This window comes from Microlunatus phosphovorus NM-1, from assembly GCF_000270245.1.
Lineage (GTDB): Bacteria > Actinomycetota > Actinomycetes > Propionibacteriales > Propionibacteriaceae > Microlunatus > Microlunatus phosphovorus.
The window spans coordinates 3,053,111-3,168,453 of sequence record NC_015635.1 but is presented as its reverse complement, the minus strand read 5'-3'; the positions used below and the strand labels follow the sequence as shown (position 1 = coordinate 3,168,453).

Genomic DNA, 115,343 nt, shown 5'->3' with positions numbered 1-115,343 from the left:
TCGAGATGGTGCGTGGCGTCCAGGCGCAGGGTGTGCAGGCGTGTGCCAAGCACTATGCGATCAACAATCAGGAAGACCATCGCAGCAGCGTCGACGCCGTCATCGACGAGCGGACCATGCGCGAGCTCTATCTGCCGCCGTTCGAGGCGCTGATCAGCGAGGCCGAGGTCGCCTCGATGATGGGCTCGTTCAACCGGGTCAACGGCGCTTTCGCCTGCGAGAACCCGACCCTGCTCACCGATCTGCTGCGGAACACCTTCGGCTTCCAGGGCTGGATCATGAGCGACTACGGCGCCAACCACAGCACCGCGGACGCCGCCAACGCCGGGCTCGACCAGGAGCAGCCGAACGAGGGCTTCTGGGGCTCGAAGCTGCTCGAGGCAGTGCGCAACGGTGAGGTCGCTGAGTCGGTGATCGACGACAAGGTGCGCCGGATCTTGCGGCCGCTGATCGGCATGGGTCAGCTCGAGAACCCGGTCGGGATCGCCGAGTTCGCCGTCGACGACCACCACGAGGTGGCCCGTCGGGTCGCCGAGGCCGGCACGGTGCTGCTCCGCAACGACGGACTGCTGCCGCTCGGCGAGGTCCGGAGCGTTGCGCTGATCGGACCGGATGTCGACGGCGTCGGCGCTCAGGGTGGCGGCAGCTCGATGGTGCGCGCCACCAAGGGCACCTCGCCGCTGGACGGCCTGGCCGCAGCGCTCGGCGAGGATGTCGAGATCACGGTGGCGTACGGCTCGGACCCGGTGACCCCGGGCGCCCTGCTGCCGGGGCCGGATGCGATCCCGTCGAGCTTCTTCCGCACCCCGGAGGGTGAGCGCGGACTGCGGGCCGAGTTCTGGACGAACCCCGACTTCGGCGGCGACCCGTTCCTGGTGCGCAACGACGGCCAGGTCGAGCTCAACATGGGCTTCCACAACTTCCCGGGCTTCAACGCTGCGTCGCCGCGGTACGACAAGCTGCCCGGCGACCTGAACGCGCAGATCTCGGCGCGCTGGACCGGCTCGTTGGTCGTGCCGACCACTGGCACCTACCAGTTCGCCATCACCTCCCTCGGCTCGTACGCGTTCTCGATCGACGGCAAGGCGGTCTCCTCCAGCGGCAACCTGGCGGTGGCGACCGAGGTCGAGGCGGCCGAGCCGGCTGAACCAAAGCCATACGGCTGGGGTGGCGACGCCGCCGAGAACCCGACCGTGGAGGAGCTCACCCTCGAGCTCGAGGCCGGCAAGGAGTATCCGATCCGGCTGGACTACGCCGCCAACCATCCGTCGCAGGGCTTCCTGCTCGGCGCCCGGTTCCGGCTCGGCTGGGTGCCGCCGGCCGGGGTGTACTCACCGGAGGTGACCGAGGCCGCCGAGCTCGCGGCCAAGTCGGATGTGGCCGTGGTCGTCGTGCGCACCTACGAGGCGGAGGCCGATGACCGGCCGCACATGGGTCTGCCCAGTGGCCAGGACGACCTGATCAAGGCCGTGCTGGCTGCGAATCCCCGGACGGTCGTGGTGCTGATGACCGGCGCGCCGGTGGATGTCACCCGCTGGGGTCAGGAGCCGGCCGCGCTGCTGCAGGCATGGTTCCCCGGCCAGGCGCAGGGTGAGGCGCTCGCTCGGGTGCTGACCGGCGAGGTCGAGCCCGGTGGTCGGCTGCCGCTGACCATCCCGGCGAGCCTGGCGGACACGCCGGCCGCGGACCCGCGCACCTACCCGGGCGTGGACGGACAGGTGCACTACACCGAGGGCGTCTTCGTCGGCTATCGCGCGGTGACCGCGGACGGTCCGGCGCCGTCGTACCCGTTCGGTCACGGCCTGGGCTACACCAGCTTCGACTTCTCCGACCTGGCGGTCGAGGCGGCCGACGGCGACGATGTGGCGACGGTGTCGGTATCGGTGACCAACACCGGTGGCCGGGAAGGCTCGGAGGTCGTCCAGGTCTACGTCGGCGAGCTGCCGGCTCCGGTGCCCACCCCGGCTCGGCAGCTGGCGGCGTTCGCCAAGGTCAAGCTGGCCCCGGGCGAGTCCGAGCGGGTGTCGCTGTCGGTGCCGCGCCGCAAGGTGTCGTACTTCGACGTCGAGACCCACGACTGGGCCACCCCCGCTGGTGAGGTCGAGATCGGCGTCGGTGCCTCCTCGGCCGACATTCGGCTGACCGGAGCGATCCAGGTCGCGTAGTCGGCTCACGAGAAGGAGGTTTGGCACCCGAAAAGGCCGAGATCAGGTGCCAAACCTCCTTCTCGTGGTGGGTCTTGAGCAGTCCGCACGGCGCGGACGCCGAGCGATTGTGACGTACGATCCCGTCCGTGACGCCGTGCCGACTCTCGGAGCGGGCGCTTCCGTGATCACTCCTGCCCAACTCCGAGCCGCATACGCGGCCGAGGGCACCATCCGGCTCGCGACTGCCGGCACCTCCGGTCGCCCCCGCTGGGTGGTGCGTACGGCCGCGTCCTGGGTGGACAGCTTTCCCGTGGTGGCGGGCCTGTGCGGCCTCTCGGCAGAGAGCAGCGTCTGGGTGCCGGGGCCGGCCGAGGCCAGCATGAACGCGTACGCGATCTGCCTGGCGGACCACACCGGCGCGCCCCTGGTCGACGATCTCGGATCGGCCAGCCACGTGTTCTGCACCCCGGCGGTCCTGCACCGACTGCTCGACGAGCAGGCTGGCGACGATCATCGAGTGGTCTTCGTGGTGGCCGGCGACCGGCTCCCGAAGGGACTGGCCGAGGCCGCTGAAGCCGTCGGTCATCAGGTGCACCATTACTACGGAGCGGCTCAGCTGTCCTTCGTCGCGTGGGGTCGAGATGCCGAGTCCCTCACCCTCTTCCCTGAGGTGCGAGCAGCGACGATCGATGGCGAGCTGTGGGTGACCTCGCCGTGGCTGTGCCTGCGGGAGGACAGCGCCGAACCGGTGCTTTGCACGATGGAGCGCGACGGTGAGCTCTGGATGAGCGTCGGCGACCGTGGCTCGATCCAGCCGGACGGACGGATCACCGTGTCGGGTCGTGCCGACGCGATCACCACCGCCGGCGTCACGGTGGTGCTGGCCGACGTGGAGGCCGCACTGCGGCCGTACGCGCGTGGCGAGGTCCTGGTGGTCGGCCGACCACATCCCCGCCTCGGCACTGTGCTGGTCGCGGTCTGCACCGATCCGACCGACGCACAGAGTCTGCCCGTGGTGGCGCGTCGCGAGCTGGCGCCCAGCCATCGGCCACGAGCCTGGTCGGTACTGGATCGGTTCCCGACCACCGCCGCCGGCAAGCTCGACCGAGCCAGGATCGCCCAGTCATGATGGCGATGAATGACGTCGCGATCGTCGCCGCCCGCCGAACCCCGACCGGCACGGCCGGGCACGGGCTGGCAACCAGCACTGCCGCCGATCTCGCGGCCGCGGTGCTGCCGGCCGTTGTGGCCGACGCCGGGATCGCACCCGACGACGTGGCGGATGTGGTGCTCGGCAACTGCACCGGGCCAGGCGGCGACCTGGCGAGATTCGCCGCCTTGCAGGCCGGATTGGGGCTCGCGGTCCCCGGCCTGACCGTGGATCGCCAGTGCGGCAGTGGGCTGGCCGCGGTCGCCGTGGGGGCCGCGCTGGTCTCAGCCACCCAATCGTCGAGACCGGTGATCCTGGCCGGCGGGGTCGAGTCTGCCTCCACGTCCCCGCGCCCTGGTCGTGCACCGTTCGCGCCGCCGGAGCTGGGTGATCCGGAGATGGGGGACGCCGCCGACCACGTCGCCCGGCTGCGCGGGGTGTCGCGGGAGCGGCAGGACGCGTACGCACTCCGCTCGCACCGGCTGGCGGTCGCCGCACAGGCCGCCGGGACCTACGACGGCGAGCTCGTGCCAGTTGCCGGGTTGGCTCAGGACGAGCGGCCGCGGCCACGGATGAGTCTGGCACGGCTGGCGCGGATGCGACCGATTTTTGGTCCCGAGGGCACGGCGACCGTCGGGAACTCCTGCGGGGTCAACGACGGCGCCGCGGTCGTGGCGCTGATGAGCGAGACAGAGCGTCGCCGTCGCGGACTTCCGGGCCTCCGCATCCTGGCCTCGAAGACGACCGGGGTGGATCCGCGGACCCCGGGCCTGGGGATCGTGCCCGCCGTACGAGCCGTGCTCGATCAGCTCGCCCTGAGCCTCGACGATGTCGGGGTGATCGAGTTCAACGAGGCGTTCGCCGGCCAGGTCCTGGCGTGTTGTGACGACTTGAGTCTTGACCCGGAGCGGATCTGCGTACAGGGCGGTGCGCTGGCGCTCGGCCACCCGTGGGGGGCATCCGGTGCCGTGCTCCTGACCCGGCTGTTCAGCCAACTGGTGCGTACCCCGCGGCCCGGAGTCCTGGGCTTGGCCGCTATCGCGGTCGGCGGCGGGCAGGGGGTGGCAATGGCGGTGGAATCGTGCCCCTGATCGAGGTCGAGGGCGTCAGCCACACCTACGCCGGGCGACGACGACCGGTGCTGCACGACATCACGGTCCGGCTGGACGAACACCGGATCGGCGTGATCGGGGCCAACGGGTCGGGGAAGTCGACCTTCGCCCGGCTGCTGAACGGCCTGATCCTGCCGGACCACGGCAGCGTACGGATCGCCGGTCACGACACCCGCCGGGACGGCAAACGGGTACGCCAGCTGGTCGGCTTCTGCTTCACCGATCCGGACGCACAGATCGTGATGCCGACCGTCGCCGAGGACGTCGCCTTCAGCCTGCGCCGCCGAGATCTCCGCGGGACCGCGCTGCGTGCTCGCGTGGCGGAGACGCTGGCTCGGTTCGGGCTGGCCGAGCACGCCGACCACCCGGCCCATCTGCTGTCCGGTGGCCAGAAGCAGCTGCTGGCGTTGGCATCGGTGCTGGTCACCGAGCCGGCGCTGGTCGTGATGGACGAGCCGACCACGCTGCTCGACTTGCGGAATGCCCGGCAGATCATGACCCTGGTCGCGGGCCTGGGGGAGCAGGTGGTGTTGCTCACCCACCACCTCGACCTGCTGGCCGGCTTTGATCGCGTCCTGGTGTTCGAGGAAGGGCGGATCGTCGCCGATGCGCCGCCCGACCAGGCGATCGACCGCTACCAGCAGCTGATGCGGACCGGCGGATGAGTCTGCTCGGGCTCTATCTGCCGGGTGGCTCAATGCTGCATCGAGCACCGGCTGCGACGAAGCTCATCGGTCTGGTTGCGCTTGCCCTGGTGACCCAGCTGATTCCCTGGTGGGCCCGATGCGTACTGCTCGTCCTGGTCTGCGGTCTGTATCCGCTGGCCAGGATTGACCTGCGCTTCGCCCTTCGCCAGCTGCGTCCGTTGTGGTGGATGCTGGCTGCCATTGGGGTAGCGCAGTTGGTGTTTGGCAGCTGGCAGTTGGCGGTCTCGGTGGTGGTCACCATCGGGCTGCTGGTGCTGGCAGCCGGCCTGGTCACGCTGACCACCACGACAACCGACCTCAGTGACGTCGTCGTGGCTGCGCTGGGCCCGTTTCGACGTTTCGGGGTGAACCCAGAGCGAGTCGGCTTGTTGATCGCGCTCAGCATTCGTGCTGTGCCGGTGGTGCTCGGTCTGGCCGAGCAGATCCGCGACGCCCAACGAGCCCGGGGCAAGACGCTGAGTCCGCGGGCCTTTGCCGTGCCGTTGCTGGTCCGGGCCCTACGACACGCCCAGCGGATGGGTGACGCCTTGGTCGCTCGAGGTGTGGACGACTAGAGCGCACACGTTTCGTGTCGGTGCTTCCTTCGGTGACCGGCTGCTGGCTAGATTCGGAGATCGGCGCTGTGCAGCAGATCGAGCGCCTCGGGTTCGCCGACCAGCCGGACGTCGGCGGCGGTGACCCGGCCGCTGGCAAACAGCAGCAGTTCGCTGGGCTTCCCGATGATCGTGACGATGCTGGCTCCGGAGACGGCCCGGATGGTCTCCGGCTCCTCGCCCGTCTGATCGGACCGCTCCAGCACCACGCCGACCTGGGCCCGCCGGAAGAAGGCCCGGGCCATCAGCTTCAGCCGCTTCCAGATCCAGTCCTCGACTTCGGTCGCCAGCTCCCGCGGCGGCAGCGGCTCGTCCCCGGCCCGGCGGACATCCTCGTGGTGGATGAAGAATTCGGTCGTGTTGGCCGGTTCGTCCACTCCGGGCAGGGCGAACACCGAGAAGCGGCCGGGGCCGTTGCGGATCCGGTCGACCAACTCGGAGAACTCCCAGCGTTGCTTGACGCCGGCCATCCGCCGGTCGAGCAGCCCGGACAGCGGCTTGGCCACGATCCCGGAGGCACCGATCGGGTCGGTTTCACGAATCCACAGATGTGCGGCCAGATCGTGGGTCAGCCAGCCCTCGCACAGAGTCGGCGCGGCAGGGCCGCGTACATCGAAGAGGTCGCAAAGAGCGGCACGCTCCGATTTGGCGAAGGTCACGGGAGGACATGGTAGACGTACGAGCGCGAATGTGCTCATTGGCCGAATTGTCGCCTGCGTGGTCACTCTGGTGGCTTCCCACCAGCCGTCGGGAAGAATACGTGTCGTGACTGTTCCCGGCCCGACGCCTGACCTTGAATCGACCTCTCTCGACCCGCGTATCGCCGCTCTGCTGAAGCGCGATGCGGCGGGTCTGGTGACGGCGGTCGTCCAGCAGTGGGACACCCACGAGGTGTTGATGGTCGGCTGGATGGACGACGAGGCGCTGCACCGTACGCTGACCACCGGCCGGGCCACCTATTGGTCCCGCAGCCGGGGGGAGTACTGGGTGAAGGGCGAGACGAGTGGCCACCGGCAGTGGGTCAAGGAGGTCCGGCTCGACTGCGACGGCGACACCCTGCTCGTGTCGGTCGACCAGGAGGGTGCGGCCTGCCATACCGGCGACCGCACCTGCTTCGACGCCCGCGTCCTCGAGGTGGCCGCATGAGTAACTCGAACCAGAGCACCCCGACCGGTGTGATCGAGCCGAGTCTGGAGGAGTTCCGGGCGCTGGCACCGGATCGCCGGGTCATCTCCGTACGCCGCCGGCTGCTGCTGGACACCGAGACCGCGACCGGGCTGTATCGCAAGCTCGCCGGTGACCGTCCGGGCACCTTCTTGCTGGAGTCCGCCGAGCAGGGCGTCTGGTCGCGCTACTCCTTCATCGGTGTCAACGCGGTCGCGACCCTGACCGAGACCGACGGGGCGGCGACCTGGACCGGTCGAGTGCCGGCCGGCATGCCCAGCGGTGGCGATCCGCTGCAAGCCGTCGCCGAGACCCTGCGCAGACTGCACACCCCGCGCGATCCGGCGCTGCCGCCGCTGACCTCGGGGCTGGTGGGCTATCTGGGCTACGACGTGATCCGTCGGATCGAGCGGCTGCCGGACAGCAACCCGGACGATCTGGGCATCCCCGAACTGGTGATGCTGGTGGTCGGCGACCTGGTCGTGCTCGACCATCTCGATCAGCAGGTCTGGCTGATCGCCAACGCAGTCAACTTCGACGGCAGCGACGAGCGGGTGGACGACGCGTACGCCGATGCGGTGGCCCGAGTCGACGCGCTCACCGCCGCGATCGCGCAACCCACCGAGCCGGCACCGGTGTCGGTCAGCCCGGCACCAGCGCTGACGGTACGCCGGCAGCGGACTCCGGAGGAGTTCCAGGCGGCTGTCTCCTCGGCCGTGGAGGAGATCAAGGCCGGTGAGGCGTTCCAGATCGTGGTCAGCCAAAGGTTCGAGGTCGACACCGACGCCGACGCGCTGGACGTCTACCGGATGCTGCGGCTGACCAACCCGAGCCCGTACATGTATCTGCTGCGGCTCGACGGCTTCGACATCGTCGGCTCCTCACCCGAGGCCCTGGTGACGGTCAAGGAGGACGCCGTCCTCACCCACCCGATCGCCGGCTCGAAACCCCGGGGTGCCACCCCGGCCGAGGACACCGCGCTGGAAGCCGAGCTGCTCTCGGATCCGAAGGAGCGGGCCGAGCATGTGATGCTGGTGGATCTGGGACGCAACGACCTCGGTCGGGTCTGTCAGCCCGGCACGGTCGAGGTGGTGGAGTTCATGGACGTACGCCGTTACAGCCACATCATGCATCTGGAGTCCACGGTGACCGGCCGGCTCGCACCCGGTCGCACCGCGCTCGATGCGGTGCTGGCCGCGTTCCCGGCCGGCACCCTGTCCGGCGCACCCAAGGTGCGCGCGATGGAGATCATCGACGAGCTGGAGGTGTCCCGCCGCGGCTTGTACGGCGGCGTGGTCGGCTATCTCGATCTGGCCGGGGACGCCGATGCCGCGATCGCCATCCGCACCGCGCTGCTCCGCGACGGCACCGCCTACATCCAGGCGGGTGGCGGCATCGTCGCCGACTCGCACCCGCCGACCGAGGATCAGGAGTCGCAGAACAAGGCCGCCGCGGTGGTGCGGGCGATCGCCGTCGCGCAGTCCTTCTGCCCCGTTGTCTGAGCATGGGTACCTGAGCATGGGCGACGTGAGTATTCGTCACCGGGGCATCCCCGCAAGTCGGGGAGCGACCATGGCGATGCTGCTGGTCGGTGCCGGGATCGGCTTCGTGGCCGGCGCTCAGCCCTGGTGGCGGGCCAGCGGCGACGGGGCGGCGGTCGCCTTCAGCGGCTCCGATGCCACCGGCGGGCTGTGCCAGGCGCTCGCCGCGGTCACCCTGTGCGGGGTGCTGTTGTTGTTGGTGCTGCGGGCGAAGGGTCGCCAGGTGCTCGCCGCGCTGCTGGCCGCGGCCGGCATCGGGATGATCGTGACCGGTGCCCTGCAGAGCGCCCCCGACGCGGACGCCGTACGGACCCGGGTCCGGCAGGTCAGCCTGACCGACCAGTTCGCACTCAGCACCACTGCCTGGCCCTGGGTGTACGCCGCCGCCGGGCTGCTGGTGTTGATCGGTGCGGTGCTGCTCTGGCTGGGCGCACCGGGGTGGTCGGCCCGAGTCTCTCGCTTCGACCGATCCGGCACGGACACTGCCACGGACACCGCGAAGGCCGAGTTGGCCGACGATCCGGCGCAGGCCTGGAAGGATCTGGACGCGGGGCGAGACCCCACCGCGGACCCCGACGTGCGTACCGGCGAGGAAAGCGTCACAATGGACACCACCGACCAATCGAAGCGGGAGTGATGACCTGATGGCCGACAAGGTTGCCGAGTTCTACGACATCCACGACTACAAGCCTGCTCCCTACACCAAGCACGTCCACCACGGCAGGACGCCCGCCGCGTGGGCAGGCAGCATGATCGCGCTGGTCGGCTTCATCGTCTGTGCGATCGGCATGATGATGCTGAGCGTGCCGATCGTGGCCGTCTCCGCGGCGTTGTTCCTGATTGCCATCATTGCCACCGTGGCCCTACAGAAGATGGGCAAAGGCGCCTACTAGGCGGGAGAAGTAGTGAGCGCACTCGACGAGATCATCGCTGGGGTCCGTGAGGACCTCGCACTCCGCCAGGCCACCACGAGCCTGGATCGGTTGAAGGACCGGGTCAAGATCGTCGACCCGGCCATCGACCCGATGCCGCGTTTCCGCGGCCCGGGTGTCGCCGTGATCGCCGAGGTGAAGCGCTCCAGCCCCAGCAAGGGCGCTCTGGCCACGATCGACGATCCCGCCGCGCTGGCCGCGGAGTACGAGGCCGGTGGCGCGGCAGCGATCTCGGTGCTCACCGAGCAGCGCCGGTTCAGCGGCTCGCTGGACGATCTGGTCAGCGTCCGATGCGCGGTGGCGGTGCCGGTGCTTCGCAAGGACTTCATCGTCACCTCCTACCAGTTGTTCGAGGCGCGCGCGGCCGGCGCCGACCTGGTGCTGCTGATCGTGGCCGCGCTCAATGACGCCGAGCTGACGTCGCTGATCGAACGAGCCCGCTCGATCGGGATGACCCCGTTGGTGGAGGCACACACCGCCGACGAGGTGCGCCGGGCGCTCGACGCCGGCGCCGATGTGATCGGAGTGAACGCCCGCAACCTGGCGACCCTCGAGGTGGACCCGCTCACCTTCGCAAGGCTGGCGCCGCTGATTCCCGACGGCGTGGTCCGGATCGCCGAGTCAGGCGTACGCGGTCCGCACGATGTCATCGAGCTCGCCCGCCACGGCGCCGACGTGGTGCTGGTCGGCGAGGCCCTGGTCACCGGCCGGGACCCCCGGGCCGGGGTCGCAGATCTCGTCGCGGCCGGCGCCCACCCGGCCCTGCACAAGTCTTGAGGTTTCGCCGCCGCCGTCCGGCAATGATAGGAATCGACCCGTGGTTACCCAGGTCCTGCCCGACTCGACCGGTCATTTCGACCAGTTCGGCGGCAAGTTCGTCCCCGAAGCGCTCTACGCCGCCCTGCGACAGCTGGAGGCGGAGTTCCATGCCGCCCAGGCCGACCCGGCCTTCGCCGCGGAGCTGACCAAGCTGCTCACCGACTACACCGGTCGGCCGAGCCCCATCACCGAGGCGCCCCGGTTCGCCGCGCACGCCGTGGGGGAGTCGGGCGTCGCGCCGACCATCGTGCTGAAACGGGAGGATCTCAACCACACCGGTTCCCACAAGATCAACAACGTGCTCGGGCAGGCGCTGTTGACCAAGCGGATGGGCAAGACCCGGGTGATCGCCGAGACCGGTGCCGGTCAGCACGGGGTCGCGACCGCGACCGCCGCGGCGCTGTTCGGGCTGGAGTGCACCGTCTACATGGGCCGCGTCGACACCGAGCGGCAGGCGCTCAACGTCGCCCGGATGCGGCTGCTCGGCGCGGACGTGATCGCGGTCGAGTCCGGTTCGCAGACGCTCAAGGACGCGATGAACGACGCGATGCGGGACTGGGTCTCCACCGTCGACCACACCCACTATCTGATCGGCACCGTCGCCGGCCCGCACCCGTTCCCGCTGCTGGTTCGGGAGTTCCAGCGGATCATCTCGACCGAGGCCCGTGCCCAGTTGTTGGACCGCTACGACCGGCTGCCGGACGCGGTCGCGGCCTGCGTCGGCGGCGGCTCCAATGCGCTCGGCATCTTCGCCGACTTCATTCCCGACGCCGAGGTCGCCCTGTACGGCTTCGAGGCCGGCGGCGACGGGGTGGAGACCGGCAAGCATGCCGCCACCATCTCGGCCGGCTCGGTCGGCGTGCTGCACGGGATGCGGACCTACGTGTTGCAGGACGACGACGGCCAGACCAAGGAGTCGCACTCCATCTCAGCTGGTCTGGACTATCCCGGGGTCGGCCCCGAGCACTCCTGGCTGGCCTACACCGGCCGGGCGCACTACGAGGCGATCACCGATGCCGAGGCGATGGAAGCTCTGGCGCTGCTGACCCGCACTGAGGGGATCCTGCCGGCGATCGAGTCGGCTCATGCGCTGGCGGGGGCGATCAAGCTGGGCAAGCGGCTGCCGCTCCGGGCCGATGGCACGCCGCCCCTGATCCTGGTCAGCCTGTCCGGCCGTGGCGACAAAGACGTGGACACGGCGATCAGGTGGTTCAACATCGACACCTCCGGCACGCCGAGCACCGCGGGGGAGACCCGATGAGCTTCGACCTCGGCCGCTCCGGTCGGCTGTTCGCCGACATCAAGGCGTCCGGGCGTGGCGCTTTGGTGGGCTTCCTGCACGTGGGCTATCCGGACGTCGCGACCTCCCTGGCAGCCGTCAAAGCGCTCTGCGGCGATGGCCCGAACAGCGACCGCCCGGGCGTCGACCTGGTCGAGGTCGGGCTGCCGTACAGCGATCCGATGATGGATGGTGTCACCATCCAGCGCGCCGGCACCCGGGCGCTGGCCCGTGGGGTCCGGACCAAGGACACCTTCGCCGCCGTCGAGGCGGTCGCCTCCACCGGCACCCAGGCCGTGGTGATGACGTACTGGAATCTGATCGAGCAGTACGGTCCCGACGCCTTCTCCCGCGACCTGGCTGCCGCCGGGGGATCTGGGGTGATCACGCCGGACCTGACTCCGGACGAGGCCGAGGCCTGGCTCGCCGCCTCCGACGCTCACGGACTCGACCGGATCTTCCTGCTCTCACCGTCGTCGACCGACGAGCGGATCGCCAGCACCCTCGCCGCCTGCCGGGGCTGGGTGTACGCGACCGCCGTGATGGGTGTCACTGGTGCTCGGGCGCAGACCTCCTCGGCCGCGCCCACCCTGGTGGAGCGCATCCGGCAGGCCGACCCCGGTGCCATGGTGGGTGTCGGACTCGGCGTGTCCACCGGCGCCCAGGCCCGCGAGATCACCCGCTACGCGGATGCGGCGATCGTCGGCTCGGCACTGGTCGCCACGCTGCTCGCCGCCGAAGCCGCCGGCACGCCCGACGACCTGTCGGGTCTGCGCGCCGTGGTCGACGACCTCGCGGCCGGTGTCCGACACCACTCCGGATGATCGCGCCCCGGGCCCAGTCGCCGCGCTTCGCCGCGCTGGTGCCCTGGATCTCGACCCTGGCCAGGTTGATCGTGGGCGTCACGCTCTTGGCGGCGGGTGCGCTGAAGGTGATCGATCTGCAGTCCTCGGTAGCCGCCGCGCAGGCCTATCAGCTGCTGCCTCCGGCGGCGGCCCAGGTGCTCGGCTGGGTGTTGCCGTTCGTCGAGGTGGGCCTCGGCCTGTTGCTGATCGCCGGCCTGTTCACCCGGCCTGTGGCGGCGGTCTCCGGGGTATTGGCGCTGGTCTTCACCGCCGCCGTGATCTCGGTGGCGGCCCGGGGGATGAGCATCGACTGCGGCTGCTTCGGTGGCGGTGGTCCGGTGGCGCCGGGCGACACCCACTACACCTTCGAGATCATCCGTGATCTCGGCTTGGCGGCGTTGTGCGGCTGGCTGGTCTGGCAACCGCGCAGTAGGTTCGCACTCGACCACCCACCCACTGGCCCGACCCTGTGATGGGCCGACCCTTTGATGGCCTGACTCTTCGATTGGAGGCCGCGCAGCAGTGACCGGTGCGTACCTACCCCTCTTCATCCCCAGCCCCGACACGGGCATCTGGCACGTCTTCGGCGTCCCGATCCGTGCGTACGCGTTGTGCATCATCGCCGGCATCATCGTCGGCGGGATGATCGCGAGTCGCCGCTGGCGGGCTCGGGGTGGCAGCCCGGACACGCTCGAGCTGGTGATCGCGGTCGGGATCCCGTGCGGCATCGTCGGTGCCCGGATCTACCACGTGATCACCGACTACCAGCTCTACTTCGGGCCCGGGCGAGATCCGCTCGACGCTTTGAAGATCTGGAACGGCGGACTCGGGATCTGGGGCGCGGTGGCGCTGGGCGTCCTCGGCGGCTATTTCGTGGCGCGCCGTCGACAGGTGCGGTTTCCGGCGCTGCTGGACGCCGTCGCGCCAGGGCTGGCTGTCGCGCAGGCCATCGGCCGGCTCGGCAACTGGTTCAACCAGGAGCTGTTCGGCCGGCCGACCACCCTGCCCTGGGGGCTGGAGATCGATGAGCAGTACCGCCCGTCCGGCTATGAGGACTACGCCACCTTCCATCCGACGTTCCTGTACGAACTGCTGTGGAACCTCGGGGTGGCCGGGGTGTTGATCTGGGCCGACCGGAAGTGGAAGCTCGGGCACGGCAAGGTGTTCGCCCTCTATGTGGTGCTCTACACCGCCGGCCGGTTCTGGATCGAGGCGTTGCGAATCGACTCGGTGAACGAGATCGGCGGCTTCCGGCTGAACAACTACACCTCGTTGATCGTCTTCGTGGTCGCACTCTTGTGGTTGCTGTGGCTGGTGAAGAACCGACCTGGCCGGGAGCTGGTGGTGGAAGGACCCGAGCCGAGCGAGGAGTCTGGCATCGATGGTGACGCCGACCAGGCGGCTGACCCCGCCGGCGCCAGTAGTGGGGTGGACGCCGAGAGCACCGAGAGAGCGGGGACTGCCGAGAGCGCGGATGAAAAGTCGCCGTGACCGTGTCCGATGAGTTGGCCGGGAAGACTGCCCTGGTCACCGGCGGCAATCGGGGTCTCGGCCTGGAGATGTGCCGCGGACTTGGTCGAGCCGGTGCGCGGGTGCTGATCAACGGCCGGGACCCCGAGCGGACCGGATCTGTGGTGGCCGCGCTGGTCGCCGAAGGTCTGGCCGCGGAACCGGCAGTGTTCGATGCCGGCACCGTGAGCCCGGAGGCGGTGGAGTCGCTCGGATCGATCGACATCCTGGTCAACAATGTCGGTCAGCGGGACCGGCGCGGCGCCCTCGACCTGCCGGTCGCCGACTTCCGACGGCTGGTCGACATCGACCTGACCGCGGCGTACGCGCTCAGCCGCTTGGTCGCGGCCCGGATGGTCGCCGACGGCGTACGCGGCGGGGCGATCGTCAATGTGACCTCGGTGGTCGGCGGCATCCTCGGTCATCGCGGCGACGTCGGCTATGCAGCCGCGAAGGCTGGTCTGGAGGGGTTGACCCGAGCGATGGCAGCCGACCTGGGGGAGCACGGCATCCGGGTCAACGCCGTCGCCCCAGGGGCTTTCGGCACCGAGGTCAATGCGCCGATGTTCGCCACCCCGGAGTGGCAGCGCTGGGTCCGCGAGCGCACCGTCCTCGGCCGTTTCGGCGATCCCGCCGAGATCGCCGGTGCCGTGGTCTTCCTGTCCGGTCCCGGCGCGTCGTACATCACCGGTCAGGTGATCGTGGTCGACGGCGGCCTGACCATCCAGTACTGATCGGTTCGGCCCGCCTCACTGCTCGATCACAGTCCCTGGGCCTCGCACAGCACTCCGACCTCGACCCGACAGTTGCCGCTTGTCGACCAGTGTCAAGACCTCGTCGTGGCTCAGTGCGGGGAACTGGCAGAGGCAGGTGCCGCGGGATGAGGCGGTCCACGCGCGCTAGCGCCAGTAGACTCCGACCCCGTGATCGTCCTGATTGGCTTCATGGGCGCCGGAAAGACGACCATCGGACGGTTGCTTGCCGAGCGGCTGGGCCTGCCGTTCGTCGACAGTGATCTGGTCATCGAACACGAGCAGCGGCGTACCGTCCCGGAACTCTTCGCCGAAGTGGGGGAGACCGGGTTCCGCCAGGTCGAGGAGCAGACCATCGCGGACCTCCTCGATGGACCGGCATGTGTGTTGTCCCTCGGGGGTGGCGCCTGCGGCTCGACGACCACCCGCGAACTGCTTCGCGGCCACACCGTGGTCTACCTGCACGTGGACCTCGACGAGGCGCTGGCCCGGGCGCGCGGTGATCGCTACCGTCCGCTGCTCGGACGACCAGACCTGCCGGAGCTGTACGCCTCACGCCTGGCCGTCTATGCCTCGGTCGCCACCCTGACCTCGCTGACCACCGGTCGCCGGGTCGAGGACATCGCGCTGGAGATCGTCTCCCAGCTGACCGGAACAACCGAGCTCGACGGCAGTCGCGGCGTCCTGGTCGCCCCGCCCGGAGGCTCCTACCGCGTGCACGTGGGCCACGGGCTGATCCGCCAGGTGGGCCGACTGCTGCCGAGACTGCCCGAGGCCCGGCGGATCGTGGTCATCTCAGGTGCCGAGGCCCACGCGGTCGGCGAGCAGCTCGCCGTCGCGGTCGCAGACCGAGAGCTGGTGGTCCATCAGCTCACCGTCCCAGCTGGAAGCAGCCAGACACCGGTCAAGAGCCTCGCGACGCTCGGCGAGCTGGCGAGCCGCCTGGCCGAGCTGGCCGTCCATCGGGGTGATCTGCTGCTTGGTGTCGGCGGCGAGGAGATCTGCGACGTGGTCGGCTTCCTGGCTGCGACCTACAACCGTGGCATGCCGTTGGCGCTGGTCCCCACCACGTTGGAAGCGCAGGCTGACTCGGCGGTCGGCGGCAAGTGCTCCCTGGACCTGCCCGAGGGCAGCAATCTGCTGGGTCTGCTTCATCAGCCGGTCCTGGTGGTCTCCGATGTGGAGCTGGCCGCTGCCCGGGACGGGGCTGACTACTCGGCCGGTCTGGCGGAGATCGCCAAACATGCACTCCTGGCTGACCGCGAGCTGCTGAAGTTCCTGATCGAATATGGTGCCGACCTGGTCGCCCGCGAGCGGATCGCCGTGACTCGAGCGGTACGCCGCAGCGTCGAGATCAAGGCCGACATCGTCACCTCCGACGAGCGTGAGCAAGGTGCTCGAGCCCAGCTGAATTACGGGCACACCTTCGCCCGCGCCTTCGCCGCGGCGGCCCCGGCCCAGCCCGGTGCGCTCGGTCTGGGCCTGATGGCGGCGGCCCACCTGTCTCATCGCCTGGGGTGGCTGGACGAGACCGAGGTCGAATCGCACCGGGCGGTCCTGCAGGCGTTGGGGCTGCCGGTGCAGGCGACCTTCACGGTCGACCAACTCGCCTGGGCCCTGGAGCGCGACAAGAAATACCGCAATGGCTGGCGCTTCATCCTGCTGCGTGGGATCGGCCACCCGGTCACGGGCGCCCAGCCGACACGCGCGCAGGTGGCGGGTGCGTTGGCCGATCTCGCCGCCTCCTGACACAATCACGGCCGAACGTTCGCACCTCGAAGGAGCCGCTCATGTCCATCCTGCTCGTCAATGGCCCCAATCTGAACCTGCTCGGGACCCGTGAGCCGGGCATCTATGGTGCCGCGACGCTGGCCGATGTCGAGGCGGCCGCGGTCGCCCAGGGCGAGGCCGCGGGTCACCGGGTGGACTGCTTCCAGAGCAATCACGAGGGCGCCATCGTGGATCGCATCCACGCCGCACGCACCGACGGCACCCAGTTCGTGGTGATCAATCCGGGCGCCTACACCCACACCAGCGTGGCGATCCGGGACGCCTTCGCCGGGGTCTCGATCCCGTTCTGCGAGGTGCACATCTCCAACGTGCACAAGCGTGAGGCCTTCCGCCATCACTCGTACCTCTCCGACATCGCGGTCGGCGTGATGGCCGGTTTCGGCGTGCAGGGCTACACCCTGGCGCTGGAGTTCGTCATCGCTCAACTGGAGCAGGCCAAGACCGCGTAGCCCTCGTCCGAGCCCACCCGGACGGCAGCGGATCGACTCCAGAAAATTGAACTAACTAGATGGTTCACAAACGGGTCGAACTCCTGCATACTGATCCCCGAAACCACCGAAACCGACCCTGGAGATGTCATGGCAGCAGCGCCGAGCCAGCCGAAACCGCTACGCCCCGAGCAGGAGGTGGAGCTGGCTGAGCTCATTGCCAAGGCGCGAGCTGCGCAGCAGATCATCGAGACCTACGACCAGGCACGGGTCGACCGATTGTGTCAGGCGATCGCCTGGGCCGTGGCGAACAAGACCACCTTCACCCGGCTGGTCGCCGAGGGCATCGAGGAGTCCGGGCTGGGCGATCCGGTCAGCCGGATGGGCAAGCGGATGAAGATCCGTGGCGTGCTGCGCGATGCGCTGCGCCAGCCGAGCGTCGGCATCATCGAGGAAGACGAGGCCAAGGGTCTGGTCAAGTACGGCAAGCCGGTCGGCCTGATCGGCTGCATCGTGCCGACCACCAACCCCGACCTGACCCCGGCCGGCAACGCCATCTACGCGATCAAGGCGCGCGACGTGGTGATCTTCTCCCCGCATCCGCGGTCCAAGAAGACCACCTTCGAAACCGTCCGGCTGATGCGCGAGGCGCTGGAGGCCGAGGGTGCGCCCGCCGACATCCTGCAGTGCATCACCCAGCCCAGCGTCGCCATGTCGCAGGCGCTGATGGCGGCCAGCGACCTGGTGATCGCCACCGGCGGCCAGCCGATGGTGCGGGCGGCGTACAGCTCGGGCACCCCGGCCTACGGGGTCGGTGCGGGCAACTCGACGATGATCATCGACGAGACCGCGGATGTCGACATCGCGGCTCGGAACAGCCGGATCTCCAAGACCTCCGACTTCGGCTCCGGCTGCTCGGCCGACGGCAACCTGATCATCCACGAGTCCATCTGGGACCAGATGATCGAGTCGCTGCAGAGCGAGGGCGGCTACCTGGCCGAGGGCGATGAGCGGAACGCACTGGAGCGGGTGATGTGGGACGACGAGGCACACCGGCTGCCTGACACGGTGGCGATCGCCCCGGCCAAGCTCGCCGCGGCGGCCGGCTTCGAGGTGCCCGAGTCGACCACCTTCATCTTCGTGAAGGGCGACGGCATCGGCGACGACCACCCGTTCTCCCGGGAGAAGCTGACCACGCTGCTCACCGTGCACCGCTACGAGGGCGAGTTCGAGAACGCACTGGACGCGATGCGGGCGGTCTACGAGGTCGGCGGCAAGGGCCACTCCTGCGGCATCTACACCCACGACGACGACCACATCCACCGGCTCGGCCTGGCCGCTCCGGTGTCGCGGATCATGGTCCGCCAGCCGCAGTCCAAGGCGAACGCGGGTGCCTTCAACAACGGCATGCCGATGACCTCCTCGATGGGCTGCGGCACATGGGGCGGCAACGTCACCTCCGAGAACGTGCACCTGAAGCACTACCTGAACACCACCTGGGTGGCGCGACCGATCCCGGAGGACAAGCCGAGCGACGAAGAGCTCTTCGGCGACTTCTACGACGCCGCGCTCGAGCAGTGAGCGATCCCCTGGGCGACGATGCCCTGGTCGAGGCCGCCGAGCGCTGGTGGAGCACCGACATCATCGACATCCACCCCGGCTACATCGGGGTGCGCGGGTTTCCGATCGAGCAGCTGATCGGCCGGCTCAGCTTCCCGCAGATGATCTGGCTGATGCTGCGCGGCGAGGTGCCGACCGCCGAGCAGGGCGCCTTGCTGGAGGCGGCGCTGGTCGCTTCGGTGGATCACGGTCCGCAGGCTCCGTCGATCTCGATCAGCCGGATGTCGGTGACCTGCGGGTTGCCGCTGAACGGTGCGATGGCCTCGGCGATCAACGTGCTGGACGATGTGCACGGCGGCGCGGGTCAGCAGTGCATGGAGCTGTACGCAGAGATCGACCAGGCGCTCGTCAAGGCCGGCTACGGCGAGGGCGCCACCCTCGATCATGACCAGACGGTACGCCTCGCCACCGAGGTCTGGGCAGGTTGGAAGGAGCGGGGCATCCGGTACGCACCGGGCTTCGGCCACCGGTTCCACCCGCTCGACCCGCGCGCTCCGCGGCTGCTCGGGCTGGTCGACGACCAGGCCGCCGCCGGTGCGGTGAGCGGTCGCTTCGCCGCCATCGGCCGGGCGGTGGAGGACTCGATCAGCGCCGGCCGGAGCCGCCGGGTGCCGATGAACATCGACGGTGCCACCGCGGTCATCTATTCCGAGCTCGGCTTCGAGCCTGCCCTCGGCCGCGGCATCTTCATCCTCTCCCGCTCGGTCGGGATCCTCGCCCACGCCTGGGAACAGACCCAGCAAGGCGGCCGGATCAAGGGCCCGATGCCGCCGCAGATCCCGTACAACTACACCGGCATCAAGCACCGTGACCTCGAACCGAATGCCTGAATTGGAGTCATCGATGACCACAGACCTCGTCTCGCACCAGCTCGTCCGCTACCTGGAGCACCGCGGCGTCAAACACATCTTCGGTCTCTGCGGGCACACCAACATCGCGGTTTTGGCCGCCTTGTCGAAGTCCGATCAGATCGAGTTCGTCAACACCCGGCACGAACAGCTGGCCTCGCATGCGGCCGACGGGTACGCCCGCGCGTCCAAGAAGGCCTCGGTCGTGCTTTCCCATCTCGGCCCGGGACTGACCAACGCCGCTACCGGGGTGGCCAACGCCGCCCTGGACTCGGTGCCGATGGTGGTGATCGCCGGTGACATCCCGTCGCACTACTACGGCAAGCACCCCCACCAGGAGGTGAACCTGCACGCCGACGGTGCGCAGTCCGAGATCTACCGGCCGTTCGTGAAGCGGGTCTGGCGGGTCGAGTCCCCGCACCTGATCGCCGAGATCTTGGACAAGGCCTTCATCCTGGCCGAAAGCGGCCGACCGGGCCCGGTGCTGGTCGACGTACCGATGGACATCTTCTCCCGTGAGGTCGACGTCGCCACCTTCGACAAGGTGATGGCCAACACCCAGGAGCTGGTCAAGCCCTCGCTCGACCCGGCTACGGCGGAACGGATCGTCGGCAACCTGCTCGCGGCCGAGCGGCCACTGCTGCACGTCGGCGGCGGCGTCGTGCTGGCCGATGCCACCGATGAGCTGGCCGAGCTGGTCGACCATCTCCAGCTCCCGGTCACCCACAGCCTGATGGGCAAGGGCGTGGTCGCCGACGACAACCCGTGCGTGCTCGGCATGACCGGTTTCTGGGGCACCGAGTTCGTCAACGAGGCCACCCGCAACGCGGACTGGATCCTGGCGCTGGGCACCCGCTTCGCCGAGGCGGACAGCTCGTCCTGGGAGGAGAAGTACACCTTCCAGATTCCCGACACGAAGCTGATGCAGATCGACATCGATCCCGCCGAGTTGGGCCGCAACTATCCGCTGGAGATCGGCGCGGTCGCCGACCTCAAGCCCGCTCTGGCCGCCCTTGTCACCGCCGCACGCAAGCTGGCCCCCACCGGGGTACAACGGCCGGAGCTGCTGGCCGAGATCAAGCGCAACCACGACGAGTTCGCCGCGGGCAACGCCGCGGCCGTGGCCAGCGATGCCTGGCCGATGCGGCCGGAGCGGATCCTGGCCGAGGCGCGTGAGGTGCTGCCGCGGGACGCCATCATCACCACCGACGTCGGCTGGAACAAGAACGGCATGGCCCAGCAGATGGATATCTTGACCCCCGGGTCGGTGTTCACCCCCGGCGGCTTCGCCACCATGGGCTTCGGCGCCCCAGCGGCGCTCGGCGCGAAGCTGGCCGCTCCGGAGCGGGTGGTCGTCTCGCTGGTCGGCGACGGTGGCTTCGGCGCCAACCCGAGTCTGCTCTACACCGCGCGGGAGAAGGGCATCGCCGTCGTCTGGGTGGTGATGAACAACAACGCCTTCGGCACCATCGCGGGCCTGGAGAAGGCGCACTTCGACACCACCTACGGCACCGTCTTCGAAAACGCCGACGGCCCGGTGGAGACCGACTTCGGAGCGATCGCCCGGGCGTACGGGGTGGATGGGATCAGCCTCACCAGCGCCGCCGAGTTCAAGCCGGCGCTGGCCGACGCGATCGCCCGGAACCGACCGGTGGTCATCGACGTGCCGATGATCAATGTGCCGACGCCGACCTCGGGGCACTGGAACATCATGGACATCTACTCCCCAGGTGCTGGCATCCATCACGCCGCAACCTCCTGAGGCCGATCGACATGACAGGCTCCAGCGCCAATGGCGGCGCGCAGCGCTATTCGCTCGGGCATCTGACGCTCATCGACACCCCGACACCGGAGTTGATCCGGATCGCCCATCGCACGGGCTACGACTACGCCAGCCCGCGGTTGCTCTGTGATGGGCTGCCCGGTCATGACTACAGCCTGTCGCGCAGCGACGACCTGCTTCGGCAGACGGTACGGGCGCTGGCCGAGACCGGGTTGCCACTGCACGACATCGAGTTGGCCCGGATCGCGGACGGGGTCGATCCGGCGAGCTACGAACCTGATCTGGCGATCGGGGCCGAGCTCGGCGCCCGGCATCTGATCAGCAGTGTCTGGACACCGGACCGGCGGTACGCGGTGGACGCGTTCGGTCGACTGTGCCGGCTGGCGGCTCAGTACGACCTGACGGTCAACCTGGAGTGGGTGCCGATCGCGTCCATCACGACGATGCACCAGGCCTTGGATCTGATCGCCGAGGTGAACGAGCCCAATGCTCGGCTGATGGTCGATCTGCATCACTTCCATCGGTCCCGGGAGCGCTTGGCGGATCTGGACGAGATCCCCGCCGGACTGTTCTCGGTGATCCAGATCTGCGATGCCCCGGGTGAGATCCCGACAGAACGGGACGAGATGACCCGGATCATCCGGGAGGGCCGCAGCTACCTGGGCGAGGGCGGTACCGACCCGGCCGCGATGTTGGCGCGGATGCCGTGCGTGACCTACTCGATCGAGCTGCCGAATGCCGACGCTGAGCGGACCCTGGGCGCAGAAGGCCATGCTCGGCGGTGCCTGGAGACGGCGCGGCACTACCTCGAACGAACGCTCAGCGGGCAAGGAAGGCGGCCATGAGTCATAGCTCAGTCAGCTCGATCGGAGTCACGCCCGACGAAGCCGACATGTCGCGGTGGGCCGTCGGACGCCCGATCAGCCATCGGCTGTTCCTGCTCGGTCAGGGGATCAAAGCCTCGCGTACTCCGGGTTTGCATGAAGCCGAGGGCGCGGCACAGGGGCTCTGGGTTTCCTACGACATCTTGGATGCTCTCGACTGGGGCATCACCGCGGCCGATCTGCCGTCGGTCCTTGCCTGGGCGATGCAGTCCGGATTCTCCGGCTTCAACGTCACACATCCGTTCAAGCAGTCGATCATCCCGCATCTGGACGGGCTCTCGGATCGGGCCACCGCCTTGGGAGCGGTCAACACCGTGGTCCTGCGGGACGGCCGAGCCGTTGGCCACAACACCGACTGGTGCGGATATCAGGCACCGTTCCTCGACGCCCTGCCGGAGGCCGGCAAGCGCCCGATCGTGCAGCTAGGCGCGGGCGGGGCGGGAGCCGCCGTCGCGTACGCCACCTTGGACCTGGGCGCGCCCAAGCTGACCATCTTCGATCTCGAGGTGGATCGGGCCGTCGAGCTGGTGGTCCGAATGGCCAATCTGTTCGGCGCCGACCGAGTCGAGGTCGGCCATGATCTGGCCGCCGCGCTGAGCAGTGCCGAGGGCGTGATCAACGCAACGCCGATCGGGATGGCAACCCATCCCGGGTGCCCGGTGCCGGATCAACTGCTCCGGCCAGACCTTTGGGTATCGGAGATTGTCTATTTTCCACTCGCCACAGAGCTCTTGGTCCGGGCCCGCAAGGCCGGGTGCCGGACGGTGGATGGTGCCGGGATGGCCGCCGAACAGGCCTACCGGGCGTTCGAGTTGTTCACCGGTGTGACGCCTGACCGTGCCCGCATGCACGCTCGGGTCCGGGAGGTGATCAGCTGACCCCACCTGGTGCTCCGGCTCCGCCTCTGACGCAGGGCTGGCCGCTTGGCAGCACCAAAAGGAGACCATCTGGTGCGGTGACTCTCCTTGATCCGTCAATGGCGGTGTGATCAATTGGCCGTATCGGCCACATAACTGAGAGGTGTTTCTATGTCTACAGAAACCCAAAGCCATAGTGGGCAGTCAAAGAAGGCCGCGGCCAGCGGCTGGATTGGCAGCGCCCTCGAGTATTACGACTTCTTCATTTATGCCCAAGCGGCAGCCCTGATCTTTCCGTTGATCATGTTCGACAAGAGCGATCCCCAGATGGCGATCATCGGCGCTCTGGGCACCTATGCGGTGGGTTACGTCGCTCGCCCGATCGGCGCGTTCGTCCTCGGCGCCTGGGGTGACAAGCACGGCCGCAAGAACGTGCTCGTGCTTTGTATGCTGCTGATGGGCTTCTCGACCATGGCAGTTGCCGTGCTCCCGACCTATCAGCAGGTGGGCATCGTGGCCCCGAGCTTGCTGATGGTGCTGCGCCTGGTCCAGGGCTTCGCCGTCGCCGGCGAGATCTCGGGTGCCAGTTCGATGATCATGGAGCACGCGCCGCTCGGTCGGCGTGGCTACCTGGGCAGCTTCACCCTGCAGGGCACCCAGTTCGGCCAGATCCTGGCCGCCGCTGTCTTCCTGCCGTTGGCTCACTTCCTGTCCGAGGAGGCGTTCCACAGCTGGGGTTGGCGGATCCCCTTCGCCCTGAGTGCGTTCGTCGTGGTTGCCGGCTACTTCATCCGGAAGCGGGTCGATGAGACCCACACGGCGGCTGACAACCCGGAAGGCGATCAAGGGTCGCCGGTCGCAGCCGCTTGGCGCGACAGCAGGGGATCGATGATCCGCGTCTTCTGCATGGCACTGACCAACATCGTTGCGGTCACCACCGCGATCTTCGGTGCCACCTACGCCACCAACAAGGACTACGGGATCGGTTTCCACGCTGACGTCTACCTGTGGATCCCGTTGCTCGGCAACCTGGTCGCGGTGATCGTCATCCCGGTCGTCGGCAACCTGTCCGACAAGATCGGCCGCCGGCCGTGCTTGATGGTGTCCACGATCGCTTGCGGCCTGATGTCGTACGGCTACTTGTGGGCCATCAGCACTCACAGCGTCCCGTTGGCCATCATCTTCTCGCTGGTGATGTGGGGTGCTGTCTACCAGGGCTACAACGCGGTGTTCCCGGCCTTCTACCCGGAGCAGTTCCCGGCCAAGAACCGGGTCAGCGGCATGGCGATCTCGCAGAACATGGGCACGGTCGCATCGTCGGCCATGGTGTTGGTGTTCCCGCTGGTCGCCGGACCGGGATCGAGCCACGGCCACGTGATCTTCACCGTCGGCACCATCACCCTGGCGCTGTGCGTCATTGCCTGCCTCGGGGCGTTCTTCTCGCCGGAGACCTACCGTTTCCGGGCCGAGGATCTCGATATCCCGGGGAGCAAGCCACTGCCGAAGGCTGAGTACATGGCCCTGCGGGACCAGGCGATTGCGGAGGCCAAGTCGGCCAAGGTGAGCGCCTAGTCCAGCTAGCGATCCTTGGTCGCTAAGTGTTTGAGTCTTGAGCCGACTTTTCAGGTCGCGATTCTGGCGTCGTTGATGTAGTCGGTGATGGCGTTGTCGAGGACGCGGAGGGCTTGTCGGACTTCGAGTGGGGCGGGTGGCTGGTTAGCGGCCAGCAATGGTCGTAGTAGCCGGTTGTGGACTTTGCTGTAGAAGATCGCGAAGCGTTGTCCGTCGTCGGTCAGGGTGTAGGTGTTGGAGTGCGGCAGCCGCTCGATCAGCCCTTTCAGCCGGAGTCGGCGCAGGTCGTAGCAGCATTGGGCGCGGCTGTAGGGCTGGCCGTAGAGTTGTTCGACCAGGGGTCGCAGGGTTTTGTTCGACAGGCCGCCGATCAGGTGGGCGGTGACGGCGAGGGCGCCGGCCAGGGCTTGGACCCGAGGGTCGCCGAACCTCAAGGCTGGGGCCCTCCGACCGTCGGTGACCGACGGTTGCGCGATCCGCTCAAAGGCTGGACTCGCGAGGACGCAGCCCCGACCGACATGTTCATGATCCAACAGTCGGCGGTTCACGTCACGGGCTTTGGCCTGCAATTCGGGCAGGTGGACCAGGCGCCGTTTCACGCCGAGATCGGTCGAGTCGTTGACCACGGTCTCGATCCGCAAAGCGCGGCCTTCTTTGAAGTACTCCTTGACCCGGGAGTGCTTGTAACCGGCGTTGATGGTCACATCAACACCGCGGGTGACGACCCGGGTAGCGAAGACGCCGGTCGTCGAGGGCAGGATCTTCCTGCCGAAGATCAGCTCGAGACGCTCGGGCCGGCCCAGATCCAAATTGTCGGCCGCGAGCGCTTCGAAGAACGCACGGCCGTTACGGGGCTGGTCGAACACGATCGTGCGGGAGACCTCGATCTGCCGCATCGACAACTCCCACCAATACCCGTGGGCCCGGTCCTGGTCGGTCAGCGGCACTGGGAGCCGGTCCAGCCAACCTCACCGCACGACTGGTCATCACGCACCCCCTGCGACCAGGCTGGACCCACCAACCCCGACACCGCTACCGCCCAGACCAGATCAACCCGCCGACCCGACCACCAACCTCGACGGTCCGAGGCGGAGCCTCGTTAGGTCCAATACACTGGATTTGGGTGGGTCGGTTTGCCGCCCACCCAAATCCAGTTCGCAGTTCCGTTCTTACCCCCAGTTCTGTTCACCCTCAGTCAGACCGACTGTGGACCGTAGCTCGAGAACCCGGCCCAAGGAATAACAATGCGCGCAACTACCAAGCCACTGCCGGGGTTCGTGCTGTCGGTGGTGCTGGTCTTCATGGGCTGGTACATGGTGACGAATTCGACCAGCGGAATGGCCTCCTCCTTCGGTTGGTTCTTCATGGTGATCGGCCTGCTCGCCGGCGTAGGCAATCTCTTCTTGGTCGTCGTGAGCAAACGCGCGGAGCGGAACGATCGCCGGTAGTCCCAGTTCGCCGGGCACGACCACCAAGCCCCGAGGTCCGCGGGGCAGTTAGGGTTGATCTGTGTCAACCGCGCAGCGAGCAGTCGAGAACGGGTCTGCATCCGAGCCCAACTCGACCGAGCAACCTGGAGGTCGGCGAAAGTCCACCTCCAGCAATGCTCGTGCCGAACTGCTGGATGTCGCCACCGATGAGTTCGCTCGGATCGGCTACCACGGCGCCCGGGTGGACGAGATCGCCGCTCGCAGCTCTACCACGAAGCGGATGATCTACTACTACTTCGGGGACAAGGACGGGCTCTTCACCGCCGTGCTGGAGCGCGCGTACGCGCAAGCCAGGGCGGGAGAGCGCCAACTGGACTTCTCCAGTCTGGATCCGCTGGAGGCGATCGCCAGGCTGATCGAGCACACCGTGCGCTGGCATGCCGCGCACCCCGAGGTCGGTCGGCTGGTCTCGGCAGAGAATGCGCTCGACGGCATCCACCTGCGCCGCTCGACCGAACAGGCAAGCACCAACCTGCCCGTGATCAAGCTGATGGACGACATCCTGACTCGCGGCCGGGCCGGCGGTGACATCGTCCGGGACGTCGCCGGACTCGATCTGCACCTGCACATCACCGCGCTCGCCCTGTTCCAGGTCACCAATGCCGCGACCATCGAGGCGACGTTCGGCGTCCAGTTGCGGTCCCCGGAACAACTCGACCGGACGGTGGCGATGGTGAGCTCGATGGTCACCACCTGGCTCCGCACACCGGACACCGCCGAACTGGAGCCGTAGCGTCGGAGATACTAGGTGGTCAAAGCATCGTCGCCGAGACGGTACGCTATGCCCCCGAACGGAAGTCTCGTTCCGACGCAGGTGCCCTGCCTGGCTTGCGTCATCGCCCAGCGGACACTGACGTCCTCACAAACTGTGGCACGCCGAATGCCGACCAGCCAACCCCCCGCTGGCTTCGACGACAGGAGTCTGTCATGACTGTCGCCCCTGGCACCCGCCAGAACCCGGTCCAGTTCGCTCAGGCATTCACTGCCGCTGCCAAGCGCGGCCTCTACGACCCCGCGTACGAGCACGACGCCTGCGGTGTCGCGTTCGTCGCCACCCTCAGCGGCGTCCCTAGTCACAGCATCGTCGCCCAGGGCCTGGAGGCACTGCGCAACCTCGACCACCGGGGCGCCACCGGTGCCGATCCGCTGACCGGTGACGGTGCCGGCATCTTGATCCAGGTGCCGGATGCCTTCCTGCGGGCCGTGACCGGCTTCCATCTGCCGGAGCAGAGCGCGTACGCGGTGGGCATGGCCTTCCTGCCGCGCGATGCCGAGGGCGCCGCGCTCGCGAAGCGGCGGATCGGGGCCATCGCCGCCGAGGAGAACCTCGAGGTGCTGGGCTGGCGGGCGGTGCCCAACGACGACAGTTCGTTGTCGGAGCTGACCCGGGCGAACAAGCCACGATTCGAGCAGCTCTTCCTGGCCGCGGCCGACCGCTCGGTGACCGGGATCGCGTTGGACCGGCTCGCCTACGCTGTCCGCCGTCGCGCGCAGCACGAGGTGGGGGTCTACTTCGCCTCGCTGTCGGCGCGTACCCTGGTCTACAAGGGGATGCTGACCACTGAGCAGTTGGACGCGGTCTTCGGGGAGTTGCTCGACGAGCGGATGGCCAGCGCGCTGGCCGTGGTCCACTCGCGGTTCTCCACCAACACCTTCCCGGCCTGGGAACTGGCGCACCCGTTCCGGATGATCGCCCACAACGGCGAGATCAACACCGCGATGGGCAACCGCAACTGGATGCGGGCCCGGGAGACGCTGCTGCGTAGCGACCTGATCCCCGGCGACCTGAATCGGCTGTTCCCGATCTGCGACCCGGACGGCTCCGACTCGGCCTCCTTCGACGAGGTGGTCGAGCTGCTGCACCTGGGCGGTAGGTCACTGCCGCACGCGATGCTGATGATGATCCCGGAGGCCTGGGAGAACAACGACCTGATGGATGCCAAGCGGAGGGACTTCTACGCCTTCCACTCCTGCCTGATGGAGCCGTGGGACGGCCCGGCCGGTGTGGTGTTCACCGACGGCACCCAGATCGGGGCGGTGCTGGACCGCAACGGCCTGCGACCGGGTCGCTATTGGGTGACCGACGACGGTCTGGTGGTGCTCGCCTCCGAGGCCGGGGTGCTGGACATCCCCGCCGAGAAGATCGTGGAGAAGGGCCGACTGCAGCCGGGCCGGATGTTCCTGGCCGATCTGGCCGAGCACCGGCTGATCTCCAACGACGAGATCAAGGACCGGCTAGCCGCGGAGCACCCGTACGGCGAGTGGCTGGCCGCGGGTCGGCTGCTGCTCAATGAGCTCCCCGAGCTGGAGCACGTGGTGCACACCCACTCCTCGGTGGTCCGGCGCCAGCAGATGTTCGGTTACACCGAGGAGGAGCTGCGGCTCATCCTGGCACCGATGGCCACCGCCGGGGCGGAGCCGATCGGGTCGATGGGCACCGACAGCCCGATCGCCGCGTTGAGCGAGAAGCCGCGACTGCTGTTCGACTACTTCGCCCAACTGTTCGCCCAGGTGACCAACCCGCCGCTGGATGCGATCCGCGAAGAACTGGTGACCTCGCTCTACAACACCATCGGGCCGGAGCAGAATCTGCTGACCCCGGGGCCGGCGTCCTGCCGGCGGCTGGTGCTGCCGTTCCCGGTGCTGGACAACGACGCGTTGGCCAAGATCGTCAAGATCAACCGGCACGGGGACCTGCCGGGGTACGCGAGCCATGTGGTCCGCGGCCGCTATGTCGTCAACGGCGGTGCCGAATCGCTGGCCGCCGCGCTGGACGAGGTCTGCGCGGAGGTCTCGGAGGCCATCGCCAACGGCGCCCGGATCATCGTGCTCTCGGACCGGCACTCCAACGCCGAGCTGGCGCCGATCCCGTCGTTGCTGCTGACTGCCGCGGTGCACCACCACCTGGTCCGGGAGAAGACCCGATCCCAGGTCGGTCTGGTGGTCGAGGCCGGCGATGTCCGTGAGGTGCACCACGTCGCGCTGCTGATCGGCTACGGCGCCGCCGGAGTGAACCCGTACCTGGCGATCGAAAGCGTGGAGGACCTGGCCCGGCACGGCGTCTACACCTCCGTCGAGCCGGAGAAGGCGGTCGCCCACCTGGTCAAGGCGCTCGGCAAGGGCGTGCTGAAGGTGATGTCCAAGATGGGCATCTCGACCGTCGCCTCGTATACCGGTGCGCAGATCTTCGAGGCACTCGGCCTGTCGAAGGGACTGGTCGACCGTTATTTCACCGGCACCACCTCCAAGCTGGGCGGCATCGGGCTGACCGAGCTGGCCGAGGAGATCAAGCAGCGGCACCTGCGCGCCTATCCGGCCGACGGCATCCCGCTGGCACACCGGCAACTGCCGGTCGGTGGGGAGTACCAGTGGCGGCGTGAGGGTGAGCCGCACCTGTTCGACCCGGAGACGGTGTTCCGGTTGCAGCACTCCACCCGGTCGGGCCGCTACGACATCTTCAAGCAGTACACCCGACACATCGACGAGCAGGCCGAGCGGCTGATGACGCTGCGCGGGCTGCTCAAATTCGCCTCCGATCGGGAGCCGATTCCGATCGAGGAGGTCGAGCCGGTCAGCGAGATCGTCAAGCGCTTCTCCACCGGCGCGATGTCGTACGGCTCGATCAGTCTTGAGGCGCACCAGACACTGGCCATCGCGATGAACCGGATCGGCGGCAAGTCCAATACCGGTGAGGGCGGGGAGGACTCCGACCGGCTCTACGACCCGGAGCGGCGCAGTGCGATCAAGCAGGTGGCCTCGGGTCGGTTCGGGGTGACCAGCGACTATCTGACCAACGCCGACGACATCCAGATCAAGATGGCCCAGGGCGCCAAGCCGGGCGAGGGTGGTCAGCTGCCCGGCCAGAAGGTCTACCCGTGGGTGGCCAAGACCCGGCACTCGACCCCCGGCGTCGGGCTGATCTCGCCGCCGCCGCACCACGACATCTATTCGATCGAGGATCTCAAGCAGCTGATCCACGACTTGAAGTGCGCCAACCCGTCCGCCCGGATCCACGTCAAACTGGTCGCCGAGGTCGGTGTCGGCACGGTCGCGGCGGGAGTCTCCAAGGCCAAGGCCGATGTGGTGCTGATCTCCGGCCACGACGGCGGCACCGGCGCGGCACCACTGACCTCGCTGAAGCACGCCGGCGGACCGTGGGAACTCGGCCTGGCCGAGACCCAGCAGACGCTGCTGCTGAACGGACTGCGGGACCGGATCGTGGTGCAGGTCGACGGCCAGCTGAAGACCGGTCGCGATGTGGTGATCGGCGCCCTGCTGGGTGCGGAGGAGTTCGGCTTCGCGACCGCCCCGCTGGTGGTCAGTGGCTGCATCATGATGCGGGTCTGCCACCTGGACACCTGCCCGGTGGGCGTCGCCACCCAGAACCAGGAGCTGCGGGCGAAGTTCTCCGGCAAGCCGGAGTTCGTGGTCAACTTCTTCGAGTTCATCGCCGAGGAGGTACGCGAGCACCTGGCTGCGTTGGGCTTCCGGTCGATCGCGGAGGCGGTGGGGCACTCCGAGGTGCTGGACAGCACCGATGCGCGCCGGCACTGGAAGGCCCACGGCCTGGACCTGGCGCCCGTCCTGTACACCCCCGAGCTGGCCGAAGGTGAGTCGCGGCTCAACACCACAAAGCAGGACCACGGCCTCGAGGCGGCCCTGGATCAAGAGCTGATCCGGATCTGCCGGCCCGCGCTGGAGTCGGGCGAGCCGGTCCGGGCCTCCTTGCCGGTGCGGAACGTGCACCGGACCCTGGGAACCATCCTCGGCCACGAGGTGACCAAGGCGACCCGCGGTGAGGGACTGCCGGACGGCACGATCGACATCACTTTGGTCGGTTCGGCCGGGCAGAGCTTCGGCGCCTTCCTGCCGGCGGGGATCACACTGCGGCTGGAAGGGGACAGCAACGACTACCTGGCGAAGGGATTGTCGGGTGGCCGGATCGTCGTCCGCCCCGATCGGGACGCCGGCTTCGTCGCCGAGGACAACATCATCGCCGGCAATGTGATCGGCTACGGCGCGACGTCGGGAGAGATCTTCCTGCGTGGGCAGGTGGGGGAGCGGTTCTGTGTCCGCAACTCCGGTGCCACCGCGGTCGTCGAAGGTCTCGGCGATCACGGCTGTGAATACATGACCGGCGGGCTGGCCCTGGTGCTCGGTCCGACCGGACGCAACATCGCCGCCGGCATGTCGGGCGGCATCGCGTACTTCCTCGATCTCGACCGGGGCCGGCTGAACACCGAGCTGGTCGATCCGCATGAGCCGAGCGAGGCCGATCTGGAGGTCATCCACGAGCTGGTCACCAGGCACGTCGAGGAGACCGAGTCGCCGGTCGGCCAGCGACTGCTGGACGACTGGGATGTCGCCAAGGGCCGTTTCACCAAGGTGCTGCCGCGCGACTACGCCCGGGTGCTGGCGGCACGGGCCCGGGCCGAGTCCGAAGGGCTCGACGAGGCCACCACCACCTCTCGCATGATGGAGGCCGCACATGGCTGATCCCAAAGGCTTCATGAAGACTCCCCGGCTGGTCGCCGAGCGGCGTCCCGCCGCCGAGCGGATCCGCGACTGGAAAGAGGTCTACCCCGGTTCGCCCGGGCGGGCGCTGCTGCCGATCATCTCCGAGCAAGCGGGTCGCTGCATGGACTGCGGCATCCCGTTCTGCCATACCGGCTGCCCGTTGGGCAACCTGATCCCGGAGTGGAACGACCTGGTCTGGCGCAGCGACTGGGACCAGGCGTTGGAGCGGCTGCACGCCACCAACAACTTCCCGGAGTTCACCGGCCGGCTGTGCCCGGCACCGTGTGAGACCGCCTGCGTGGTGGGGATCAACCGGGACCCGGTGACGATCAAGAACGTCGAGGTCTCCATCATCGACCGTGCCTGGGACGAGCGTCGGGTGCAACCGCAGCCGCCGGACTGGCACACCGGCAAGACGGTGGCCGTCGTCGGGTCCGGGCCGGCCGGATTGGCCTGCGCCCAGCAGCTGACCCGGAGCGGACACACGGTTGCGGTGTTCGAGCGGGCCGAGGAACCCGGCGGGCTGCTGCGGTTCGGCATCCCGGAGTTCAAGATGGAGAAGTCCGTGCTGGACCGGCGGATCCGGCAGATGAAGGACGAAGGCACCAACTTCCGCTGCAATGTCGAGATCGGGGTGAAGATCACCGGTCAGCAGCTCAAGCAACGCTATGACGCGGTGGTGATCGCGACCGGCTCGACCATTCCCCGGGACCTGCCGGTGCCGGGCCGCGAGCTGCGTGGCATCCACCAGGCGATGGAGTTCCTGCCGCAGGCCAACCGGGTCGCCCGCGGCATCGAGGTGCCGGACCAGATCACGGCCACCGGCAAGAACGTGGTCATCATCGGCGGCGGTGACACCGGCGCGGACTGCCTTGGCACCTCGATCCGGCAGGGCGCCAAGTCGGTGACCCAGCTGGAGATCCTGCCGACCCCACCCGACGCTCGGCCCGCGCATCAACCCTGGCCGACCTACCCGATGATCTATCGGGTCTCCTCGGCGCACGAGGAGGCAGGGGAGCGGGTCTATTCGGTGTCGACGTCGGAGTTCGTCGGCGACGAGGACGGGAACGTCGCCAAGCTGCGGCTGTCGGAGGTCCGGTTCGAGCAGGGCAAGCTCGTCCCGGTTGAGGGCACCGACCAGGAGCTCGAGGCCGAGTTGGTGCTGCTGGCGATGGGCTTCGTCGGCCCGGAGCGCGACACGGTGATCAGTCAGCTCGAGCTGGCGCTGGACCAACGCGGCAACGTGGCACGCGATCACGACTACGCCACGAACGTGGACGGCGTCTTCGCCTGCGGCGATGCCGGTCGCGGTCAGTCCCTGATCGTGTGGGCCATCGCCGAGGGCCGGGCGTGTGCGGCCGGTGTGGACGCATACCTCTCCGGCTCGACCAAGCTGCCGCGGCCGATCCCGCCGACTGCCCGTCCGATGATGGTGTGAGGTCTATCTCGTTCTCGGCGTGGTAAGTGTTGCCTTACCATTGTCCGATGAATCTCACACGCTCTTGGCGACCTGTCCTATGGCTTCTGACGACTCTGGCTCTGATCGGCGGCGCGCTCGTCGCCACCTCGCCGGCCGCGCGGGCGGCTGACGAACCGACGCTGACGGTGCAGAGCACCGGCCTCACGGTGGGTGGCAAGGTGGCCATCTCGGGCACCGGCTGGACGGTCGGCGACGGCTCGTCCGGCTCCACGATCGCGGTCAAGATCGATGACGGCGCCTATTCACACATCGGCTCCGGCCCACATGCAAACAAGACGGTCTGGGCGATCATCCAGGCCGGCACGGATGGATCGTTCTCGACCACCATCACCCTGCCGACGGCGGCCAACTCGACCCCGGCGTTCGCCCCGGGCACGCACTCCCTGCGCTTCCTCACCGGCAGCCTCAAGGCCGGTGACGTCATCCGGAGCATGTCCAGTGGCAATCTGGCTGTTGCCAAGGCCGCTTCGACCAGCTCGCTGAAGCTGAACAAGACCAAGATCAAGAAGAGCAAGAAGGCCGTTGCCACCGTGCAGGTGAAGTCAGTCGCCACGCCTGGTCCGACCGGTGCGGTGAAGGTCTACAACGGCAAGAAGGTGATCAAGAGCGCGACTTTGAAGGCCTCGGCCAAGGGCACCATCAAGATCACCCTGCCGAAGCTGAAGAAGGGCACTCACAAGATCAAGGCGACGTACGTCGGCAACGGTGTGGCCAAGACGTCGACGAGCAAGGTCATCAAGCTGAAGGTGACGAAGTAGCGGGATCTGACTCTCATCCTGACCCTGAGGGTATTGGTGCGGAATGTGACACAAATGCACCCACGGGGCTGACGTGACACTTGAGGTCTGCTTAGGCTGAGCGCGCCTGGTGTGTCGTTGCCGTGTCGCCCTCTGGAGATTCGATGTCATCCTCAGCCTCAACCTCAGCCCGATTCGTGCGGGTGCTGGCCATCAGCAGCGTGGTCGCGCTCATCGGCTCGGTGTCCGCGCCCGTGCTCGCCAACGCGAGTCCGGGCGCGGACCCGACGACGCCCAACGCGACGGCGAGGAAGGCGGGCGTCGAGTCCGGGAACGCGACGATGGGCTGGCGCGGGGGCGTCCAGCGCTCGGTGGACAAACACGTGGCGACTGGCGGCGACAGCCGAGTTTCCAGCTTCTCCACGGTCACCAAGGCAGGCGACCTGGTGCCGATGACCGGCGTGGTCGGCATCGACGTCGCCAGCTATCAAGGCGTGGTCGACTGGGTCAGCTTCACCAAGGTGAACCGCAGCTTCGTGTTCGTGAAGGCGACGGAGGGCAGCAGCTATCGCAACCCGTACTTCACCTCGCAGTTCGGTGGCGCGAAGGCGGCCGGCATGTTCGCCGGCGCCTATCACTTCGCGAATCCTGGCGGGAAGAGCGGCAAGAAGCAGGCGGAGTATTTCGTCAAGCACGGCGGCAAGTGGACCAAGGACGGCAAGACGCTGCCCGGGGTGCTCGACATCGAGTACAACCCGTACGGCAAGAACATCTGCTACGGCCTGTCGAAGAAGAAGATGGTCTCCTGGATCACGTCCTTCGTGAAGCGGTACAAGAAGCTGACCAAGCGGGACGTGGTGATCTACACCACCGCTGACTGGTGGTCCAAGTGCACCGGCAACAGCAAGAAGTTCAGCAAGACCAATCCACTCTGGGTGGCGCGCTGGACCCCGACCACCGGGCCGGGCAAGCTCCCCGGCGGCTGGCCGTATTACACCTTCTGGCAGTACTCCGCGACGGTGATCGACCAGAACCGGTTCTCCAACAATCTGGACCGGCTCAAGGTGCTGGCGACCCAGACGAAGTGACGCCTGCCTCGCGCGCCCGCCACCACAACTGCATCCTCGTGACCTCCTCGATACTGCGGAACTTGCAACTGACGCAGTAGCCCGGCTGTCCGCGCTCGGGCGGGAATGCGGTTTCGAAGGCCTGGTGATCCTCATCGAACTCGGTGTCGACACTGCTCTGCGTGGTGTACGCGAGGCAGCAGCCGGCCTTGTGGAGGATGCAGACAGCCCCGCCTGGAACAGAGTGCAGTCGCAGGCTGGGCCGGCGGCGCCACGGCGCGCCGGGCAGAGCGAGCGCGTCGTCGATGGTCTGCAGATCCGACCTGCCGACCCGGATGTCCTGCTGATAGACGGCGGCCCCGGCGAAGGAGTCGGCCACCTCGTGCCACAACCCGACCCGCCCGGCCCTGGTCAGCTCGTGCAGCTGCTCCACCAGCGGTGTTGCCGCGACGATCGCGGAGTGAGCCGCGGCCTCAGCCACCTGCCGGGGTGGCGCGACGCGGACGCCGGAGTGGTCGCTCCACCGATGACCTGGCGGCACCACAGCACCGATCGGATTGGCGATCTCCAGCGCATCCGGATAGTCGCCGGGGTGGCACCAGTACGACACCGCATTGGGCGAGACGACCATGGCGGCATCGGCGCCGAGGAGTGCAACGCCGATCCACCACGACATCAGCCCGGCATAGCTGCTGGCCAACTGCATCCCGGCGGCGGCGAGCGGGGTGCCGCCGGTCGTGAGGTCGTCGACCGCCTGAACCAGAGTCCCGGCAACCAGTTCATCGGTGGTGCGGAGAACGTGCGCGGGGCGGTCCCCTCCAGCGAGATGGTCGAGTGTGGCGAGATGGTCGGGGAAGAGGGTGGCGCGATGCCGTTCGGTCCACGCCGCTGGGCTCTCGGCAGGCAGTCTCATCGCTCGCCGTCAACTGACGGCGGCGACCACGTCGTCGACCATTCGATTCAGCTGCAGCAGGTCGCTGCCGTTCCATGCGCCGACGAAGAAGGCACGCTCGGCAGCGACAGGCTTCACCTGCCGCCAGATCTTGGAGCTGAACACCTTCGTCTCGTCGATGTCGACATCATCGTCGGTGGTCACGAAGAGGGTCTGGGCCCCATTCAGCACCTCGAGGGACTCCAGACTGAGCTCGACGTAGCCACTCTCTCCGGCAGGCGGCCACTCAGGTTCGGACAATCCGAGGGAGTAGAACACGGCGTTGTGGATGTCGTCCCGCCGGATCCCGATGAAGCCGCCGGAGTCGAATCGGACCACCCCAACCTGTCCGATCTCACCGAGTTTCGGGGCCAACCGCTCCTTGGCGTCGGCCACCTTGGCGTCGTAGTCCGCGATCGCGTCCAACGCCTGGTCAGATCGGCCCAGGGCGGCGCCGAGGGCGAGGAAGTTGCGCTTGACCTCGTCGATGTCGCGGTAACCCTCCTCGAAGCAGTACGTCGATACTGCCGCTCGGTAGCGCTGGCAATTGTCGGTGTTGTAGTCCGCGCCTACCGCGACGACGAGATCGGGGTCGAGCGCCAGCGCCTTCTCCAGGTCGATCGTCCAGCCGTCGTCGGCGACCACGTTGCGGATCGGATCGTTCTTCGGAGCGAAGTAGGAGGTGCTGATACCGCCGGGCAACGCCGCTGCCACCGGGGTGATGCCGAGGGCGAACAGGTGGGCGTAGATGCTCACCGAGTCGGCGACGACCCGCTGCGACTGGACGGGGATCGTGGTCTCGCCCAGGAAGTCGGTCACCGTGTGAGCGGTTGCCGAGGGGGAGGGTGCCGAGTCGGCGGCCGAACCTGCGCATCCGGCCAGGGTAGCGATCGAGACCGCCAAACCGGCGGCAAGAAGGTCGCGACGGTTGAGCCCGTTGAGTTCGTCGGCCAGTGTGGTCATCGACATGTCGTCCCCCTCGACTCAGGTTCGCCTATCCTAAGCCGTGGGGGACGGTCGTGGGCGACTAACTCTCCGCTTGGTAGCAGTCGACCATCCACGGCACTCCGAACCGGTCGGTGACCATGCCGAAGGCCGGAGCCCAGAAGGTCGCCTGCATCGGCATCGTGACGTCGCCACCCTCACTCAGCGCGGCGAAGACCCGCCCGGCGGTCTCCGAGTCGGGGGCGGTGTAGGAGACGTTGAAGCCCACCTTGGGCCCACCATCGCCGCTCGGGTCGTCGGAACCCATCAGGAGAGCGTCGCCGACCTTGAGCGCGGCGTGCATCACAGCCTCGTCCGGGGCACCCGGCATTCGCTGCTCCGCCGGCACATCACTGTTGCGCATGATCGTGACCTCGCCGCCGAACACCGTCGCGTACTGCTCGAATGCCTCGGCGCAGGTGCCACCGCTGAAGAACAGGTAGGTGTTGAACGTCATCTCATCTCACCTCTCTCGAGTCGGTTCACTTCACCCTACGCCGTAGCTGTGGCGCCCGAGTAGCTCTCGAGCCGGGCCAGGGTGAGCGCGCACCCCAGGAAGCCGAGGGCCTGCAACACCGCGCCGAGCACCTGCGGGATCTCGTTGCCGAAGAAGATCAGCCCGATCAGGTGGAGTGGCGGCCAGCACAGGATTCCGATGGCAGCCAACCGCGGCACCCCTCGAGTTCGCAGCAGCCCGACGGCCACGATGCTGGTGCCGATCAGATTGCCGAGCACGAACAACAGGAACACCCACAAGGTCGTGAGATCTGCTTGCCCGGCGTCGATGACGGAGGCGAACAGGGCGGGATCGCCGCTGTGCTCGGCCATCGCCAAGGTGCGGAAATCGGCATGCAGGACACCGAAGTAGCAGACGTACCCGGCGATCATCAGCGAACCGCCGATCAGCACCGTTCGACTGTGTGGGGCGAGCCGGAACAGGCCGCTGACGGCCGGGATGATCAGGATGCAGCCGATCATCCCGGCGGTGAGCCCGACCCGGACCAGGGATGGATGAGCACCGAACAGGGCGATCGCCTCGGCCCCGGTGTTGTCGCTGCCGCCGCCACGGATTGCCAGCGCGTAGCAGAGATTGGTGATCGCGAAACCCCACGGTGCGAGCAGCATGGCAAGGATGCATCCCCAACGGCGCAGAGTCATGCGGTCACCGCCGCAACGGGCCGCCGGTAGCCGACGAGCACCAGCGTGCTGCCGATCACGGCCAGGGCGATGGCGATGCCGGCGAGCACCTTGGCGATGGTGGGCACGCCGTCGAACAGGAAGGCCGGGACGGCGGTCAGCGCCGACAGCAGCCGGAGCACGATCGCTCCGATGGCGGCGGCCAGTCGGCCGCGCCAGGCCAGCGCGATCAGGATCAGACTGAGCAGACCGAGCGCGGAGCCGATCAGGGCGATCGACATCGGCGGGGTCTGCCCGTCGGTGAGCAGTGGCGACGCCAGGTCGGCGAGGGCGAAGACACCGAGGACGACGAGTCCGGTGCGATAGACGGTAGTGGGCATGAGATGACCTCCTGGTCGGTACGGATCGGCCACTTCGGCCGACGAGACCAGGTTGCGGCCGGGGCGTACCCGATCGCATGGGTCGCGTGGAGCGCCGGCTCGGGAAGTTGCCCGGTCGACCCGGGAAGATCTCCCGTGACGCCGGGAGGTCTGCGGCAGGACACTGGTCGCCATGGGCTGGACACGGGTGCTCGCCGCAGCGCTGGCGGGATCGACGGTCGCGCTGGTCGCGGTCGCCTGGAGTCTTGCGGCCTGGCTGGGCTGGTCGTGGGCGCTCGTGCTCGAGTCGTTCATGATCACCAACGGGATGATGGCGCTGAGTTTCGGGGTCTGCGGCGGCATCCTCGCCTGGCACCGACCGGGCAACCCGATCGGCTGGCTGTTTGCCGTCGGTGCGCTGCTGCAGGCGGTGGCGACATCGGCTCTATCGGTCGGTGACCTCGGGATCCAGTCTGGTACGTCGGAGCCGGTGCTGCGGCTGCTGGTCACGCTGTTCCTCTACAGCTGGCCGTGGGCGATCGGGCTGACCATCCCACTCGCGCTGCTGTTGTTTCCGGACGGTCGTCCGGTGGCACCCGGCTGGCGGGTGGTGGTGATCCTCGTGGTGGTCAGCGCGCCGCTGTTTGCGCTGCAGATGGGCGCAGCGCCCGAGCCGGCCGAGGAGGGCTTCCCGAACGGGTATCTCACGCTGGCCGCCTACGACCAGCTCGGTGCGCTCTGGCGAGTCGCCGACCTGCGTACTGCCGGCGCCTATCTCGCGGCCCTGCTGGCGCTGATCGTCCGCTATCGGCGCGGCTCCGAGCAGGTACGTCGTCAACTGCTCTGGCTGATGGTCGCCCTCGTGCTGGTGATCGCGGCGAATCTGGTGTGGTCGCTGGTCAGCGGCGCGCCGATCGAGGTGCTGCTGGCCATCCCGCTGATCCCGATCGCCGTCACCGTCGCGATCGTGCGGTATCGGCTGCTCGACATCCGGCTGGTCGCCTCCCGCACGGTCAGCTGGTTGCTGCTCACCCTCGGGGTGTTGCTGGCGTACGCGGTCCTGGTCGCCCTGCTGGATCGGTTGGTCGCCGCGCAGCTCGGCCGATCGGCGGCGGTGACCGTGTTGCTGGTGCTGGTGGCGGCCCCGCTGCTGCCCCGGCTGCAGCGGGTGGTGGATCGGGCCATGTACGGCGATCGGGCCGATCCCGCCCGGGTCGTCTCCCGGCTCGGGGTGCAGCTGACCAGCGCATCGGCCGGGATAGCCGGGGTCGTGACGTCGATCCGGCAGGCGCTCAAGCTGCCGTACGCGGCGCTGCTGCACCAGGGGCGGTCGCTGGCGGCGGACGGAGACCGGCCGGCCCGGGTGGAGGTGACCGAGTTGAGTTTCGACGGCGAGGTGATAGCCGAGCTCGAGGTCGGTCTGCGACCCGGCGAGCGCCGGCTCGCCGAGGCGGATCACCGGGTGCTCACGTTGCTGGCCGCGCCGCTGGCGGTGGCTGTCCATGCGATCACTGTGTCGGCCAAGCTGCAGCAGTCGCGCGAGCGGATCGTCGAGGCTCGGGAGGAGGAGCGGCGGCGGTTGCGTCGGGAACTGCACGACGGCCTGGGCCCAACCCTGACCGGGATCGCGTTCGCCGCCGATGCGGCCGCCAACCACGTCGGCGACGCCGATCGGGTCACCGAGCTGCTGGCCTCGCTGCGCCGCGACACCCGTACTGCGTTGGCCGACGTGCGGCGGGTGGTCGACGACCTGCGGCCGCCGGCTCTCGACGAGCTCGGCCTGGTCGATGCCCTGCGCCAACGCGCCGACCAACTGAGCTGGCGCTCCGACGGTGCGCCGGTTCAGGTTCAGGTGGAGGTGCCGGTCGAGATCCCGCCGCTGCCTGCGGCGGTGGAGGTGGCCGCGTACCGGATCGCGACCGAGGCGCTGACCAACATCGCTCGTCATTCCGGCGCGGCTGCTGCCGTCGTCTGTCTGCAATGTGTCGACGGTCTGCAGCTGAGCATCACCGACGACGGGCCGCCGAATGGTCCCTGGCGGCCGGGCGTCGGTCTGCAGTCGATGCGGGAGCGGGCGGTCGAGCTGGGTGGCACGTTCGATGCGGGCCCGACCCCGGACGGTGGATCGGTCCGCGCGACGATTCCTTTTGCGGCAAGTCCGATGGGAGCGACTCCGATGGGAGCGACGACGTGAGCGGGTTGCGGGTGATCGTGGCCGACGACCATCCGGTGGTCCGGGCCGGGCTGACGGCGCTGCTGGCATCGCTGCCCGACATCGAGGTGGTGGCCGTGGCCGCCGACGGCCGGGACGCGGTGAAGGAGACGGTGCTGCACCGGCCGGACGTCGCCATCCTGGACCTGCAGATGCCGGAGGTCGACGGGTTCGCAGCCACCCGTGAGATCAGCCGACTGGCCCCCGAGGTGGCCGTGCTGGTGCTGACCATGTTCGACGACGAGGACTCGGTGTTCACCGCAATGCGGGCCGGTGCCCGCGGCTATGTGGTGAAAGGAGCAGAGCAGGAAGAGATCGCACGGGCCATTCAGGCGGTCGCCGCGGGTGAGGCGATCTTCTCGCCCGGGGTAGCGCAGCGGGTGCTGCGGTTCTTCTCCGCGCCGCCGCGGGTCAGCGATCCGTTTCCCGAGCTGACCGCCCGCGAGCGGGAGATTCTGGTGCTGCTGGCGGGCAATCTCGGCAATGCCGCTATCGCCGCCCGACTGGGGCTGTCGCCGAAGACCGTGTCCAACCACCTGTCCTCGATCTTCACCAAGCTCTGTGTCGCCGACCGTGCGGGGGCGATCCTGCGGGCTCGCGAAGCTGGGATCGACGGCGGGTGATACTTCAGATATGACCGATTCCGAGGATGCCCGCCAATCGGTGCGTGAGCTCGAGGACTCGATTCGGACCGATTTGCGGGATGCGTTGACGTACGGCGGCTATCTCGATCTTGATCGACTGCTGCATGCGCAGCACCCGCGGAGTTCGCCGGAACACCACGACGAGCTGTTGTTCATCGTCCAGCACCAGACCAGCGAGCTATGGCTGAAGCTGGCGCTGCACGAGCTCCGGGCTGCGAGGCAGGACCTGGTCGACGACCACCTCGAGCATGCCCTGAAGTGCCTGGCCCGGGTGAAGAACATCCAACGCACCCTGATCGAGCAATGGTCCGTGCTGGCCACCTTGACGCCGCGCGAGTACGCCGAGTTCCGTGACTCGCTCGCGAACGCCTCGGGCTTCCAGTCCTTCCAGTACCGGGCCATCGAGTTCGTGCTCGGCAACAAGAACGCCCGGATGCTGGAGCTGTTCGTTGCCGATCCGGAGGCGCATGCGCTGCTGACCAAGCTGCTGGAGGAGCCCACGCTGTATGACGCATTCCTCGGGTTGCTGGCCCGCTCCGGCTATCCGGTGCCCGAGGAGATCCTGACTCGCGACCATCGCGAGCCCTGGCGCTTCCAGCCGGCACTGGTGCCGATCTTCCGGCGGATCTACGAGTCGACCGAGGCGCCGTGGGGCCTGTACGAGGCCTGCGAGAGCCTGGTCGATGTCGAGGACAACTTCCAGCTCTGGCGGTTCCGGCACCTGCGTACGGTGCAGCGCACCATCGGGTTCAAGACCGGCACCGGTGGCTCGTCCGGTGTCGGCTTCCTTCGCAAGGCTTTGGATCTGACGTTCTTCCCCGAGCTGTACGCGGTGCGCACCGAGATCGGCACCTGATGCTGCTGGCTGGGCTGCGTGATCATCATGTGCACCTGGGACTGGTGGACACGGATGCAGTCGGCGGGTCCGTGCTCAGCGCGGTGGATGACCTGGGCTGGAACCTGGATCGGGCTAAGGAGTGGCGCCGCCGGGGGCCCGGTGGGCTGCGGGTGCGGGTCACCGGGCCGTTCCTGACTGCTCCGGATGGTTATCCGTTCGGTCGTTCCTGGGCGCCGCCGGGCGGGGTGGTGGCGATCGACTCGGCCCGGACAGGGGTGGCCGTGGTGGAGGCACTGGCCGACAGCGTGGACCTGATCAAAGTCGTGCTGCACAGCGGGATGCCGCTGCTCGGCGATCAGGAGCTGGCCGCGGTGGTGGCGACCGCCCACCGGTGGGGCAAGCCGGTAGTCGCCCATGCGGAAGGGGAAGGGCAGACGCTTCGAGCGCTGGCCGCCGGGATGGATGTGCTGGCTCACACGCCGTGGACCGAGCGACTCTCGGATGAGCTGGTGGCTGCCCTGAGCCGTGGCGTGGTCATGATCAGTTCACTGGCGATCCAGCTCGGCGACGAGGAGTCGTACGCTGTCGCCGTCGACAACCTGGCCCGCTTCCATCGCGCCGGCGGACAGGTCCGCTACGGCACCGATCTGGGCAATGGATCCCGGCCACCGGGTCTTGATCTTGACGAGCTCCAGGGGCTCGTCGATGCCGGGCTGGGTGTCGAAGCGATCATGGAGGCCATCGCGACGGCGGACCAAGTGCCCGGTTGGCTGACCTGGAGTCCGCAGGAGCCACCGCGATCGACGAGCGAGATCGTGGACTGGTTCGCCACCGTACGACGATGCCGGGCTGATGAGCTGGCCGATGAGCTGGAAGGAGTCGCCTGGTGAGTGAGCTGAGCCGGACGCCTAGGGAGTTGGACGCGGGGGAGTTGGACGCGGCCGATCCGCTGGGCAGGTTCCGTCGGCACTTCGCCGGTGCCGAGGACGGCGTGGTCGCCTATCTGGACGGCAATTCGCTGGGACGCCCGGTGATCGGCGCGTCCGATCGGCTGACCGAGTTCGTCAACGAGGTCTGGAGCGGGCGGCTGATCCGGGCCTGGGACGAGAGCTGGATGGATGAACCGACGGTGCTGGGCGATCGGCTGGGGGAGGTCGTGCTCGGTGCTGGGCGGGGGCAGACAGTGATCGGTGACTCCACGTCTGTGCTGCTGTACAAGCTGATCCGGGCGGCCGTCGACGCCGATCCGAGCCGCACCGAGATCGTCGTGGATCGAGAGAACTTTCCCACCGACCGGTTCATCCTGCAGGGCATCGCTGCGGAACGAGGCCTTACCCTGCGCTGGCTGGAACCGGACCGAACTGGTGGGGTTCGGCCGGCCGAACTGGCGGAGGTGCTGACCGATCGGACCGCGCTCGTGGTGTTGAGCCATGTGGCGTACCGCTCGGGTTTCCTGGCCGACGCCGCGGCGATCACCACAATGGCGCACCGGGCCGGGGCGCTGATTCTGTGGGACGTCTGCCACTCGGTCGGATCGGTGCCGCTGCGGCTGGACGACTGGCAGGTGGATCTGGCGGTTGGCTGCACGTACAAGTACCTCAACGGTGGACCGGGATCACCCGCGTTCTGTTACGTCCGAGCCGACCTGCAGTCCAGGCTGCAGCAGCCGATCTGGGGATGGATGGGCGCGGACGACCCCTTCGCGATGGGCCCTGACTACCGGCCGGCGGACGGCATCCGCAGATTTCTCACCGGTACGCCGCCGATCGTCGCCATGCAGCCACTGAAGCTGATGCTGGAGCTGATTGCTGACGCCGGCATCGACGCCATCCGGGCCAAGTCGATCGTGCTCACCGAGTACGCGGTGGAACTGGTGGACGAGCGACTGGCATCGCTGGGCGTGACCTTGGCGAGCCCACGGGATCCGGACTGCCGCGGCTCACATGTCACGATCGAGCACCCCCGGTTCCGGGAGGTCTGCGCCCAGCTCTGGCAGCGTGGTGTGATCCCTGACTTCCGTGCTCCGAATGGCATCCGCATCGGTCTGTCACCGCTGAGCACCAGTTTCGCCGAGCTCGAGCTCGGCATCGACGCGATTCGCACTGTTCTGCGAGACGCCGGTGCGTGACAGGCTGATGGTATGAGCGCACAACTGAAGACACTGCTCGCCCGTCACGTCGAGGCCGACACGATTCCTGGTGCAGTGGCGCTGATCTGCGGTCCGGACGGTGACCCTGAGGTGGTGACCGTGGGGTCGGCTGTCGTCGGTGGTCCAGCCATCCAGGCCGACGCGATCATGAGGATCCAATCAATGACCAAGGCCATCACCACCGTGGCGGCGCTGCGTCTGGTCGAGTCGGGACAGCTCGGACTCGATGATCCTGTGGACACCTGGCTGCCCGAGCTGGCGAACCGGCGGGTGCTGACCTCGCCAACCGCCGAGCTGTCCGAGACCGTGCCAGCTGCGCGGCCGATCACGCTGCGACACCTGCTGACCAACACCAGCGGGTACGGGATGGAGTGGGCCCTGTCGCCGCTGCAGCGTGCGATGGCGGAGAACGGTACCGAGGCCGGGGCGGAACCGGTCAGCTGCGGCGCCGGCGAGTGGTTGAGCCGGCTGACCGAGCTGCCGCTGGCCTTCCAGCCGGGCGAGGGCTGGCGCTATCACCACTCCTTCGGGATCTTGGGCATCTTGATCTCGCGGATCACCGGTCGACCGACCGGGGACCACCTCCGCGACGATCTGTTCGAGCCACTCGGGATGACCGACACCGCGTTCTGGGGTGCCGACCGAGAAGACGGATCGGCTATCGCCTGCCTATCGGTTCGACGACACCGGATTGGTCGAGACCGAGCCGGCCGGCGGGGGCTTCTATGCCGGGCCACCCCCCTTCGACGTCGACCATGCCGAGTTGGTGTCGACCGTAGGTGACTACTACCGATTCCTGCGGCTGCTCGTCGATGGTGGGGTGGTCGATGGCCGGCGTCTGCTGTCGGTTGAGCATGTCCGGGCGATGACCACCGACCAGGTCCCGGCGAGTGTGAAGACCCCGGACAGCTTCCTCCCCGGATTCTGGGACGGGATGGGCTGGGGCTTCGGCGTCTGCGTCCAACTCGCCGGTCCGCATGCCGGGCGGTACGGCTGGTCCGGCGGCCAGGGCACCGACTTCCTCGTCGATCCGGATGGCCGGATCAGCATCCTGCTCACCCAGGTCGAACTGTGTGATCCGATCTGGGGTCTCTTCATGGAGTTCCAGGAGATCGGGTAGCTGACAAGCTCACTGCACCCCGACCTCAGGCCGGGTTTCGCCCAGTTCGGCGTACTCGTCGTCGGTGAACAGCCGGGACCTGATCAGGAACCGGAAGCCGGTCGGGCCCTCGAGTGAGAAGCCGGCACCCCGGCCGGGGACGATGTCGATCGTGAGGTGGGTGTGCCGCCAGTAAGCGAACTGGGACGCGCTCATCCACACCTCGACCGGCTCGTCCAGCCCGACGTCGATGGTGCCGAGGAACGCGTCCGCGTCGCTGGTCCAGAAGTCGCCCTTCGGATAGCACATCGGGGAGGATCCGTCGCAGCAGCCGCCGGACTGGTGGAACATCACCGGACCGTGCTCGGCAGTGAGGCGGCGGATCATCTCCGCCGCCTCCGCCGAGACGTCGACGCGCCTGGCGTTCACGTCGTCGCCCAGTCCATCGGCCCACCCATCAGTGCCCGCCCATCAGAAGAAGCCCAGCGCGTTGGGTGAGTAGGACACCAACAGGTTCTTCGTCTGCTGATAGTGGTCGAGCATCATCGCGTGGTTCTCCCGACCGATGCCCGAGCCCTTGTAGCCGCCGAAGGCCGCATGCGCCGGGTAGGCGTGGTAGCAGTTGGTCCAGACCCGGCCGGCCTGGATGTCGCGACCGGCCCGGTAGGCGGTGTTGATGTCGCGGGACCAGACCCCGGCCCCGAGCCCGTACAAGGTGTCGTTGGCGATCTCGATGGCGTCGTCGTAATCGTCGAATCCGGTGACTGCGACCACGGGGCCGAAGATCTCCTCCTGGAAGATTCGCATCTTGTTGTGACCCTGGAAGATCGTCGGCGCCACGTAGTAGCCGCCGGACAGGTCGCCGCCGAGGTCGACCCGCTCACCACCGGTGATGATCCTGGCGCCCTCCTCGGCGCCGATCTGGATGTAGGACAGGATCTTCTCCAGCTGGTCGTTGCTGGCCTGGGCACCCATCATCGTCTCGGTGTCCAGCGGGTTGCCCTGCAGGATGTTCTTGGTCCGCTCGGTGGCGGCGGGCAGGAACGAGTCGATGATCGAGTTCTGGATCAGCGCCCGGCTCGGGCAGGTGCAGACCTCACCCTGATTGAGGGCGAACATCGCGAATCCCTCGAGACACTTGTCGTAGAAGGCATCCTCCTTGGCGCTGACATCGTCGAAGAAGATGTTCGGGCTCTTGCCGCCGAGCTCGAGGGTGACCGGGATGAGGTTCTGGCTGGCGTACTGCATGATCAGCCGGCCGGTGGTGGTCTCGCCGGTGAACGCGATCTTGCGGATCCGGCTGGACGAGGCGAGCGGCTTGCCGGCCTCGACCCCGAATCCGTTGACGACGTTCAGCACGCCGGGCGGCAGCAGGTCGGCGATCAGCTCGATCAGCAGCATGATCGACGCCGGGGTCTGCTCGGCGGGCTTCAGGACGACCGCGTTGCCGGCGGCCAGCGCCGGGGCCAGCTTCCAGGTCGCCATCAGGATCGGGAAGTTCCACGGGATGATCTGACCGACCACGCCCAGCGGCTCATGGAAGTGGTAGGCGACGGTGTCCTCGTCGATCTGGGAGATGTGACCTTCCTGGGCTCTCAGCACCCCGGCGAAGTAGCGGAAGTGGTCCACGGCCAGCGGGAGATCGGCGGCCAGCGTCTCGCGTACGGCCTTGCCGTTGTCCCAGGTCTCGCCGACGGCGAGCATCTCCAGGTTCGCCTCGATCCGGTCGGCGATCTTGTTCAAGATGTTGGCTCGCTCGTTCGGCGCGGTCTTGCCCCAGGCCGGGGCAGCCGCATGGGCGGCGTCGAGGGCGAGCTCGATGTCCTCGGCGGTGCCTCTGGCTATCTCGCAGAAGGTCTTGCCGGTGACCGGCGACGGGTTCTCGAAGTACTGACCCTTGACCGGCGGGACCCACTCGCCGCCGATCCAATTGTCGTAGCGGGACTTGTAGCTGACGACAGAGCCCTCGGTGTTCGGTGCTGCGTAGACGCTCATCTGTGACTTCCTTGTCGGGTCGAGAGCGACCGATTGGTCGTTCATCTCGCACGTTAGGTCGCCCTACGTTGCAGCACGGTTGCGAAAATCGTGACGCAGGCCACACAGACTTAAGACTTGGCTGAACTCCGGCGAAGAAGGTGTTTACCGCAGGCCCAGATCGAGTTTGACCAGGTGCTCGGTCACTTCCGGCAGTCGCGACGACGACGGTGACAAGACGGCGAGGGCACGTGACCAGACGTCGAAGTCCTCCCGCCCATAGGGCGTGTCGGCGAACGCCAGCAGCGCATCAGGATCGTCGCCGGCAAGCAGCCTGCCGCGAAGCTGCCGATGCAGATCCTCGCGGAGTTGCTCCACTCCGGGGGCGCGGGAGGCCGGCAGCACGGGTCCGCGGTAGCGTGCCACCGCTTGGCGTAGCCGACCCGCCGCAAGGTCCGCGCGAAGATCATCGACATCGGTGGAGAGCCGGGGGAGTCGATAGGGCCGTGAGTGCAGGGGGAAGGGGCCCAACTGCGAGCGCAGCCGGGACAACTCTGCTCGGATGGTGACCATGGCCTGGTCGTCATCGCTCAGCGCGACCCCGAGCTCGGCACTGGACAGACCGTCGGCCGAGGTGGCCAGGAGCAGCATGATCTCGCTGTGCCGCAGACTCAGCTCCGTGGTCGTGCCCGGGTAGGAGAAGAGTGCCGAACGGCGGCCGAGCACCTCCAGCCGCGGCAGGGTCGACGAACTGTCGCGTGCGCCGGCCGCTGCGACAGACGGGGAGACCAACCGGCTGATCCGCAGCTCCGCCTCCACGGCTGCGACGGTGGCTCGGACCAGCGCGAGGGTCTGCGGTCCGGCGACCTCCGGCCCGCCGGTCAGGTCCAGCACCCCGAGGATCGCACCGGTGTCGGGCTCACGGATCGGTGCCGCCGAGCAGCTCCAGGGCGTGACGGGCCGGAGCAGGTGCTCCGGTCCGAAGATCTGCACCGGGCGGCCCAGGGCGAGTGCCGTGCCGGGCGCGTTGGTGCCTGCGGAGTTCTCACTCCAGTCCGCCCCGGGCAGGAAGTTCATCTGTTCTGCCCGGGCTCGCAGCACCGGGTCACCCTCCACCCAGAGCAGTTGCCCGGCGGCGTCGCTGACCGCCACCAGCAGACCGGCCTCGGCGGCGTCTTCGACCAGCAGCCGCCGGATCACCGGCATCGCGATGGCCAGTGGATGCAGGGCGCGGGCGTCGGCCAGTCGGGCGTCGTCCAGCGGTAGGCGGGCCAGCGAGTGCTCAGGATCCACCCCACTGCGGACGCTGCGCCGCCAGGAGTCCGAGACGACGGCACGGAGGGCGGGGTCGATTGCGCCCGAGCTCACGAAGCTGTCATGCAGCGCATTGAGGTGCCGGCTCAGGCGTCCGGGATCAGCGCCCGGCGGGATCGCCAGGGCGTCGCGTCGACCCATGCCCTAAACCATAGCCGCGCTGCCGCGGCCGCGGGCGCGAAGCATCAGAGGCGAAGCACTAGAGGCGTACGGCGTTCAGCCGGTAGCCGCGTTTCACGATGGTGGCGATCAGGCCAGGCACGCCCAGGGCCTGCCGGAGCCGGCTCATTGCCACCTCGAGCGCGTGATCGTCGGCGCCGTCGGGCAGCGAGCGCAACAGTTCCTGACGGCTGACCAGCGCGCCGTCGTGCGCCAGCAGTTTGAACAGGGCCAAGGAGTTGCGGCTGAGCACCACTGCCTTGCCGGCCACGACGACCACCTTGCCGCGCAGTTCCAGTTCGACATCGTCGGTGCGCCAGCGGATCACTCGGCGTTCGCCCAGTTCCTCGGTGACCAGCCGGATCAGGGCGCCGAGCCGATAGCGATCCGGGGTCAGGACCTGGGCACCGGCGTGGCGTAGTGGGCCGGCGGACACCGGGCCGACCGTCGCGGCTAGGACGTCGTCGTTCAGTGCGGCGATCAGCTCGCCCAGCCGGCCCATCGACTTGGCGGCGGCCAGCGTCGCCTCGGCCCCGGGAGCGCTGGTGAAGGTGATCGCGTCCAACTGCCGATCGCACGCGGCGTCGATCAGCTTCTGCAGCCGGTCGGAGCCGGCGGGTTGCACCCAGCGGTACGGGGTGACCGTCCACAGCCGAGCGCTCAGGCCGCGGAGTCGGGCCAACTGGGCTCGGTCGGTGTAGGCATGCAGCTGGATCACCGTGCGTAGCCCGGTCAAGGAGTGCTGCTCGACCGCGTCGATCAGTGCCGCGGTGGTGTCGTTGGCACTGACTGCCAGCTCCTCCAGGCCAGCCGCACGGACTTCGCCGACGGACTTCGGGCCGCGCGCCAAGATCTTGGCCGACTCGAGCGCATCGGTGAGCTCGGCTCCCAGTCCGGCTGCGTCAGCGACCTCGAACCAGCGCCGCATGCCGTATCCGGTCGTGACAAGTACCACCTCGGGTCGGGACTCGATCACCGCCTGGGTCTCCTCGGCGAGTGCGGTGTCCTCGTCATTCGGGGCGATCTTGAGCGACGGGGCGTGCATGACGGTTGCACCGCGTCGCTCCAGGGCAGCGATCAGGTCGTCGGAGCGGCGGTCCGAGGTGACGCCGATCCGGAAGCCGGTGAGCGGGGGAAAGGTCATCGGGCCGGCCAGTCCCCGATCGCCACCACGAGCAGGAGGTTACGCCAAGCCGACTGGGAGGACGTACGCTACTTCGGGCTTGATCGTTTCAGAAAGAGATGGAGGCGGGACCCGAGCGTGTTGTGGCGGAGACCAGCGACCTCGGAGGAAAGCTCCGCTCTGGTGATCATCTGGCGTAGCCGGTTCCTGCGGTCGGCGTTCCTGGCGTTGCTGCTGTCCGGGATCGGGGTCTCGGCGACCACTCCGCAGCTCACGCTGTTCCTGGTCGGTGATCTCGGCGCGTCGGTGCCCGTGGCCGGCCTCTACTACCTGGTCAACTTCATCGCGCCGGTGGCCGGCTACCTCCTCGGCAATCTGTCCGATCGGCAGCCGGATCGCCTGACGCTTTATCGGGTGTGCGGCGTAATCGGCGGTCTCGGCTGGCTGCTGATGTGCCTGGCCACCCAGGTGTGGATGCCGTTCGCGATCGGCGCTGTGGCACTGAGTCTTTCCGGGGCGTCGATGGGGCTGCTGTTCGCGGCGGTCCGCGACGACCTGACCCGGCAGGGGAGTCCGGCGGCCGACCGGGTGATCGCGGCGGTCCGGATGGCCTTCACCGTCGGCTGGATCGTCGGTCCGATCCTGGGCAGCTGGTTCGGTGCGGTGTACGGGCTGCGGCCGTTGTTGCTGGCCACCGCGTTGCTGACCGTCGGCCAGATCCTGCCGCTGGGCGTGCAGCGGGTGCCCCGGTTGGTCGTCGAGGTGTCCGGTCGGGCGGTTGACACGCCGGGTCTGGGTCTGGCTGCCGTGAAACGTGGGTCGCTGGCGCCGCTGTTCGGGTTCGTCGCCTGCTGTGTGCTGGTGATGAACAGCGACACGATCAAGTTCGCGTTCCTGCCCCTCTACATGGCTGATGACCTCGGCACCTCCGATACGGTCCGCGGCGCGGTGATCGCCATCCAGCCGCTGGTGGAGCTGGCGCTGATGCCGTACTTCGCCTGGCTCGCCGATCGGATCGGCCCGATCCGGGTGGTGACGATCGGTGCTGCGTTCGGAGTCGCCGCCAACATCGCGTACGCGACCAGTGAGCACGTACTCGGCCTGTTCGTGGGCCAGCTGCTGATGTCCGCGCTGTGGGCGGCAATCGCCGGGCTCGGGGTGACGGTGGCGCAGCAGCTCTATCCGTACGGTGTTGGTCTTGCCTCGTCGGTGTTCATGAGCTCGATCATGCTGAGCGGTGGACTCGGTGGAGCGATCGGCGGGCTCGGCTCGGCGCTGGTTGGCGTGCCCCAGGTGTTCTACATCTCCGCAGTGCTGGGTGCGTTCGGCACGGCAGGTCTGATCGTGCTGGCGCACCGCCACCCGGCGAGCAGTCTGGCCTTCAGCTCAGCAGCGCCGCGAACCGGCGGATGACCGGTCGCCAGGTCGATTGCAGCACGGCGTCGTTCTCCTCCAGCTCGGCGAGCCATTCCGCCGCGCGCTCAGCAGTCAGGGTGCCGTTGTCGACATCGGCGACGGCCCACAGCCGTACGGTGTCGGCGTCGACCTCCGGGTGGAACTGCACACCCCAGACCTGATCACCCAGCCGCATCGCCTGGACGCCGGATGGTGTTCTGGCTAGTTCGACAGCGCCAGGCGGCAGGTCGACGACGATGTCGTTGTTCCAGTGCGCGGCGACCGCGTCCTCGGCTATCTCGCGGAACAGCGGATCCGAGGCAGCCGCTGCCTGCAGCCCGACGGCCGGCGTGCCGCCCTGCTGACCGCCCGGTGAGCGCGACACTCGACCACCCGCCGCTACCGCCAGCAGCTGATGGCCGAGGCAGATCGCCAGCGTCGGCAGTTGCTCGTCGACCGCGTGGGCGAGCAGCGCCCGGGTGGCCGGCAGCCACGGTGCGACTTCGTCGTCGTACGCCCCGACGTCACCACCCAGCACCAGCAGCCCGGCGTAGCGGGACAGATCGTTCGGCTGGGCCTCGCCGGCGTACGGCCGGATCACCTCGAGCTCAAGTCCTTCGTCGCGCAACCAGGTGCCCACTCGGCCCGGCGGGTCGACAGCCGTGTGCTCGATGACGAGGATCGGACGAGTCATGCGGGACCCTTTCAGCGTCTTGTCGGTCAGCTGAAGGTTCTCATGAGGCCTGTCGTCGGCAATGCGGTGTTCAATGGCCTCGGCACCACCACCCAGGCCTACGGATCGACAGATGTGACCGCGAACTACCGCTCCGAACGTGGAAGGACAGATGAACACAGCGATCCGCGACGGCTACCTCGACGCAGCCGGGGTGTCGCTCCACTACGCCGAGCAGGGAGAAGGGGAGCCGGTGATGCTGCTGCACGGGTACACCAGCGATATCCGTGGGCAGTGGATGGACACCGGGGTGTTTCCCGCCCTCGCGCGTACCTACCGCACCATCGCCCTGGATGCCCGGGGACATGGGTCGAGTGACAAGCCGCACGACCCAGCTGCGTACGGTGCCGAGCTCGGCGACGACGTTCCGCGACTGCTGGATCACCTCGCCATCGACCGAGCCCACATCGTCGGCTATTCGATGGGTGCACACACGGTGGCCCAGCTGCTGACCAGACATCCCGAGCGATTCCGGACCGCGGTGCTCGGCGGTGCCTGCGGCCGGCGGAACTGGACCAAACGCGATCAGCGACGCGTCGACACTGAGGCAGCCGAGATGGAGCAGGGCCTTCCCCGCTCCGCCATCCTCCGGCTTTGGCCGGACGACCGCCCGTTGCCGACCGAGGAAGAGCTGCACGCGCTCGCCGTACGTCAGCTGGAGGGCCACGACCGGCTCGCGTTGGCGGCACTGCGCAGGTCGACGCCGGCACAAGTGGTCACCGAGACCGCGATGCGAGCCGTCACAGTGCCGACACTCGGCATCGTGGGCACCAGCGATCCGTACGTCGAAGACTTCCTTCGGCTCGAGGAGATCATGCCGCAGCTGGAGTTGGTGACGATCGACGGCGCCGACCACGCCACCGCGCCCGGCCGAGCGGAGTTTCGGGATGCCTTGACGGCATTTCTGGCCCGCCGAGCCAGCGCTGACCTCTCGTAGCGCTTCGTCCTTCGGTGCACGTCACGGCAGTCGTTTTGCGGCCCACGGGCGCAGGATGTACTCCGGGGGCGTTCAGCCGCCGATCGTTTGCGCCCCGTGGGCACGAGAAATGCGGCCGACACGCTCAACCGCCGATTGTCTGTGGCCCATGGGATGCCACAGACGTATTCTCGGTCCGCTCGGCCCCACGTGGACCTCGTCCACCATCCAGTCGCCATGGCGGAGAGGGAACGAGCTGATGGTGCGGCTTCCCACCAGAATCCACCCTTGACCAGGGAAGAGACTCATGGCACCGCAACGATGGCGCACACCCAGGACTCGCTGTTTCCGTGCAGTCCGAGGTTGCCGCGGCGGCCAGAGGTGGGCCAGGCTGCAGGAGGTCCCTCGGTGCCGAGGGCACCGGAGGGGATCGGAAGGAATCAGACAGATGTCCGATATCGAGGTCGAGCGGTATCCAGACCTTGATGCAGATGAGCGCACGACCCTCAGCCAGTTCCTCGACCTGTACCGGCATCGAGCGTTATCCCGGCTCACGATCCTGTCGGACGAACAGGCCCGAACAAGGATCCTGCCAGCAACGAAGCTCACAGCGGGTGGCGTCGTCAAGCATCTGGCGCACATGGAGGACCACTGGTTCACGGCGCGCGTGGGGGCTGGCGAGTTGCCGGAGCCGTGGGGGTCGGCTCCGGCTGCCCAGTCAGATTGGGACCTCGAATCCGCTGCCGACGATTCCGTCGAGGAAATCGCCGACCTGTATCGCGCCGCCTGCAATCGCAGTCGCAAGGTGGCCGATCGACTTCCCAGTTTGGAGGTCAGAGCACCTCGTCCTTCATTCGGAAAGGTCCCTGTGACACTCCGCTGGGTGATGGTGCACATGATCGAGGAAACCGCCTGTCACGTCGGACACCTGGATCTACTGACCGATCCCTTCGTCAATCTCAGCGATCGGTAGCGGTTGTCGATCTCCGGAACTCCGGCACCGAGACTCCCAGTGCCTTGTTTGTCTCGTGCCGGGCGTCCGTCGCACGAGTTCCGATCACATCGTTGTGAACTCCCAGGCTCGGTCATATCCGATTACCGACCATCATCCGAACGCGCCGGAGACGGGAGCCGCTTGTCTGTGGTCGACTGAATCGTGACCAACCTCTTCGCTGATTCCACGAGTGTCGCCGAAGCTGATCCCTCCGACATCGCCATGCTGTTCGAGGTCTATTGCGATGTCGTCGCCAGCGGCGGCGCCACTCCTTCGGATGACGACGAGTTGCACGACCTGTTCAACGAGGGATGGATACGCCGACGGCGGGTGTATGCGGCCCGCCGCCACGGCGCGACTCTCGGCGGATACTTTCTGAGAAGCAATTTCCCCGCTATGGCTGGCCACATCGCACAATGCGGCTACTTGGTCAGCCGTAGCGTTCGGGGCCAGGGCATCGGGACCGGTCTTGTTCTCCACTCGTTGGCGGAGGCGCGTCGACTTGGCTACTCGGCCATGATGTTCAACCTCGTCAACGAGGACAATCCCTCTCGTCGAATCTATGAGAGGGCCGGCTTTCAAGTAGTCGGTCGTATCCCCCTCGCGCACGATCAGCTTGACGGATTGATCTACTGGCGCAGCCTCGATGCTGGCGGGAGCAGCGCTCAGGAGCCTGGCCAATAGAACTCCAGTTGGATGTTGTCGGGATCTCGTAGAGTGACCATGGCCGCTGAACCGTACCGGGGTTCCTTGATGCCGGAGTGCACGACTCCGAGCTGGTCGAGGTGCTCGGCCCAATCGTCGAGGGCCGCACGGGTAGCCACCAGAAACTCCACGTGATCCAATCCGATCCGCCGTTCGTCGAAGCGGTCGGATCGATTCCCGGGTCGGCTCAACAGACACAGTTGCATCCCGGTGGCAGGCTCCTCGACTACCACCTGGAGCGGGCCGTCTCCGGAGCTGTAGCGACTGGACTCCGCGGCACCAAGGAGTCGCCCGTACCACGCGGCGCTGCGATCTGCGTCGTTGACGGTGAGGATGACGACGATCTGGCCGGTGAGCGCTGGCTGCATGTGATCAGTCTCGTCCCTGCGAGACATCAGATTCCGTAGGTGCTCGGCCGTGTGCTTGGCTGTCGCATGACGAGTTTCGCCGCGGCCACGCGCTCGGTTCCGCCGACTCGGGGGCCCTGGTCGTACTTGGCATGGCTCGTGTGGCAGCAGCGCCGGAGAGTCGCGCTGGGCGCGTTCTTGGGCACTGCGTGGACGGTGGGTCTGGTCGTGCCGCCGTACCTCCTCTCCCAAGCTGTCGATGCGCTGGTCGACGCCGACCGTCGGGTCGTGCTCGCCTGGTCGACGGCGCTCGTCGTCTCGGGTGCGGTGCTGGCTGGGCTGGGGATCTGGCGCCATCGCACGATGTCGCAAGTCCGGATGGACGCCGCGTTCCGGACAGTCTCGGTGGTGACCGCTCAAGCCGTACGGCTCGGTGCCACGCTGAATCAGCGGAGTCGGGCCGGGGAGGTCGTGACCATCGGGATCGGCGACGTCTGGACGATCGGACGCAGCCTGACGGTCACGGGACCGGGCGTGGGTGCCGTGCTGGCCTATGGCGCGATCGCGGTGCTGCTGTTCCGGGTTTCGGCGCTCCTGGCCGTGGTGGTCCTGATCGGCGTGCCGATCCTTGCGCTGATCCTGGGACCGGCGATGGGACGGCTGCAGAACACCGGCACGGCATATCGGAGCCAGCAGGGCACGTTGACAGGTCGGATCATCGACATCATCGGTGGCCTATCCGTCCTGAACGGGCTTGGCGGCAAGGAGACGTACGCCCGACGTTTCCGTCAGGAGTCCCAAGAGCTACAACGTCAGGGCTACCGAGTCGGCCGCGTCACCAGCTTGATCCAAGCACTCGGGCTGGGACTGCCGACGCTTTCGTAGCGGTCGTGGTGTGGTTGGCCGCCCGGCTGGCCGCCGAGGGAGCGATCTCCGTTGGTCAGTTGGTGGCGGTCTTTGGGTACGCCGCGGTCTTGGTGGTTCCGGTGTCGTTCCTCATCGAGGGTGCGGTCGACATCAGCCGTGCTCTGGTCGCTGGCCGGCGTGTGACCGACTTCTTGTCGCTTCAGCGGAACGACGAGGTGAGGAAGGCCGCACTGCCGACTGACGGGGACCTCATCGACTCGGTCTCCGGAGTAGCAGCACCAGCTGGCATGTTCACGGCCATCGCCACCGCACGACAAGCAGATGCCGTGGCGCTGGTGGACCGGCTCGGCGGCTTCCGCCCAGGTGCACTGTGGAACGGACAGTCGATCGACGAGGTGGATCCGACGAGGCTCCGGGAACACCTACTGGTCGCCGACAACGATGCAGACCTGTTCGCCGGATCGCTTGCCGACGTGGTGGCGGGACGGCACCCCGTCAACGAGAGTGAGGTGCGGCAGGCTCTCCACATCGCCGCGGCAGACGACGTGCTCCAGAGTCTGTCGGACGGTCTGACGTCGAGGATCGACTCGGGTGGAGGCAATCTGTCCGGCGGCCAACGACAACGCGTACGGCTGGCTCGAGCGGTCCTGTCCGATCCGACGGTCCTGCTGGCTGTCGACCCGACCTCTGCTGTCGACGCGGCCACCGAAGCCAGCATCGTCAAGCGACTGGCCCGAGCGCGCCAGGGGCGTACGACGGTGGTCACCTCGACGTCGGCGCTGATCTTGGCCGAAGCCGATCAGGTGCACCTGCTGGCCGGCGATCGACTGGTCGCCAGCGGAACCCACACCACCCTGCTGCGTGACGAACCGGCCTATGCCGCCCTCGTCTTTCGCGGTGAAGCCCCGAAGGGCGCTGGGGCGGCCGGAGACGATCCGTCGTGACCGCCCAGTCGCTGCCGATCGCGGAGCCAGCCGACGTACGCCGGGCAGCCGGCCGACTGGTCAGGGCAGACCGAGTTGCGTTCGCCGCGGTTGTCGTCACCAGCTGCGCTGCCGCTGCGGCAGGTCTGCTGGCCCCATGGCTGGTCGGGCAAATCGTCAACGAGGTCCAAGCCGGCAGCGGCGTAGCCGCGATCGACCGGTGGGGTCTGCTGGTCGTCGTAGCTGCCGTCGCGCAGTTCGCGATCGGCTACGTCGCCCGCTATCTGGGCTACCGCTTCGGCGAGCGTACCTCCGCCCGACTCCGGGAGCAGTTGACCGACCGGCTGATGCGGCTGCCGGCCCGGACGGTGGAACGGGCAGGCGCCGGTGATCTGACGGCTCGTGCCACCACGGATGCCGGGCTGGTTGCCTTCGTGCTCCGCGACGCTGCCCCGGAGGTGCTGTTCGCGCTCATCCAGGCGCTGATCATCCTCATCGCTGTCTTCCTGCTGTCACCGCTGCTCGGCCTGGTCTCGGTGGTCGCGCTGCTGGCGATTCCCCTGGTGCTGCGCTGGTACCTGCGTCGCGCCCGTCCGGCGTACCTGGCCGAGAGCGCGGCCAACGCGGAGGTCGCCGATGTGCTGGCCACCACGGCGGCGGGGGCCCGCACCGTCGAGGCGCTCGGACTGCAGCAACGTCGCAACGACGCGTGTACCGACGCCGTCTCTGTGGCACGTACGGCCATGCTCAAGACGCTGCGACTGCGAACGGTGTTCTTCCCGACCGTCGACACGTCGAGCGCGCTCGCTGTCGGCGCCGTGTTCTGTGTGGGCGGTCTGCTCCATCTGGACCAGGTCATCAGCCTCGGCACCGTGGTCGCCGCGACCCTCTATCTCCGCCAGCTCAGCTCACCCATTGACACCATCTTGCTCTGGGTCGAGACGCTGCAAAGCAGCCTCGCCTCCTTTGCCCGCGTCGAAGGTCTGGCTTCCCAGACCCGGCCCGTCATCGCCGAGACTGCGACACCCGTCGATGAGCGAATCGTCGTCGCCGACGTCTGCTACGCCTATGACGACACCGACGTCTTGCACGGAGTCAGCCTCGACGTCGAGCCTGGCGAGCAGCTTGCTGTGGTCGGAGCATCCGGGGCCGGCAAGACCACTCTCGGTCGGCTCATCGCAGGCATCGATCGACCTCGCGAGGGCTCGGTCACCGTCGGCGGTGCGGTCATCGCGGATCTCCCACCGGAGCGACTCCGCGAGCACGTCCTCCTCGTCACCCAGGAGCATCACGTCTTCGCCGACCCGCTCCGCGACAACCTCGCCATCGCCGCCCCGGACGCCAGTGACGACGACCTCCGTGCTGCCCTTCGCGTCGTCGGCGCGGACTGGGTCGATGAGCTGCCGGACACGCTGGACACCGACCTCGCCGATCATCCGCTCAGCGGTGCCCAGGCGCAGCACATCGCCCTGGCCCGGGTGCTGCTCGCGAATCCGCACACCCTCGTCCTCGACGAGGCCACGGCCCTGCTCGATCCGAACGCCGCACGGCACACCGAACGTGCGCTCGCCGCAACGGTCAAAGGCCGGACCGTGATTGCCGTGGCGCACCGACTGCATACCGCCCGAGACGCCGACCGTATCGCCGTGATGGACGACGGCCGCATCACCGAACTCGGCAGCCACCAGGAGCTTTCGGAAGCCGACGGTGCCTATGCGGCACTGTGGCGAACGTGGCAGGGGGGCCAATAGGGAATCGCTCAACCGGCTTGATTGAGGAGGCCTCGCAGCGTCGTGCAAAGTCCGTCGAGATCGGTGGGGCCTGACCCCGTCGCTAGTAGTACGGCCTGCTCGTCTTCATCCGGTGGCTCAAAGCTCTCCTGGTGGGCCGCCATCACCTCGTCGGTGACGTCGCCGCGATGCCGGGTGACTCGATTGTCGATGAGCCGCTGACGAGTCACCTCTTGCGAGGTGTCGACGAATACGAGGGCTATCGGCGCCCCTATTGAGGAGCAGAGCGATCGCCATCCGTCACGCAGGAATCGAGGCGAGCTGGTGTCGTCGACGATGACCGTCTCGTCTTTGTGCAGCCGCGCCAAAGCTTGTTGCTTGGCCAGCTCGTTGGTTCGCGCCCACTCCGAAAGCGGGATTCCATCGCCCCCATGGAGTCCGCGCTCTTCGTTGATCGCGTCCAAGCTCACGACCGAACCAGGGAGGTGGTCGGCGAGAGACGCGGCTACCGTGCTCTTGCCTGAGAAGGACTTCCCGCAGAGCAACACAAGCCGGCCGGTCATCAGCGTCTCCTCCAGGGACGTGCACGTGTCGAGTGATGGGCTAATCATCGTGTGAGCGTCAACTGAGATCCGCGGCAGTCGACCATGACCGGTTTCGCGGGCTTGCATGACCGGAGCCGAAGCGTACGAGACGTTCCCGCGGGAACGTCTCGTACGTCGATGGTGTGGAATTTGATGTCGTGGTCACCCATCCGCTCTGGCGGCCGTATCTGCCTCGGGCGAACGCAGACCGGCAGTCGCAGCGGGTCGTGCATCGCCAGACCACGCCCGGATCATTGCAGCAACACCAGGATTTCTGGAAAGACCACTACGCCGAGTTGAGACGGCCTATTGAGTCAACCGTTCCGGACCAGGTTGTGAGACTCGTCCATACGGGTTCGACGGCGGTGCGCAGCTTGGTCGCGAAACCCGTCATCGACATCGACTTGACCGTCCCAGACGCTGGAGACGAGATGGCGTACGTTTCATGCAGGAGTGATTGCGTACTCACTGGTGCGTCGCGGCTGCTTCACGTGACGCGGAGCAGCAACAACGCACCAGTCGATGAGCAGCGGAATGCTGTGTGCCGCGACCAGTGTCAGCGGGATGTCAGGCCTCTTGTGAGTTCAGCTGAACGTCTTGCCGTCGATGCTCTGGCGGAGGAGGTCGGCGTGCCCGATGTGACCGGCGTACTCGCGGATCAGATGGATGTACAGCCAGCGGAGCGACATCGGTCCGTGGTGCGGATGGACGTAGACAGCCTCGAGGTCGAGCGCAGCCAGGGTGGCCCGAGATGCCGTCCATTCCTCGCGCAGTCGCTGATACACGGACGGGGCGTTGGCTGGGTCGGCGGGGGCGAAGGCGTCGTTGTACGCCATGGGTAGGTTGCGACCGCCGAAGCGGTTGCGAATCCAGTGGCGCTCGACGTTGGTCAAGTGCTGCATAAGGCTCATCAGCGAGAGAGCGGAAGGAGCGGCAGCTGCTTCGCTGAGGCGGACGCGGGTCCAACCCAGCGCAGCGACGGAGAAACTGGTAGCGCTGCGCCTCCAAGAAGCCGTCGAGGATGGACCGTTCGTCGCCCGCGAACGGCTCGTCGACAGGATCCGGCTCTGGCGCCATCCAACTCATGCGCTCAAGTGTTCCCGCCGGCATCCCGCGATTCCACGCCGACCCTGCGGTCGGTGCCACTGGCATCCAGGTCACCAACTCCTCAGAACTGTTCGCCACCATGCGCTGCGGTAGGCGCTCCATGGCAATCCGCGTCATCGTTTCTTCGACCACTGGTGAAAGCCTTCTACCACGGCGCAGGTGCTGATGACCGGCCCAGTCGGCTTCGGACATACCACGGTCCATCACCTCGGATTTGACAGCGCGGCGATGTCCGAGCGAGTTGATAGCGTCCGCGCATGCACCTGACCAACCGTGCCCAGCACACGTGCCTGTGCCCTCGCGGAACGTGCTGGGAGTCCTGATGGGAACAGGCGAAGAGCTGGACCGGACGGCGGTTCGCAAGCGGCTTAAGCCTGAGGTGTCCGGGGTCGTGTTGGAGGCCATGGATCAGGGTTGGCGGGTCAAGGCGTTGGGACACGGCGTGAAGCTCTTCTGTCCGTGTGTACAGCCTGACCACGGCACCTTCTCGGTGTCGGGCACGCCGAAGTCTCCAACCAACGAGGCTCGCCGGGTGCGCAAGATGTTGTCCAGGTGCCCGAAGTTCGGCTCGTAGCGGAACCCATGGCAGGAGGTTGACATCTGTCAACCTCCTGCCAGTATTGAAGCAAGGAGAGCCCGATGAACACATACGACGTCACCTATATCACCCGACCGATCGACGAAACACTGGAGGAGGCGCTGTCGGATCACGGCGTCAACGTCGGCAGCCATAGCGGCTTGCACTTCGTCATGACCAGCCTCATCACGGACGACTTCCAGAACGCCGCGGAGGAACTGGCGCTCGACTTGAAGCGGCGGGGCGTCGACATCGAGCGAATGGAACTCGACCTTGTCAATCAGTCAGGCATCGCCACCCGTTGTGACAAGACCCGACAAGCAGTCAGCAGTTGGGTCCAGTCCCATGACGTGGTGAACCCGTTCCCCAACCCTCACACAGTAGTGAGCGGGCCGCTTTGGGCCTGGAGCGACGTCAACGAGTGGCTACGCCGGACCGGCAAGAAGGGCTTCGACGACGCATGCTCCGCCAGCCCCGCTCAGGTGGAGGCCTTCAACGCTGCATGGCGGGCGACGCGGTGGCCAACGGTGGAGTCGGTCGACTACGCATCCGCGTCATAGCGGAGGCGACGGGCCCCGGCGGGCGACTTGTCGTCGACGCTCTGGGAGTGTTCGCCTCCAAGCAGTCGTTGGCCGACGTGGCACCCGCCATCATCTCGAGGTTCGTGAACCAGACGGGCATCCCGGCAGTCATACCCATCATGCGCGCATCCTTCCAGGACCTGAACCAGCGACTGGAACTCGATGCGCCGCGACTCGGATTGTTCAAATTCCGACCGGAGGAGTCCGCTGACGGTGAGTAGCTCCGCCGTGTGGCCGGGTGCGGCGATAGGGAGCGGTCGGCAGATCGTGCTGGCCGTGATGGGCGGCGGCCGCATCACCGAACTCGGCAGCCACCAGGAGCTTTCGGAAGCCGACGGTGCCTATACGGCACTGTGGCGAACTTGGCAGGAGGCCAATCCGGAGGCGGGCTCTGAGTTGACGCGTACGAGACGTTCCCGCGGGAACGTCTCGAACTGCGATTCACCGCGATCCGAGGATGAACCGCGTCACCGCTACCTTGCCGAGGACCTCAGGCTTGTATCCCACTGTTCCGGAGTCCGAGGACGTATCCGACTGTCGCTGACGCGCCGATCCCACCCGCGACGGCCATGACAAGTCCGGTCACCCTTTGAGCCGAGAGCGCAGATCTAGAGGTCGAGAGCTTCTCTGAGGGCAGCGAATAGGCGAACCACCCGAAGGTGGAGGATATTGGCGGCGCGGTGCGATAGACGACGATGCCCGCGACCACCAGCGCGGCGCAGGTGGCTCCTATCAGCAGAAATGGCGATCGGGACGAGTTCATGACAGGAGTCTGACAGCCATCAGCGCTGCTCCTGATCAGCCAAACACTTCGCGTCGAGCGGGCCGCCTATCGCGAAGCGATTGCGGCGGCGAGGTCGGTGCCAGTGCGACTGATCTCGAGTTCGGTAGAGCCAACGCTCAGGATGGCAACGGCAACGTGACGCTCCGGAATCCGAACGGTCTTGGCCAACCACATGTCCCAGCTACCGCCGTGGGTGATGACTCGGCCTGCCGCCGACGGAGCTACTCGGACGCCCCAGGCGTAGTCCACTGGCGATCCATCGCCAACGTCGTCCCTTGCTCGGCGAGTTGGTGGGTTTCGGCACCAAGCGCGCCTTCGTTGCAGGCCTGCAGCCACAGGGTCAGGTCATGGATGGATGTCCACAGCCCGCCGTCGCCGACGGTTCCCGGCGGGTCGGGCCTGCCCTGCAGCTGGACAATAGGCCCGCCGAACCGTGTGTCCGACAGGCCCAAGGGCATCACGAGCTCGCCTGCGATCTCGTCAATGGGCTGGCCGAGGCTCTGAGCGAGGGCCTCGGCGAGTACGACGTAGCCGGCGTTGTTGTAGGCGAACCTCGTTCCAGGTGCGAACTTCAGCGCATCGAGCTGGTGGAAGCGCTCGAGGAGCTCGGCATTGCTGCCAGGTACACCCAGCGTGGGTTCGGCGAGATCGGGAAGGCCGGAGGTGTGGTGGACGAGGTGGTCCAGTCGGATCGCCTCCATTGACGGAGGGAGACTCGGTAGCCACTGAGCGAGCGGATCGTCGATGTTCACGACGCCTCGGAGCACTGCCCGTGCCGCGGCTGCTCCGATGATCTGCTTGGTCACTGACGCGCCGTAGAACACGGTTCGTTCGTGGACCGGAGCGCTATTGAAGCTGCCTCGACAAACAAGCTCCATTTGGTCGCCAACGGCCGCGCCGATGGCGATTGCTTCGCCCTCGAGGTTGTGCAGCGCCGTCCTCAGATGAGACACGAGCTGTCGATCGGCCATAGCTGATCATCTACCGCGAGCGAGTCTTCGCGGGCCCGGCCTCGTTCGTAGTCGTTGGCGAGTCGCGTCCAGGCGCTCGCGTCCTCGCCGGCCGAACCTGCTGCTACAGAACCGCCCGCTGCTACCACTCAACTGAATGTAGCGGTTGCCGTCAGGCACAAGGAACTAAGGTCAGGCCATCCGCGCTGGCAACGCGAGTGGATCGCGACTCGTCGGCTGGACTGCTATCGCCGCGACGCGCAGATCGGCGGGAAGGGATTCCCACACGGCGGTCAGCAACTCTGAGGCCGAGCCAACGTCGGTCGAGAACTCAAGCGGTGGTCGGCTGGTATCAATCTCCGAACCAATCCCGTAGTAGGTCGTTGTCAACACTCCGCAGCCCTCCGGCAGGTCGCTGACCGTCAGACAGCTGAGGTGCGTCACCTCTGGATCGAGAATGCTTGCTCGTGCTGCGCTGACGTACAGCGGTGACCCGGTCTGGCGTGGCGCAACCAAGGTGATCCGAGGAGTGCGCAGTGGTGGATCGGGCTCGTACTCGATACCTTGCACAGCCTCTGAGGGGCCTACTGACTCCAAGTTGGCGACGACGGCGTCTACCTGGTCTCCGTTCCCGATCACACACCACTTCGATCCGACAGCGACAGCCCGATAGTGCCGAAGCGGGTCATGCGCGCCGGCGCTACGAGACCGTGCGTAGACCGAATCACCCGCACGGACCAAGGCACGGTCGCGGCTCGCTCTGCTGCGTCCGGTGATGAAGTAGACGACGCACACGCCATTGGCGGGAGTACGGGCAAGGACAAGCCCACGACCGGGGTAGTCATCGTGCTGAAGCTCGCTGATCACTGTCGTGGACATACCGCGATCCTGCCCGACGTCAGCAGGTCGTTCCTTCGCGCCCACCAACTCCACCGGACCGCTCGCTACCACCTGATGCGGTTCAGTGCTGTGGTCGAATGAGTCCGTGTCGCGGACAGTTGGGATCAGCGATGGGCGAGTACGAAGGCCCGCGCACCCGTGGACGGCGACCGTGCACGAACTGCTCCGGCACCTTCGTGCGAGCGGAGTGCACGAGGTTCCGGCTCCAATGGCGCTCACAGCTGAGTACGAGGAAGTCTCCTTCCTCGCGGGTGCAGCTGGCCCGTCCTGCTGGCCTTTCCAGGCAACGGAGACCGGGCTGCGGTCGGCAGCTCGGTTGCTGCGCCGGATCCACGATGCCTCCCTCGGCTGGGAACCACCGGTCGGCGCCGTCTGGGCTGTCTCGCCCCTTCAGCCGTTCGAGGTCATCTGCCATGGCGGTCCTGGACCATGGAACATGGTGTGGCGAGAGGGTGAGGCCGCGGGCCTGTTCGACTGGGACTTCTGCCACCCTGGACCGAGACAAGAAGACGTCGCCTACGCGCTGGAGTATCTCGCGCCCTTCCGCAGCGACGAGGTGCCCGCGCGATGGCACGGTTTCGGCCAGTCGCCCGACCGTGCGGGCCGTGTCAAAGTCTTCTGTGACGAGTACGGGATCGAGACGGCAGGCATGACGGACGCGGTCATCGCGGTTCAACGTCGGGACGTCGACCGAGTACGGACGCTGGCTTTGGCAGGGATCGAGCCTCAGCTGAGTTGGGTGAATGACGGATATCTGGACGAACTGTGGGCCCGCATCGCCTGGTCCGAGGATCACCGCCACCTCTTCGAGTGAGCTCGAGTGAACACACCTGCGCTGGGTCACTCTGCAGGAGGGACCTTCTTGTCCTGGTCACGCAGCGCTTTCCAGCCGTCGTAGTCCCAGACGATCCTCGACAGGCCGGTCCAGCACAAGCCAGCGTTGGCCAGGCTGTTCGCGGAACCATCGATCTTCGCTGAGGAAGGGAAGTGACCACAGTGACCGGCACAAGCGTCTTCTGGGACGACCTGCTCTTCTGGGACGACCTGGTACGTGACCTCGAGGACCGACTTCCACCCAGAGTTCGCCGCCGAGTCAATGCGCATCGCCACCCTCGATGAGGTGGTCACTGCCGTCGACGACATCAGCGGGGAGACGGGTGACCGAGACTCGGTGAGTCTGGCGGAGTCTGTCAGATCGGAGGACTAATCTGGGCCCCTGCTGGTTGGGTGACGAGGTGGAGGTCGTAGGGGTTCATGTCGGATAGCTTCGTCCATCTCCACGTTCACTCCGAGTACTCGATGCTGGACGGAGCGGCCCGCGTCAGCGATCTGTTCGCCGGCTGCGAGCGGATGGGGATGCCGGCGATCGCGGTCACCGACCACGGCAACCTGTTCGGGGCGTACGAGTTCTACAAGGCCTCGAAGAAGTCCAACGTCAAGCCGATCGTCGGCATCGAGGCCTACGTCACCCCCAAGACGCACCGGTCCGAGCGGAAGCGGGTCCGCTGGGGCGACGGCGGCGGGGACGACGTCTCCGGCGGTGGTGCGTTCACCCACATGACGCTGTGGGCGGAGAGCACCGGCGGCATGCACAACCTGTTCCGGATGGGCTCGCGCGCCTCGCTCGAGGGCTACTTCTACAAGCCGCGGATGGACCGCGAGCTCCTGAAGACCTACCACGACGGGTTGCTGGCGACGACTGGCTGCCCCTCGGGCGAGGTCCAGACCTACCTCCGGTTGGGCAAGTACGACGACGCGGTCGCCAGCGCGGCGGAGTTCCGCGACATCTTCGGCAAGGACAACTACTACGTCGAGCTGATGGATCACGGGCTGTCCATCGAGAACCGGGTCCGCGCCGACCTGCTCAGGATCGCCAAGGATCTGCAGTTGCCGTTGGTGGCTACCAACGATCTGCACTATGCCCATCAAGCCGATGCCTCGGCGCACGAGGTGCTGCTCTGCGTCCAGTCCGGCTCCACGATGGCCGACACCAACCGGTTCAAATTCGACGGCGACGGCTACTACCTGAAGTCGCCGGCTGAGATGCGGGCGTTGTTCGCCGAGCTGCCGCAAGCGTGTGACACCACGCTGGAGATCGCCGAGCGCTGCGACATCTCCTTCACCGAGGGCGCCGGCACCTACATGCCGCGCTATCCCTGCCCGCCGGGGGAGAACGAGGAGTCCTGGTTCGTCAAGGAGGTCGAGACCGGGCTGCGCCGCCGGTTCCCGCTCGGCATCCCCGACGAGGTCCGCAAGCAGGCCGAGTTCGAGACCGGCGTCATCATCTCGATGGGCTTCGCCGGCTACTTCCTCGTCGTCGCCGACTTCATCAACTGGGCCAAGGAGAACGGCATCCGGGTCGGTCCCGGCCGTGGCTCGGGTGCCGGGTCGATGGCGGCGTACGCGATGCGGATCACGGATCTTAACCCGCTTGACCACGGTCTGATCTTCGAGCGGTTCCTCAACCCCGACCGCGTCTCGATGCCCGACTTCGACATCGACTTCGACGAGCGTCGGCGGGGCGAGGTGATTCGCTACGTCACCGAAAAGTACGGCGACGACCGGGTCAGCCAGATCGTCACGTACGGCACGATCAAGGCCAAGCAGGCCGTCAAGGACGCCTCCCGGGTGCTCGGCTACCCGTTCGCGGTCGGGGAGCGGATCACCAAGGCGATGCCGCCGCCGGTGATGGGCAAGGACGTTCCGCTCAGCGGGCTGTTCGATCCTGAGCACAAGCGCTACAACGAGGGCGGCGAGTTCCGCGCCCTCGTCGAGAGCGACCAAGAGGTCGCCAAGGTCGTCGAGACCGCGCGCGGTCTGGAGGGCCTGAAGCGACAGTGGGGCGTGCACGCCGCGGGCGTGATCATGTCCAGCGAGCCGCTGATCGACATCATCCCGATCATGCGCCGCGAGCAGGACGGCGCGATCATCACCCAGCTCGACTATCCGACGTGTGAGTCTCTGGGCCTGATCAAGATGGACTTCCTCGGGCTGCGGAACCTCACCGTGCTCGACGACGCGGTGAAGAACGTCAAGCTCAACCGGGACTTCGACCTCGTCTTGGAGGATCTGGAGCTCAACGACCCGGCGACGTACGAGTTGCTGGGCCGGGGCGACACGTTGGGTGTGTTCCAGCTCGACGGCGGGCCGATGCGCTCGCTGCTGAAGCTGATGCGGCCGGACCACTTCGAGGACATCTCGGCTGTGCTGGCGCTCTACCGACCCGGTCCGATGGGTGCCGACAGCCACACGAACTATGCGTTGCGCAAGAACAAGCGCCAGGACATCACCCCGATCCATCCGGAGCTCGAGGAGCCGCTCGCGGAGATCCTGGGCACCACCTACGGCCTGATCGTCTATCAGGAGCAGGTGATGGCGATCGCGCAGAAGGTGGCCGGCTACAGCCTCGGCCAAGCCGACCTGCTGCGCCGCGCGATGGGCAAGAAGAAGAAGGAGATCCTGGACGCGGAGTTCATCCCCTTCTCCAACGGGATGAAGGAGAACGGCTACGCCGACGCCGCGATCAAGGCGCTGTGGGACATCCTGGTGCCCTTCTCCGACTACGCGTTCAACAAGGCGCACACGGCGGCGTACGGACTGGTTTCCTACTGGACCGCCTATCTGAAGGCCAACTTCCCGGGTGAGTTCATGGCCGCGCTGCTCACCTCGGTGGCCGACGACAAGGACAAGATGGCGCTCTATCTCGGTGAGTGCCGCCGGATGGGCATCCAAGTGCTGCCGCCGGACGTCAACGAGTCCGCCGCCAACTTCACCCCGGTTGGGAAGGACATCCGCTTCGGGTTGACCGCCATCCGCAACGTCGGCCACAACGTGGTCGACGGGATCGTCTCTGCTCGTACCGAGGCGGGCAAGGCGGCCGACTTCTACGGCTTCCTGGACGCGGTGCCGCTGCCAGTCTGCAACAAGCGAGTCATCGAGTCGCTGATCAAGGCGGGCGCCTTCGACTCGATGGGGCACAGCCGCCGAGCGCTGATGACCGTCTACGAGAACGCGGTGGACGGTGTCCTGGATCTGAAACGCAACTCCGCGCACGGTCAGGACGACCTGTTCGGCGCCGGCTTCGGCGACGAGGACGACGTCGCCGCGATGCCGCTGAGCACCGTGCCTGACCTGCCCGACTGGGACAAGCGGACCAAGCTCGCCTTCGAACGCGAGATGCTCGGGCTGTACGTCAGCGACCACCCGCTGCAGGGTCTGGAACACATCCTGGTGGCCGAGCGCGACATCGGCATCGGCGAGCTGATGAGCGACGACGGACCGCGTGAGGGCATGGTGACAATCGCCGGGATGATCACCTCGATCACCCGCAAGACCACCAAGCGCGGTGACATCTGGGCGATCGTCTCGGTCGAGGATCTCGAGGCATCGATCGAGGTGCTGCTGTTCCCGAAGGCGTACGAGCTGGTCTCCACGGTGCTCGCCACCGACGTGGTGGTGCGGGTCAAGGGCCGGGTGAAATCCGACGACGACTCAGTGTCGCTGAACGCCCAGGAGCTGACCCTGCCCGATGTGACCGAGGCGCCCTCGGGCCCGGTGGTCATCTCGCTGCCGGCCGTGCGGTGTACGCCGCCGGTGGTGCAGCAACTGTCGGACGTGCTGAGGTCCCATCCCGGCACCACCGAGGTGCGGCTGAAGCTGGTCAAGCCCGATAAGACGATCCTGATGCGACTGGACAACCAGCTTCGGGTCACACCGTCGCAGCCGCTGATGGCCGATCTGAAGGCATTGCTCGGGCCGTCATGCCTGGCGGCCAGTGGGCGGCTTGAGACCTCCGGTGTCTGAGTCGCCGCGCTTCGGCCGTCACGTCGCCGGGTTCCTGGCCTTGGCGGCGGCGCTCGGTGCGGCGGCGGGGGTGCTGTGGTGGCTGATCGTGCCGCTACCCGCCTATCAGCTCGATTCGGAGGGCCGAGCTTCGGTCACCGAACGACAGTTGACCCAGTTCTTCGCCGGGGATGCCTGGTTCTGTCTACTGGGTGTGCTGATCGGCGTCGGGCTGGGCATCATCGGCTATCGGCTGCTCCGCGAGCTCGGCTGGCCGTTGGTGATCGTGGTCGTGCTAGGTGCCATCGGGGCCGGACTGCTGTGCTGGTTCGTGGGCTACAAACTGGGGCCCGGTGAATTCGTACCGCGGCTGGCCGACGCCCAGCCTGGTGGATCGGTACCGATCGCGCTCACTATCCGGGCCAAGGCGAGCCTGTTGCTGTGGCCGTTGTGCGCGGTCACGCCAGTGCTGTTGGCTTCCTCGCTCGGCAAGGACACCGAGGAGCCGACCCCGTTGCTGCCCTGGCGGCGCCGCAACCGCAAATCGGCGGAGGTGTCAGCGGGCGGCAAAGTCTGAGCGCAGGCGCTTTGTCGGTGCTCCGGGCTAGGGCCAATGTCGTTCGAGTCGCGGTGCCGGCCGCCTTTCCCGGCTGAGTCGACGTGAGCAGCTCAGGGATGCGAGGGGGACAACGACCCCGGTCAGGCGGGCAGCCGGTACGTTTCGCGCCGGCGGGCCACACATGATCGCGGGGCAGGCGGGCGGCGGGCACGTTTCGCGCCCCCGGGCCACACACGACCGGGTTCAGGCGTGCGGACGGTACGTTCAGCACCCAGGGGCCACAGATAGCCGCGAGTCAGGCGTGCGGCCGGTGCGGTTCGCGCCCGCGGGCCACACATGGACGCGAGCCAGGCGAGCCGCGGGTACGTCTCGCACCCACGGGCCACAGAGATGATCACTTTTCCTCGTGTGGACAGGAAAAACGTGGGCTCAAACACTAGTCATCGCACACCTGTTCGACTAGAATGGGTGACATGTTCGAAGACCGGTTGGAGGCGGCGCTCGGGGACCGGCGCGCCCTGGCCGACCTCGCCGCCCGGGCCGAGCAGCAGTCGAAACGATGGGGTTGCCGCAAGCTTGTGGTGGCCGCCGCCTGGGCTGACGCGCATTCGGAGGTGGATCATCTCGAGGGTGGGGTGTTGGTCGAACGACTCGTCAGGATCGGGCCGGTCGGGACACCGCCGGTCGCGGAGTTCGCCCCTGAGGGATTGATCGGCCCGTACGGCACCTCGACCGCCTCCGCCCGGTCTTGGATGTCTGATGCCTTGACGGTCCGGCACCGACTCCCCAGGTTGTGGGAACGCGTCCAAGCGGGTGAGATCCATGCGTGGCAGGCCCGGAAGGTCGCGAATCTGACCGCCCACCTGTCGATCGCGATCGTGGGGATGGTGGATGAGCAGACCGCCGGCTGGGTCACCCAGTTGCCGTGGCAGAGGTTCCTGAAAGCGTTGGACGCGACCATGCTCGAAGTCGACGAGAAGAGTTATCGGGAGCGGGAGAAGGTGATCGCGGCGAAGAAGGAGGTCCGGGCCACTCAATCCGAAGACGGGCTCCGCACCCTGATCGCCCGAGGTGAGGCCGGGGATGTGGCGATGCTGCTCGCGTTGCATCAACGTGTCGCGGAATGCTTAGCCGACGAGGGTGATGAGGATCCGCTCCAAGTACGCATGTCGAAGGCGATGGGTTGGATCGCGCATCCCGCCCGGGTGCTGGACCTGTTGGCTCGGCACGCGACCGATCCGGACCCGCACCGGGAGCCGTGGGAACAAGTTGCTGCGTATGCCGCCGACGACACTGATCCGTGGGCGGATGACCTTCCCGCTGCAGGCTGGGAGACCGCCCAACACGGCAACTATCATCAACCCTCCTTTGGTGAGGATGAGTGGTGGACCCAACCCCGCCCCGACCAGCCCGGACCCGGCGACGGCGGCGAGCCTGACTATTGGCCGACGGATCCGCCGCCCGATCCGAACGACCTGGCCTGGTTTCAGCATCAGCACGACGGCACCAGTGACGGTGATGCCAGCCGCGACAGTGCCAGCCGTGACAGTGCCAGCCGTGACAGTGCCGGCCGTGACAGTGCCAGCGACGACACCCCCGCGGTCGACCAGCCGAGCAGTGGCGCCGATTCCGGCCAAGCAGACCCCAGGCGAAGTGACCGTGGTCCAGGCGACACCGGACCGAACAATGCCGGCCAAAGTGATCCCGACAGCAACGACACCCCTCCAACCGGCGGGCATCGCCCCAGCACCAAGCAGACCAGTCGCGACTGGACAGGCGCCACCACAGCAGGCGACCAGAACACCACCGGTCACGACAACCCGCGACGCAGCGATCCCGATGATCCCGACACCAGCGACACCGACCCGACCGGCCCGGCACGGACCGGCCCAGTGCGACCACCATTACCGGAGGCGTTCCGGCCACCCGGTTGGCGACCCTTGACCCGAACCGAACTCGCCGCCAGCGCACCCACCGTGGTATTGCACGTCCACTTGTCCGAGCAGACCCTGCGGGATGGTCACGGGGTGGTGCGGACCGACTGGGGACCGATCCTGATCGAACAACTGCAACGGTTCCTGGTCCAACACGAAGCCCACCTCACGGTGTATCCCGTCATCGATCCGGCCGAGACCGCCGCCGCCGACGGATATGAGACGCCGCTCCGGCTGCGTCGTGCCATGCAGATTCGGCATCCCCGGTCGGTGTTCCCGCACTCACCGACCACCGGCCGTACCGATCTCGATCACACCCCCGCCTACCTCCACAACGGGCCACCCGGACAAACCGGCATGCACACCCTCGGACCCCTCGCCCGATGTGAACACCGGGCCAAAACGATCGGGAACTGGCGGTCCAAACAACCCGAACCAGGCACCTACCTGTGGCGATCACCCGAAGGCTGGATCACGATCACCACCAACCAAGGCACCCTCACCCTCGGCCACACCACCTGGGCCACCCACCTCTGGGAAACCACCGGCTAGGGCGTGTCCTGTAAGGATCAGTGGGCGATCCGGGCTGACCGCGCTTTCGTGACTGCGCACAGATCTGCCGCGGCGAGCTCGACCTGCAACCCTCGCCGACCGGCGGAGACGTGGATGGTCGGGAAGTCGTCTGCGGAGGAGTCGACCACCGTCGGCAGCGGAGTGCGCTGACCGATGGGAGAGATGCCGCCGACCACATAGCCGCTGCTCCGAGCGGCGACGGCCGGATCGGCCATCGTCGCCTTCTTGACGCCGAAGACCGCGGCCAATGCCTTGAGATCGAGTTGCTTGGCGACCGGGACGACGGCGACCACGAGGTGCCCGCCGATGTCGGCGACCAGGGTCTTGAAGACCCGATTCGGATCGCTGTCCAGCGCCGCGACGGCTTCGTCGCCGAAGTGGGTGTTGTCGTCGTGATGCTCGTACGGGTGCAGGGTGAAGGCGATGCCGGCCTGGGTCAGCGCGGTCGTCGCCGGCGTGCCGCCATGCGTTTGTTGTCTACTCCGCTTGGCCATGGCTCGTTCAGTAGCGGCCGAGCTCTTCGCGGCTGAGGTCGGCCAGGCCGAGTCCTTGCATCGTCCGGGCGGCCTCGGCCCGGAAGTCCCGTGCGAGGACGACGGAGGCGATCTGCACCACCGCGTCCATCACGGGGGTGGGCACCCCGAGGGACCGGGCGAGGTCGCTGAAGAGAACCATCGAATAGCCGACGTCCTCGGTCAGATAGCGGTTGTCGAGCGAGCTCTGGGCCTTGATCCCCAAGAAGCCGGGAGCTGTCGAATAGCCCGTGGTGTAGTTCTCCTCGGTCATGTAGCCCTGTATCACCCCGATCGCGGGTTCCGACAGGATCGTCACCCCGAGCGTCTCGGCGATGGCGATTCGCTCGGCGTCCACGGCTTCCATCAAGCGCCCGGTCGAGGTGGTCACGCCATCCTCGTAGAAGTTGAAGTCGCCTCCGGTGCGGTCGATGAGCGCCGCATTGAGCAAGGTGACCGCTGGATGGATCACCGGGTTGCCGTTTTGCAGCGCGGTCTGGAAGACGCTGGCCGCTTCGAGGGTATGGGGCCAGACCGGCCGCAGGGTTTCCAGCAGGCGAGGTGTGGCCGATCGGGGCGCTGCGGCGGCGAACAGCCCGGTGTCGAAACGATGGAAGATGTGGATCTGAGCCGGGCCGGTGATGCGCACGGCGTAGGGCAAGGTGCTCGTCTCGCCGACCAGGATGGTCTCGTCGTAGAGATCCAGACCGGCGGCTCGCTTGAAGGCGAGGCTGCCCAGGCAGGATCCGGGACACACGACCACGGTCATGCCTGCGTGCAGATGAGGCGCAGCGTCGGCAGCCAGCGCAGACGTGGCATACGCCGGACCGACGACGAACACCAGTTCGGCGCCCGACATCGCCTCGCCGATGTCGGTGGTCGCGGTGGCGATCTCGGCGAATCCGGTCAGCACGCCTTCGCTGGTGATGCCGCCTCGATCGCCGATGGGGGAGATCTGGTCGGCGTAGTCGGGCTGGGAGTAGATCGCCACCTCATGCCCGTTGCGGGCCCATTCGTAGGCGACCGCGAGACCGCCGTTTCCTGCTCCCAGCACGACGACCTTCATAGCGACCACCTTAGGGGACCAGTAAGCGCAACAGTGCCGTCATGGTAACAGCGACCACGAACACAATCAGTACGCCGGCGCGGAGCAGCAGCGCCACGATCGCCGCGGCGAAGCCGCCCAGCACCGGCCACTCGAGATTCCAGTGACGGTCTCCGTCCCCATCGGCCAGCCCAGCCACGACCAGCGCGGTCAGCATGGCGACGGGCAGGAAGCCGGCGATCCGCTGCACAGTGGGATTGGCCAGCACCGACTCCGGCAGCGAGACGCCGGCCAGTTTGAGCAGGTAGGAGCCGATGGAGGCGATCACCAGGGCCACGATCAGGGCGGTCATGCGCTGGCCTCCTTCGGCTTGGGCTTGGTGACCAGACCGGCCGCGATGGCTACTCCGGCTGCTGCGATGACGGGTACGCCGGCCGGTGCCACCGGGATCAGCAGGAACGCGACGAGTCCGCCGAGCGTCGCCACGATCTTCCCGGAACGGGTCTTCAGGGCCGGCCAGAGCAGTGCCAGGAAGACCGCCGGTGCGGCCGCATCGAGACCGAACCTGGCCGGGTCGATCGCCGTCCCGACCAACGCGCCGGTCAGCGAGCCGGTCTGCCAGCACGCGCACAGGATCAGACCCGTGGACCAGAACGCGTACCGCTTGGCGCGGGGTTCGACCTGGGCGATTGCCATCGCCGTGGTCTCGTCGATGACGAAGTGGGCGGTGACCAGCCGGCGCCAGCCGCGTGGCGACAAGATCTCCGAGATCGGTACGCCGTAGAAGGCATTCCGTACGCCGAGCAGCAGCGCGGCCGGGATCGCGGCCCAAACAGAGCCAGCGGCGGCGACGCCGACGAAGGCGAACTGAGACGCTCCGGAGAACATCACCAGACTCAGGATCATCGTCTGGCCGAGGCTGAGCCCGCTGCTGACCGAGACGGCACCGAAGGTCGCGCCGAAGACGCCGGCATAGATGCCGAGTCCGATGGCGGCCCGTAGCACCGCCGGATAGGCCTTCCTCAGGCTCAGCTCGTGCTCACTCACCGCAGCACCACCACCAGTTGGACGAGCAGGGGAGCGACCACCAGTGCCGGGAGCAGATTGCCGACCGGAATCGCTTTGAGCTGCAACAGTCGGATGCCGACCCCGACCAGCAACAGCCCGCCGGTCGCCGTGATGGCGGCCAGATGCGGATCGGGGAGGAAGTCACCAACGAGCACGCCGACCAGGGTGAGTGATCCCTGAATGACGCCGACGGCCAGAGCCGATGCCATCACGCCGACGCCGAGCGAAGCGGCGAAGGCGATCGAGGCGAAGCCGTCCAAGGTGGCCTTCAGCAACAGCTGATCCGTGCCCAGACCCAGCCCGTCAGAGAGCGAGCCCAGGATCGTCAGCGGCCCGACGCAGAACACCAGCGAGGACGACACGAACGCCTCCACGAAGCGTGCCTGAGATCCCTTCGCCTTGAACCGGAACTGCAGCCAGACCCCGAAGCCCTCCAGTCGGCGCTCGATATCGATCAGCGACCCGGCGATGCCACCGATCAGCAGCGAGCCGAGCACGATCAACACCGGCGCACTGCTGCCGACGGCATCCGACAATGCGGCGGAGGTCACCTCAATGGCTGATAGCGCGCCGATCAGCAGCGTGACCAGACCGAGAGCGTCGGTGACCGTGTCCCGCGTACGCTGCGGCAACCGGTGACCGAGCAGCAGACCGATGCTCGAGCCGACGATCACCGTGATGACATTGACGAGAGTGCCGAAACCAGGAAACACGAGTCGTGGTCGTCCTCAGCGAGGCGAGTTGTCAGGGTCGTCAGGCACGAACGCACGTTACCTGGATCGGACGGCTGACGCGGCCACCTATCCACCTGGCGTCCGGGTGCTTCCTCGGCTGTAGCTGTCCCCTGACCAACGGCTAAGGTGAATCGCCTCAGAGCGGAGCCTGAAAGAAAGCACGGAGGGAACGGCATGACACCAGCGGCTGACCCTCGGTGGGTCGAGGTGTCGCCGTCGCAGTTCACCCACGAGACCGAGGGCGTGCGCTACGTCAAGGACCTGCTGCCGAGTCAGCCGCCCTTCCGAGCCTGGTCGAACTTCGAGTTCCGCGACTCTCACGGTCGCTGGCATGAGGTCGATCTGCTGGTGCTCGGACGACGGCGACTGCACCTGGTCGAACTCAAGTACTACTCGGGTCGGCTGCGCGGAGACGACCACCGCTGGTTGCGCGACGGTCATCGCGCCGAAGACTCTCCGCTCAAGCTGGCGCGCCGCAAGGCGCAGTATTTGGCGAGCAAGCTCCAAGACGAGTTTCGGAGTTGGGTCCGCGAGAAGAGGGTGCAAAACGCACCCCCGGTACGCGAGGTCGTTCCGTTCATCCAGGAGGCCGTGTTCCTGCACCACCCAGGTCTACGGTGCGAACTGTCGGAAGCGAGCGCGCTCGGTCTCTACGGGCTCGACGGGCAGGCGCGAACCACCCGCCTGCCGGGGATCTCCGACCTGCTGCTGGAGCCGGCTCGACCCGGCGTCGCCATTCACGAGCGCATCGTGGCCGAGTTGATGGCACGCATCGGGCTGGTGCCCCGGCGCGAGCGCGAAGCCGGATCCTGGGTGATCGAAGGCGAGCCGGTCGGTGAAGGCGACGGCTGGCAGGACTGGGATGCCTTCCACCGCTTCACTCAGCGGGAGCGCGCCCGGATCCGCTTCCAGATCGCCGCCCCGGGAGCCAGTGACGACGAGCGCCGCCGGATCCGGCGCATCGCCGAGCACGAGTTCACCGTGATGCGACGGCTGAACCACGAGGGCCTGCTGGCCCCGCAGGACCTGGTCGAAGCCGACTTGGGTGTCGGCCTGGTCTACCCACTCGACGAGTCCTGGCAGCGACTCGACCTTTGGCTGGCCGACCGACCGGACGGCATCCCTTTGACTACCCAGCTCGCCATCATCCGCCAGGTGGGCGAGACCCTCCAGTACGCCCACGGCAACCGGGTTGTGCACCGCGGCATCCGCCCCGGCGCGGTCTGGGTGCGTGAGCAGGGCAGCGCTGTCACCGTCCAGGTTCGCGACTGGCAGAGCGCCGGCCAGGTGCCGTTTACCGACCAGACGGCATCGTCCGCCGGCGGCGTTACAGCCCTCTTCGATCCGAGCAAACTCATCGGCGACGACGCTGGTGGTCTGGGACCTTTCGCCGCACCGGAGGGCGCCTTGGCCGCCGGCGTGGACCGCGTCCGGGTCGATGTTTTCGGCCTGGGCGCCCTCGCCTTCTATCTGCTGGCCGGCCAGCCGGCTGCGACGTCCGCGTCGACGCTTCGGGATCGGCTCCGCGAGCAGTCGGGCCTCGATCTCGCTCCCGAGCTGCCGCAGGTGTCGTCTACCTTGCGCCGGGCCATCCTGCATGCGACCCGGCCGGCGGTCAGCGAGCGGACCGCGGACGTGACCGCCTTCCTGGCCGAGCTGAGTGAGGCCGAGCGGGTCGAGACCGAGCACGAACCGGTGGTCGATCCACTGGAGGCGCCACCCGACGCCATCATGGACGGGCGGTTCCGGCTGATCCGCCGGCTCGGCACCGGCTCCACCGCAGTAGGCCTGCTGGTCCGCGACCTGGCGCATGCCGACAGCGAGCGGGTGCTGAAAGTGGCCGTCGACGACGCGGCACGGCAGCGGCTGCACGACGAGGCCGAGGTGCTGACTGGTCTCCGCAGCCCTCGCCTGGTCTCACTGGTCGAGGGACCACTGATCGTGGGCGGCCGGACTGCCCTGCTGCTGGAGAGCGCGGGTGAGCAGACGCTGGCCCACGCGCTGAGCGCCCGCGGCCGGATGTCGCTCGACCTCTTGGAGCGTTGGGGCACCGACATTCTGGAGGCCCTGATTGCTCTCGACCGGGCCGGCGTCGACCACCGTGACATCAAGCCCAGCAATCTCGGGGTCCGCGAGATCCGGGCCACTCGAGAAGACCGCGCCGCGCATCTGGTGCTGTTCGACTTCTCCCTGTCGCGCGCTGCCGCCTCGGCGCTGCGGGCGGGAACGCCGCCGTACCTGGATCCGTTCCTGGGAGCCGACGGTCGGGACCGGTACGACTCGGCGGCCGAGCGGTACGCAGCCGCTGCCGTACTGCTGGAGATGGCTACCGGGCAGCCACCGCAGTACGGCGACGGTCTGTCGGATCCGGCGGTCATCGACGCCGAGGTGACGCTCCGGCTGGATCGCTTCGACCCGGCTGTGGCGCACGAGATGCTGTCGTTCTTCCAGCGGGCTCTGGCTCGCCGGGTCGCTGACCGGCAGCACACGGCGGCCGAGCTGCTCGCCGGCTGGCAGCAGGTGTTCGGTCAGTCCCACACCACCGCCCCCGACAACGCCGACGAGCTGGTCGGCGCTGCGACCCTGGAGACATCCTTGACCGGGTCCGGGCTGTCCGCTCGGGCATTGTCGGCACTGGAGCCATTGGGTGTGACCACGGTTGGCGAGCTGGTCGCTGTGGATCCGGTACGGCTGAATCGGCTGCCAGGGGTGGCGCGCGCCACGCGTGACCAGATCAAGGAGGCGGTGTCGCGCTGGCGGGCCCGGCTCGGGCCGGTGCGCGGTCGTCGCGATGGGGGGTCGTGGCAGCAGAGCACGCTGCCGGTTCCGTACGACCTGGCCGAGATGCTGCTCGCGCCGACCCACGCACGCAGGGCCCGGATCCGAACCGCCCTGGCGTCGATGATGCTGGGGGTGACCGGCCAGGCCGATGCGTTCGCGACCCAGGCTCAGCTGGGGGCTCTGCTGCCTGAACCGGTCACCGCCGCTCGTGTTACGCAGGTGGTGGCCGAGCTCCACGATCTGTGGGCGGCGGATGAGACCACCTTGACCTTGCTGACCCGGCTGGGTGCGGAGGTGGATGCTCGACTGGACGTGCTGGGCGGCGTCGCCACAGCGGATGAGCTGACCAGGCACCTGCTCGCCTTGATGGTGACCGACCCGGCGAACGAGCCCTCCGACTCCGAACGCATCGCGGCAGGCGTGCTCCGCATCGCCGTCGATCGACGTCGGGCTCTGTCTCGGGCCGATGAGCGGACAGTAGAGTATGTGGTTCGGCGCCGTGACCCGTCACCTCTCTTGGTTGCCCGCGAGGCCAGCCTCCTTGACCTTGCAGGCCAACTCGGGGAGGAAGCGGACCGGCTGCTTCGAGACGCCAGCCCGGCCGACCCGACCATCGCCGTCCTGGCCGCTATTCGCGTGAACGAGGAGCTGAGCAGGGCCGCTGGTGGAGTTGACCAGCTGCCAGTCGCGCTGCGGGGGTCGACCCGTCTGGCAGGGCTTGCTGCTGCCACTTCGACCGCTGCCGCGCTCTCCGGCACTGGTGAGCTCCACCACCGAGGGCTGCCGTTGCCCCGAGCCATCGCCCACGCTCTCGGCTCCTTGGCGGCCGGTCAGGCATTGCCGCCGACCGAGATCCGGGATCGAGTCCGCGTGCGGTTCCCGGCGCTGCGACCGCTGCCGGAGCGGCCTCGGCTGGATCAACTGATCGCTGACTCAGGACTGGGGTTGCGCTACGACGACCGGGAGCGGGTCTATCGGGCGCCGCGCGCCGACCACGGCACAACTGGCCTGCCCTCGCGTCAAGTCACCGACATCGCACCGGAGCCAACCCCGGTCTCCGCCCTGGGTGCGATCGGCCAACGGCTGGCCGACAGTCTCGCCCGCCGCTCGTTCCTCGCACTCGGCGTCCCAGCCCGGGCCCTGCTCAAGCTGCCCACCGTGCTCGAGACCACCTACTCGGCTCGCTTGATCAACATCTCGGCGGAGCTGATCGCGATCATGCACCAGCAGGCCGACCAGGTCGGACTGCCCTGGGCCCGGGTCCGGGCCGCTGACGCCCAGCCATCGGGCAGCCGAGACGCACAGGGCATCAAGGCGTTGGTCGAGCGCAGCCTGCCGCTGCTGGAAGAGCGCATCCAGGCAACGCTGGAAGATGCCGGACCGGGTCCGGTGGTGCTCGCTGACGCAGAGCCGTTGGCCCGCTACGGCGCGGTCAACCGGCTGAGCCGGTGGACGGACCTCGGGACCCGCCGCTCACGAGCCGTCTGGCTGGTCGTTCCACAGCTGCACGCCAACCAGGGCGCCCTGCTGGATCACAAACCGGTGCCGTTGGCCGCCCCGGGACAGTTCGTGCCCGTCGACTCCAGCTGGGTCGATGCCCAGTACGCCGCCATTGCTGAGCCTGTCCAGGAAGGAGCATCCGCGTGATCAACGCCGCAGCCCTGGTCGCCGACCTGAAGAAGCAGGTGCTCGTCCTGGAGGACGACATCCGCGGGCGACTCGAGCAGCTGCCGGTGATCAAGGCGGACTGGCAGGCCCGACACCGCCGCCAGGTCGACGCCGACCGCACCGCCAGTGCTTGGACCTCCTGGCGGGACGACCAGATCACCCAGGCCGCGGTGGCTTGGGTGCTGACTACGGTGTTCGTCCGGTTCTGCGAGGACAACGGCCTGCTCTCCCCGGTCTGGATCGCCGGTCCGCCAACTCGCCGGCAGGAGGCACTGGACGCCCAACTCGCCTACTTCCGGGAGCACCCAGACGACAGCGACCGGGAGTGGTTGGACCAGGCGACCGCTCATCTGGCCAAGCGACCGGCAACGGCTGGGTTGGTCGACGAGCACTCCGGGCTCTGGCTGGTGTCACCATCGGGTCAGGCGTGCTCGGACCTGATCGCCTTCTGGCGGCAGCGCACCGAGGACGGCGCCCTGCTGTACGACTTCACAGACGAGCAGTTGACCACCCGGTTCCTTGGTGATCTGTACCAGGATCTGTCCGATCATGCGAAGAAGACCTACGCCCTGCTGCAGACGCCGGAGTTCGTGGAGGAGTTCATCCTCGACCAGACCATGGACCCGGCTCTTGCCGAGCGCCCGCTCGAAGGCTTCCGACTGATCGACCCGACCTGCGGCTCCGGCCACTTCCTGCTTGGCGCCTTCCGACGGCTGCTCGATCGGTGGGACAAGGCGGCGCCCGGGATGGAGCTGCAAGCCCGCGTGAACCTGGCCCTCAAGTCGGTTTACGGCGTAGACCTCAACCCGTTCGCAGTGGCCATTGCCCGCTTCCGACTCACGGTCGAAGCCTTGCGAGCCTGCGGTCTCAGGTCCCTGGAGCACGCCCCGCACTTCGACTACCACGTCTACACCGGCGACTCGCTACTCTTTGGAGCTAGCGATTCTCCGTTACCGTTCGACGGTGCGGATCCTGATCTGCTGGCGAGTCAAGTTTCCTACTCAACAGAAGACGCGTACGAATTAAGAAGCGTCCTAGCACCCAGTAGATATGATGCGGTCGTTGGTAATCCCCCATACATACCGGTAAAGGATCCAGTGCTCAAGCGAGAGTACAAACGGAGGTACTTGAGCTGTAAGGCAAACTACGCGTTGACGGTCCCTTTTGTTGAGCGCTTCTTCCAACTTGCAGTCGCTCGCACAGATAATCGACCGTCGGGCTGGGTGGGCATGATCGCCTCCAACTCTTTCATGAAGCGAGAGTTCGGAGACAGGTTGGTTGAGGAGTATCTACCAAGAGTCCGCCTCGTGCGCGTTATCGATACCGAAGGCGCATGGATTCCTGGACACAACGCCGATGGCACGCCAACTGTAACCATCGTTGGTCGGAACGAGCCCCAGGATGGTCGAGTTATTCGGGTTCTTACGGGAAAAGGACTGCGCGAGACCAGGGCTACGGCTCGTGTTGGAGGCAGCGCGCACTGGCTGCGAATTGTGGAGCGCGTGGAGGAGCCTGGATATGAGGATGACTGGATAACCGTAGGCGACCGCGACCCCTCAGAGCTTTCGAGGCACCCATGGATACTTGCTGGCGGCGCGGTTCCCAAGCTTATGTCCAAACTGGAAACGGGTCCCCGCCGACTTCGCGACGTTACAAGGGACGTAGGGTTTATGGCCGTGACCCGCGAGGACGATGCTTACCTCCGTGGCGGGCATGTTCTACAACGACTCGGGATCGGCGAAGGATCTCGCCGTAGGTTCTGCGCAGGGGGAGATCTGCGCGATTGGCGGGCCATAGGCGGGATGGATGCTATCTGTCCATATGGCAGCGATGGAAAGCCGGCGATTGACGATCAAGCCAGGAAGGCTCTTTGGCCACTAAAGGCGAGCCTGATGAATCGTCGAGCCCAGAGTGGTTACCAGGTAGATATTGGCTTGCATTGGTGGGAATATTCGCAGATGAACGAGCGTCGCCTGTTATCGCAAAGGGTGATTGCCTATGCTGAAGTAGCGACGCACAATCATTTCGTCATCCGTTCCGATGACTCCGTTTATGGTAGGACTGCTCCTTGCATTGCACTGCCAGACTCGATGACCGACGAGGAAGTTCAAGGCCTCTGCGGCTTCTTGAATTCTTCATTGGCATGCTTTTGGTTGCGTCAAAGGTGCAAACCCAAGGGCGGGGCGGCCGGCGATGTCTGGAGGCGCACATACCAGTTCAACGTCAGCAACGTGGCCGAGATTCCGATTCCGGAGGACCTTCCCTATAGTCTGGCCAGAAGGATTCAGGAACTTGTGCTTGAAACTCGTGACCTTGATCCGCTGATGACGAGCCCGCTAAAACTCCGGAGTGACGCTAGCAACAAATACAGTTCAAGTCTGGCGCACATGATCTCATTGCAAGAGGAGCTGGACTGGTACGTATATGGCGTCGTGGGAGTCTTCCAATCGGCCTCGATGCAGATGTGGTGCGAGTTTCCACCCAAAATTCTGCCCGGCCAGAGGGCCTTCGAAATCGCATTGGCTCGGGGCGTATCCAAGGCTGGCGAAATTCCTACGTGGTTTGCGGAACATGGCATAGTTCCACATACTGAGTTGCCATCTGGCTGGTCTCCGAGCTATCGCGCATTGGTCGAGCGAAGGATTGAAATGCTCGGCAGCGACGACCTGCTCGGCCTTCTCGAGCGTCCCGAATATAAGCGGCGTTGGTCAACATGGGACGACTGGAACTCTCGATATGACCAATCGCTTAGAGATTGGATTCTTTCTGAACTTGAGTCACGCCGATTTTGGTTTTCGGAAGGCTCGCATCCGCGACCAATCTCAATCGCTCAGCTCGCAGATATGGTGTCGCGGGAAGAATTGCTCGTGCGTGCAATATGTATGCTGGAGCGCCGCCCAGATGTGTCGATCGTGCCGTTCTTGTCCAACTTGCTGACAGGAGAAGCTGTCCCCTTTTTGGCGGCTTATCGGATGACAGAGGGCGGTCTTCGAAAGAGTGATTCTTGGCGCGAGATTGTCAACAGTCAAATGGAGGACGGAGACGAATTTCCTCGCCCAGCGGCTTTGCCGCGGCCGTTCGAGGAGCAGGACTTCAGGTCAAGCATCTGGTGGCAGGCTCGCGGCAAGCTGGACGTGCCGAAGGAGCGGTTCATCCTCTACCCCGACGCTGGCCGCAGTACCGATTCCACCCTGTTGTTGGGCTGGGCGGGTTGGGACCATGCCGAGCAGGCGCTGGCCCTCGCCATGATCATCGCCGAGCGCGAGGAGGAAGGCTGGACCGATGAGCGCCTGATTCCGTTGGTCGCTGGCCTGGCGGAGCTGCAGCCGTGGGTGGAGCAGTGGCATGCCGAGGTCGATCCCACCTACGGTGTCAGCCTGGCCGCGTTCTGCCGCGAGCAGCTGGCCGAGCGGTCTCGCCAGGTCGGGCGGTCGCCGGAGCAGCTGGCCGACTGGCGACCGAAGCCAGCCACCCGAGGAAGGAGGGCACGCACGTGAGCGCGCTGCTGCGTGACGTCATCGACATCCCCGAGCATGCGGGTGCAGAGGACTACGTGCTTCGGCTGACCGACAGCGTCGGCGCCGGCCACGCAGTGGCTGCGGTGGACAACTACGTGGTCACCCCGGCCCTCGCCGACGCCTTCGAGCGCGCGCTGGCCCTGGTGGCAGATGCGGTCACCAGCCGGATCAGCCGCGGCGCCTTCCTGACCGGCTCGTTCGGCTCCGGCAAGAGCCACTTCATGGCCGTACTGCACGCCGTGCTGCGCCAGGACCCCGTGGCCCGCGCCAAGCTCGAGCTGCAACCAGCGATCGGCTCGGTCGACCCGGTGCTGCGTGACAGGACGATCCTGCCGCTGGCCTTCCATCTGCTGGGAGCGGAGTCCTTGGAGGACGCGCTCTTCGGTGGCTACCTGCGGCAGATCCGAGCCCTGCACCCGACCGCGCCGCTTCCCAGCCTGCACCAGTCCGACGGGCTGCTGGCCGATGCCGAGCGAATGCGCGACGTCTTGGGTGACCAAGAGTTCTTCGCCCAGCTGAACGGAACGGACAGCGTTGGCGACGGTGTCGACGAGTGGTCGGCGCTGCTCGGCTCCGGCACCTGGAACGCCGACAGCTACGCCCAGGCGCGTGCTGCCAGTCCCGAGTCCCCGCAACGGCAGTCGCTGGTGTCGGCTCTGGTCGAGCGGTTCTACCAGTCCTACGTCCGGCAGGCTCGCTACGTCGACCTGGACACCGGCCTGGCCGCGATCGCCGCACACGCTCAGGCACTGGGCTACGACGCCGTGGTCCTCTTCCTTGACGAGCTGGTGCTGTGGCTGGCCTTCGCCGTCCAAGATCGGGAGTTCTTCCGGCGTGAGTCGCAGAAGATCACCAAGCTGGTCGAGTCCGGGATCGGACACCGACCCATCCCGCTCGTCTCCTTCGTTGCTCGGCAGATGGACCTTCGCCGTTGGTTCGCCGACGCCGGCGCCAGCGGAGCCGAGCAGGATGCGCTGGATCGGGCCTTTCGTCACCAGGAGGGCCGCTTCGCCCAGATCGCACTGGGCGACGACAACCTGCCCTACGTCGCCCAGCAGAGGCTGCTGCGACCCAAGAACGACGAGGGGCGCCGCATCTTGGACGAGGCGTTCGGTCGCATCAGTCACCGAGCGGGTGTCTGGGACGTGCTGCTGGACGGCATCAACACCGACGAGCAGCACCGCGGCGCTGACGAAGCCGCGTTCCGACAGACTTACCCTTTCTCGCCAGCGCTGGTCTCCACCTTGCGATCGCTGGCCAGCGTCATGCAGCGGGAGCGGACCGCGCTCAAGGTCATGCAACAGATGCTGGTGGATCGGCGCGACACACTCACCGTCGACGACGTCATTCCGGTGGGAGACACGTTCCCGTACGTGGTGCAGGGCGCGCAGCCGCTGGATCAGAAGGTGGCGGCGCTGTTCCGCTCGGCCAACACCTTGTATGCCGACAAGTTGGAGCCGCTGCTGCGTGAGCCGTACGAGCTGACCGAGGGGCAATTGGACGGTCGCGAGCCACTCCCGGCCGGCCTGGTGGCCAACCAACGGCTGGCCAGGACTCTGCTGCTGTCGGCGGTCGCACCGAACGTGCCCGCGCTGAAGGGGCTGACGGCCTCCAGACTCGCCTCCCTCAACCACGGCTCGATCGTCAGCCCGCTGCCTGGCAACGAGGCCACTATGGTGACCAGCCGCGTCCGCGACTGGGCCCGGCAGGTGCCCGAGATCCACCTGGACAGTGACGTCCGCAACCCGGTGATCCGGATGCAGCTGTCCGACGTCGACTACGAGTCGATCGTCGAGAAGGCCAAGGGGGAGGACAACGAGGGCCGCCGCCGGGAGCTGATCAAGTCGATGGTGGCGAGCGGGCTCGGGATCGAGCTTGGCCCAGAAGACGTCCGGGGCGCGTATGTCCACCAGATTGTCTGGCGAGGATCCCGCCGTGACGTGGACCTCGTGTTCGGCAACGTGCGTGATCCTGGTTGGCTCTCCGACGAGCAGTTCCAGAACCGGCCGAACACCTGGCGGGTGATCATCGACCACCCGTTCGACGAGGCGGGCCACTCCTGGTTGGAGGACTCCGAGCGGTTGGACTCGCTGATCTCCCGCGAGCGCCATGCGCAGACCATCGTGTGGCTGCCTCGCTTCTTCACCGAGGAGCGGATGCGCGATGTTCGTCGTCTGGTGATCTTGAACTGGCTGCTGGACGGCAGCGGTGACCGGTGGACCTCCCACGCAGATCATCTGAGTGAGACCGACCGCGTGCAGGCGCGGGCGATTCTGGAGTCCTCCCGCACCACGCTGCGGCACACGGTCGAGCGAGCCATCCAGGTGGCGTACGAGGCAGCAGCCCCGACTCGGTCCGGCGACGTCATCGATGACGCGCACGAGCGGGTGCTCACCTCACTGGATCGCGGCTTCGATCCGCAGCGCCCGGTCGGTGTCACTCTGGCCGCGGCTTTCGCCAATCTGCTGGAGCAGGCGTTCGACGCGACTTATCCGGCGCATCCACGCTTCCAGCCATCCGACATCGAGGTTCGGCCCCGCGATCTGAAGGCCGTCTACGAGCACGTCGAGCGTGCGATGGCCGATCCCGACCGGCGGGTGCCGCTGCAGGGCGATATCGCTGCCGTCCGCCGGGTGGCCAATCCGCTTGGGGTCGGTCACGCCGCCGAGACCCACTTCGTGTTCGGCGACGACCGACTGCAGCCGTGGGCGGCGGAGTTCGAGCGCGAGCTGGGCCGACGAGGCAACGCCACTGGGCCTGTGACCGTAGGAGAGGTCGAGCGCTGGATCGAGAGCATGACCCCGCCCAACGGGCTCCGATCCGAGGTCAAGCACCTCATCGTGCTGGCCTGGGCGGCACTGCGGCGGCGCGCCTGGTTCGCGTACGGAGCGCCTATTCCGGCACCTGCGCCGGGCGCTCTCCGTCCGGAGATGGAGATGCGAGAGCAGGCCATGCCGGAGCCGACGGACTGGTCGGTGGCTAACGATCGGGCCGGGCGGCTGTTCGGTACCACCGGGGGGCGGCACCTCACTCCCCAGGCCGTGGCTGATCTGGCGCAGCGGGTCAAGGAGGCGGTGCAGGCTCGCTATCAGGCGGTGCAGGATCTGGTTCCGGCAGTGGAGCGGGCGTACGGACGTGTTGATCTTGATGCCGGTGGCGCCGGTCAGCGCCTGGCCACCGCCAAGTCCGCGGCCGAGCTCACGCAGGTGCTGCGTCACCTCGACGGGGTCGACCTCATCCGTCGGCTCGCCGTGGCCGATGTCGGCAACGAGACCGCCTTGGCCCGGTCCATGTCTACTGCCGGCGCCGTTGCCTCCGCGCTCGGCCAGTTCCGTTGGGAACGGTTGCGGCCGCTGCAGGACGCTCAACGCGGCGAGGGTCCCCGAGCAGAGCAGGCCGCTGACATCCTGGAGGACGTGCGACGCAGCCTGGAGTCCGACGAGATGGTGGTCGGCATCGTGGGCGCGCTCGAACGGGCGGAGACGGCCCTGTTCACTTGGCTGACCCCACCGACTCTTCCGGATTCTCCCGTGCGGCGCCAGGATCAGGAGCAGCAGCGGCGGACCCACCCTTCGGCTGGCCGCCGAACCCTCGCTGCCGGGGACAGCCCGGTCGCTGTCGTCTCGGAGCTGCAGGCTGTCCGGGACGCACACCCGGGCAGGGCGATCATCGTGGAATGGCACGTCGAGGAATGACCACCGTCGCCCGGTCCTCCCATGCCACCGTTGTCTCGCCGGCCATGGTGCACGCCATGATCGACTACGTCCTCGGCCAGCGCTACGGCAGCCGGGACGGTGTGCTCGGCATCCGCGGCCGGCTGGCAGGCGAGGATCGGTTGATCACCGAGCATCGTGGACGACCGGTTGAGGTCAGCTACGCCGAGTCGGCCCTGGCCGCGCGGGAGGTCTTGCTGGGCTGGCGTCCCGATCGCTGGTCGGTGCTGGTCACCGACCGCGGCGAGGATGATCTCGGCGCGGGAGTTCTGGCTCATCTGATCGGGCAGCGGCTGCGCAGCCCGGACCCGTGGCAGGCCGTCCGGCAGCGCTTCGGCGCCGTCGCTGTCGACGTACGACTGACGTCGATTCCCGCTCAGCAGGGGATTGCCCAGGGACTGCTGGAACTGATGCCGGCCCAGGGGTGGCCGGCCGCGCCCGCCGGGATGCTCACCCGCGATCACGCCTTCGGTTCCGTGGCCCGGACCGTGCTGGGTCTCGATGCCTCTGCACTCGATCTGGTTTCCGTGCTGGGATGGACGACCAGAGCCGACGCCACCCGTGGTCTCGGTGAGCTGCGCGAGGCCGGTGGCGACGCCTTGGCGGACGCAATCGTGGACTGGATTGCGGACGCTGCCGGTGAGGCAGCCCCGGCGGTCCGCCGGCTCTTTCGAGATGGTCGGCCCGGCGATCTCGTACCGCTGGGTCTGGTAGTCGGGTTCCTGCACGCCGAGACCCGCCACCGCCATGAAGCCGAGGTGGCTGTTGCGCGGCTTTCAGGTCATCTCGGTGGCATCGGGGACGGTGCCGTCGAGCAGGCTATGCGGTTGATCGGTCCGCAGGCGGAGACGGTCACCGCCACGCTGCTCACCGACGACCGCACGAGGCCCGATGCCGATCGGACCATAGCGGCCGCGGACGGGTTGATCCGCGTCGCCGGAGCAGAAGGCTTGGCCGAGCGATCCGACCTGTTGCGAACGGGCCTACAGCGGAGGCTGCATCGACTGGCTGACGGCTTGCGGGCGCCGGTGGCAGCTGCCGAGGAGATCGAGCACGCCTGGCAGGCGGTCCTCGGGCACGTGCTGGCGAGGGTGGACCCACGGCTGCCGGTGTTCCAGGCATCGGTCCGACTGGCACGCTGGTTGCAGGTCGTCGAGTCGTCGGACACCTCGGTCAACGACACGCTGGCAGCGCTCAGCCGACGCCAGGCGGATACCGACGGGTGGGTCGACGCCGCGGTCAATGACGCCGCCGGCGGGGTGGACGATCCGGCATTGGGAACGGTGCTGGAAGGCCTACTGGGACTCGTTCGTGCCGTCCGGGATCGACATGACCTCGAGTTCGCCCAGTCCCTGGCGAACGGCGTGCGGGACGAGGAAGGAGCCGAGGACGGCTACCTGGAGCACGACGGCAGCCGGGTCTACCTGCTGGAGCACGTACTGCCGGAGGTGGTCTTCCCGCTCGCTCGCACGGAGTTGGTGCTGCTGCTGGTGCTCGATGGTCTGAGCACCGGGGTGGCCACCGAGGTGTTCACCGACCTACTGGACAATCCGACTGCCGTCTGGGCGGAGCGGCTGGACGACGGGAGCCCTCGCCGAGCCGCCGCGTTGGCGGTGTTGCCGAGTGTCACCGAGGTGAGCCGGACGTCGCTGTTGTCCGGTGAGCTGGTCGCGGGTCCACAGGATCGTGAGACGCGAGGCTACGAGGAGCTGACCCGTGCTCACGGCCTGACCGGATCGCCGCTGTTCCATAAGCGCGACTTGGAGGTGGCCAGGCTCGGCCACTCTTTGGCGGATCGAGTGCGGCACGCCATCGACGATCCCGGCACCCGTCTGGTCAGCGCGGTGCTCAACACCATCGACGACGCCCTGGATCGGAGCGACCCGGCGGGCACCCACTGGAGCGTGGACGCCGTCAAGCACCTGCGGCCCCTGCTGGACCGGGCCCGCGAAGCGGGCCGGACCGTGGTGATCGCCTCCGACCATGGACACGTTGTCGAGCGTCGTCTCGGTCAGCAGCGGGCCCACCCCGGCAGCAGCACGACCCGCTATCGGAACGCCGAAGAGCCGGTGCATGCCGACGAGGTGATGATCGAGGGGTCACGCGTACTGAGCGCGGACCATCGCGCGGTGCTGGCCGTGTCCGAACGGCTACGGTACGGGCCGATGAAGGCCGGCTACCACGGGGGAGCAGCGCCTGCCGAGGTCGTGATACCGGTGTTGATCATGGTCCCGATCGAACGGGCCCAGGATCCCGGGGTGCGTCTGGCCCCGTCCCAGCAACCTGCATGGTGGTCCGAGCCTGTCGGGGCCGCTCATGCCCCCCAGTCAACTGGATCACCGAACGTCGATCCTCCGACCCTGTTTGATGACGAGCTGGCGGATTCGTCGCCGCTGCCGAGACCGGACTGGGTGACAAGGCTGCTGCACTCGTCGGCGTATCGAGCGCAGAAGCAGGTGGTCGGGCGGCTGGCGATCACTGACGAGCAGGTGAGCCGAGTGCTCACGAGGCTCCTGACCGCACCACAGCACCGTCTGGCGTCGCAGCAGTGCGCGCTCGTTCTCGAGGTCGCACCGGCCAGGCTGCCAGGGGCCCTGGAGCAGATCCGCAAGCTGCTCAATATCGAGGGTTACGCCGTGATCGCGCGTGAACCGGCGACGGGCGCGGTGATCCTGGATCTTGAGCTCGCGGTGGAACAGTTCGGGGTAACGCTGTGACCGACCCTGGGCCCGTGTCGCCGCGCCGCCGACGGGAGGTGCTGGATGCGCTGCGTCGAGGCACTGTGCCTGCGCAAGGACTGGATCTGCTCGCGGTTGGCCTGCGGCCATTCGAGTCCACGCTCAGCGATGAGCTGACCACAGTCGCTGGCGGCGGCTCGGTCTTCAAGGCCGTGCGCGGTGAGTACGGATCGGGCAAGACATTCTTCGCTCGCTATCTGAGCGAACTGGCGTTGCGGCGAGGCTTCGCCGCGGCGGAGGTGCAGATCTCGGAGACCGAGACGCCGCTGCACCGGCTGGAGACGGTCTACCGCCGCATTGTGGAGTCGTTGCGGACCTTGTCGGTACCGCCGAGCGCGTTCCGTTCTGTGCTCGACTCCTGGCTGTTTACCGTGGAGTCGGACGTCGAGGAGAGCGGTGAGGGCTCAGTTGCCTCGGTCGACCGAGTGCTGGAGCAACGGCTCACTGCGGTGCGAAACACCACACCCGCGTTCGCGCAGGCGCTGCGGGCCTATCGGGCCGCCGTGTCGGGCGGTGACCAGTCGACCGCGGACTCGCTAATCGCCTGGCTCGGCGGTCAGCCACATGTGGCCGCCGCCGCAAAGCGATCTGCCGGGATTCGCGGCGACCTCGATCACTTCGGTGCGATGGGTGCTTTGCAGGGACTGCTCCTGGTACTGAGGGACGCTGGGCATCCCGGGTTGGTGGTCGTGCTCGATGAGGTAGAGACGCTGCAGCGGGTGCGCGGGGATGTGCGGGACAAGGCACTGAACGCGCTACGGCAGCTGATCGACGAGATGGACGCCGGCCGCTACCCAGGTCTGTACCTGATGATCACCGGCACCCCAGCCTTCTTCGAGGGACCGTCCGGGCTGTCTCGGCTGCCGCCGTTGGCGCAGCGCCTGCACGCCGACTTCACTGCTGAGCGACGCTTCGACAACCCCAGAGCAGTGCAGATCCGGCTGGCCGGATTCACCCGGGGATCCCTGGTGGAGCTGGGAGTTCGGGTCCGAGATCTTTACGCAGAGGGTAGCGATCACGCAGATCGGGTCCGCGCTCTTGTCGACGATGCATACCTGGGTGTGCTGGCTGATGCGGTGGCCGGCTCGCTAGGCGGCAGTATCGGCGTTGCCCCACGAGTCTTCCTCAAGAAGCTCGTCGGAGATGTGCTGGACCGCGTTGATCAGTTCGAGGACTTCGACCCACGGCAGCACTACCGGTTGACCGTCACCGACGCAGAACTGACCGCGACCGAGCGTGCGACGGCGAGCTCCCCGCGAGCTCGCGGGGCTCAAGGACCGGACGATATCGATCTCGAGTTTTGATGACGGACGGTCGCGAAGCAGCTGATCCTTTTCAGGTGTTGCATCCGGTGGTGCAGCACCACATCGTCAACACCCTTGGCTGGACGAGCTTGCGGCCATTGCAGTCCCAGGCGATCGAGCCCATCGTGGCAGGACAGGACGCCCTGTTGCTGGCTCCGACCGCCGGCGGGAAGACCGAGGCCGCTTTGTTCCCACTCCTCACCCGGATGGCGGCTGATGACTGGCGGGGCACATCTGTGCTCTACGTGTGCCCGCTGCGGGCCCTCCTCAACAACCTTGAGCCGCGACTGTCCGCGTACGCGGGCTGGCTGGGCCGAACAGCAGCCGTTCGCCACGGCGACACCAAGCAGTCGGTGCGCCGCCGGTTGACGATCGAACATCCCGATGTGCTGCTGACAACGCCGGAGTCGCTGGAGTCGATGCTCGTCTCAGCGGTCACCGATCCTCGATCCTTACTGTCAGATGTCCGCGCAGTCGTAGTGGACGAGATTCATGCCTTCGCCGGCGACGACCGGGGCTGGCACCTCCTCGCGGTGCTTGCCCGCGTGAGCGAGATCGCGGGCCGCCGGTTGCAACGGATCGGCCTGTCGGCGACCGTTGGCAACGCTACAGAGCTGTTGTCTTGGTTCCAAGGCTCGACGTCAGCGGATCGCGGAGTAGGCCAGGTGATCAGTCTGGAGATCGGCAACCGGTCGAACGAGGGCAGCGTGGTCGAACCGTCGATCGAGATCGACTATGTGGCGTCCCTGGTGAATGCGGCGAAGGTCATCTTTGCACTGCACACGGGGGAGAAGCGGCTGGTCTTTGCCGAGACACGAGCGAATGTCGAGGTGCTGGCGAACCAGCTGCGTCGGCTCGGCACCGAGACGTACGTGTCGCATTCCTCCTTGAGTTCTGACGAGCGGCGTCGGGCGGAGCAAGCGTTCGCCGAGGCCCGGGACTGCGTCATCGTGTCGACCTCAACCCTGGAGCTGGGGATCGATGTCGGTGATCTTGATCGGGTGATCCAGGTCGGCACTCCGCAGACCGTCGCATCCTTCCTGCAACGGCTCGGGCGCACCGGGCGCCGACCCGGCAGCAGTCGCAACCTGCTGTTCCTGGCCGTGACAGACGATGAACTCGTGCAGACGACGGCGCTGGCGCTGCTCTGGGAGGAGGGCTTTGTCGAGCCAGTAGTGCCGCCTCCGTTGCCACGGCATGTGCTGGCCCAGCAACTCGTGGCGCTGGCGCTACAGAAGCGGGCTCTCCCACGGGGCTCGTGGTGGCAGCCGTTAGGCGGACTTGCGCTCGGGTCAGATGTCGATCGGGAGTTGATCACCGATTGGATGGTCCAGACCGGTCACCTCGATGTCGACGGCCCGATGGTGTTCGTCGGCCCTGAAGCGGAGAAGCAGTTCGGTCGCCGGCATTTCCTCGAGTTGCTGTCGGTCTTCACGTCCTCGCCGCAGTTCACAATCGTGCACGGCCGAACCGAGATCGGTCAGGTTGACCCCTTCGTACTCGTCCGCAAGGTGACTGGACCTCGCGTGCTCGCACTGGCCGGGCGGGGGTGGCTGGTGACCGCGATCGACTGGGCCAGGCGGCGCGCGCACGTCGAGCCGGCCGACGTGTCTGGCGCCGCTCGCTGGATCAGCGTCGGGCAGCCGCAGACACACGAGTTCGTCGATGCCCAGCGGCGAGTGCTGCTCGGTGCTCTGCCGACCCGAACACGGCTGTCGCGCCGGGCGATTGAGCACCTGCCGGCGGTGCACGCGGAGTACCTGAACCGGGTTGATGCGGACAGCACGCTGGTTGTCACTGACGCCGGTCGCACTCGGTGGTGGACCTGGGCCGGTGGCCGAGCGAACGCGATCCTGGTTGCTGCATTGGAGTCGGTCGACCCAACGCTGGTCGATGACGACTACGTGTACGACAACCGCCAAATAGGGCTGCGCAGCAGTGTCGGTGCTCATGACCTGCGACGGACCGTGCACGAGGTGCAAGCTCGGGTGAGCGACCTTGCGGGTCTCCGGCCTTTCGTCAGCGACCGGGCGCTGGAACAGCTGAAGTTCTCCGAGCTGTTGCCGCCAGATCTGGCTCGCGACACCCTGCAGTCCCGGCTGGCTGATCGCGAGGGCGCAATCAGGGTTCTGGCGCGTCCGATCGCGACCTGGGTGCCAGGTCCTAGAGGCGGCGCGTGAGCCTTCCACGTCGATGGACGGTTACCGGGCGCGGATTCGAGGCCGATCGTCCGTGACCACCCAGCTGGTGCGCTTGGTGTCAACCCGCGCCCCGATTGGAAGTGGTCGCTCATCCGGAAGTTGACCGGAGTTATTACATAGTTGTGCCATTGGAGATCGCATGGAGTTCACAGGGCTTACCCAAAGCACCCGCTGTGCCGTCAATCTTGAGGATGACGGTCCGCTTGAAAATCGCGCTGCGACACCTGATTCTTGAGGCATGGACCAGCCGACCTACCCCGATCCTGGCGCCAGCACTTCCGTCGAGGACGAGGCGCCGGCTGACGAGGCGGCGACTCGTGCCTACCTCCTGAAGCGTTCTGGGCGCGAGTTCACCCCGCTGCTGAGGGACTTTGTTCAGAACCCCGACAAGAGTTTGGCCAACCGCGCTGGCCCGCTGAGCGAGTTCATCCGCAAGGGCGATCGTCGCGGGCTCCTAGCGCTGCTGTTCGCGCACGCGATCATAAGCAGCGGGGCAGGAGAAGATGGCTGGAGCACAACGCTGCCCCTCGCGGTCTGGGCGCGTGTGTTCGACGCCACCAAGACCGCCGACCGCGCATCCGCGTCCTCCGCGGCCACCAAGATCCTAAGTCGCCTCGAGCAGCGAAACCTCATCACTCGGCAGCGCACGGGGAAGGCGCGCAACATCACTATCACCCTGCTGCGGCCCGACGGATCGGGGACGTCGTACACCAGACCAGACGGCCACGCTGATCGTTTTCTCAAGCTCAGCCATCGGTTCTGGACCGAAGGTTGGTACGAGAAGCTGGACACTCCGGCGCTCGCGATGCTGCTTGTGTCTCTGCACGAAAAGCCAGGATTCGAACTGGCGTCCGAGCGAGTGCCAGATTGGTATGGCTGGAGTGCAGACACTGCCGAGCGCGGGATAAAGACACTCGAGCAGTTGGGTCTCGTCAGCATTCGTAAGCGGATCAAGACCGCCCCGCTCGCACCGACTGGCGCTACCGAGGTCAATGTCTACACCCTGGTCGGACTCCTCGTCCCGCCTGCGACCGTCCCGATCAAGTCGTCAAAGAAGGCGTTGGCGCCCGAAACAACAGCGAATCCTGCGCCAGTGACCCCGCCTCCTGGTACTTCGACAGGGATCTGGCCGTGAGTACGCACATCTACGTCGACGAGACGAAGGCCAAGGGGTATCTGGTCGCAGCCGCCATCGGCAGCTATGACCAGTTGCGGATCGCGAAGAGGGAACTCGACGGTCTACTTCTGCCCGGACAGCGAAGCCTGCACATGAAGGACGAGAAGGAGTCCCGCAAACGAGCGATCGCCGACACGATCGTCAGGTTCCAGAGTCTCGAACTTCGAGTCGCGCTCTACGACGCGGGGCGCATCGGGACAGAGCGCGACCGGCGTGTGCGGTGCTTTCGGGCGCTCCTGGACGATGTTCCGCGGGACGTGCAGACGAGGGTGTTGTTCGACCGCGACGAGACACTGCTGAGCTGGGACCGCCAAACACTCCTGGACCTCACGAGTACGGGCGACCTACGTGATCGGATCAGCTACGCCCACGTCACCCGACACCAGGAGCCACTGCTGATCCTGCCCGACGCGATCGCCTGGTGCTGGGCGAAGGGCGGCCACTGGCGGCAGCGGGTGCGACCAATCGTGAGCGCGGTGCGAGAGATCTGAGATGCGCGAAGCCCGAGCGCCACGGTCGTCCGGCCGGGTCTCGGGCTCACTTCCTGAGGCTCAGCGCCCCAGTCACCGTCAAGTATGCCAGATGCGTCGTGGCCGGACCAAGAGGCCCAGATCGCTGGGCCCAGCTTGCCATCTTGTCGGTTGGATAACCGGTCGGTTGTCAGAGGGTCTCCCTAGAATCGCAGGGTGCTACGGATGATCGATCTTCGCCGATGAGCGGACTGCCGGTCCGTCCCGAGCTGGTCGGGGAGGTCCCGTACGGCGCGCCGCAGCTGGACGTGCCCTACTGCCTGAATGTCAACGAGAACCCCTACCCGCCCAGCGACAAGGTTGCTGCGGAGATCGGCGCCGCCGCGGCTGCCGCAGCCAAGAGCATGAACCGTTACCCGGAGCGGGACGCTGTCGAACTCCGCGCCGACCTGGCCGCCTATCTCGGACACGGGCTGACCGCAGACCAGGTGTGGGCGGCCAACGGCAGCAACGAGGTGATGCTGCATGTGCTGATGGCCTTCGGCGGCCCGGGCCGCACGGTGTTGAGCTTCGCCCCCACCTATTCGATGTATCCGGAGTACGCCCGCGACAGCCACACCGGCTGGACGACCTTCCCGCGCCGCGATGACTTCACCATCGATCCCGTCACGGCGGTGCAGGCTGTCACCGAGCAACGCCCCGACGTCATCTTGATCGCCAGCCCGAACAACCCGTCGGGTACGGCGGTCGACCTCGACACCATCCGCGCCATCGTCGACGCCGCGCCGGGCGTGGTGGTGGTCGATGAGGCCTACTACGAGTTCGTTCGGCCGGGCACACCGAGCGCGCTTGAACTGCTGCCGGACTATCCGCGGCTCGCGGTGACCAGGACGATGTCCAAGGCCTTTGCCTTCGCCGGCGGGCGGCTGGGCTATCTGGCCGCCTCACGCGAATTCGTCGATGCCCTCCGAGTCGTGCGGCTGCCCTATCACCTCTCAGCGGTCACCCAGGCTGTCGCCCGCGTCGCGCTGGCGAACGCCGACGAACTGCTCGCGGCGGTCGACAAGCTCAGGGCCAATCGGGACGCCCTCGCCGCCTGGTTGGCGGACCAGGGCCTGCAGGCCGCCGACTCCGACGCCAACTTCGTGCTGTTCGGCCGGTTCGCCGATCGCCAGGCCGTCTGGCAGGCTCTTCTTGACAAAGGTGTGCTGATCCGGGTCGTCGGTCCGGAAGGCTGGTTGCGTGTCTCGGCCGGGACCGACGAGGAGATGGCGGCGTTCAAGGCCGCCTTGACGTCGGTGCTGGGGACCGAGAAGGGACGATTGCTGTGAGCTCGGAGCAGGCGGGGAGCCGCACGGCCACGATCGAGCGGGCCACCTCGGAGTCGAGCGTCAAGGTGAGCCTCGACCTCGACGGCTCCGGCCGGTCCAGCATCAGCACCGGGGTCGGCTTCTACGACCACATGCTCACCGCGCTGGCCAAGCATGGTCTGCTCGACCTGACGGTGGAGAGCGTCGGCGACGTGCACATCGACGCCCATCACGTCGTCGAGGACACCGCGATCGTGCTCGGTCAGGCGATCCGGGAGGCCCTCGGCGACAAACGGGGGATCCGCCGGTTCGCCGACGCTCTGGTGCCGCTGGACGAGGCGCTGGCTCAGGCTGTGGTCGATGTGTCCGGTCGGCCGTACTGCGTGCACACCGGGGAACCGCCCGGTCAGGAGTATGCACTGATCGGCGGCGGTCCGTTTCCGTCTGGACAGGGCGGCGTCCCGTACGCAGGCTCGTTGACCCGGCACGTGCTGGAGACCCTCGCGTTCCACGCGCACATCTGTCTGCACGTACGCGTGCTGTCGGGTCGCGACCCGCACCACATCGTCGAGGCCCAGTTCAAGGCCGTCGCTCGAGCGCTGCGGGATGCGATCGCGCTCGATCCCCGGGTGGACGGCGTGCCGAGCACCAAGGGGGCTCTCTAGGTGGGGACCCCGAATATCGTGGTGCTCGACTACGGATCGGGCAACATCCGCTCCGCTGAGCGGGCCGTCGCCAAGGCGGGTGCGCGGGTCACCGTGACCTCCGACCCGGCGTTGGCCGCCGCCGCGGACGGCCTGGTGGTGCCCGGTGTTGGTGCCTTTGCCGCCTGCATGGCAGGTCTGGTCGAGGTCGGCGGACCAAGGCTCATCGCGGAACGAGTCGCCGCAGACAAGCCGGTGCTGGCTATTTGCGTCGGTCACCAGGTGCTGTTCGGCAACGGGATCGAGCACGGCGTGAACGCCGACGGCTGCGGCATCTGGCCGGGCACCGTGGAGCTGCTGCACGCTGATCGGCTGCCCCACATGGGCTGGAACACCGTGGAGCCGGCGCCCGGCAGCGAGTTGTTCGCCGGCATCGAGTCCGAGCGGTTCTACTTCGTGCACTCGTACGGCGTCCGCGAGCTCCCGGAGACCGAGGACCGGCGGATCACCTGGGCCGAGCACGGCGGTGACCGGTTCGTGGCCGCCGTCGAGCAGGGGCCGCTGTGGTCCACCCAGTTCCATCCGGAGAAGTCCGGGGTCGCGGGTGGCCGGCTGATCAGGAACTGGATCGCACGGCTGTGACCCGGCGTACGGCGATCTTCGACCTGGGCGGTGTGGTGCTGTCCTGGGATCCCGTACGAGCCTTCAAGGCAGAGGTCGATGTCGATGAGGCCCGCCAGCTGATGCGGGACGTCGACTTCGCCAACTGGAACCGTCGCAACGACGAGGGACGCCGATTCGCCGAAGGCGAGGCTGAAGTGGCCCGCAACTGGCCGCAGTATGCCGAGACGATCACCGCCTATCGACGCTATTTCGACCGAGCCCTGACCGGGCCCGTGCCGGGCACCTCCGCGGTGCTCGCCGAACTCGCGCGGGGCGGAGTCCGCCTGCTCGGACTGACCAACTGGTCGGACGAAACCTTTCCTATGGCACAACGCAGGTTCGGCATCCTGAAGCGGTTGGAAGCCATCGTGGTGTCCGGTCGGGAAGGGATCATCAAGCCGGATCCGCGGCTCTACAACCTGTTGCTCGACCGGTTCGGCGTCGACGCGTCGACCGCGATCTTCGTCGACGACAACCCGGCGAACTGTGTGGCGGCCACCGAGCTGGGGCTGACCGCCATCCAGTTCACCGACGCCGACACACTTCGCGCCCGACTCGTGGAACTGGGACTGTTGGGCGCGCGCCCGCCGATCAGCCAGCCGCTGTATCACACCACTCAGCGGATCGTTTGGGACGAAGCGCGGCGGGCCGGCTCCTACCCGTGGTCCAGCCACGGCACCAGCTATGAGGCCGAGGGCTTCGTGCACCTGGCCTATCGCGAACAGGTCGAGGCGGTGATCGAGCGCTATTTCGGCCGCTTCGAACCCGAGGAGCTCATCGTGCTCGAGCTGGATCCCGGGCGGGCACGACCGGTGGTCGAGGAGGGCACGACGTACTCCTTTCCGCATTTGTTCGCCCCGTTGAGCCAGGAGATGGTCGTCCGGGAGCTTGATGTTCACGAGCTGTTCAATGCCTCGGCCTAGCCTCGCCGGGTGCTTCGCAAAGCTCTCCTGGTCGCCGCTTTCGACTCCCAGCTCAAATGGCTGGCCGGCATCCGCGGGGAGCTGACGGCTCGAGGAATCGACTGCACCGTCCTGGTGCCTGACGTCCGTTCCGCGCTCTCACCGGGTCAGATCGCTGCCGCCGGGTTCGAAGCCGTCGAGTCTTGCAGCTGGACCGAGCTGGTCAGCCGGGCATTGGCCAGCGAGGTGGTGGTCTGCGCGCTCTCGGGGCCGTCCACCCTGCGGTTCACCGTCGACCTGGCAGCCGAACTGAGCGAGCGAGCGGCCGACGGCGAACCGGGGCCGGTGCTGGTCACGGGCTGGGTGGGTGTCGTCATCGAGAAGATCGCCGCCGGCTATCTCGACCGATCGGGCTCGGATGTCGTCGCCGTCAACTGCGTGGCCGACCTCGAATACTTCCTAGGCGTCGCAGGCCAGCTAGGGCTCGCCGCCGACAATCTGCTGCTGTCGGGGCTGCCGATCTTGACGTCATCGCTGAAGCCCCCGCATGGCCGACCGATCCGGCAGGTGCTCTTTGCCGACCAGCCGACGGTCCCCAGGCAAGCCGGCGAACGACGGTACGTCTACACGCGGCTGATCGACTACGCGTACGCCCATCCCGACCGGGAGGTGCTGCTCAAGCCGCGACACCGCCCGGACGAGGACACCTTCCACACCATGAAGCACCATCCCGAGGACCTGCTGGCCGGGATCGAGCGCCCGCCGAACTTCCGGATCGACTACACGCCGATCAGCGAGGCGCTTCCACAGGTGGACCTGCTGCTGACCGTGTCCTCGACGGCGTGCCTGGAAGCGGTCGGCGCGGGCTGCCGGGTCGGGCTCATCCTGGATCTCGGGGTGCACGAGCGCTACGGCAACCAGGTGTTCCTGCCCAGCGGGCTGCTGCGTACCTTCGATGAGCTGATCGACGATCAACTCGGGACGCCGGCTCAACCGTGGCTGGACAGCTACTTCTTCGATCGACCGGGCACGGCGGCCGAGCTCATCGGCGATCGGGTGGAGAAGCTGCTGGCGTCGGGGGAACGGCCGTCACGAGCGGTGTGGGACTCGGCCTATTTCGCCAGCACTGCACGCTATCTGCGCAGTACGCCGGTGCCTGGGATGGTGCGCCGTGACCCGGGCGGGAAGATCATCCGAGATCTCCTGCCACCGGTGCTGCTGCGCCGGGCGCGCCGCCTGCGACGACGGGCTCAACGCTGAGCGGTGTCACACGCCAGGGCCGGGCGGTGTCTCGTGAGCATGACGACCTCACATGACACTCCTCGTTTCCTCTCTGTCGCCCCAGGGCCCGGCACCGAGCTCGACGCTCGGCGGCTGCTGGCCAGGGTGCCCATCGACCAGCCACCCGGACTGACCGGACGGCTGATCAACTGGCTCAGCAACCGGCTCTACGGCCAAGCGGCTGACAACGGTTTCGCCATGGCCGCCAACCGCAAGGTCTTGTGGGCGACCCTGTTTCACGAGCGCCGGGTGGCGAAGTTCGACAGCCTGGACCCGCTGCTGACCTCGTTGGCGGAGATGGCGGTGGCGATCGAGATCGGCTGCTCCTGGTGCGTGGACTTCGGGTTCTTCAAGGCCAACGGGGAGGACCTCGATCTCGCCAAGCTCGCTGCCGTGCCGCGCTGGCGCGAAGCCGACAACCTGAGCCCGCTGGAAAAGCAGGTGATCGAGTACGCGATTGCGTCGACCGCGACCCCGAGCGCGGCGACCGACGAGATGGTCGTACGGCTGCGGGAAGCGCTTGGCGACAAGGCGCTGATCGAGCTGACCATGATGATCTCGGTCGAGAACCAGCGCTCTCGGTTCAATGCGTCACTGGGACTGGTCTCCCAAGGGTTCTCGGCGAGCTGTCAGCTACCGTCGAACCGTGGCTGATCCGACGGCGACCGCGTCCGACGACGAGCTGTTCGACGAGCACCGGTCGTTGCTGTTCACCGTCGCGTACGAGCTGCTGGCCAGCGTCGCCGACGCGGAGGACGTGGTGCAGGAGACCTACCTGCGGTGGACGGGACGGCCGGCGGACGTCGAAGTCAGCAGCCCGAAGGCCTACCTGGCGCAGATCGCGACCCGGCTGTCGCTGAACAGGCTGCGTACCCTGGCTCGGCGACGTGAGGACTACGTCGGACCGTGGCTGCCGGAGCCGCTGCTCACCGCACCCGACGTGGCCGACGACATCGTGCTCGCGGAGTCGGTGTCACTGGCGCTGCTGGTCGTGCTGGAGTCGTTGGGTCCCAAGGAACGCGCGGTGTTCTTGCTGCGAGAGGTCTTCGGCTATGACCACGCCGAGATCGCCGACTCGTTGGACATGACGCCGGCCGCGGTCCGCCAGACCGCGCATCGAGCCCGGCAGCACGTTGAGGCTCGCAGACCTCGCTTCGAGCCCGACGATGAGTTGGCGGAGCAGGTACGCGAGCGCTTCACCGCGGCGGTGATCGGCGGCGACATCCAAGGACTGATGGATCTGATGGCGCCGGACGTGGTGGTGCTCTCCGACGGCGGAGGCAAGGTGCGAGCGGCCCGGCGGCCCGTGCAGGGTGCGGACGCGGCAGCCCGGCTGCTGGTGGGGATCACACAGAAGGCGGCCCCAGGGCTCCAGCTGGAACCGGCACTCATCAACGGCGTACCGGGCTGGCGGGCCTGGGCCGGCGAGCAGCTGATGGCTGCCGTTCAGCTGGTGGTCGTGGATCAAGTCGTCGAGCAGGTCTTGATCATGCTGAACCCGGAGAAGCTCGGCGGGCTTGGAAAGCCTTGGTCGGTGACCCGATGACCCGGTGACGTGGTCCGTCGACTCTTGTTGGTCACCTGTTCAGGCGACATCGGCCGTTCAGCAAGGTTATCGACCTAGCGTGCGAGCATGAGCATCATCCCCAATGCGCCCATGACGACGCTGCAGATCCCCACCCGCACCATCGGGGACAAGATCATCGGCGCCGGCCATCCGGTCTATGTCACCGGTGAGATCGGCATCAACCACAATGGAGAGCTCAGCAACGCGTTCGCGCTGATCGACCAGGCTGCCGCCGCCGGCTGTGATGCGGTGAAGTTCCAGAAGCGAACCCCCGAGATCTGCACGCCGCGAGATCAATGGGACCTCGAGCGAGACACGCCGTGGGGCCGGATGCGTTATATCGACTACCGGCATCGGGTCGAGTTCGGTGCCGACGAATACGCGGCAATCGACGCGTACGCACGCTCGCGTGCCATCGCCTGGTTCGCCTCGCCGTGGGATGTCGAGTCGGTCGACTTCCTCGAACAGTTCGACGTGCCGGCACACAAGGTCGCCTCGGCATCGCTGACCGACGACGAGCTGCTGCGTCGGCTGCGGGCCACCGGACGGACGATCATCCTCTCCACCGGCATGTCGACGCCGCGCCAGATCCGGCACGCCGTCGAGGTGCTGGGCAGCGACAACATCGTGCTCTGCCATGCCACGAGCACCTATCCGGCCAAGCCGCTGGAGCTCAACCTGCGGATGATCCACACGCTGCAGGCCGACTTCCCGAATGTGCCGATCGGCTATTCGGGGCACGAGGTGGGACTGCAGACCACCCTGGCAGCGGTCGCCCTCGGGGCCACGTTCGTCGAGCGGCACATCACGTTGGACCGGGCGATGTGGGGCTCCGACCAGGCTGCCTCGGTCGAGCCGCCGGGGCTGCAGCGGCTGGTCCGCGACATTCGGACGATCACCGACTCCCTCGGCGACGGGGTGAAGCGGATCTATGACGGCGAACTGGTGGCCATGAAGAAGCTGCGCCGGGTACAGACTGCCGACGAGGTCCAGCCGACCGAACCGATCCTGGTCGGCGCAAGTTGAGCGTGAAGACCGTCGCCTTGGTGGAGAGCCCGGCACAGCTGCTGAACGTGGTGGAGTGGGCACACTGGGCTCGGGCACGGCCGTCGGTCCTGGTGCTGGCGCCGGCGAACGAGACCAGCCGGTGGCAGTTGCGCACGATGGCGCAGGTGGCGCGCAGCGCCGGGCTGACGGTCTCTTGGCACGAGCCACGGTCCGGGGGCGCGGCAATTGCCCGCACCGTACGTGCGCTCGCCGGCGATCTGGCCGGCGCCGACCGGCTCGTGTTGGGCGATCCGTTCTCCGGCGTGATGCAGGTGGTGGTCAGCCTCGTCAAGCCGAGTGAGGTCACGTTCGTCGACGACGGCACAGCGACCTTGGAGTTGGCCCGGCAGTGGGTCGCCGGGGAGCATCTGCGACGTTGGCACCAGGTGGCGACGACGGAGCAGAAGCGGCACATCGCACGCTTTGCCCGGGACCAGATCGCAGACTCCCTGCGTCGCCGGCTGGAGCCCAGCTCCGGCTGCCGGCTCACCGTGTTCAGCTGTCTACCGGTCGAGCTCACCCAGGCCCAGGTCATCACCAACGACTATGGCTGGCTGCGTTCGCAGTATCCGAAGCCGGTGCTCAAGCTCGGCGCGGACCTCATCGGCACCTCCCTGGTCGAGACCGGCGTGGTGGCCGAGGGCGACTATGTGGTGGCGGTCGCCTCCCTCGCTGTCCGGCATCGCGCCGACCGTTATCTCGCGCATCGCAAGGAGTCACCTGCCAAGCTGGCGAGGATCGCTGCCCTGGGATTGCGGGTGGCGATCCCAGACCGGCCGCTCGAGCTCTTCCTGCGAGCCGGGGAGGTGGGCTCAGTGGTCGTCAGTTTTCCCTCCACCGTGGTCCATACGCTGCCGGTGGTGCTGGCCGGTACGGGAGTCGAACTGCTGGTGTGTGACATCGAACCGAGCTGGTACACACCGGACACCGGCGCTCACTCTCGACGTTTCCTCGGCACCGTGACCAGCGTCGCCCGCCGGCAGCACGGACTCGCCAGCGCCGCCTGCTGAACGCCAGGGTTTCGCGAGAAATCGGAACTGTCGCCGTCCGGCGATAGGGTCTTCCGCGTGAACGCACGTGGTGGAGACCGGTTGCAGTTGCTCCCGGCGGTGGATGTGGCCGGCGGACAGGCCGTCCAACTGGTGCAGGGGGTGGCCGGTTCGGAGCGGGTGTTCGGCGACCCGCGGGCCGCTGCCCGGCGCTGGCAGGACGCCGGCGCGGAGTGGATTCACCTGGTGGACCTCGACGCGGCCTTCGGTCGCGGCAGCAACGCCGAGGTCATCGCCGAGGTCACCGCCGCGATGGACCTGCAGGTGGAGTTGTCCGGCGGGATCCGCGACGACGCCTCGCTGGAGCGGGCCCTGGCGACCGGCTGCACCCGAGTCAACATCGGCACCGCCGCCTTGGAGCGGCCGGAGTGGTGCGCCGAGGTGATCGCGGCGTATGGCGAGCGGGTCGCCATCGGGCTCGACGTCCGCGGCTCCCGGCTCGCAGCCCGCGGCTGGACCCGGGAGGGCGGCGATCTCTGGGAGACCCTCGACCGGCTCGACGCGGCCGGGTGTGCCCGCTATGTGGTCACCGATGTCGCCTCCGACGGCATGCTCTCCGGACCCAACACCACGTTGTTGCGGCAGGTCTGTGCCCGCACGAATGCGCCGGTTGTGGCCAGTGGTGGGATATCGTCCCTCAGCGACATCGCCGCGCTTGCAGCGCTGGTCGACGAGGGCGTTGAGGGCGCCATCATCGGTACGGCACTGTACGTCGGCAACTTCACCTTGACCGATGCGCTCGAGCTCGCCGCGAGTTCAGCCAGGGAGGCCAGTTCACGATGAGTGTTGTGTCCCCGGCTGACACGTTCCGGCGCAGTGTGGCCGCACAGCAGCGCTCCGACCGACCGCTGCTCGACGGGCGGCTGCGCGATCTGCTGGCCGGCAAGAAGATCCTGATGACCGGTGTCACCGGCTTCATCGGGGAGCAGTTGCTGTGGAAGATCCTCACCGACCTGCCCGACACCACGCCGGCCGTCCTGGTGCGTCGCAAGCGATCTGCCGGTGCCCGGGACCGGATGATCACCGTGGTCAAGAAGGAGATCTTCCGTTCTGCGCGGGAGGCGGCCGGCGGTCCCGAGGCGCTGCTGGACAGCCGGATCGACGTGATCGAGGGCGATCTGCCGAACGTGCCGCCACTGCCGAACGACATCGACGTCGTGGTGCACTGCGCCGGCGACGTCTCCTTCGACCCACCCATCGACCAGGCCTTCACCACCAACGTGGTCGGCACCCAGGCGCTGATGGATCGGATGATCGAAGCCTGCTCCGACGACTCGGGCAATCTGGTCAAGGTCCCGCACTACGTGCACATCTCGACCGCGTACACCGCCGGTCGTCGGCGCGGGGCGATTCCCGAGGCGCCGCACGTTCACTCGATCGACTACGAGGCCGAGACCAAGGCCGGGCTGGCGATGCGGGATCTGATCGAGGCCGAGTCGCGAACCTCCGAGCAGCTCACGAAGCTGCGCAAGCAGGCCGAGCGCGAGCATCGGCAGGCCGGCTATCTGACCACGGCCGCCGACACCGAGCGGCGGCGCCAGGAATGGGTGCAGGCCGAGCTGGTCAAGGCCGGCACCGAGCGTGCCCGGTCGTTGGGTTGGACCGACGTCTACACCTTCACCAAGGCGCTGGGCGAGCGGGTGGTCGCCGAGGTCGGCGCCAACATCGAGGTGTCGGTGGTCCGGCCGGCCATCGTCGAGTCCTCCTGGCTGCACCCGTACCCGGGGTGGATCGAGGGCTTCAAGATGGCCGAGCCACTGATCCTGGCGTACGGGCGGGGCGAGCTGCCCGAGTTCCCGGCTTCGCCGGACGCAGTGGTGGACATCGTGCCCTGTGATCACGTGGTCAACGCGATCCTGGCCGTCTGTGCCACTCATCCCAGGATCGGCGAGCCGGAGTTCTATCACGTCAACTCCGGTGCCCGGAACCCGCTGACCTTCCAAGGCCTGTACGAGCGGATCCGGGAGTATTTCCTGGAGCACCCGCTGGAGGGTGGCCCGCGAGGGGCCGCCAAGCTGCCGCAGTGGCACTTTCCGGGGGCGGCGTCGGTGGAGCGACTGCTGTCCACCTCCGAGCGTGCCCACAAGCTGGCCGATCGGCTGCTGGACAAGGCTCCGCGCTCGGCACGGACCCGCAAGCTCGCGCTGGACCTGGACCGGACCCGCGGGCGACTCGACTTCCTGCGTCGGTATCTGTCGCTCTACAACGAGTACGCCCAGTCCGAGCTGCACTTCGTCGACGACAACACCTTGGCACTGACCGAGTCGCTGCATCCCGACGACCAGCCGATCTTCGCTTTCGACACCGCGGTCTACGACTGGGACACCTACATCAAGGACGTGCACTGCCCGTCCATCACCACCACGGTCCGCCGGATGGATGCGCTGCGCCGGCGGCGTGGTAACCGGCCGACCACGATGAAGGATCTGAGCAAGAACAAGGCCGGCGCCAGTGCCCTCGCGGTCTTCGACCTGGACGGCACCATCATGTCCACCAACGTGATCGAGCAGTACCTGTGGGCTCGGCTGCCGGAGATGTCGACGCCACGCCAGGTCGCTGAGCTCGGCCAGGTGCTGCAGCGGCTGCCCGCCTACCTGCGCGCCGAGCGGCGCGACCGGGGCACCTTCCTGCGCGCGGTCTACCGCCGGTACGCCGGTGCCGACCTGGAGGCGCTCGAGGAGTTCGTCGATACCCAGCTTGCACCGACCATCCTCAGCCGGCTGTCGCCGGATGCCGGCCGCCGGATCCGGGAGCACCGGGCCGCCGGCCACACCACGGTGTTGATCACCGGCGTGGTCCGGCCGCTGACCAGGCCGCTCCATCCGCTCTTCGACGTGGTGGTGGCCGCCGACCTGGCGACCGACGATCAGGGCCGCTGCACCGGTTTCCTGACCGGTCCGCCGCTGGTCGGGGAGTCCCGGGCCGCCTGGCTCACCCACTACGCCGCGCTGCACGACATCGACCTGAGTCGCAGCTTCGCCTACGCGGATTCCCACTCCGACCTGCCGATGCTGTCCGCGGTCGGGAACGCAGTTGCGGTCAGCCCGGACATCGCGTTGATGCGGGCCGCGGCGGCCAACCAATGGACAACGGTGGAGTGGAAGATCGCTCCTACGACACCACGCTGGGCCCTACCTCGATGACAGACGCAGGCACGATGATCCCGGCAACCCCGCAACATTCAAAGCCAGCGACAGGAGCACGCTAGATGGCCCGCCCCGGATTCGTCCTCGACGTCGATGAACGGACCCCACCGGTCCTGGTCGCTTCCGGCGACACCTTCCGGCTGGAGCGGCTGCCGCTCGGTGCCCGGGTGATCTACCCGGCCGACTCGCTGCCTGCCGTCCCGGTCGCCGAGGCGATCGCCGCCGCACTCGACAACCCGGTTGGCTCCGAACCGCTGAGCGCTCGGCTGCGTCCCGGTATGCGGCTGACCATCACCTTCGGTGACAACACCACCCCGGTGCCGGCCATGACGGCGCCCGACCTCCGGGCCAAGATCATCGAAGCCGTGCTCAGCCGGGCAGCCGCTGCCGGTGTGGACGATGTCGCGCTGATCGCCGCCATCGGTCTGAACCGCCGGCAGAGTGTCGCCGAGCTGCGCCAGCTGGTCGGCGAACGGGTGCTGCGCTCCTTCCTCGCCGATGGGCTGCTGACCAACCATGACGCCGAGGACACCGAGGCGCTGGCCGAGATCGGCACCGTCGGAGAGCTCAGCGTCGCGCTGAACCAACGGGTCGTCGACTCCGATCTCGTTGTGCATGTCCGGCTGGTCAACTCGCGCGGCGGCAACGGCGCGGCCGGGGTGCTCACCGGTCTCGGCGCGGCGAGCACGCTGGCCGGACTCGGGGCAGCCGACGCTGCTCCCGGACTGACCGCCCAGGCGGCTGAACTGGTGGCGGCCAAGATTCCGGTGTTCAGTGTCGAGGCGGTGCTGGACGCCGACGTGTTTCCCGAGCCGCTCAGCTTCCTCGCCAAGCGGGAGTGGGAGTGGAGCGTGAAGGACCAGGCCCGCTGGTTCGCCCTCCGCCGTGGCACGGCAGCGGTCACCTCGGCCAAGCTGCGTCGCCGGATCCTCGGTCGGCTGGCCGCCCCCTGGCACCCGATCGGTATCCAGGGCGGCGACCCGGCGGCTGTTGGAGCTGCCAGCAGTGCCGCTGCGCTGGCCCAACAGCAGGTCAGCGTCCCGGGTCAGGCCGACGTCGCCATCATCGGGGTGCCCAGCCTGAGCCCGTACAGCGTGGATTCGCCGATCAACCCGGTGGTCGCGGCGTGGTCCGGTCTGGCTGCCACCCTGGGTTCCCACACCGGTACACCGGTGGTTCGGGACGGGGGAGCGGTGATCTTGTTCCATCCGCTGGGCAGTGACTTCTCCCCGCTCTATCACCCTTCGTACGTGGACTTCTTCGCCGAGGTGCTGAGCGTCACCACCGACCCGGCGCAGATCAGTGCGGACTTCGAGAAGAAGTTCGCGACCGATCCTTGGTACATCCATCTCTATCGGACCAGTCATGCCTTCCATGGTCTGCACCCGGTGCATCGCTGGTACGAGATCGCCCGGGCGACGCAGGGGCTCTCAGATGTCGTGTGGGTCGGCGCCGATCGGGCCAACGCCGAACGGCTCGGTTTCCGGGCGGCCTCGACGCTCGCCGATGCGCTGGAGATCGTCTCCTCGACGGTCGGACGGACGCCGCAGATCAGCTATCTGCACACCCCGCCTCGGCTGGCGGTGGACGTCCAGTGAGTCGGGAGCTGGCCCCCTGGGCCGGCGCCGGCCCGCGGCGTCGGCCGGCGGGACGACTGGCCGAGGCCGCCAGCGACCTCCAGATCCTGGCCCGCGGCTGGCAATGGCACCTCACCGTCGACGTGGCCAAGTCCGCGCTGGACACCGCCATCGGCACGGTCAAGGGCGCCGAGGATGCGCCGCCGCTGCCGACCGGCTGGGCTCGTACCCCGCTCGTGGTGGCGGTCCGCGACACCGCACAGGCGGGCGTGTTGCGGCCCCTGATCAAGGCCGAGGTCGGTCTGGAGAGCTATGGCACCGAGAACCTGACGGGACTCGGCGGCCCGACGCTGCTGGTGGCCAACCATTCCTCGCATCTCGACGTGGGTTCGGTGCTCGCGACCTTGCCGGCCGCCTGGCGCGCGCGTACCGCGGTGGCGCTGACCTCCGACGCCTTCTTCCACACCTGGTGGAAGGCCGGGGCGGCAGCGCTGGGGTTCAACACGTTCCAACTGCCGGAGGCCGAGCCCAGCCGCGACGGTCAGACCCGCTTCGACGTGAGTCCGCTGGCGTCCGTGCTGGCATCGGGTTGGAACGTGCTGGTCTTCCCCGAAGGCGGCCGCACCCGCGACGGCGTGCTGCAGCCATTCAGCCCCGAAGTCGCGAGCGTTGCCGCCCAGCTTTCGGTGCCGGTGGTGCCGATCGGCATCCGGGGCGCCTTCACCGCGATGCCGCAGGGCACGACCTGGCCGCGCAAGGGACGACCGCGGGTCGCCGTCAGGTACGGTGCGCCGATCACGGCCCAGCCGGCGGAGTCCGGTGAGGTCTACACCGCGCGGATCCATCGGGCGGTCGCGGACCTGATCGACGAGGATGCCACCACCTGGTGGCAGGTCAGCCGCGGTGCCGGCGGATCGGGCGCGGAGCTGCCGGATGCTCGGTGGCGGCGCATCTGGCAGCAGAGCGAAGAGCCGACGGCGGGTGGTCGCCCCCGGCGGCGCAGGATCTGGCGTAGCTGAAGAAGGACTAGGGTTATTCACCATGTCGGGACATTCCAAGTGGGCGACCACCAAGCACAAGAAGGCGGTGATCGACGCTCGCCGCGGCAAGCTCTTCGCCAAGCTGATCAAGAACGTAGAGGTGGCGGCGCGGCTCGGCGGGGGAGACCCGGCCGGCAACCCCACCCTCTATGACGCCATCCAGAAGGCGAAGAAGAGCTCTGTCCCCAACGACAACATCGACCGGGCGGTCAAGCGCGGCTCGGGTGCCGAGGGCGGCGGTGCGGACTATCAGACGCTGTTCTACGAGGCGTACGGCCCGGCGGGCATCGCGCTGCTGATCGAGTGCCTGACCGACAACCGCAACCGGTCTGCCTCCGATGTCCGGGTCGCGGTGACGCGCAACGGCGGCACCATGGCCGATGTGGGCTCCACCCAGCGGATGTTCAGCCGCAAGGGCGTGGTCGTGGTGCCGAAGGTCCAAGAAGGTGGCAAGACGATCAGCGAGGACGACCTCCTGGAGGCGACCCTGGACGCCGACCCGGAAGAGGTCAACGATCTCGGGGACAACTTCGAGGTCATCTCCGATCCGGCCGACACGGTCCGTGTCAGAGAAGCGGTGCAGGCCGCTGGTCTGGACTACGAGTCCGCCGAGGTGTCGTTCGTGCCGGACTTCACCCAGGAGGTCGACGCCCCGACCGTCGAGAAGTTGTTCAAGATCATCGATGCGCTCGAGGACTCCGACGACGTGCAGAACGTCTACAGCAACTTCGACGCCTCCGACGAGGTCATGGCCTCTCTCGGCTGACCCGGGATTCTGGCGTGTCGGTCGGAGGCTCGAGCGGGCGGTTCGCGTAACGTACGAACGTCTGTTCGCTTCGATTCGAGAGGTCTCTGCATGCGGGTGCTCGGCATCGATCCCGGTCTGACCCGGTGCGGTCTCGGGGTGGTCGACGGGCAGCCCGGCCGGCCGCCCAGCCTTGTCGCCGTCGGTGTGATCCGGACGCCGGCCGATCTGGACCTGTCACGTCGACTGCTGCGGATCGAGACGGAGATCGATGCCTGGATCGCCGAGCACCGGCCCGATGCGGTCGCGGTCGAGCGGGTCTTCGCCCAGCACAATGTGCAGACGGTGATGGGCACCGCCCAGGCTGCCGGGGTGGCGATGCTGGCAGCCGCCCGCCGGGGCTGTCCGGTGGCGTTGCACACCCCGAGCGAGGTGAAGGCCGCGATCACCGGCTCCGGTCGAGCCGACAAAGACCAGGTGGGCGGCATGGTGACCCGGATCCTGCGGCTGGAGAGCACCCCCAAGCCTGCCGACGCTGCCGACGCGCTGGCGCTGGCGATCTGTCATGTCTGGCGGGGCGGCGCGCAGAATCGGCTGCAGGAGGCCGTCGATCGGGCGCGTCGCAATCAACGTCCTAGTCTTCCCGCCAGCCCGCCCCGACCTGAGGTACGCAGCCGATGATCGCCCAGTTGAGAGGCACCGTGATCCAGCTCGGTCCCACGGCAGTGGTGATCGAGGTGGGCGGTCTCGGCGTGCTGACGCTGTGCAGCCCGAACACGACCGCCGGACTGCGGTTAGGGGAGACGGCCACGATCGCCACGTCGCTGGTGGTCCGCGAAGACTCCCTGACCCTGTACGGGTTCGCCACGGTCGACGAGCGGGAGCTGTTCGAGCTCTTGCAGACCGCCACCGGGGTCGGACCGAAACTGGCCCAGGCGGCACTGGCCGTGCTCAGCCCCGATGAGCTGCGCTCGGCGATCGCGACCGAGAACCTGGTGCAACTGTGCAAGGTGCCAGGCATCGGGCGCAAGGGTGCGCAGCGGCTGGTGATCGAGCTGAAGGACAAGATCAACGCTTTGGGGCTGGTCAGTGAGCCGACCGTGCCGACGGCCGATGGTCCTGCACCGGCCGCGGCTGGTTGGCGTGATCAGGTCAGCCAGGGTCTGCAGGGACTCGGCTGGTCGACCCGGGACGCGGAGGCCGCCTGCGACGAGGTGGAGCCGCTGGCCGGTGAGTCCGGGGTCGGCGTGCCGCAGCTGATGCGCGCGGCCCTGCAGGCATTGGCGCGCCGGTGAGCGACCCCGGACGGCTCACCACCGAGGAGTTGGAGGCCCTGGTTCGGCCCGACGCTCAGGCCGACGAACGAGCGGCCGAGAGCGCACTGCGACCGCACGAGTTGGCGGCGTTTCGTGGCCAGCCACGGGTGAGCGAGCAGCTCGGCCTGCTGTTGACTGCGGCCCGCCAACGTGGTGCTGTGCCGGATCACGTCCTGCTGTCCGGCCCGCCCGGGCTGGGCAAGACCACCCTGGCGATGATCATCGCCGCCGAGATGTCGGCTCCGATCCGAATCTCCAGCGGCCCGGCCATCCAACACGCCGGGGATCTGGCCGCGATCCTGTCGGGGCTGAGCGAGGGCGAGGTGTTCTTCCTCGACGAGATCCACCGGATGTCCCGGCCGGCCGAGGAGATGCTCTATCTGGCGATGGAGGACTTCCGAGTCGACGTGGTCGTCGGCAAGGGCCCCGGGGCCACCGCCATCCCGATCGAGATCCCACGTTTCACCCTGGTCGGTGCCACCACCCGGGCCGGCCTGCTGCCGGGACCGCTGCGAGATCGATTCGGCTTCACCGCGCAGCTGGAGTTCTACGACGCCGCCGCGCTGGAGCACATCGTGCGCCGTTCGGCCGGCGTGCTCGGGGCGGAGCTGTCCGACGACGGCGCGGCGGAGATTGCCCGGCGATCACGTGGCACGCCCCGAATCGCGAACCGACTGCTGCGCCGAGTCCGTGACTTCGCCCAGGTCCGCGCGGACGGCAGGATCACCCGCGACCTGGCCCGGCAAGCGCTGGAGCTGTTCGAGGTGGACGCCATCGGACTCGACCGACTCGACCGAGGCGTGCTGGAGGCGCTGTGCCGCCGATTCGGCGGCGGACCGGTCGGTCTGTCGACGCTGGCGATCTCGGTGGGCGAAGAGACCGAGACCGTGGAAGAGGTGGCCGAGCCCTTCCTGGTGCGCGAAGGTTTCATGATGCGTACGCCCCGCGGACGGGTCGCCACCCGCGCCGCGTGGGAGCACCTGGGACTGCGACCACCCGACGCCGGCACCGCGGTCGACGGCCCAAGCCTGTTCTGAGGTGGCCGGTTTCATCGAAAAGGCGCAGTTACAGGCAAATCGGCCCGGATGAGGTGTAACTGCTCCTTTTCGATGCAGGCCGCTCCTTCTCGGCGTACGCGCTCCCGTCGGGCGGCGACCCAGGCTCCGCGCGGCGCGGCGAATCGTCAAAAGCAAGATCTTGCGTCCGATTAGGTAGAGTACGGCGGTCGGCGGATGTGTCGACCCGTCGGCGCGTCCGCGTCGCCGTTGCTGAGAACCCGATTGTTGGAGTCATGGGAAGTTCACCCCTGAGCACGATCCTGATGATCGCCTTGATGGTGGTCGCCTTCTACTTCTTGCTGCTGCGGCCGCAGAAGAAGCGGCAGCAGGCGCAGCAGAAGACGATGACCGAGATCCAGCCGGGCACCCAGGTGCTGCTCGGCAGCGGGATCTTCGGCACCGTCGTCTCGGTAGCCGAGAAGCAGGCGGTCATCTCGACCGCCCCCGGCGTCGAGCTCACCGTACTCAAGCAGGCGATCGCTCGCATCATCCAGCCGGGTGATGAGTTCAGTGAGCCGATCGAGTCCGTCGAGGAAGCACACGAGGACCCGTACGGCGAGCCCTCGGAGCCGAATGAGCCCATCGACCCGTTCGGGAACGATCCCAAGAAGGACTGACGCCTGGTGGCGAACCGCGGCGGCCACCCCGGTCGCACTCTCATCATTTTCGGCGTGATCGTCGCGGCCCTCTACGGGCTGATGGCAGTCACGAACAACTGGACACCGAAGCTGGGTCTGGACCTGCAGGGTGGCACCACGATCACCCTGACTGCTCAGAACACCGACGGCACCGGCAAAGTCGATCCCAACAGCCTGCAACTGGCCCGGACCATCATCCAGTCCCGCGTCGACAGCCTCGGCGTCGGCGAGACCGAGGTCACCACGTCCGGCGACCGGCAGATCGTGGTCGCGGTGCCGAACGTGCAGCAGGACGAACTGGTCCGCCTGGTGGGTCAGACCGCTGTGCTTCGCTTCCGGGCTGTGTACGGCGCCGAGGCTGTCACGCCACCGGCTACCCAGGAACCCTCGGCCAACCCGAGCGGGGAGCCCAGCCAGGAGCCGAGCGCCAGCCCCTCCGGTGACCGGCGCCCGGCCCCTCAGCTGCCGACCGCGCCCCCGGCACCGAGCACACCCCGGCCGAGCGAGCCAGGAAAGGGCACGCCGCCGGACAAAGCCATCGAGTGGCAACCCTCGGAGGCCGACCAGAGCGACTTCGCCGCCTTCACCTGCGATCAGGCCGATGCCTATCCTGACGTCTCCGATCAGCCGCTGATCGCCTGCAATCGGGAGCAGACCGAGAAGTATTTGCTCGGTCCGACCCTGATCGAGGGCACCAAGCTCACCACCGCGTCGGCCGGAGTGCCGCAGAACCAGGTGCAGTGGGTGGTCAACCTCGAGTTCAACAGCGAGGGTGGCGCCACCTTCGCGGCTGTGACCGGGACCCTGGCGACCCGGCAGCCGCCGGAGAACCAGTTCGCCATCGTGCTGGACTCCGAAGTCATCTCGGCGCCTTCGGTGAGCTCGTCGATCCCCGGTGGTCGGGCCGAGATCTCCGGCAGCTTCAACCAGCAGTCGGCGACCGAGCTGGCGAACATCTTGAAGTACGGTGCGCTGCCGCTGTCGTTCGAGGTCTCGGAGGTCTCCAACGTCTCGGCCACCTTGGGCGGAGAACAGCTGCACGCCGGCATCATCGCCGGCATCGTCGGGCTGATCCTCGTGGTCGGATTCTGCTTCCTCTACTACCGCGGTCTCGGCATCGTCGTGGTGTCCTCGCTCGTGGTCGCGGCGGCGATCACGTACGCGGCGGTGGTGCTGCTCGGCGGCTCGGTCGGCTTCGCGCTGAACCTGCCCGGCATCGCGGGCGCCATCGTGGCGATCGGGGTCACGGCGGACTCGTTCGTCATCTACTTCGAACGGATCCGAGACGAGGTCCGCGATGGCCGAAGTCTGCGTACCGCCATCGAGACCGGCTGGGTACGCGCCCGGCAGACCATCTTGATCGCCGATGCGGTCTCGATGCTGTCCGCCATCATCTTGTTCATCCTGGCCATCGGCTCGATCAAGGGCTTCGCCTTCACCCTGGGGCTCACCACGATCATCGACGTTGCGGTGGTGTTCTTCTTCACCAAGCCGCTGATGTCGCTGCTGGGTCGGACCGAGTTCTTCGGTCAGGGACACCGGCTGTCGGGCCTGTCACCCGATCATCTCGGGGTCAGCGTCCTGCCGGGGATGCGCAGCCGGCGAGCGGCGGCCAAGACCGGCGTCCCGGCGACCGCGGGGAAGGAGGCGTAGATGTCGAAGCTCAGCCAGTTCGGCCACAAGCTCTACACCGGCGAGGTCTCCTACAACTTCGTCGCCAAGCGTCGTCGGTGGTACGTGATCTCGGCGATCCTGATGATCGTCTCGATCGCCTCCATCGGTGTCCGCGGCATGCAGTGGGGCATCGAGTTCGAGGGCGGTGCCGACTTCCAGGCGCAGGCCACCGTCACCGACCAGACGGTGAGCCAGTTCACCGACGCCGTGACCAACTCCGGAGTGCCGGATCTGACCGAGGCGTCGGTCACCACGATCGGCAGCAACCAGGTCCGGATCCAGACCCGTACTCTCGACCCGGTTGCCGAGGTGCCGAAGGTGCGCGCCGCGATCGCCGAGGAAGCAGGTGTGTCGACCGACGAGGTCGCCTACAGCCTGATCGGCGCATCGTGGGGTGGTCAGATCACCGATCGAGCGCTGATCGCCCTCGGCGTGTTCCTGCTGCTCGTCACCTTGGTGATCTGGGCGTACTTCCGGAACTGGAAGATGTCGATCGCGGCCCTGGTCGCGCTGCTGCACGACCTGGTGCTCACCATCGGCATTTACGCGCTGGTGGGGTTTACCGTCACCCCGGCCACCGTGATCGGGGTGCTGACCATCCTCGGCTACTCCCTCTACGACACCGTGGTGGTGTTCGACAAGGTGCGGGAGAACGTCCGCGATCTGACCTCGTCGGCACGCCAGACCTACTCCGAGGCAGCCAACCTGGCGGTCAACCAGGTGCTGGTCCGCTCGATCAACACCACCATCATCGGTGTGCTCCCGGTCGCGGCGCTGTTGTTCGCCGGCGCCTTCATCCTGGGCGAGGGTCCGTTGAAGGACCTGGCCCTGGCGTTGTTCGTCGGCATGATCTCCGGTGCGTACTCCTCGATCTTCATCGCCACCCCGCTGCTGGCGCAGTTCAAGGAGCGCGAGCCGGAGATGCAGAAGCTGACCAAGCGGGTGCTGGCCCGGCGCGCCAAGACCGAGGCGAAGGCAGGCGCCGGCGCGAGGGCCAACTCGGCAGCGCCGGTCGCGGTTGCCGATGCGGAAGACGCGGAAGATCTGCCGTCGTACGACCCGCCGGCCGACTCGGCCGAGGAGGACGTCGCTGAGCCTAGTCTGGAGAAGCCCCGGATCACCATCTCGACGAGTCCACCGCCAGCTGTCAGCCGGCCTCCCCGACCGACCAGCGAGGGCGCGTCAGGGCGGCCTCAGCCACAACACAAGCCTCGCAGTCAACGGAAGAAGTAGCCGAGAGGGCGGACCCGATGAGCGACACGTCGCCTG

At 67.3% G+C, this 115,343-nt stretch carries 102 protein-coding genes and 1 pseudogene (2 of these 103 running past the window's edge); 81 read left to right on the top strand and 22 right to left on the bottom strand.

Going from position 1 to position 115,343, the window contains the following annotated elements:
- The 5 genes from MLP_RS14210 to MLP_RS14190 form a co-directional block, all read left to right on the top strand.
- On the top strand, positions 1-2,165 hold the 3' portion of the coding sequence (locus MLP_RS14210) for a beta-glucosidase (protein WP_013863822.1). The gene continues 67 nt to the left of window position 1, outside the view; the window shows 2,165 of its 2,232 coding nt (coding positions 68-2,232); the start codon falls outside the window, past its left edge; the stop codon is at positions 2,163-2,165.
- A gap of 109 nt (positions 2,166-2,274) precedes the next feature.
- Positions 2,275-3,276: an AMP-binding enzyme gene (locus tag MLP_RS14205; RefSeq protein WP_013863821.1), complete on the top strand. Its 1,002-nt coding sequence runs from the start codon at positions 2,275-2,277 to the stop codon at positions 3,274-3,276.
- A complete protein-coding gene (locus MLP_RS14200; RefSeq protein WP_013863820.1) occupies positions 3,273-4,388 on the top strand; it encodes a thiolase family protein in 1,116 nt (371 codons plus the stop codon). The genes MLP_RS14205 and MLP_RS14200 overlap by 4 nt, the downstream gene beginning before the upstream one ends.
- A complete protein-coding gene (locus MLP_RS14195) occupies positions 4,379-5,074 on the top strand; it encodes an energy-coupling factor ABC transporter ATP-binding protein (RefSeq protein ID WP_013863819.1) in 696 nt (231 codons plus the stop codon). Before MLP_RS14200 ends, MLP_RS14195 begins: the two co-directional genes overlap by 10 nt.
- Positions 5,071-5,670: an energy-coupling factor transporter transmembrane component T family protein gene (locus tag MLP_RS14190; protein ID WP_013863818.1), complete on the top strand. Its 600-nt coding sequence runs from the start codon at positions 5,071-5,073 to the stop codon at positions 5,668-5,670. Before MLP_RS14195 ends, MLP_RS14190 begins: the two co-directional genes overlap by 4 nt.
- A 47-nt stretch (positions 5,671-5,717) precedes the next feature.
- On the opposite strand, the gene MLP_RS14185 is transcribed toward MLP_RS14190, so the two are convergent.
- Positions 5,718-6,368, bottom strand: coding sequence for a TIGR03085 family metal-binding protein (locus MLP_RS14185; protein ID WP_013863817.1), 651 nt, complete (start codon positions 6,366-6,368; stop codon positions 5,718-5,720).
- A 106-nt stretch (positions 6,369-6,474) separates the two neighbouring features.
- Here MLP_RS14185 and hisI point away from each other — a divergent pair, with 106 nt between their 5' ends.
- From hisI to MLP_RS14095, 18 genes are all read left to right on the top strand, one after another.
- The gene (gene hisI, locus MLP_RS14180; protein WP_013863816.1) at positions 6,475-6,855 is read left to right on the top strand and encodes a phosphoribosyl-AMP cyclohydrolase; all 381 of its coding nucleotides are present in this window, start codon (positions 6,475-6,477) and stop codon (positions 6,853-6,855) included.
- Positions 6,852-8,375 carry an anthranilate synthase component I gene (locus MLP_RS14175; protein WP_013863815.1) on the top strand — a complete coding sequence of 508 codons (1,524 nt, stop codon included), beginning with the start codon at positions 6,852-6,854 and terminating at the stop codon, positions 8,373-8,375. Before hisI ends, MLP_RS14175 begins: the two co-directional genes overlap by 4 nt.
- 25 nt (positions 8,376-8,400) lie before the next feature.
- The gene (locus tag MLP_RS26475) at positions 8,401-9,051 is read left to right on the top strand and encodes a Trp biosynthesis-associated membrane protein (RefSeq protein ID WP_172641575.1); all 651 of its coding nucleotides are present in this window, start codon (positions 8,401-8,403) and stop codon (positions 9,049-9,051) included.
- 7 nt (positions 9,052-9,058) lie between these two features.
- Positions 9,059-9,307, top strand: coding sequence for an HGxxPAAW family protein (locus MLP_RS14165; RefSeq protein WP_013863813.1), 249 nt, complete (start codon positions 9,059-9,061; stop codon positions 9,305-9,307).
- A gap of 12 nt (positions 9,308-9,319) precedes the next feature.
- Complete coding sequence (gene trpC, locus MLP_RS14160; protein WP_013863812.1) at positions 9,320-10,123, top strand: indole-3-glycerol phosphate synthase TrpC; 804 nt, start codon at positions 9,320-9,322, stop codon at positions 10,121-10,123.
- A 40-nt stretch (positions 10,124-10,163) separates the two neighbouring features.
- Positions 10,164-11,426: a tryptophan synthase subunit beta gene (trpB, locus tag MLP_RS14155; protein ID WP_013863811.1), complete on the top strand. Its 1,263-nt coding sequence runs from the start codon at positions 10,164-10,166 to the stop codon at positions 11,424-11,426.
- The gene (gene trpA, locus MLP_RS14150; RefSeq protein WP_013863810.1) at positions 11,423-12,268 is read left to right on the top strand and encodes a tryptophan synthase subunit alpha; all 846 of its coding nucleotides are present in this window, start codon (positions 11,423-11,425) and stop codon (positions 12,266-12,268) included. The genes trpB and trpA overlap by 4 nt, the downstream gene beginning before the upstream one ends.
- Positions 12,265-12,762 carry a MauE/DoxX family redox-associated membrane protein gene (locus MLP_RS14145; RefSeq protein WP_013863809.1) on the top strand — a complete coding sequence of 166 codons (498 nt, stop codon included), beginning with the start codon at positions 12,265-12,267 and terminating at the stop codon, positions 12,760-12,762. Before trpA ends, MLP_RS14145 begins: the two co-directional genes overlap by 4 nt.
- A gap of 49 nt (positions 12,763-12,811) precedes the next feature.
- Complete coding sequence (lgt, locus tag MLP_RS14140; protein ID WP_013863808.1) at positions 12,812-13,780, top strand: prolipoprotein diacylglyceryl transferase; 969 nt, start codon at positions 12,812-12,814, stop codon at positions 13,778-13,780.
- The gene (locus MLP_RS14135) at positions 13,777-14,532 is read left to right on the top strand and encodes an SDR family oxidoreductase (protein WP_013863807.1); all 756 of its coding nucleotides are present in this window, start codon (positions 13,777-13,779) and stop codon (positions 14,530-14,532) included. The genes lgt and MLP_RS14135 overlap by 4 nt, the downstream gene beginning before the upstream one ends.
- 189 nt (positions 14,533-14,721) lie before the next feature.
- Positions 14,722-16,299: a bifunctional shikimate kinase/3-dehydroquinate synthase gene (locus MLP_RS14130; protein WP_013863806.1), complete on the top strand. Its 1,578-nt coding sequence runs from the start codon at positions 14,722-14,724 to the stop codon at positions 16,297-16,299.
- 41 nt (positions 16,300-16,340) lie between these two features.
- On the top strand, positions 16,341-16,790 hold the full coding sequence (gene aroQ / locus MLP_RS14125; protein WP_013863805.1) for a type II 3-dehydroquinate dehydratase: 450 nt from the start codon (positions 16,341-16,343) through the stop codon (positions 16,788-16,790).
- Between the two features lie 129 nt (positions 16,791-16,919).
- Entirely contained in the window at positions 16,920-18,350 is a 1,431-nt protein-coding gene (locus MLP_RS14120; RefSeq protein ID WP_013863804.1) for an aldehyde dehydrogenase family protein, read from the top strand.
- A complete protein-coding gene (locus MLP_RS14115) occupies positions 18,347-19,219 on the top strand; it encodes a citryl-CoA lyase (RefSeq protein ID WP_013863803.1) in 873 nt (290 codons plus the stop codon). Before MLP_RS14120 ends, MLP_RS14115 begins: the two co-directional genes overlap by 4 nt.
- Before the next feature lie 13 nt (positions 19,220-19,232).
- Positions 19,233-20,999, top strand: a complete 1,767-nt coding sequence (locus tag MLP_RS14110) for a thiamine pyrophosphate-binding protein (RefSeq protein ID WP_013863802.1) — start codon at positions 19,233-19,235, stop codon at positions 20,997-20,999.
- 11 nt (positions 21,000-21,010) lie between these two features.
- On the top strand, positions 21,011-21,865 hold the full coding sequence (locus MLP_RS14105; RefSeq protein WP_013863801.1) for a sugar phosphate isomerase/epimerase family protein: 855 nt from the start codon (positions 21,011-21,013) through the stop codon (positions 21,863-21,865).
- Positions 21,862-22,782 carry a shikimate dehydrogenase gene (locus MLP_RS14100; protein ID WP_231851314.1) on the top strand — a complete coding sequence of 307 codons (921 nt, stop codon included), beginning with the start codon at positions 21,862-21,864 and terminating at the stop codon, positions 22,780-22,782. Before MLP_RS14105 ends, MLP_RS14100 begins: the two co-directional genes overlap by 4 nt.
- A 150-nt stretch (positions 22,783-22,932) precedes the next feature.
- Positions 22,933-24,333, top strand: a complete 1,401-nt coding sequence (locus MLP_RS14095; RefSeq protein ID WP_013863799.1) for an MFS transporter — start codon at positions 22,933-22,935, stop codon at positions 24,331-24,333.
- 50 nt (positions 24,334-24,383) lie between these two features.
- On the opposite strand, the gene MLP_RS14090 is transcribed toward MLP_RS14095, so the two are convergent.
- Positions 24,384-25,229: a hypothetical protein gene (locus tag MLP_RS14090; RefSeq protein WP_231851313.1), complete on the bottom strand. Its 846-nt coding sequence runs from the start codon at positions 25,227-25,229 to the stop codon at positions 24,384-24,386.
- A gap of 348 nt (positions 25,230-25,577) precedes the next feature.
- Between MLP_RS14090 and MLP_RS14085 the strand changes: the two genes are divergently transcribed.
- From MLP_RS14085 to MLP_RS14060, 6 genes are all read left to right on the top strand, one after another.
- Positions 25,578-25,781, top strand: coding sequence for a hypothetical protein (locus MLP_RS14085; protein ID WP_013863797.1), 204 nt, complete (start codon positions 25,578-25,580; stop codon positions 25,779-25,781).
- A 61-nt stretch (positions 25,782-25,842) separates the two neighbouring features.
- Entirely contained in the window at positions 25,843-26,556 is a 714-nt protein-coding gene (locus tag MLP_RS14080) for a TetR family transcriptional regulator (protein WP_013863796.1), read from the top strand.
- 194 nt (positions 26,557-26,750) lie between these two features.
- The gene (gene gltB, locus MLP_RS14075) at positions 26,751-31,319 is read left to right on the top strand and encodes a glutamate synthase large subunit (protein ID WP_013863795.1); all 4,569 of its coding nucleotides are present in this window, start codon (positions 26,751-26,753) and stop codon (positions 31,317-31,319) included.
- Positions 31,312-32,778: a glutamate synthase subunit beta gene (locus MLP_RS14070; RefSeq protein WP_013863794.1), complete on the top strand. Its 1,467-nt coding sequence runs from the start codon at positions 31,312-31,314 to the stop codon at positions 32,776-32,778. The genes gltB and MLP_RS14070 overlap by 8 nt, the downstream gene beginning before the upstream one ends.
- Before the next feature lie 47 nt (positions 32,779-32,825).
- Positions 32,826-33,578 (top strand): Ig-like domain-containing protein, encoded by a 753-nt coding sequence (locus tag MLP_RS14065; protein WP_013863793.1) that lies wholly within the window; start codon positions 32,826-32,828, stop codon positions 33,576-33,578.
- Between the two features lie 143 nt (positions 33,579-33,721).
- Positions 33,722-34,645: a GH25 family lysozyme gene (locus tag MLP_RS14060; RefSeq protein WP_013863792.1), complete on the top strand. Its 924-nt coding sequence runs from the start codon at positions 33,722-33,724 to the stop codon at positions 34,643-34,645.
- Here the strand turns inward: MLP_RS14060 and MLP_RS14055 are convergent.
- From MLP_RS14055 to MLP_RS14035, 5 genes are read right to left on the bottom strand one after another with little or no spacing between them, the layout of a single operon-like run.
- Positions 34,617-35,537, bottom strand: a complete 921-nt coding sequence (locus tag MLP_RS14055) for a hypothetical protein (RefSeq protein WP_013863791.1) — start codon at positions 35,535-35,537, stop codon at positions 34,617-34,619. The genes MLP_RS14060 and MLP_RS14055 overlap by 29 nt on opposite strands.
- Before the next feature lie 9 nt (positions 35,538-35,546).
- Positions 35,547-36,524, bottom strand: coding sequence for an ABC transporter substrate-binding protein (locus tag MLP_RS14050; RefSeq protein WP_013863790.1), 978 nt, complete (start codon positions 36,522-36,524; stop codon positions 35,547-35,549).
- A gap of 58 nt (positions 36,525-36,582) precedes the next feature.
- Entirely contained in the window at positions 36,583-36,996 is a 414-nt protein-coding gene (locus tag MLP_RS14045; protein WP_013863789.1) for a VOC family protein, read from the bottom strand.
- Positions 36,997-37,031: 35 nt separating this feature from the next.
- On the bottom strand, positions 37,032-37,697 hold the full coding sequence (locus tag MLP_RS14040) for a hypothetical protein (protein WP_156821159.1): 666 nt from the start codon (positions 37,695-37,697) through the stop codon (positions 37,032-37,034).
- Positions 37,694-38,056, bottom strand: a complete 363-nt coding sequence (locus MLP_RS14035; RefSeq protein ID WP_013863787.1) for a hypothetical protein — start codon at positions 38,054-38,056, stop codon at positions 37,694-37,696. The genes MLP_RS14040 and MLP_RS14035 overlap by 4 nt, the downstream gene beginning before the upstream one ends.
- Positions 38,057-38,228: 172 nt before the next feature.
- Here MLP_RS14035 and MLP_RS28980 point away from each other — a divergent pair, with 172 nt between their 5' ends.
- From MLP_RS28980 to MLP_RS29245, 7 genes are read left to right on the top strand one after another with little or no spacing between them, the layout of a single operon-like run.
- Entirely contained in the window at positions 38,229-40,229 is a 2,001-nt protein-coding gene (locus MLP_RS28980; RefSeq protein WP_013863786.1) for a sensor histidine kinase, read from the top strand.
- Complete coding sequence (locus tag MLP_RS14025; RefSeq protein WP_013863785.1) at positions 40,226-40,870, top strand: response regulator transcription factor; 645 nt, start codon at positions 40,226-40,228, stop codon at positions 40,868-40,870. Before MLP_RS28980 ends, MLP_RS14025 begins: the two co-directional genes overlap by 4 nt.
- 10 nt (positions 40,871-40,880) lie before the next feature.
- On the top strand, positions 40,881-41,747 hold the full coding sequence (locus MLP_RS14020) for a tryptophan 2,3-dioxygenase (protein ID WP_013863784.1): 867 nt from the start codon (positions 40,881-40,883) through the stop codon (positions 41,745-41,747).
- Positions 41,747-42,619 (top strand): amidohydrolase family protein, encoded by an 873-nt coding sequence (locus MLP_RS14015; RefSeq protein WP_013863783.1) that lies wholly within the window; start codon positions 41,747-41,749, stop codon positions 42,617-42,619. Before MLP_RS14020 ends, MLP_RS14015 begins: the two co-directional genes overlap by 1 nt.
- Complete coding sequence (gene kynU, locus MLP_RS14010; RefSeq protein WP_013863782.1) at positions 42,616-43,857, top strand: kynureninase; 1,242 nt, start codon at positions 42,616-42,618, stop codon at positions 43,855-43,857. The genes MLP_RS14015 and kynU overlap by 4 nt, the downstream gene beginning before the upstream one ends.
- Before the next feature lie 12 nt (positions 43,858-43,869).
- Positions 43,870-44,661, top strand: coding sequence for a serine hydrolase domain-containing protein (locus MLP_RS14005; protein WP_013863781.1), 792 nt, complete (start codon positions 43,870-43,872; stop codon positions 44,659-44,661).
- The gene (locus MLP_RS29245) at positions 44,570-44,998 is read left to right on the top strand and encodes a serine hydrolase (RefSeq protein WP_197536416.1); all 429 of its coding nucleotides are present in this window, start codon (positions 44,570-44,572) and stop codon (positions 44,996-44,998) included. The genes MLP_RS14005 and MLP_RS29245 overlap by 92 nt, the downstream gene beginning before the upstream one ends.
- A 9-nt stretch (positions 44,999-45,007) precedes the next feature.
- Here the strand turns inward: MLP_RS29245 and MLP_RS14000 are convergent, their stop codons facing one another.
- The 4 genes from MLP_RS14000 to MLP_RS13985 form a co-directional block, all read right to left on the bottom strand.
- Positions 45,008-45,406, bottom strand: coding sequence for a DUF779 domain-containing protein (locus tag MLP_RS14000; RefSeq protein ID WP_013863779.1), 399 nt, complete (start codon positions 45,404-45,406; stop codon positions 45,008-45,010).
- A gap of 42 nt (positions 45,407-45,448) precedes the next feature.
- Positions 45,449-46,972: an aldehyde dehydrogenase gene (adh, locus tag MLP_RS13995; protein WP_013863778.1), complete on the bottom strand. Its 1,524-nt coding sequence runs from the start codon at positions 46,970-46,972 to the stop codon at positions 45,449-45,451.
- A 144-nt stretch (positions 46,973-47,116) separates the two neighbouring features.
- On the bottom strand, positions 47,117-48,406 hold the full coding sequence (locus MLP_RS13990; protein ID WP_013863777.1) for a GAF domain-containing protein: 1,290 nt from the start codon (positions 48,404-48,406) through the stop codon (positions 47,117-47,119).
- A 58-nt stretch (positions 48,407-48,464) separates the two neighbouring features.
- Positions 48,465-49,568 carry a uroporphyrinogen-III synthase gene (locus MLP_RS13985; RefSeq protein WP_013863776.1) on the bottom strand — a complete coding sequence of 368 codons (1,104 nt, stop codon included), beginning with the start codon at positions 49,566-49,568 and terminating at the stop codon, positions 48,465-48,467.
- Between the two features lie 162 nt (positions 49,569-49,730).
- Here MLP_RS13985 and MLP_RS13980 point away from each other — a divergent pair, with 162 nt between their 5' ends.
- Positions 49,731-50,960: an MFS transporter gene (locus MLP_RS13980; protein WP_013863775.1), complete on the top strand. Its 1,230-nt coding sequence runs from the start codon at positions 49,731-49,733 to the stop codon at positions 50,958-50,960.
- Here the strand turns inward: MLP_RS13980 and MLP_RS13975 are convergent.
- Entirely contained in the window at positions 50,929-51,636 is a 708-nt protein-coding gene (locus tag MLP_RS13975; protein WP_013863774.1) for a type 1 glutamine amidotransferase, read from the bottom strand. The genes MLP_RS13980 and MLP_RS13975 overlap by 32 nt on opposite strands.
- Before the next feature lie 151 nt (positions 51,637-51,787).
- Between MLP_RS13975 and MLP_RS13970 the strand changes: the two genes are divergently transcribed.
- From MLP_RS13970 to MLP_RS13960, 3 genes are all read left to right on the top strand, one after another.
- Positions 51,788-52,612, top strand: coding sequence for an alpha/beta fold hydrolase (locus MLP_RS13970; RefSeq protein ID WP_013863773.1), 825 nt, complete (start codon positions 51,788-51,790; stop codon positions 52,610-52,612).
- Between the two features lie 427 nt (positions 52,613-53,039).
- Positions 53,040-53,564 carry a DinB family protein gene (locus MLP_RS13965; protein WP_013863772.1) on the top strand — a complete coding sequence of 175 codons (525 nt, stop codon included), beginning with the start codon at positions 53,040-53,042 and terminating at the stop codon, positions 53,562-53,564.
- Positions 53,565-53,747: 183 nt separating this feature from the next.
- Positions 53,748-54,269, top strand: coding sequence for a GNAT family N-acetyltransferase (locus MLP_RS13960; protein ID WP_013863771.1), 522 nt, complete (start codon positions 53,748-53,750; stop codon positions 54,267-54,269).
- Here the strand turns inward: MLP_RS13960 and MLP_RS13955 are convergent.
- On the bottom strand, positions 54,251-54,658 hold the full coding sequence (locus MLP_RS13955) for a VOC family protein (protein ID WP_013863770.1): 408 nt from the start codon (positions 54,656-54,658) through the stop codon (positions 54,251-54,253). The genes MLP_RS13960 and MLP_RS13955 overlap by 19 nt on opposite strands.
- Before the next feature lie 66 nt (positions 54,659-54,724).
- On the opposite strand from MLP_RS13955, the gene MLP_RS28600 reads away from it, so the two are divergent.
- The 3 genes from MLP_RS28600 to MLP_RS13945 are packed head-to-tail and all read left to right on the top strand — an operon-like array spanning position 54,725 to position 58,178.
- Positions 54,725-55,522: an ABC transporter transmembrane domain-containing protein gene (locus MLP_RS28600; RefSeq protein WP_013863769.1), complete on the top strand. Its 798-nt coding sequence runs from the start codon at positions 54,725-54,727 to the stop codon at positions 55,520-55,522.
- A gap of 5 nt (positions 55,523-55,527) precedes the next feature.
- Positions 55,528-56,448, top strand: coding sequence for an ATP-binding cassette domain-containing protein (locus MLP_RS28595; RefSeq protein ID WP_013863768.1), 921 nt, complete (start codon positions 55,528-55,530; stop codon positions 56,446-56,448).
- Positions 56,445-58,178 (top strand): ABC transporter ATP-binding protein, encoded by a 1,734-nt coding sequence (locus MLP_RS13945; RefSeq protein ID WP_013863767.1) that lies wholly within the window; start codon positions 56,445-56,447, stop codon positions 58,176-58,178. The genes MLP_RS28595 and MLP_RS13945 overlap by 4 nt, the downstream gene beginning before the upstream one ends.
- Positions 58,179-58,186: 8 nt before the next feature.
- Here the strand turns inward: MLP_RS13945 and MLP_RS13940 are convergent, their stop codons facing one another.
- Positions 58,187-58,720, bottom strand: a complete 534-nt coding sequence (locus tag MLP_RS13940; protein ID WP_013863766.1) for an ATP-binding protein — start codon at positions 58,718-58,720, stop codon at positions 58,187-58,189.
- A 164-nt stretch (positions 58,721-58,884) separates the two neighbouring features.
- Between MLP_RS13940 and MLP_RS29515 the strand changes: the two are divergent.
- A pseudogene (locus MLP_RS29515) lies at positions 58,885-59,172 on the top strand (GrpB family protein); the annotation flags it as partial.
- A gap of 153 nt (positions 59,173-59,325) precedes the next feature.
- Here MLP_RS29515 and MLP_RS27040 read toward each other — a convergent pair.
- Complete coding sequence (locus MLP_RS27040; RefSeq protein ID WP_269453397.1) at positions 59,326-59,712, bottom strand: mycothiol transferase; 387 nt, start codon at positions 59,710-59,712, stop codon at positions 59,326-59,328.
- A gap of 458 nt (positions 59,713-60,170) precedes the next feature.
- Here MLP_RS27040 and MLP_RS13930 point away from each other — a divergent pair, with 458 nt between their 5' ends.
- From MLP_RS13930 to MLP_RS13920, 3 genes are all read left to right on the top strand, one after another.
- On the top strand, positions 60,171-60,422 hold the full coding sequence (locus MLP_RS13930; protein WP_013863764.1) for a hypothetical protein: 252 nt from the start codon (positions 60,171-60,173) through the stop codon (positions 60,420-60,422).
- 65 nt (positions 60,423-60,487) lie between these two features.
- Positions 60,488-60,985, top strand: coding sequence for a hypothetical protein (locus tag MLP_RS26465; RefSeq protein WP_013863763.1), 498 nt, complete (start codon positions 60,488-60,490; stop codon positions 60,983-60,985).
- Between the two features lie 47 nt (positions 60,986-61,032).
- Entirely contained in the window at positions 61,033-61,227 is a 195-nt protein-coding gene (locus tag MLP_RS13920; protein WP_013863762.1) for a hypothetical protein, read from the top strand.
- A 784-nt stretch (positions 61,228-62,011) separates the two neighbouring features.
- Here MLP_RS13920 and MLP_RS13915 read toward each other — a convergent pair.
- Positions 62,012-62,668, bottom strand: a complete 657-nt coding sequence (locus MLP_RS13915) for a serine hydrolase domain-containing protein (protein WP_269453396.1) — start codon at positions 62,666-62,668, stop codon at positions 62,012-62,014.
- Positions 62,669-62,932: 264 nt separating this feature from the next.
- On the bottom strand, positions 62,933-63,619 hold the full coding sequence (locus MLP_RS26460; RefSeq protein ID WP_013863757.1) for an IMP cyclohydrolase: 687 nt from the start codon (positions 63,617-63,619) through the stop codon (positions 62,933-62,935).
- A gap of 229 nt (positions 63,620-63,848) precedes the next feature.
- On the opposite strand from MLP_RS26460, the gene MLP_RS13905 reads away from it, so the two are divergent.
- The 5 genes from MLP_RS13905 (at position 63,849) to MLP_RS13885 (ending at position 71,467) form a co-directional block, all read left to right on the top strand.
- The gene (locus MLP_RS13905) at positions 63,849-64,454 is read left to right on the top strand and encodes a phosphotransferase (RefSeq protein ID WP_156821157.1); all 606 of its coding nucleotides are present in this window, start codon (positions 63,849-63,851) and stop codon (positions 64,452-64,454) included.
- Between the two features lie 237 nt (positions 64,455-64,691).
- The gene (locus MLP_RS28010) at positions 64,692-64,847 is read left to right on the top strand and encodes a hypothetical protein (RefSeq protein WP_013863755.1); all 156 of its coding nucleotides are present in this window, start codon (positions 64,692-64,694) and stop codon (positions 64,845-64,847) included.
- Between the two features lie 47 nt (positions 64,848-64,894).
- Positions 64,895-68,443, top strand: a complete 3,549-nt coding sequence (dnaE, locus tag MLP_RS13895) for a DNA polymerase III subunit alpha (RefSeq protein ID WP_013863754.1) — start codon at positions 64,895-64,897, stop codon at positions 68,441-68,443.
- Positions 68,436-68,999, top strand: coding sequence for a hypothetical protein (locus MLP_RS13890; RefSeq protein WP_013863753.1), 564 nt, complete (start codon positions 68,436-68,438; stop codon positions 68,997-68,999). Before dnaE ends, MLP_RS13890 begins: the two co-directional genes overlap by 8 nt.
- Positions 69,000-69,454: 455 nt before the next feature.
- Entirely contained in the window at positions 69,455-71,467 is a 2,013-nt protein-coding gene (locus MLP_RS13885; protein ID WP_231851311.1) for a hypothetical protein, read from the top strand.
- 17 nt (positions 71,468-71,484) lie between these two features.
- Here the strand turns inward: MLP_RS13885 and ybaK are convergent, their stop codons facing one another.
- From ybaK to MLP_RS13860, 5 genes are read right to left on the bottom strand one after another with little or no spacing between them, the layout of a single operon-like run.
- A complete protein-coding gene (ybaK, locus tag MLP_RS13880; RefSeq protein ID WP_013863751.1) occupies positions 71,485-71,982 on the bottom strand; it encodes a Cys-tRNA(Pro) deacylase in 498 nt (165 codons plus the stop codon).
- A 7-nt stretch (positions 71,983-71,989) separates the two neighbouring features.
- Complete coding sequence (locus tag MLP_RS13875) at positions 71,990-73,066, bottom strand: NAD/NADP-dependent octopine/nopaline dehydrogenase family protein (protein ID WP_156821156.1); 1,077 nt, start codon at positions 73,064-73,066, stop codon at positions 71,990-71,992.
- Between the two features lie 10 nt (positions 73,067-73,076).
- Positions 73,077-73,397 (bottom strand): AzlD domain-containing protein, encoded by a 321-nt coding sequence (locus MLP_RS13870; RefSeq protein ID WP_013863749.1) that lies wholly within the window; start codon positions 73,395-73,397, stop codon positions 73,077-73,079.
- On the bottom strand, positions 73,394-74,092 hold the full coding sequence (locus tag MLP_RS13865; protein WP_013863748.1) for an AzlC family ABC transporter permease: 699 nt from the start codon (positions 74,090-74,092) through the stop codon (positions 73,394-73,396). The genes MLP_RS13870 and MLP_RS13865 overlap by 4 nt, the downstream gene beginning before the upstream one ends.
- Positions 74,089-74,826 (bottom strand): DUF554 domain-containing protein, encoded by a 738-nt coding sequence (locus tag MLP_RS13860; RefSeq protein WP_013863747.1) that lies wholly within the window; start codon positions 74,824-74,826, stop codon positions 74,089-74,091. Before MLP_RS13860 ends, MLP_RS13865 begins: the two co-directional genes overlap by 4 nt.
- 195 nt (positions 74,827-75,021) lie before the next feature.
- Between MLP_RS13860 and pglW the strand changes: the two genes are divergently transcribed.
- The 29 genes from pglW to MLP_RS13715 form a co-directional block, all read left to right on the top strand.
- Positions 75,022-79,275 carry a BREX system serine/threonine kinase PglW gene (gene pglW, locus MLP_RS13855; RefSeq protein WP_013863746.1) on the top strand — a complete coding sequence of 1,418 codons (4,254 nt, stop codon included), beginning with the start codon at positions 75,022-75,024 and terminating at the stop codon, positions 79,273-79,275.
- Complete coding sequence (pglX, locus tag MLP_RS13850) at positions 79,272-82,793, top strand: BREX-2 system adenine-specific DNA-methyltransferase PglX (protein WP_013863745.1); 3,522 nt, start codon at positions 79,272-79,274, stop codon at positions 82,791-82,793. Before pglW ends, pglX begins: the two co-directional genes overlap by 4 nt.
- Complete coding sequence (locus tag MLP_RS13845; RefSeq protein ID WP_013863744.1) at positions 82,790-86,509, top strand: DUF6079 family protein; 3,720 nt, start codon at positions 82,790-82,792, stop codon at positions 86,507-86,509. Before pglX ends, MLP_RS13845 begins: the two co-directional genes overlap by 4 nt.
- Positions 86,491-89,244: a BREX-2 system phosphatase PglZ gene (gene pglZ, locus MLP_RS13840; protein WP_083843822.1), complete on the top strand. Its 2,754-nt coding sequence runs from the start codon at positions 86,491-86,493 to the stop codon at positions 89,242-89,244. Before MLP_RS13845 ends, pglZ begins: the two co-directional genes overlap by 19 nt.
- Before the next feature lie 14 nt (positions 89,245-89,258).
- A complete protein-coding gene (gene brxD, locus MLP_RS13835; RefSeq protein ID WP_197536414.1) occupies positions 89,259-90,569 on the top strand; it encodes a BREX system ATP-binding protein BrxD in 1,311 nt (436 codons plus the stop codon).
- Between the two features lie 35 nt (positions 90,570-90,604).
- Positions 90,605-92,749, top strand: a complete 2,145-nt coding sequence (locus tag MLP_RS13830) for a DEAD/DEAH box helicase (RefSeq protein ID WP_197536413.1) — start codon at positions 90,605-90,607, stop codon at positions 92,747-92,749.
- A gap of 259 nt (positions 92,750-93,008) precedes the next feature.
- The gene (locus MLP_RS13825) at positions 93,009-93,905 is read left to right on the top strand and encodes a hypothetical protein (RefSeq protein ID WP_013863740.1); all 897 of its coding nucleotides are present in this window, start codon (positions 93,009-93,011) and stop codon (positions 93,903-93,905) included.
- The gene (locus MLP_RS13820) at positions 93,902-94,438 is read left to right on the top strand and encodes a hypothetical protein (RefSeq protein WP_013863739.1); all 537 of its coding nucleotides are present in this window, start codon (positions 93,902-93,904) and stop codon (positions 94,436-94,438) included. Before MLP_RS13825 ends, MLP_RS13820 begins: the two co-directional genes overlap by 4 nt.
- 221 nt (positions 94,439-94,659) lie before the next feature.
- Positions 94,660-95,748 carry a histidinol-phosphate transaminase gene (locus MLP_RS13815; protein ID WP_013863738.1) on the top strand — a complete coding sequence of 363 codons (1,089 nt, stop codon included), beginning with the start codon at positions 94,660-94,662 and terminating at the stop codon, positions 95,746-95,748.
- Positions 95,745-96,392 (top strand): imidazoleglycerol-phosphate dehydratase HisB, encoded by a 648-nt coding sequence (gene hisB / locus MLP_RS13810; RefSeq protein WP_013863737.1) that lies wholly within the window; start codon positions 95,745-95,747, stop codon positions 96,390-96,392. The genes MLP_RS13815 and hisB overlap by 4 nt, the downstream gene beginning before the upstream one ends.
- Positions 96,393-97,013 (top strand): imidazole glycerol phosphate synthase subunit HisH, encoded by a 621-nt coding sequence (hisH, locus tag MLP_RS13805; protein WP_013863736.1) that lies wholly within the window; start codon positions 96,393-96,395, stop codon positions 97,011-97,013.
- On the top strand, positions 97,010-97,957 hold the full coding sequence (locus MLP_RS26455) for an HAD-IA family hydrolase (protein ID WP_013863735.1): 948 nt from the start codon (positions 97,010-97,012) through the stop codon (positions 97,955-97,957). Before hisH ends, MLP_RS26455 begins: the two co-directional genes overlap by 4 nt.
- A gap of 9 nt (positions 97,958-97,966) precedes the next feature.
- Entirely contained in the window at positions 97,967-99,196 is a 1,230-nt protein-coding gene (locus tag MLP_RS13795) for a DUF6716 putative glycosyltransferase (protein WP_013863734.1), read from the top strand.
- A gap of 39 nt (positions 99,197-99,235) precedes the next feature.
- Positions 99,236-99,871: a carboxymuconolactone decarboxylase family protein gene (locus tag MLP_RS13790; protein WP_197536412.1), complete on the top strand. Its 636-nt coding sequence runs from the start codon at positions 99,236-99,238 to the stop codon at positions 99,869-99,871.
- Positions 99,864-100,763, top strand: coding sequence for an RNA polymerase sigma factor SigJ (sigJ, locus tag MLP_RS13785; RefSeq protein WP_013863732.1), 900 nt, complete (start codon positions 99,864-99,866; stop codon positions 100,761-100,763). Before MLP_RS13790 ends, sigJ begins: the two co-directional genes overlap by 8 nt.
- Before the next feature lie 87 nt (positions 100,764-100,850).
- The gene (locus tag MLP_RS13780) at positions 100,851-101,810 is read left to right on the top strand and encodes an N-acetylneuraminate synthase family protein (protein ID WP_013863731.1); all 960 of its coding nucleotides are present in this window, start codon (positions 100,851-100,853) and stop codon (positions 101,808-101,810) included.
- Positions 101,807-102,841, top strand: coding sequence for a hypothetical protein (locus MLP_RS13775; protein ID WP_041790063.1), 1,035 nt, complete (start codon positions 101,807-101,809; stop codon positions 102,839-102,841). The genes MLP_RS13780 and MLP_RS13775 overlap by 4 nt, the downstream gene beginning before the upstream one ends.
- A gap of 57 nt (positions 102,842-102,898) precedes the next feature.
- Entirely contained in the window at positions 102,899-103,663 is a 765-nt protein-coding gene (gene priA / locus MLP_RS13770; protein ID WP_013863729.1) for a bifunctional 1-(5-phosphoribosyl)-5-((5-phosphoribosylamino)methylideneamino)imidazole-4-carboxamide isomerase/phosphoribosylanthranilate isomerase PriA, read from the top strand.
- Positions 103,660-106,023 (top strand): HAD-IB family hydrolase, encoded by a 2,364-nt coding sequence (locus tag MLP_RS13765; protein ID WP_013863728.1) that lies wholly within the window; start codon positions 103,660-103,662, stop codon positions 106,021-106,023. The genes priA and MLP_RS13765 overlap by 4 nt, the downstream gene beginning before the upstream one ends.
- A 65-nt stretch (positions 106,024-106,088) precedes the next feature.
- On the top strand, positions 106,089-107,624 hold the full coding sequence (locus tag MLP_RS13760; RefSeq protein ID WP_013863727.1) for a lactate racemase domain-containing protein: 1,536 nt from the start codon (positions 106,089-106,091) through the stop codon (positions 107,622-107,624).
- A complete protein-coding gene (locus MLP_RS13755; RefSeq protein WP_013863726.1) occupies positions 107,621-108,622 on the top strand; it encodes a lysophospholipid acyltransferase family protein in 1,002 nt (333 codons plus the stop codon). Before MLP_RS13760 ends, MLP_RS13755 begins: the two co-directional genes overlap by 4 nt.
- Positions 108,623-108,644: 22 nt before the next feature.
- Positions 108,645-109,409, top strand: a complete 765-nt coding sequence (locus MLP_RS13750; RefSeq protein ID WP_013863725.1) for a YebC/PmpR family DNA-binding transcriptional regulator — start codon at positions 108,645-108,647, stop codon at positions 109,407-109,409.
- A 90-nt stretch (positions 109,410-109,499) separates the two neighbouring features.
- The gene (ruvC, locus tag MLP_RS13745; RefSeq protein WP_013863724.1) at positions 109,500-110,069 is read left to right on the top strand and encodes a crossover junction endodeoxyribonuclease RuvC; all 570 of its coding nucleotides are present in this window, start codon (positions 109,500-109,502) and stop codon (positions 110,067-110,069) included.
- Complete coding sequence (gene ruvA / locus MLP_RS13740; protein WP_013863723.1) at positions 110,066-110,683, top strand: Holliday junction branch migration protein RuvA; 618 nt, start codon at positions 110,066-110,068, stop codon at positions 110,681-110,683. Before ruvC ends, ruvA begins: the two co-directional genes overlap by 4 nt.
- A gap of 29 nt (positions 110,684-110,712) precedes the next feature.
- Positions 110,713-111,741 carry a Holliday junction branch migration DNA helicase RuvB gene (gene ruvB / locus MLP_RS13735; protein WP_197536619.1) on the top strand — a complete coding sequence of 343 codons (1,029 nt, stop codon included), beginning with the start codon at positions 110,713-110,715 and terminating at the stop codon, positions 111,739-111,741.
- A gap of 254 nt (positions 111,742-111,995) precedes the next feature.
- Positions 111,996-112,379: a preprotein translocase subunit YajC gene (gene yajC, locus MLP_RS26450; RefSeq protein ID WP_083843820.1), complete on the top strand. Its 384-nt coding sequence runs from the start codon at positions 111,996-111,998 to the stop codon at positions 112,377-112,379.
- Positions 112,380-112,421: 42 nt separating this feature from the next.
- Positions 112,422-114,053 carry a protein translocase subunit SecD gene (gene secD / locus MLP_RS13725; RefSeq protein ID WP_197536618.1) on the top strand — a complete coding sequence of 544 codons (1,632 nt, stop codon included), beginning with the start codon at positions 112,422-112,424 and terminating at the stop codon, positions 114,051-114,053.
- A complete protein-coding gene (gene secF, locus MLP_RS13720) occupies positions 114,054-115,307 on the top strand; it encodes a protein translocase subunit SecF (protein WP_013863719.1) in 1,254 nt (417 codons plus the stop codon). It abuts the gene before it with no gap.
- A 17-nt stretch (positions 115,308-115,324) separates the two neighbouring features.
- Positions 115,325-115,343 carry the start of an adenine phosphoribosyltransferase gene (locus MLP_RS13715; protein ID WP_013863718.1) on the top strand. Its footprint extends 530 nt past the window's final position, so only the first 19 of its 549 coding nucleotides appear in the window; the start codon lies at positions 115,325-115,327; its stop codon lies beyond the right edge, outside the window.

What these genes read in the sequence shown, in the direction of transcription:
- MLP_RS14200 (WP_013863820.1), top strand. Translation starts at nt 3,273, where the DNA reads ATGATGGCGATGAATGACGTCGCGATCGTCGCCGCCCGCCGAACCCCG.
- MLP_RS14190 (WP_013863818.1), top strand. Translation starts at nt 5,071, where the DNA reads ATGAGTCTGCTCGGGCTCTATCTGCCGGGTGGCTCAATGCTGCATCGA.
- MLP_RS14175 (WP_013863815.1), top strand. Translation starts at nt 6,852, where the DNA reads ATGAGTAACTCGAACCAGAGCACCCCGACCGGTGTGATCGAGCCGAGT.
- MLP_RS14165 (WP_013863813.1), top strand. Translation starts at nt 9,059, where the DNA reads ATGGCCGACAAGGTTGCCGAGTTCTACGACATCCACGACTACAAGCCT.
- trpA (WP_013863810.1), top strand. Translation starts at nt 11,423, where the DNA reads ATGAGCTTCGACCTCGGCCGCTCCGGTCGGCTGTTCGCCGACATCAAG.
- MLP_RS14145 (WP_013863809.1), top strand. Translation starts at nt 12,265, where the DNA reads ATGATCGCGCCCCGGGCCCAGTCGCCGCGCTTCGCCGCGCTGGTGCCC.
- aroQ (WP_013863805.1), top strand. Translation starts at nt 16,341, where the DNA reads ATGTCCATCCTGCTCGTCAATGGCCCCAATCTGAACCTGCTCGGGACC.
- MLP_RS14120 (WP_013863804.1), top strand. Translation starts at nt 16,920, where the DNA reads ATGGCAGCAGCGCCGAGCCAGCCGAAACCGCTACGCCCCGAGCAGGAG.
- MLP_RS14110 (WP_013863802.1), top strand. Translation starts at nt 19,233, where the DNA reads ATGACCACAGACCTCGTCTCGCACCAGCTCGTCCGCTACCTGGAGCAC.
- MLP_RS14105 (WP_013863801.1), top strand. Translation starts at nt 21,011, where the DNA reads ATGACAGGCTCCAGCGCCAATGGCGGCGCGCAGCGCTATTCGCTCGGG.
- MLP_RS14100 (WP_231851314.1), top strand. Translation starts at nt 21,862, where the DNA reads ATGAGTCATAGCTCAGTCAGCTCGATCGGAGTCACGCCCGACGAAGCC.
- MLP_RS14095 (WP_013863799.1), top strand. Translation starts at nt 22,933, where the DNA reads ATGTCTACAGAAACCCAAAGCCATAGTGGGCAGTCAAAGAAGGCCGCG.
- MLP_RS14090 (WP_231851313.1), bottom strand. Translation starts at nt 25,229, where the DNA reads ATGCGGCAGATCGAGGTCTCCCGCACGATCGTGTTCGACCAGCCCCGT.
- MLP_RS14085 (WP_013863797.1), top strand. Translation starts at nt 25,578, where the DNA reads ATGCGCGCAACTACCAAGCCACTGCCGGGGTTCGTGCTGTCGGTGGTG.
- gltB (WP_013863795.1), top strand. Translation starts at nt 26,751, where the DNA reads ATGACTGTCGCCCCTGGCACCCGCCAGAACCCGGTCCAGTTCGCTCAG.
- MLP_RS14070 (WP_013863794.1), top strand. Translation starts at nt 31,312, where the DNA reads ATGGCTGATCCCAAAGGCTTCATGAAGACTCCCCGGCTGGTCGCCGAG.
- MLP_RS14065 (WP_013863793.1), top strand. Translation starts at nt 32,826, where the DNA reads ATGAATCTCACACGCTCTTGGCGACCTGTCCTATGGCTTCTGACGACT.
- MLP_RS14060 (WP_013863792.1), top strand. Translation starts at nt 33,722, where the DNA reads ATGTCATCCTCAGCCTCAACCTCAGCCCGATTCGTGCGGGTGCTGGCC.
- MLP_RS14055 (WP_013863791.1), bottom strand. Translation starts at nt 35,537, where the DNA reads ATGAGACTGCCTGCCGAGAGCCCAGCGGCGTGGACCGAACGGCATCGC.
- MLP_RS14050 (WP_013863790.1), bottom strand. Translation starts at nt 36,524, where the DNA reads ATGTCGATGACCACACTGGCCGACGAACTCAACGGGCTCAACCGTCGC.
- MLP_RS14045 (WP_013863789.1), bottom strand. Translation starts at nt 36,996, where the DNA reads ATGACGTTCAACACCTACCTGTTCTTCAGCGGTGGCACCTGCGCCGAG.
- MLP_RS14040 (WP_156821159.1), bottom strand. Translation starts at nt 37,697, where the DNA reads ATGACTCTGCGCCGTTGGGGATGCATCCTTGCCATGCTGCTCGCACCG.
- MLP_RS14035 (WP_013863787.1), bottom strand. Translation starts at nt 38,056, where the DNA reads ATGCCCACTACCGTCTATCGCACCGGACTCGTCGTCCTCGGTGTCTTC.
- MLP_RS28980 (WP_013863786.1), top strand. Translation starts at nt 38,229, where the DNA reads ATGGGCTGGACACGGGTGCTCGCCGCAGCGCTGGCGGGATCGACGGTC.
- MLP_RS14020 (WP_013863784.1), top strand. Translation starts at nt 40,881, where the DNA reads ATGACCGATTCCGAGGATGCCCGCCAATCGGTGCGTGAGCTCGAGGAC.
- MLP_RS14015 (WP_013863783.1), top strand. Translation starts at nt 41,747, where the DNA reads ATGCTGCTGGCTGGGCTGCGTGATCATCATGTGCACCTGGGACTGGTG.
- MLP_RS14005 (WP_013863781.1), top strand. Translation starts at nt 43,870, where the DNA reads ATGAGCGCACAACTGAAGACACTGCTCGCCCGTCACGTCGAGGCCGAC.
- adh (WP_013863778.1), bottom strand. Translation starts at nt 46,972, where the DNA reads ATGAGCGTCTACGCAGCACCGAACACCGAGGGCTCTGTCGTCAGCTAC.
- MLP_RS13990 (WP_013863777.1), bottom strand. Translation starts at nt 48,406, where the DNA reads ATGGGTCGACGCGACGCCCTGGCGATCCCGCCGGGCGCTGATCCCGGA.
- MLP_RS13985 (WP_013863776.1), bottom strand. Translation starts at nt 49,568, where the DNA reads ATGACCTTTCCCCCGCTCACCGGCTTCCGGATCGGCGTCACCTCGGAC.
- MLP_RS13975 (WP_013863774.1), bottom strand. Translation starts at nt 51,636, where the DNA reads ATGACTCGTCCGATCCTCGTCATCGAGCACACGGCTGTCGACCCGCCG.
- MLP_RS13970 (WP_013863773.1), top strand. Translation starts at nt 51,788, where the DNA reads ATGAACACAGCGATCCGCGACGGCTACCTCGACGCAGCCGGGGTGTCG.
- MLP_RS13965 (WP_013863772.1), top strand. Translation starts at nt 53,040, where the DNA reads ATGTCCGATATCGAGGTCGAGCGGTATCCAGACCTTGATGCAGATGAG.
- MLP_RS13955 (WP_013863770.1), bottom strand. Translation starts at nt 54,658, where the DNA reads ATGCAGCCAGCGCTCACCGGCCAGATCGTCGTCATCCTCACCGTCAAC.
- MLP_RS28600 (WP_013863769.1), top strand. Translation starts at nt 54,725, where the DNA reads ATGACGAGTTTCGCCGCGGCCACGCGCTCGGTTCCGCCGACTCGGGGG.
- MLP_RS13940 (WP_013863766.1), bottom strand. Translation starts at nt 58,720, where the DNA reads ATGACCGGCCGGCTTGTGTTGCTCTGCGGGAAGTCCTTCTCAGGCAAG.
- MLP_RS13930 (WP_013863764.1), top strand. Translation starts at nt 60,171, where the DNA reads ATGGGAACAGGCGAAGAGCTGGACCGGACGGCGGTTCGCAAGCGGCTT.
- MLP_RS26465 (WP_013863763.1), top strand. Translation starts at nt 60,488, where the DNA reads ATGAACACATACGACGTCACCTATATCACCCGACCGATCGACGAAACA.
- MLP_RS13915 (WP_269453396.1), bottom strand. Translation starts at nt 62,668, where the DNA reads ATGGAGCTTGTTTGTCGAGGCAGCTTCAATAGCGCTCCGGTCCACGAA.
- MLP_RS26460 (WP_013863757.1), bottom strand. Translation starts at nt 63,619, where the DNA reads ATGTCCACGACAGTGATCAGCGAGCTTCAGCACGATGACTACCCCGGT.
- MLP_RS13905 (WP_156821157.1), top strand. Translation starts at nt 63,849, where the DNA reads ATGGCGCTCACAGCTGAGTACGAGGAAGTCTCCTTCCTCGCGGGTGCA.
- dnaE (WP_013863754.1), top strand. Translation starts at nt 64,895, where the DNA reads ATGTCGGATAGCTTCGTCCATCTCCACGTTCACTCCGAGTACTCGATG.
- MLP_RS13885 (WP_231851311.1), top strand. Translation starts at nt 69,455, where the DNA reads ATGTTCGAAGACCGGTTGGAGGCGGCGCTCGGGGACCGGCGCGCCCTG.
- ybaK (WP_013863751.1), bottom strand. Translation starts at nt 71,982, where the DNA reads ATGGCCAAGCGGAGTAGACAACAAACGCATGGCGGCACGCCGGCGACG.
- MLP_RS13875 (WP_156821156.1), bottom strand. Translation starts at nt 73,066, where the DNA reads ATGAAGGTCGTCGTGCTGGGAGCAGGAAACGGCGGTCTCGCGGTCGCC.
- MLP_RS13870 (WP_013863749.1), bottom strand. Translation starts at nt 73,397, where the DNA reads ATGACCGCCCTGATCGTGGCCCTGGTGATCGCCTCCATCGGCTCCTAC.
- pglW (WP_013863746.1), top strand. Translation starts at nt 75,022, where the DNA reads ATGACACCAGCGGCTGACCCTCGGTGGGTCGAGGTGTCGCCGTCGCAG.
- pglZ (WP_083843822.1), top strand. Translation starts at nt 86,491, where the DNA reads ATGGCACGTCGAGGAATGACCACCGTCGCCCGGTCCTCCCATGCCACC.
- MLP_RS13825 (WP_013863740.1), top strand. Translation starts at nt 93,009, where the DNA reads ATGGACCAGCCGACCTACCCCGATCCTGGCGCCAGCACTTCCGTCGAG.
- MLP_RS13815 (WP_013863738.1), top strand. Translation starts at nt 94,660, where the DNA reads ATGAGCGGACTGCCGGTCCGTCCCGAGCTGGTCGGGGAGGTCCCGTAC.
- MLP_RS13790 (WP_197536412.1), top strand. Translation starts at nt 99,236, where the DNA reads ATGACGACCTCACATGACACTCCTCGTTTCCTCTCTGTCGCCCCAGGG.
- MLP_RS13780 (WP_013863731.1), top strand. Translation starts at nt 100,851, where the DNA reads ATGAGCATCATCCCCAATGCGCCCATGACGACGCTGCAGATCCCCACC.
- MLP_RS13765 (WP_013863728.1), top strand. Translation starts at nt 103,660, where the DNA reads ATGAGTGTTGTGTCCCCGGCTGACACGTTCCGGCGCAGTGTGGCCGCA.
- MLP_RS13760 (WP_013863727.1), top strand. Translation starts at nt 106,089, where the DNA reads ATGGCCCGCCCCGGATTCGTCCTCGACGTCGATGAACGGACCCCACCG.
- MLP_RS13750 (WP_013863725.1), top strand. Translation starts at nt 108,645, where the DNA reads ATGTCGGGACATTCCAAGTGGGCGACCACCAAGCACAAGAAGGCGGTG.
- ruvC (WP_013863724.1), top strand. Translation starts at nt 109,500, where the DNA reads ATGCGGGTGCTCGGCATCGATCCCGGTCTGACCCGGTGCGGTCTCGGG.
- ruvA (WP_013863723.1), top strand. Translation starts at nt 110,066, where the DNA reads ATGATCGCCCAGTTGAGAGGCACCGTGATCCAGCTCGGTCCCACGGCA.
- yajC (WP_083843820.1), top strand. Translation starts at nt 111,996, where the DNA reads ATGGGAAGTTCACCCCTGAGCACGATCCTGATGATCGCCTTGATGGTG.
- secF (WP_013863719.1), top strand. Translation starts at nt 114,054, where the DNA reads ATGTCGAAGCTCAGCCAGTTCGGCCACAAGCTCTACACCGGCGAGGTC.